Origin of the sequence: Paenibacillus sp. YAF4_2, from assembly GCF_052113225.1 — a bacterium.
Lineage (GTDB): Bacteria > Bacillota > Bacilli > Paenibacillales > Paenibacillaceae > Pristimantibacillus.
The window spans coordinates 229711-319181 of sequence record NZ_JBFRCT010000009.1; the positions used below are offsets into that span (position 1 = coordinate 229711).

82 protein-coding genes, 1 pseudogene and 1 other annotated feature (1 of these 84 running past the window's edge) are annotated in these 89471 nt (G+C 47.9%); of the genes and pseudogenes, 65 read left to right on the plus strand and 18 right to left on the minus strand.

Features of this window, described 5'->3' with window-relative positions; genetic code table 11:
* Both ccpA and AB4Y93_RS21315 read left to right on the plus strand, forming a co-directional pair.
* Positions 1 to 106: the final stretch of a catabolite control protein A gene (gene ccpA / locus AB4Y93_RS21310; RefSeq protein ID WP_441894867.1), read on the plus strand. The gene continues 905 nt to the left of window position 1, outside the view; the window shows 106 of its 1011 coding nt (coding positions 906–1011); its start codon lies beyond the left edge, outside the window; its stop codon occupies positions 104 to 106.
* Positions 106 to 804 (plus strand): 5'-methylthioadenosine/adenosylhomocysteine nucleosidase, encoded by a 699-nt coding sequence (locus AB4Y93_RS21315; RefSeq protein WP_441894869.1) that lies wholly within the window; start codon positions 106 to 108, stop codon positions 802 to 804. Before ccpA ends, AB4Y93_RS21315 begins: the two co-directional genes overlap by 1 nt.
* Before the next feature lie 47 nt (positions 805 to 851).
* Here the strand turns inward: AB4Y93_RS21315 and AB4Y93_RS21320 are convergent, their stop codons facing one another.
* Positions 852 to 2027 (minus strand): acetoin utilization protein AcuC, encoded by a 1176-nt coding sequence (locus AB4Y93_RS21320; protein WP_441894871.1) that lies wholly within the window; start codon positions 2025 to 2027, stop codon positions 852 to 854.
* Between the two features lie 15 nt (positions 2028 to 2042).
* Positions 2043 to 2678 carry a GNAT family N-acetyltransferase gene (locus AB4Y93_RS21325; protein ID WP_441894873.1) on the minus strand — a complete coding sequence of 212 codons (636 nt, stop codon included), beginning with the start codon at positions 2676 to 2678 and terminating at the stop codon, positions 2043 to 2045.
* 245 nt (positions 2679 to 2923) lie between these two features.
* Between AB4Y93_RS21325 and acsA the strand changes: the two genes are divergently transcribed.
* Positions 2924 to 4648 carry an acetate--CoA ligase gene (gene acsA, locus AB4Y93_RS21330; RefSeq protein WP_441894875.1) on the plus strand — a complete coding sequence of 575 codons (1725 nt, stop codon included), beginning with the start codon at positions 2924 to 2926 and terminating at the stop codon, positions 4646 to 4648.
* A 224-nt stretch (positions 4649 to 4872) separates the two neighbouring features.
* On the opposite strand, the gene AB4Y93_RS21335 is transcribed toward acsA, so the two are convergent.
* A complete protein-coding gene (locus AB4Y93_RS21335) occupies positions 4873 to 7974 on the minus strand; it encodes a transglycosylase domain-containing protein (protein WP_441894876.1) in 3102 nt (1033 codons plus the stop codon).
* Positions 7975 to 8078: 104 nt separating this feature from the next.
* Positions 8079 to 8351: a binding site (T-box leader), on the plus strand.
* A gap of 65 nt (positions 8352 to 8416) precedes the next feature.
* Here AB4Y93_RS21335 and tyrS point away from each other — a divergent pair.
* From tyrS to AB4Y93_RS21350, 3 genes are all read left to right on the plus strand, one after another.
* A complete protein-coding gene (gene tyrS / locus AB4Y93_RS21340) occupies positions 8417 to 9670 on the plus strand; it encodes a tyrosine--tRNA ligase (protein WP_441895008.1) in 1254 nt (417 codons plus the stop codon).
* 113 nt (positions 9671 to 9783) lie between these two features.
* Entirely contained in the window at positions 9784 to 10320 is a 537-nt protein-coding gene (locus tag AB4Y93_RS21345; protein ID WP_441894877.1) for an NfeD family protein, read from the plus strand.
* A gap of 30 nt (positions 10321 to 10350) precedes the next feature.
* On the plus strand, positions 10351 to 11886 hold the full coding sequence (locus tag AB4Y93_RS21350; RefSeq protein WP_441894878.1) for a flotillin family protein: 1536 nt from the start codon (positions 10351 to 10353) through the stop codon (positions 11884 to 11886).
* Positions 11887 to 11940: 54 nt separating this feature from the next.
* On the opposite strand, the gene AB4Y93_RS21355 is transcribed toward AB4Y93_RS21350, so the two are convergent.
* Entirely contained in the window at positions 11941 to 12714 is a 774-nt protein-coding gene (locus tag AB4Y93_RS21355; protein ID WP_441894880.1) for a class I SAM-dependent methyltransferase, read from the minus strand.
* Positions 12715 to 12867: 153 nt separating this feature from the next.
* Positions 12868 to 13467, minus strand: coding sequence for a 30S ribosomal protein S4 (gene rpsD, locus AB4Y93_RS21360; protein ID WP_167277936.1), 600 nt, complete (start codon positions 13465 to 13467; stop codon positions 12868 to 12870).
* 360 nt (positions 13468 to 13827) lie between these two features.
* Between rpsD and AB4Y93_RS21365 the strand changes: the two genes are divergently transcribed.
* The 5 genes from AB4Y93_RS21365 (at position 13828) to AB4Y93_RS21385 (ending at position 18548) form a co-directional block, all read left to right on the plus strand.
* Entirely contained in the window at positions 13828 to 15762 is a 1935-nt protein-coding gene (locus AB4Y93_RS21365; RefSeq protein WP_441894882.1) for a diguanylate cyclase, read from the plus strand.
* A gap of 123 nt (positions 15763 to 15885) precedes the next feature.
* Positions 15886 to 16584 (plus strand): hypothetical protein, encoded by a 699-nt coding sequence (locus AB4Y93_RS21370; protein WP_441894884.1) that lies wholly within the window; start codon positions 15886 to 15888, stop codon positions 16582 to 16584.
* A gap of 73 nt (positions 16585 to 16657) precedes the next feature.
* A complete protein-coding gene (locus AB4Y93_RS21375) occupies positions 16658 to 17773 on the plus strand; it encodes an aminopeptidase (RefSeq protein ID WP_441894885.1) in 1116 nt (371 codons plus the stop codon).
* A 101-nt stretch (positions 17774 to 17874) separates the two neighbouring features.
* Positions 17875 to 18117, plus strand: coding sequence for an HPr family phosphocarrier protein (locus AB4Y93_RS21380; RefSeq protein ID WP_015845356.1), 243 nt, complete (start codon positions 17875 to 17877; stop codon positions 18115 to 18117).
* A 143-nt stretch (positions 18118 to 18260) separates the two neighbouring features.
* Positions 18261 to 18548, plus strand: coding sequence for a YlaN family protein (locus tag AB4Y93_RS21385; protein ID WP_127493480.1), 288 nt, complete (start codon positions 18261 to 18263; stop codon positions 18546 to 18548).
* Positions 18549 to 18587: 39 nt separating this feature from the next.
* Here AB4Y93_RS21385 and cax read toward each other — a convergent pair whose 3' ends face one another.
* Complete coding sequence (gene cax / locus AB4Y93_RS21390) at positions 18588 to 19649, minus strand: calcium/proton exchanger (protein WP_441894887.1); 1062 nt, start codon at positions 19647 to 19649, stop codon at positions 18588 to 18590.
* Positions 19650 to 19827: 178 nt separating this feature from the next.
* On the opposite strand from cax, the gene AB4Y93_RS21395 reads away from it, so the two are divergent.
* Entirely contained in the window at positions 19828 to 20211 is a 384-nt protein-coding gene (locus tag AB4Y93_RS21395) for an Asp23/Gls24 family envelope stress response protein (protein WP_441894889.1), read from the plus strand.
* A 61-nt stretch (positions 20212 to 20272) separates the two neighbouring features.
* On the opposite strand, the gene ftsW is transcribed toward AB4Y93_RS21395, so the two are convergent.
* Together ftsW and AB4Y93_RS21405 are read right to left on the minus strand one after the other, a co-directional pair.
* A complete protein-coding gene (gene ftsW, locus AB4Y93_RS21400) occupies positions 20273 to 21445 on the minus strand; it encodes a putative lipid II flippase FtsW (RefSeq protein ID WP_441894891.1) in 1173 nt (390 codons plus the stop codon).
* A 1-nt stretch (position 21446) separates the two neighbouring features.
* Positions 21447 to 21791 (minus strand): YugN family protein, encoded by a 345-nt coding sequence (locus AB4Y93_RS21405; RefSeq protein ID WP_441894892.1) that lies wholly within the window; start codon positions 21789 to 21791, stop codon positions 21447 to 21449.
* Between the two features lie 592 nt (positions 21792 to 22383).
* Between AB4Y93_RS21405 and AB4Y93_RS21410 the strand changes: the two genes are divergently transcribed.
* The 9 genes from AB4Y93_RS21410 (at position 22384) to AB4Y93_RS21450 (ending at position 30994) form a co-directional block, all read left to right on the plus strand.
* Positions 22384 to 23565: a M20 metallopeptidase family protein gene (locus AB4Y93_RS21410; protein WP_441894894.1), complete on the plus strand. Its 1182-nt coding sequence runs from the start codon at positions 22384 to 22386 to the stop codon at positions 23563 to 23565.
* 55 nt (positions 23566 to 23620) lie between these two features.
* Positions 23621 to 24043: a CBS domain-containing protein gene (locus tag AB4Y93_RS21415; protein WP_441894896.1), complete on the plus strand. Its 423-nt coding sequence runs from the start codon at positions 23621 to 23623 to the stop codon at positions 24041 to 24043.
* Positions 24044 to 24167: 124 nt separating this feature from the next.
* Positions 24168 to 25838 carry a DNA repair helicase XPB gene (locus tag AB4Y93_RS21420; protein ID WP_441894898.1) on the plus strand — a complete coding sequence of 557 codons (1671 nt, stop codon included), beginning with the start codon at positions 24168 to 24170 and terminating at the stop codon, positions 25836 to 25838.
* A gap of 15 nt (positions 25839 to 25853) precedes the next feature.
* The gene (locus AB4Y93_RS21425; protein ID WP_441894900.1) at positions 25854 to 27635 is read left to right on the plus strand and encodes a helicase-associated domain-containing protein; all 1782 of its coding nucleotides are present in this window, start codon (positions 25854 to 25856) and stop codon (positions 27633 to 27635) included.
* 73 nt (positions 27636 to 27708) lie between these two features.
* Positions 27709 to 28185, plus strand: coding sequence for a YlbF family regulator (locus tag AB4Y93_RS21430; RefSeq protein ID WP_441894902.1), 477 nt, complete (start codon positions 27709 to 27711; stop codon positions 28183 to 28185).
* A 37-nt stretch (positions 28186 to 28222) separates the two neighbouring features.
* A complete protein-coding gene (locus AB4Y93_RS21435) occupies positions 28223 to 28486 on the plus strand; it encodes a YlbG family protein (protein ID WP_167278205.1) in 264 nt (87 codons plus the stop codon).
* A 206-nt stretch (positions 28487 to 28692) separates the two neighbouring features.
* Positions 28693 to 29130, plus strand: coding sequence for a hypothetical protein (locus AB4Y93_RS21440; RefSeq protein WP_441894904.1), 438 nt, complete (start codon positions 28693 to 28695; stop codon positions 29128 to 29130).
* A 104-nt stretch (positions 29131 to 29234) separates the two neighbouring features.
* Positions 29235 to 30146, plus strand: coding sequence for a selenium metabolism-associated LysR family transcriptional regulator (locus AB4Y93_RS21445; protein WP_441894905.1), 912 nt, complete (start codon positions 29235 to 29237; stop codon positions 30144 to 30146).
* Positions 30137 to 30994, plus strand: coding sequence for a PHP domain-containing protein (locus AB4Y93_RS21450; RefSeq protein WP_441894906.1), 858 nt, complete (start codon positions 30137 to 30139; stop codon positions 30992 to 30994). The genes AB4Y93_RS21445 and AB4Y93_RS21450 overlap by 10 nt, the downstream gene beginning before the upstream one ends.
* 180 nt (positions 30995 to 31174) lie before the next feature.
* Here the strand turns inward: AB4Y93_RS21450 and AB4Y93_RS21455 are convergent.
* Both AB4Y93_RS21455 and AB4Y93_RS21460 read right to left on the minus strand, forming a co-directional pair.
* A pseudogene (locus AB4Y93_RS21455) lies at positions 31175 to 32592 on the minus strand (IS1182 family transposase).
* A gap of 366 nt (positions 32593 to 32958) precedes the next feature.
* Positions 32959 to 34701, minus strand: a complete 1743-nt coding sequence (locus tag AB4Y93_RS21460) for an Rqc2 family fibronectin-binding protein (RefSeq protein WP_441894908.1) — start codon at positions 34699 to 34701, stop codon at positions 32959 to 32961.
* A gap of 157 nt (positions 34702 to 34858) precedes the next feature.
* On the opposite strand from AB4Y93_RS21460, the gene AB4Y93_RS21465 reads away from it, so the two are divergent.
* The 11 genes from AB4Y93_RS21465 to AB4Y93_RS21515 all read left to right on the plus strand — a co-directional run bounded on the left by AB4Y93_RS21465 (position 34859) and on the right by AB4Y93_RS21515 (position 46759).
* The gene (locus AB4Y93_RS21465; RefSeq protein WP_441894910.1) at positions 34859 to 37639 is read left to right on the plus strand and encodes a calcium-translocating P-type ATPase, SERCA-type; all 2781 of its coding nucleotides are present in this window, start codon (positions 34859 to 34861) and stop codon (positions 37637 to 37639) included.
* Between the two features lie 132 nt (positions 37640 to 37771).
* Positions 37772 to 38602 carry a diaminopimelate epimerase gene (gene dapF / locus AB4Y93_RS21470; RefSeq protein ID WP_441894912.1) on the plus strand — a complete coding sequence of 277 codons (831 nt, stop codon included), beginning with the start codon at positions 37772 to 37774 and terminating at the stop codon, positions 38600 to 38602.
* 15 nt (positions 38603 to 38617) lie between these two features.
* Positions 38618 to 40507 carry a bifunctional homocysteine S-methyltransferase/methylenetetrahydrofolate reductase gene (locus AB4Y93_RS21475; RefSeq protein ID WP_441894914.1) on the plus strand — a complete coding sequence of 630 codons (1890 nt, stop codon included), beginning with the start codon at positions 38618 to 38620 and terminating at the stop codon, positions 40505 to 40507.
* A 300-nt stretch (positions 40508 to 40807) separates the two neighbouring features.
* Positions 40808 to 41068 carry an extracellular matrix/biofilm regulator RemA gene (remA, locus tag AB4Y93_RS21480; protein ID WP_005548256.1) on the plus strand — a complete coding sequence of 87 codons (261 nt, stop codon included), beginning with the start codon at positions 40808 to 40810 and terminating at the stop codon, positions 41066 to 41068.
* A 13-nt stretch (positions 41069 to 41081) separates the two neighbouring features.
* Positions 41082 to 41702, plus strand: a complete 621-nt coding sequence (gene gmk / locus AB4Y93_RS21485) for a guanylate kinase (RefSeq protein ID WP_167277985.1) — start codon at positions 41082 to 41084, stop codon at positions 41700 to 41702.
* A gap of 15 nt (positions 41703 to 41717) precedes the next feature.
* The gene (gene rpoZ, locus AB4Y93_RS21490) at positions 41718 to 41927 is read left to right on the plus strand and encodes a DNA-directed RNA polymerase subunit omega (protein WP_441894916.1); all 210 of its coding nucleotides are present in this window, start codon (positions 41718 to 41720) and stop codon (positions 41925 to 41927) included.
* Between the two features lie 315 nt (positions 41928 to 42242).
* Positions 42243 to 43001 (plus strand): DeoR/GlpR family DNA-binding transcription regulator, encoded by a 759-nt coding sequence (locus tag AB4Y93_RS21495; protein WP_441894918.1) that lies wholly within the window; start codon positions 42243 to 42245, stop codon positions 42999 to 43001.
* Between the two features lie 28 nt (positions 43002 to 43029).
* A complete protein-coding gene (locus AB4Y93_RS21500; protein ID WP_441894920.1) occupies positions 43030 to 43758 on the plus strand; it encodes a (Fe-S)-binding protein in 729 nt (242 codons plus the stop codon).
* Positions 43755 to 45269 (plus strand): LutB/LldF family L-lactate oxidation iron-sulfur protein, encoded by a 1515-nt coding sequence (locus AB4Y93_RS21505; RefSeq protein WP_441894922.1) that lies wholly within the window; start codon positions 43755 to 43757, stop codon positions 45267 to 45269. Before AB4Y93_RS21500 ends, AB4Y93_RS21505 begins: the two co-directional genes overlap by 4 nt.
* The gene (locus AB4Y93_RS21510; RefSeq protein WP_441894924.1) at positions 45262 to 46002 is read left to right on the plus strand and encodes a LutC/YkgG family protein; all 741 of its coding nucleotides are present in this window, start codon (positions 45262 to 45264) and stop codon (positions 46000 to 46002) included. Before AB4Y93_RS21505 ends, AB4Y93_RS21510 begins: the two co-directional genes overlap by 8 nt.
* Before the next feature lie 172 nt (positions 46003 to 46174).
* On the plus strand, positions 46175 to 46759 hold the full coding sequence (locus AB4Y93_RS21515) for a hypothetical protein (RefSeq protein ID WP_441894925.1): 585 nt from the start codon (positions 46175 to 46177) through the stop codon (positions 46757 to 46759).
* 68 nt (positions 46760 to 46827) lie between these two features.
* Here AB4Y93_RS21515 and AB4Y93_RS21520 read toward each other — a convergent pair whose 3' ends face one another.
* Positions 46828 to 47733, minus strand: a complete 906-nt coding sequence (locus tag AB4Y93_RS21520; RefSeq protein ID WP_441894926.1) for a J domain-containing protein — start codon at positions 47731 to 47733, stop codon at positions 46828 to 46830.
* Between the two features lie 216 nt (positions 47734 to 47949).
* On the opposite strand from AB4Y93_RS21520, the gene coaBC reads away from it, so the two are divergent.
* The 12 genes from coaBC to spoVM all read left to right on the plus strand — a co-directional run bounded on the left by coaBC (position 47950) and on the right by spoVM (position 60815).
* Entirely contained in the window at positions 47950 to 49182 is a 1233-nt protein-coding gene (gene coaBC, locus AB4Y93_RS21525) for a bifunctional phosphopantothenoylcysteine decarboxylase/phosphopantothenate--cysteine ligase CoaBC (protein ID WP_441894928.1), read from the plus strand.
* A complete protein-coding gene (priA, locus tag AB4Y93_RS21530; protein ID WP_441894930.1) occupies positions 49179 to 51680 on the plus strand; it encodes a primosomal protein N' in 2502 nt (833 codons plus the stop codon). The genes coaBC and priA overlap by 4 nt, the downstream gene beginning before the upstream one ends.
* Positions 51681 to 51714: 34 nt before the next feature.
* Positions 51715 to 52203, plus strand: coding sequence for a peptide deformylase (gene def / locus AB4Y93_RS21535; protein ID WP_167278003.1), 489 nt, complete (start codon positions 51715 to 51717; stop codon positions 52201 to 52203).
* Positions 52204 to 52207: 4 nt separating this feature from the next.
* Positions 52208 to 53158, plus strand: a complete 951-nt coding sequence (fmt, locus tag AB4Y93_RS21540; RefSeq protein WP_441894932.1) for a methionyl-tRNA formyltransferase — start codon at positions 52208 to 52210, stop codon at positions 53156 to 53158.
* On the plus strand, positions 53155 to 54639 hold the full coding sequence (gene rsmB / locus AB4Y93_RS21545; protein ID WP_441894933.1) for a 16S rRNA (cytosine(967)-C(5))-methyltransferase RsmB: 1485 nt from the start codon (positions 53155 to 53157) through the stop codon (positions 54637 to 54639). Before fmt ends, rsmB begins: the two co-directional genes overlap by 4 nt.
* Positions 54640 to 54736: 97 nt before the next feature.
* On the plus strand, positions 54737 to 55783 hold the full coding sequence (gene rlmN, locus AB4Y93_RS21550; RefSeq protein WP_167278010.1) for a 23S rRNA (adenine(2503)-C(2))-methyltransferase RlmN: 1047 nt from the start codon (positions 54737 to 54739) through the stop codon (positions 55781 to 55783).
* 6 nt (positions 55784 to 55789) lie between these two features.
* Positions 55790 to 56560: a Stp1/IreP family PP2C-type Ser/Thr phosphatase gene (locus AB4Y93_RS21555; protein WP_167278012.1), complete on the plus strand. Its 771-nt coding sequence runs from the start codon at positions 55790 to 55792 to the stop codon at positions 56558 to 56560.
* On the plus strand, positions 56557 to 58728 hold the full coding sequence (gene pknB / locus AB4Y93_RS21560; protein ID WP_441894936.1) for a Stk1 family PASTA domain-containing Ser/Thr kinase: 2172 nt from the start codon (positions 56557 to 56559) through the stop codon (positions 58726 to 58728). Before AB4Y93_RS21555 ends, pknB begins: the two co-directional genes overlap by 4 nt.
* Positions 58715 to 59641 carry a ribosome small subunit-dependent GTPase A gene (gene rsgA / locus AB4Y93_RS21565; RefSeq protein ID WP_441894938.1) on the plus strand — a complete coding sequence of 309 codons (927 nt, stop codon included), beginning with the start codon at positions 58715 to 58717 and terminating at the stop codon, positions 59639 to 59641. The genes pknB and rsgA overlap by 14 nt, the downstream gene beginning before the upstream one ends.
* 5 nt (positions 59642 to 59646) lie before the next feature.
* A complete protein-coding gene (gene rpe, locus AB4Y93_RS21570; protein WP_441894941.1) occupies positions 59647 to 60291 on the plus strand; it encodes a ribulose-phosphate 3-epimerase in 645 nt (214 codons plus the stop codon).
* A 51-nt stretch (positions 60292 to 60342) separates the two neighbouring features.
* On the plus strand, positions 60343 to 60588 hold the full coding sequence (locus AB4Y93_RS21575) for a hypothetical protein (protein WP_441894943.1): 246 nt from the start codon (positions 60343 to 60345) through the stop codon (positions 60586 to 60588).
* A gap of 146 nt (positions 60589 to 60734) precedes the next feature.
* Positions 60735 to 60815 carry a stage V sporulation protein SpoVM gene (gene spoVM, locus AB4Y93_RS21580; protein WP_010345573.1) on the plus strand — a complete coding sequence of 27 codons (81 nt, stop codon included), beginning with the start codon at positions 60735 to 60737 and terminating at the stop codon, positions 60813 to 60815.
* A 532-nt stretch (positions 60816 to 61347) separates the two neighbouring features.
* Here the strand turns inward: spoVM and rpmB are convergent.
* On the minus strand, positions 61348 to 61536 hold the full coding sequence (rpmB, locus tag AB4Y93_RS21585; RefSeq protein WP_042160148.1) for a 50S ribosomal protein L28: 189 nt from the start codon (positions 61534 to 61536) through the stop codon (positions 61348 to 61350).
* A gap of 298 nt (positions 61537 to 61834) precedes the next feature.
* Between rpmB and AB4Y93_RS21590 the strand changes: the two genes are divergently transcribed.
* The 5 genes from AB4Y93_RS21590 (at position 61835) to AB4Y93_RS21610 (ending at position 67308) form a co-directional block, all read left to right on the plus strand.
* Entirely contained in the window at positions 61835 to 62194 is a 360-nt protein-coding gene (locus AB4Y93_RS21590) for an Asp23/Gls24 family envelope stress response protein (RefSeq protein ID WP_441895010.1), read from the plus strand.
* Between the two features lie 18 nt (positions 62195 to 62212).
* Complete coding sequence (locus AB4Y93_RS21595) at positions 62213 to 63988, plus strand: DAK2 domain-containing protein (RefSeq protein ID WP_441894945.1); 1776 nt, start codon at positions 62213 to 62215, stop codon at positions 63986 to 63988.
* 37 nt (positions 63989 to 64025) lie between these two features.
* Positions 64026 to 64880, plus strand: a complete 855-nt coding sequence (locus tag AB4Y93_RS21600; RefSeq protein WP_441894947.1) for a DegV family protein — start codon at positions 64026 to 64028, stop codon at positions 64878 to 64880.
* An 11-nt stretch (positions 64881 to 64891) separates the two neighbouring features.
* Positions 64892 to 66946 carry an ATP-dependent DNA helicase RecG gene (gene recG / locus AB4Y93_RS21605; protein ID WP_441894949.1) on the plus strand — a complete coding sequence of 685 codons (2055 nt, stop codon included), beginning with the start codon at positions 64892 to 64894 and terminating at the stop codon, positions 66944 to 66946.
* 74 nt (positions 66947 to 67020) lie between these two features.
* The gene (locus AB4Y93_RS21610) at positions 67021 to 67308 is read left to right on the plus strand and encodes a stage VI sporulation protein F (RefSeq protein WP_441894951.1); all 288 of its coding nucleotides are present in this window, start codon (positions 67021 to 67023) and stop codon (positions 67306 to 67308) included.
* 128 nt (positions 67309 to 67436) lie between these two features.
* Here the strand turns inward: AB4Y93_RS21610 and AB4Y93_RS21615 are convergent, their stop codons facing one another.
* Positions 67437 to 68135 (minus strand): SOS response-associated peptidase, encoded by a 699-nt coding sequence (locus AB4Y93_RS21615; RefSeq protein WP_441894953.1) that lies wholly within the window; start codon positions 68133 to 68135, stop codon positions 67437 to 67439.
* 166 nt (positions 68136 to 68301) lie between these two features.
* Here AB4Y93_RS21615 and AB4Y93_RS21620 point away from each other — a divergent pair, with 166 nt between their 5' ends.
* The 5 genes from AB4Y93_RS21620 (at position 68302) to AB4Y93_RS21640 (ending at position 75055) form a co-directional block, all read left to right on the plus strand.
* Complete coding sequence (locus AB4Y93_RS21620) at positions 68302 to 69723, plus strand: DUF2515 domain-containing protein (RefSeq protein ID WP_441894955.1); 1422 nt, start codon at positions 68302 to 68304, stop codon at positions 69721 to 69723.
* Positions 69724 to 69878: 155 nt separating this feature from the next.
* Entirely contained in the window at positions 69879 to 71081 is a 1203-nt protein-coding gene (locus AB4Y93_RS21625; protein ID WP_441894956.1) for a COG4705 family protein, read from the plus strand.
* Positions 71082 to 71239: 158 nt separating this feature from the next.
* The gene (locus AB4Y93_RS21630) at positions 71240 to 72412 is read left to right on the plus strand and encodes an MGDG synthase family glycosyltransferase (protein ID WP_441894958.1); all 1173 of its coding nucleotides are present in this window, start codon (positions 71240 to 71242) and stop codon (positions 72410 to 72412) included.
* On the plus strand, positions 72405 to 73619 hold the full coding sequence (locus tag AB4Y93_RS21635; RefSeq protein WP_441894960.1) for an MFS transporter: 1215 nt from the start codon (positions 72405 to 72407) through the stop codon (positions 73617 to 73619). Before AB4Y93_RS21630 ends, AB4Y93_RS21635 begins: the two co-directional genes overlap by 8 nt.
* Positions 73604 to 75055: a sensor histidine kinase gene (locus tag AB4Y93_RS21640; RefSeq protein WP_441894962.1), complete on the plus strand. Its 1452-nt coding sequence runs from the start codon at positions 73604 to 73606 to the stop codon at positions 75053 to 75055. The genes AB4Y93_RS21635 and AB4Y93_RS21640 overlap by 16 nt, the downstream gene beginning before the upstream one ends.
* 55 nt (positions 75056 to 75110) lie before the next feature.
* Here the strand turns inward: AB4Y93_RS21640 and AB4Y93_RS21645 are convergent, their stop codons facing one another.
* Complete coding sequence (locus AB4Y93_RS21645) at positions 75111 to 76568, minus strand: hypothetical protein (protein WP_441894964.1); 1458 nt, start codon at positions 76566 to 76568, stop codon at positions 75111 to 75113.
* Between the two features lie 138 nt (positions 76569 to 76706).
* Between AB4Y93_RS21645 and AB4Y93_RS21650 the strand changes: the two genes are divergently transcribed.
* Positions 76707 to 77180, plus strand: a complete 474-nt coding sequence (locus AB4Y93_RS21650) for a divergent PAP2 family protein (RefSeq protein WP_441894966.1) — start codon at positions 76707 to 76709, stop codon at positions 77178 to 77180.
* A 47-nt stretch (positions 77181 to 77227) separates the two neighbouring features.
* On the opposite strand, the gene AB4Y93_RS21655 is transcribed toward AB4Y93_RS21650, so the two are convergent.
* Positions 77228 to 77704: a hypothetical protein gene (locus tag AB4Y93_RS21655; protein ID WP_441894968.1), complete on the minus strand. Its 477-nt coding sequence runs from the start codon at positions 77702 to 77704 to the stop codon at positions 77228 to 77230.
* A complete protein-coding gene (locus tag AB4Y93_RS21660; protein ID WP_441895012.1) occupies positions 77701 to 78954 on the minus strand; it encodes a DNA polymerase IV in 1254 nt (417 codons plus the stop codon). The genes AB4Y93_RS21655 and AB4Y93_RS21660 overlap by 4 nt, the downstream gene beginning before the upstream one ends.
* Positions 78955 to 79209: 255 nt before the next feature.
* Here AB4Y93_RS21660 and AB4Y93_RS21665 point away from each other — a divergent pair, with 255 nt between their 5' ends.
* Entirely contained in the window at positions 79210 to 79380 is a 171-nt protein-coding gene (locus AB4Y93_RS21665) for a cation transporter dimerization domain-containing protein (RefSeq protein WP_441894970.1), read from the plus strand.
* A gap of 292 nt (positions 79381 to 79672) precedes the next feature.
* Complete coding sequence (locus tag AB4Y93_RS21670; protein ID WP_441894972.1) at positions 79673 to 79858, plus strand: hypothetical protein; 186 nt, start codon at positions 79673 to 79675, stop codon at positions 79856 to 79858.
* 304 nt (positions 79859 to 80162) lie between these two features.
* On the opposite strand, the gene AB4Y93_RS21675 is transcribed toward AB4Y93_RS21670, so the two are convergent.
* Positions 80163 to 80540 (minus strand): MerR family transcriptional regulator, encoded by a 378-nt coding sequence (locus tag AB4Y93_RS21675; protein WP_441894974.1) that lies wholly within the window; start codon positions 80538 to 80540, stop codon positions 80163 to 80165.
* 125 nt (positions 80541 to 80665) lie between these two features.
* Between AB4Y93_RS21675 and AB4Y93_RS21680 the strand changes: the two genes are divergently transcribed.
* The 5 genes from AB4Y93_RS21680 (at position 80666) to AB4Y93_RS21700 (ending at position 84138) form a co-directional block, all read left to right on the plus strand.
* Positions 80666 to 81598 (plus strand): zinc-binding dehydrogenase, encoded by a 933-nt coding sequence (locus AB4Y93_RS21680; RefSeq protein ID WP_441894975.1) that lies wholly within the window; start codon positions 80666 to 80668, stop codon positions 81596 to 81598.
* A gap of 300 nt (positions 81599 to 81898) precedes the next feature.
* On the plus strand, positions 81899 to 82186 hold the full coding sequence (locus tag AB4Y93_RS21685) for a hypothetical protein (RefSeq protein WP_441894976.1): 288 nt from the start codon (positions 81899 to 81901) through the stop codon (positions 82184 to 82186).
* Between the two features lie 199 nt (positions 82187 to 82385).
* Positions 82386 to 82757, plus strand: coding sequence for a CPBP family intramembrane glutamic endopeptidase (locus tag AB4Y93_RS21690; RefSeq protein WP_441894978.1), 372 nt, complete (start codon positions 82386 to 82388; stop codon positions 82755 to 82757).
* A complete protein-coding gene (locus AB4Y93_RS21695) occupies positions 82700 to 83014 on the plus strand; it encodes a hypothetical protein (protein ID WP_441895013.1) in 315 nt (104 codons plus the stop codon). Before AB4Y93_RS21690 ends, AB4Y93_RS21695 begins: the two co-directional genes overlap by 58 nt.
* A gap of 494 nt (positions 83015 to 83508) precedes the next feature.
* Entirely contained in the window at positions 83509 to 84138 is a 630-nt protein-coding gene (locus AB4Y93_RS21700) for a LysE family translocator (protein WP_441894979.1), read from the plus strand.
* Between the two features lie 645 nt (positions 84139 to 84783).
* On the opposite strand, the gene AB4Y93_RS21705 is transcribed toward AB4Y93_RS21700, so the two are convergent.
* Complete coding sequence (locus tag AB4Y93_RS21705) at positions 84784 to 85383, minus strand: TetR/AcrR family transcriptional regulator (protein WP_441894981.1); 600 nt, start codon at positions 85381 to 85383, stop codon at positions 84784 to 84786.
* Positions 85384 to 85630: 247 nt separating this feature from the next.
* Here AB4Y93_RS21705 and AB4Y93_RS21710 point away from each other — a divergent pair, with 247 nt between their 5' ends.
* The 3 genes from AB4Y93_RS21710 to AB4Y93_RS21720 all read left to right on the plus strand — a co-directional run bounded on the left by AB4Y93_RS21710 (position 85631) and on the right by AB4Y93_RS21720 (position 88808).
* On the plus strand, positions 85631 to 86515 hold the full coding sequence (locus AB4Y93_RS21710; RefSeq protein ID WP_441894983.1) for an NADP-dependent oxidoreductase: 885 nt from the start codon (positions 85631 to 85633) through the stop codon (positions 86513 to 86515).
* A gap of 536 nt (positions 86516 to 87051) precedes the next feature.
* Entirely contained in the window at positions 87052 to 88038 is a 987-nt protein-coding gene (locus AB4Y93_RS21715; RefSeq protein WP_441894985.1) for an aldo/keto reductase, read from the plus strand.
* A 383-nt stretch (positions 88039 to 88421) separates the two neighbouring features.
* Complete coding sequence (locus AB4Y93_RS21720) at positions 88422 to 88808, plus strand: hypothetical protein (RefSeq protein ID WP_441894986.1); 387 nt, start codon at positions 88422 to 88424, stop codon at positions 88806 to 88808.
* The last annotated feature ends 663 nt before the right edge of the window (positions 88809 to 89471 follow it).

The following is an 89471-nucleotide window of genomic DNA, read 5'->3' on the forward strand; positions in this document are numbered from 1 at the left end:
GCGTCTGCTCACGAAGCTGATGAAGAAAGAAGTAGTAGAAAACGCAAAAGTCATTTTGCCGCATGAAATTGTCATTCGACAATCTGTTGGAGGTTTGCAAGGATAATGGGTTTTAACAAGATTGGCATTATCGGAGCAATGGTTGAAGAGATTGAACTGTTGCATCAGAACGTAAACGTAACAAACAGTGTTACGAAAGCCGGCATCACCTATAATGAAGGGCAGCTGCATGGCAAAACGGTTGTATTTTGCAAGTCTGGAGTAGGGAAGGTCAATGCTGCCGTATGCACGCAGATTCTGATTGATATGGGCGTAGATTCCGTATTGTTCACTGGTGTTGCAGGTGCGCTTGACCCGCGTCTTAATATAGGTGATATCGTTGTATCATCCAGCTGCGTGCAGCATGACATGGATGTTACTCCGCTTGGGTTTGCCAAAGGCGTAATTCCGTTCCAGGAGCGTTCGGAGTTTGTGGCGGATGAGAAGCTTATCTCGCTTGCATCGGAAGCAAGTGAGCGTTTGTTCGAAGGTCGCAGTCTGATTGGCAAAGTATTGTCCGGCGATCAATTTATTGCTAGCCGTGATACGGTTCGTGAGCTGTATGAAACGATGCAAGGCGCATGTGCGGAGATGGAAGGGGCATCGGTCGCTCATGTGTGTGATATGAATGAGGTTCCATTTGTTGTTATCCGTTCGATGTCGGATAAAGCGGATGGTTCGGCGCATGTCAACTATGCAGAGTTTACGGTAACTGCAGCGAACAATTCGTACGCGATTATCGATGATATGATCCAGCATATATAGAGAAAAGGAAACGTCCGTACCTTATGGTACGGACGTTTTTGTTATACTTATAAATCCTGCACGGCAATAGCTGTTGTTAGGCGATTTTTCACCTCGATCTCCGCTCTGCGTGGAATGGGCAAGACTTGACTCCTATCGTCCAGCCAGCAGTCTGGCAGCGGAGTAGGACTTGCTCCCGACCATTTGTCGAGCCAGGTCTCAGGTAAAGGCACGTCTTCGCCATTATTCAACTTCTGAACGATAGGGTGCTCGGACATAGTAAGCCAGACGAGCGACCAAGCACGAGGGACAACACGCCACCAATCGTATCCACCGCCTCCGAGAGCCACCCAGCGGCCTTCAGAATGCTTATGGGCAAGCTCATGGATAATAACAGGCATTTCTTGATAGATGCGCATGCTGCAGTGTATATGCGACAAGGGATCATAGGCATGCGCATCGCAGCCATGCTGGCTGACTATGATATCAGGTTTGAACACCTCTGCAATCTTGGTAATAGAGCTTCGGAAAGATTCCAGCCATGAATCATCTTCCGTATAGGGCTCCATTGGTACATTAAAACATGCTCCGAAGCCAGCATCCGCGCCTCGCTCGTGTACAAAGCCGGTTCCAGGAAACAAAAATTTGCCGGTTTCATGAATGGAGTAGGTACATACTTCAGGCTCATTATAGAAGCTCCACTGTACGCCGTCTCCATGATGAACATCGGTATCAATATAAAGGACTCGTGCTCCGTAATGCTGACGAATATATTGTATGGCAACGGCTGCGTCGTTATAGACACAGAACCCTGATCCCCGGTCTGGGAAAGCGTGATGAAGCCCGCCAGCCATATGATAGGCATGGGTTGCCGCGCCACTCATGACGAGCTCTGCAGCATGTACGGAGCCGGCTGCGATAGCTGCTGCAGCATCGTGCATCCCCGGGAAGAAAGGAGTATCCTCCGTGTCGAGCCCGTATCGTCCTGCTGCTGCAGTATCTTCTACAGTGGGCTTGTCCAAACTTAGCCGCTCTACAGCGCTTATGTAATCTTCCCGATGGACGAGAGAGAGCAGCGCTTGATCAGCGGTGGTTGACGGGGATGCGATTTGGTCATCACGCAGTGCTCCTGCAGCCTTCAGTAAATCGATGGTTAAGGTCATCCGAATCGGACTAAAAGGATGCTGCTCTCCGAATTGATAACGGGTACTGTCAGAATGATGAACGAATATAGCGTTAGTCACTTCTTAACCTCCCAATTAATACATGAACCGCTGACGGAATCGGATACGGTCGAATTGCTCCTCGGACTCTTGAGGGACTTCTTTGCCGATGCGTACCATCAGGCAATTGGCAGGATGTGAGCAGATCTCCGGATCATCGGTTGCATACCAGACCATGCCAACGGATTTCATCAATTTTTCCATAATGCCTCGATATTCCCATACGCTTAGCTTGGTTCCTTCCAGGTCCCAGTGCCAATAATATTCGGTTGTGAAAACAATCATGTTCTCGAGCTGTTCATCTGCGAAGGCGAGTTGAATCATTCTCTTGCCAAGTCCGTAAGACCGATATTGATCGGCCACTTCAATCGCACCAAGTTCAATCAGATCAGCCATCCCGGCTTCATACCAGCGTTCCAATTCATCAGGATAATGGAAGGTGACATAACCAACGATCAGTTCATCAACTCTAGCAATAACTATACGTCCTTCTTCCAGACCGGCAATTTCAACTAGAGCTTCATGCTGGTCTTTGGGCCTTCGAAAAGCGTCAAGATCAGCATGCATCGTTAATAATTGCAAGGAATCTGGAGTAACAGGGCCTTCAATGAGACAAATCTGACCGTCTTGCAATTCTATTTGCTGCTCATGATATATTCTGCGATGCTCCAATTACGGGTTCTCCTTTCCGAGGCCGTGAGCTCCCAAACCTTTTATAATTATGGTTATAGCAGACATCAAGGGAAATGAAAAGCGTAGTCGAACGGAAAGTCAATATGTTATAATTGTTGTGGCGGTTGAGTAATCGAAAGAATCGGTATAATAGGTCCGGCTTGTTTGCCTGCAAGATCCGGCTAGCGATTGTAAGCGTATTCTTTGCGGTTAATGTTTAACAGATTTGATGGGAGAGTGATAGAATGATCAACTTGCATCAAGAACGAATTCCAGCGGTGGCACTAAATCCTAACCTTGCAAATTATGAACAAGCAACAGTTGATTTTGATTGGGAAGAGATTGAACGCCATTTCAGCTGGCATGAGACAGGAAAAGTAAACATGGCGTATGAGGCCATTGACCGTCATGTGGAGTCCGGTAAAGGTGCTAATATTGCCCTTTATTATAGCGACAACGCACGTGATGAATCTTACACGTTTGAGCAAATGAGCAAGCAGTCGAATCGTTTTGCGAATGTATTACGGAAATTTGGCATTGGCAAGGGCGAGCGGGTATTTATCTTCATGCCTCGTACGCCTGAATTATATTTCAGTGTACTTGGTGCGTTAAAGGTTGGCGCTGTAGTTGGCCCGTTGTTTGAGGCATTCATGGAGACGGCTGTGAAAGACCGTCTGCAGGATAGTGAAGCGACAGCCATTATTACAACACCGGCACTGCTCGGACGTATTAAACGCGATGAGCTGCCTAATTTGAAGCATATTATTGTTTTTGGCGACAATGTGGCTGCTGATGACACGGTTGTAGATTTTAGTGCAGAGTTGGCACAAGCGTCTGATGAGGCGGAGATTGAATGGCTCGGACGTGAGGATGGACTAATCTTGCATTATACATCTGGTTCGACTGGCAAACCGAAGGGCGTCTTCCATGTCCAAAACGCGATGGTTCAGCATTATTACACAGGGAAAATCGTTCTGGATTTGAAAGAAGGCGATATCTACTGGTGTACAGCTGATCCAGGCTGGGTGACCGGCACTTCTTATGGCGTATTCGCGCCTTGGCTGAATGGAGCAACCAACGTTATCCGGGGCGGACGCTTCAGCCCAAGCGATTGGTATGGCACGATCCAGAAATACGGCGTTACCGTCTGGTACAGCGCACCTACTGCATTCCGCATGTTGATGGGCGCAGGAGATGAGCTGGTGAACAGCTTTGATCTGTCCAGCCTGCGACATGTGCTAAGCGTAGGTGAGCCGCTTAATCCAGAAGTTGTACGTTGGGGAATGAAGGTATACAACCAGCGTATCCATGATACATGGTGGATGACAGAGACAGGCGGGCAGTTGATCTGCAACTATCCATCAATGGATATTAAGCCTGGATCGATGGGCAAACCGCTTCCAGGTGTTAAAGCGGCTATTATTGATGATCAAGGCAATGAGCTGCCGCCGTATCGGATGGGTAATCTGGCGATTCAAACGCCTTGGCCAGCGATGATGCGGAAGATCTGGAACAATCCATCGAAATATGAAGAGTATTTCCGTATTCAGGGCTGGTACATCTCCGGTGACTCTGCTTATATGGATGAAGACGGCTATTTCTGGTTCCAAGGCCGTATTGATGATGTTATCAATACTGCTGGGGAGCGGGTAGGTCCGTTTGAGGTTGAGAGTAAGCTTGTGGAGCATCCAGCTGTTGCTGAAGCAGGTGTAATTGGCAAGCCGGATCCAATGCGCGGTGAGATTATTAAAGCGTTTATCGCGCTTCGTGAGGGCTACACAGCGTCGGATGAACTGAAAGCGGAGATTGCACAGTTTGTGAAGATTGGACTGTCTGCCCACGCTGCACCACGTGAGATCGAGTTCAAAGATAAACTTCCGAAGACACGCAGCGGCAAAATCATGCGCCGCGTCCTGAAAGCTTGGGAACTAAACCTCCCAACAGGCGATTTATCTACAATCGAGGACTAATCTTTTTTCTATAAAAAAAGAAAGGCGCCACCGGGAAAACCCAGTGGCGCCTTTCTTCTGTTTTACTACTCCAAACGAAGTAGTTTGAATGATTCTGGAGACTCGCCTTTGTACCCGGATTCCCCCAGGAATAACTTGTTCAAGGAATTCGGGTACAACAGCGATCGGAAGAACATTCAAATGCGTAGTAGCTTTTCGAATGTTTTATTCAATCTACTCCGTTACTATTTCCCCACCTTCACATGCTTAGAAGGTGGAGACTTACCGGTGTCATTTTCCGAGATGACATAAAATGATCCGGTTGTAAGCGGTGATGCATATTCGAAGCTTGGCTTTTGTGTTGCTCCAACCTCGACGTATTTACCATCGTTATTTGCACTGTAGAACACATGATACGCGGTAACGTACTCTGCATCCGAGTTAGAGTTCCAGGTTAACAGAACACTTAAATCGGTTGGTGTCGCGACTAAGCCGCTTGGAGCGGAAGGAGGGGCTAGATCAGGATGCTCTGTTCCACCTTGGCTTACATCCGTACCACCTGATCCATCACCAGGCATACCTGGAATACCAGGAGTAGGTGTGGATTGACCATTACCGAACTGTACCACCTGACTTGCTGCGGATTCCTTGCCAGCAACGTCTACTGCAGTAACATAGAAGCCGTAGCCTTGGTTGCCAGATACATTAATTTTCACTTTCAGCTCATCGCCAACGAGGATGGAATTCCCAAGTTTCTGAGCAGGTGCTTGATTAATGGATTGGTAGATCCTGTAGCCCACAATATCCTTTTCCGTTCCTCCAGTAAAGGTCAGCATGACAACGCCGGAGCCAATGGACTGAAGCTTCACATTGCTTGGCGCATTTGGCGCATTGCCATCATCTACACGTGGGTCCTTTTTGGATGGCGCATTCGTATCGGCATCAGCAGGTAAATAGGATTCAATCGGCTTTCTGCTGCTAGCCGGAAGCTTCTCTTGTGCAGCTCTGATCTCATCCATTAATTCATCAATCGGTTTCTTGCGCTTAATAACAATTTGCTCTCTAACCATATCCGCCGGTGTTGCCGGATTTGGAACATAATTGACGCCGTTGAACGGAATGTACGCCATCTTTACTAAGGCATCATCTGTTTCCTTCGGCAAATATTTTTTGTTGAACCAGTCTGTTACAAGCTTGCCTGATTCCTTAGTCAACTGGCTAGGAAGTTTGCCGCTTGCACTCGAGACGGTTGCTTTTACGAGACCGGAAGGTTTTTCGAATTCTTTTGAAGGGAACAGCTCCGGTTTTGCTTTCGTAATTTCATTCATCATAAGGGCCCAAATCGAACGTGCACGTTTCTTACCATCGGTAGACAAGGAGTGAATTTGTTCCTCATAACCTGCCCACACGCCAAGCGTAATGTCAGGTGTGAAGCCCATAAACCATACATCGCCATAGCTTTGAGTCGAACCGGTTTTACCTGCTACCGGAATTTTACCGTATTGCTTGAAGTCAGATGTCAGAGAATGCGCTGTACCTTGACCACTCGAGATAACCGTCTTCAGCATATCCGTCACGAGGAACGCCGTTTGAGGCGAGAATACCTGTTTTGGTGTTTCTTTATGCTCAAAGACAGGTTTGCCGTTCGCATCAGTAATACGCTGAATCATATAAGCATCGTTGAAGACACCTTTGTTTGGAATAGCGCCATATGCATTGGTCAGTTCTTCAACGGATACGCCGATGCTGAGGCCACCGATTACACCGGTTTGTGCATTATCGTCCTGTGGTTGAAGCGTCGTAATGCCAAGCTCGCGGGCAAACCTCCATGCGCCTTTGATCGTGACATCATCAAGGAAGATTTTGATTGCCGGCAAGTTAAGCGAGCGATTAAGTGCTTCGCGTGCCGTTACAAGACCCAAATATCGATTAGTCGAGTTTTTCGGAATATGGAAGCCTTTTTGACCATCCTTCAAGACAACCGGGGCATCATCCACGATACTTGCAGGCTGGATCAGGCCTTTATCAATTGCAGGTAAATAAGCAGCGATGGTCTTCATCGTTGAACCAGGCTGACGTGTCATCTGGGTAGCAAAGTTCATTTGCTCCTCGTAGAAGTCACGGCCCTCCAGCATACTGAGGATCGCACCGGTCTTATGGTCGATCATGACAGCTGCTGTCTGTTCAAGACCCTTCTCCTTACTGAATGGTGAGAAGTTTTTATCGTCTGCAGCGATGGTATGCATGATTTTATAAATATCTTTGTCGATCGTCGTATAGATATGATAACCGCCGCGGAGCAGACGCTCGCGGGCTTCCTCAATCAGAGGAGCATTTTCTTTCTTCTTCAGATCCTCAGGTGTTAACTTTGGATTATCTTGAAGAAGCAAAATTTCAGCAGCTTGGCGCTCTGCCTCAAGCATCAGATAAGGATAGGTCGTATAAGCCTTCTCTGACGGTGGTGCAAGTGAAGAACGAATATCGAAAGCTTTTGCCTCATCATACTGTTCTTTCGTAATACGGCCGAACTTTAACATTTGCGATAACACCGTGCCCTGGCGTTCGATGGCAAGCTGGAAGCCTTCTTCATCAAATTGGCCTTTGCTTGTAAAAGCGGTATACGCGGAAGGCCGCTGCGGCAGACCGGCAAGGTAAGCGGACTGTGCAATGTTTAATTGGTTAAGGTCAGAGATATTGAACAAACCTCTGGCTGCTGACTTAATGCCGTATAGATTATAGCCGCTGGAGCCATTGCCAAATGGTACTTTATTCAAGTAAGCGGCGAGTATTTCACCTTTGGTCAAATATCTTTCCATCCGCAGTGCCAGGAACATTTCCTTCACTTTACGGCTGTCTGTTTTGTCTAAGCTGAGGAATACTCGGCGAGCGAGCTGCTGGGTCAGTGTACTGCCGCCGGTCTGCGTATCTTCATTCAATAGCTTCTGCTTAACAGCTCGTCCCAAGCCATTAATATCAACGCCATGGTGATTCATGAAGTTGTTATCCTCAATGGCGAGAACGGCATCAATGACCTGTTGTGGCAAGTCGTCGTATTCGATCGGGGTACGGTCTTCTTCCGTCCGAAGTTGTCCGACCAGCGTCTCATCGTTGAAATAGACATATCCTGTAATGGAGTTCTCGTTCACTTTTTCTTCAATTAAAGTTCGCGGTCGAACTTCCTCGCCCTTCACAAGCGAAGCGACATAACCGGTTAAGGCTCCGCCAGCCAATAACCCAATAAATATACCGAAATAAATGAGCCATTTGACAGTCATCAATGTTACGATTCCGAATGTACGCCATCCGCTCCCGCGGGGCGGCGGTGATTTGCGATCTTCTTCTTGCATATGTATGAACTCCCCCTCTAAATGACCAAAACCTATTATAACACAAATAAATAATTTGAAGCACTAGCATGATTGACTTAGCATTACCCCTGTGGTATAAAAACTATAATGCGTTGATGGGTTTTTAGTAAACTGCGAATTGTGTCGATCAGAGAGCCGGTGGATGGTGCGAACCGGTGCACGCCGCATGTTGAATTACCGCCCGGAGTAAGTGGAGGAACGGCCGATTTGAATCGGAAGCCAGTAGTCTGCTTCGGAGTTGCAACTCCGTTATCAAGCAATGAAGTGAGAGCCCGTGTAATGATTGCCATGTGGAACATAATGGCGGCGAGCTCTAACGAGGGTGGTACCGCGAGCTAATCCTTCTCGTCCCTTGGGGCTGGAAGGATTTTTTGTGTTCATTTTTTACTATAGACGCTTAGAGAGTGAGGAAAGTTGTATGGTGAAATGGGATCAGTTATCGGAAAATCAAAAAGCAGAAGTGGAACGCCAGCTTGGTGTTATCCGTCGTGGAGTTGTGGAGATCGTACCTGAGGGAGAGCTAGTTGAAAAGCTTTCGAATTCCGTAGCAACGGGCACACCGCTCAAAATTAAGCTTGGTCTTGACCCGTCTGCACCGGATATCCATGTTGGGCATACAGTAGTGCTTCATAAACTTCGTCAGTTCCAATCGCTTGGTCATCAAGTGCAGTTGATTATCGGTGATTTCACGGGCAGAATCGGTGATCCAACAGGTAAATCCGAGACACGCAAGCAGCTTACGGAAGAAGATGTGAAGCGTAATGCGGAAACGTATCAGAAGCAAATTTACAAAATTCTAGATCCGGAGAAAACAAAGCTGTACTACAACTCCGAATGGCTTGCTCCAATGACCTTCGCAGATGTTGTAACTTTGTCGGCAAAACTGACAGTTGCCCGTATGCTTGAGCGTGATGATTTCACGAAGCGTTATTCGTCGGGTCAACCGATCAGCATTCATGAGTTCTTCTACCCGCTGATGCAAGGTTATGATTCTGTTGCTTTGGAGACAGATGTAGAGCTGGGCGGAACGGATCAAAAGTTCAATCTGCTCATGGGACGTACGCTGCAGAAGGAATACGGCAAATCGCAGCAAGTTGCGATTATGACTCCAATCATCGAAGGTCTTGATGGTGTTAACAAAATGAGTAAGAGCCTTGGCAATTACATCGGTATTGATGAAGAGCCAGGTGAGATTTACGGCAAATCGATGTCGATCCCGGACGAGCTGATGGCGAAATACTACGAGCTGGCGACAGATATGAGCAACGAAGATTTGGCTGACCTTAAGGCTGGCCTTGCTGACGGAACGGTTCATCCGCGTGATGCGAAGATGCGCCTCGCAGCAACCTTTGTCCGTATGTACCATGGCGAAGAAGCGGCTGAAGCTGCGCAGCAAAACTTCATTACTGTATTCCAGCAGCGTGCTCTGCCTACCGACATTGAAGAAGCAGTTATTCCTGCAACCGAGCTGGATAACGGCCAAATCAAGCTAGTGAAGCTGCTTACGTTTACCGGATTGCAAACGTCCGTAAGCGAAGCAAAGCGTAGCGTTCAGCAAGGTGCTGTACGAATTAATGAAGAAAAGCTGTCCGACGTTGACGCCGTGATTACGCTTAAAGACGGAGACGTTGTACAAGTTGGCAAACGGAAATTTATTAAAGTGAAGCTGGGATAATTAGCAGAAATAGTGCTTAAAAGAAGCTTGCGAATGCAAGCTTCTATTTTTTCGCAACAAAAGGGGCGGTATATGCGTATGAATTAACAGCATATGGATGCTGTGAGAGGGGGATGGAATTGGAGGCGATATTCTGGGGATGTTTCGTCGGTGGAGCGTTATATGCCATTATTAGCGCCCTGCTGGGAGATTTGATTGGTCATGCGCTTGGCGGCATCCTTGATTTTTTATCGCTGGATGGACATCCGTGGATGAATCCAACAACACTTGTTGGTGGGATTACAGCATTTGGAGGCGCGGGACTGCTGCTTATGCATTACACGGCCATAGGGATGATTATTGTCCTGCTTCTTGCCATAATCAGTGGCGTGTTGATTGGCAGCGGTGGTTATTTCCTGTACGTGAAGCCAATGAGCGAAAGCGAGAATTCCATTGCGCTGTCTGAGAAAGATTTGATTGGCAAGATCGCAGAAGTACTTACGGCCATTCCTGCAACAGGCTATGGAGAAGTACTAGTCAAGGTGGGAGCGGGCAATACAAACCAAATTGCTGCGAGCTTCGACAAAATGGCGATTCCAGGTGGAACAAGGGTCGTTATTGTGGAAGTGAAGGACAGTACGCTGTACGTATCAAAGTTAGATCCATACTAAGAAGCTTCATAAGCTGAGAGGGGTTTGTTCATGCCAGAATATTTAATTATTCCTGTTATTGTTGTCGCTGTATTAGTCATACTCGGTATTGCCTTTTGGGCGCGTTATCGGACGGTTAGTCCAGATGAAGCTATGATTGTGACCGGTTCTTTTCTAGGAAGCCGTAATGTAAGCTCAGATGAAACGGGACGAAAAATCAAAATTGTACGCGGCGGTGGTGCTTTTATCTTGCCGATCTTCCAGAAAGCTGAGTTTTTATCCCTGCTTTCTCATAAGCTCGATGTCTCTACTCCCGAGGTCTATACGGAGCAAGGTGTACCCGTAATGGCGGATGGCGTTGCAATTATAAAAATCGGCGGGATCGTTGAGGATGTAGCGACGGCAGCTGAGCAATTTATGGGTAAACCAACAGAAGCGCTGAAGAGTGAAGCGCAAGAAGTGCTTGAAGGCCACCTGCGTGCCATTCTTGGCTCGATGACCGTTGAAGAAGTATACCGAAATCGCGATAAATTCGCGCAAGAGGTACAGGGAGTAGCCGCTAAGGATTTGAAGAAAATGGGGCTGCAAATTGTCTCCTTCACAATAAAAGATTTGCGTGATAAACACGGATATCTGGATGCCCTTGGTAAACCTCGGATCGCCGCTGTTAAGCGTGATGCGGATATTGCTGAAGCGGAAGCCGTAAGAGACTCCAGAATTAAGAAGGCACTTGCCGAAGAGGAAGGCCAGAAGGCGGAGCTGCTCCGTGATACGAATATCGCTGAGGCAGGGAAAGAGAAAGAGCTGAAGATTGCATCCTTCAAGCGCGATCAGGATATGGCTAAGGCAGAGGCGGATCAGGCGTATTTCATTCAGGAAGCGCGTGCGAAGCAAAGCGTAGTTGAAGAGCAAATGAAGGTTGAGCTTGTTCGGAAAGAACGCGAGATCGACCTGGAAGCGAAGGAGATCTTGCGCCGTGAGAAGCAGTATGATGCAGAAGTGAAGAAAAAGGCAGAAGCTGACCGTTATGCAGTAGAGCAGGCGGCCGAAGCGGATAAAACGAAACGTCTGCGCGAAGCGGATGCACTGCAGTATAGCATTGAAGCGGAAGCGAAGGCGAATGCCGAGCAGAAGCGTCTCGACGGTATGGCCGTGGCTGATGCTGAGCGTGCAAAAGGTACGGCGGAAGCCGAGGTTATCCGCCTGCGTGGTCTTGCTGAAGCGGAAGCGAAAGAGAAGCTTGCTCAAGCGTTCGAAAGCTTTGGCGAAGCAGCGATCCTCGATATTATTGTGAAAATGCTGCCTGAGCTCGCAGGCAAAGTCGCTGAGCCAATTAAAGGTATTGATAAGCTGACAGTTGTAGATACCGGCCATGGTGAAGGGGCAGCTCGTTTAAGCAATTATGTTACCAGCTTAATGGCGACAGCTCCGGAGATGCTTAAGAATGTATCGGGCATTGATGTGAATGCTTTGATGAAAGGCTTAACTTCGCGGGTGTCCGGTGCACTAACCATACCGGCTGCCGCTGCTTCTGAGACACCTGTACAGATCCCACAGCCGGCTGAGCCTACCGAGAAGAAGGAATAACCAAACACAAACAATCCCGAGGCGGACATAAGATCCGCTTCGGGATTTTTTATTTCAATACTTAACAGCGACAATTCGTATCCGTCTGTAATCAGCTTGATATACACCGTTTACAACCTGCAGATTATGTTTCGCAGTTTCGTATACCTCTTGCTTAGCAGCCTGTCGGTCTGCATCATTCAAGCCTTTGAAGAATGCATCCCCAAACCCTTCGAGCCAATGCATCACACCTTTATCGCCTTCGGGCAGTGGAGTCGGCCTGTCGAAATGCTCGGCGATCCGAACTTGGAAGCCGTGCTGCTCGAGCAGGCTCGTATATTCCCCTATAGAAGGGAAGAACCAGGGGTTTCGCTCAGCAGGATTGATGCCGTAGCGAGGCATTACTTCATAGAAAGCTTGGACGAAAGTATCAACATTGCCTTTGCCGCCAAACTCAGCGACAAATCGTCCACCACTTTTTAAAGCATGATGGACCGACTCAATAACACCTGATGCATTCTTCATCCAATGAAGGGCAGCATTTGAGAAAACAGCATCAAAACGAGCGTCCAGGGTAAACTGCTCGCCATCACCAACGAGAAAATGAATTTCCGGATATTTAGTTCTTGCGGAAGAGATCATGGTATCCGACTGATCCATCCCAGTTACCTGTGCACCAACTTTCGCAATTTCAACAGCCAGATCTCCAGTGCCACAGCCCAAGTCAAGAATATGCTCATCTTGCTTAGGATCCAGCCATTCCATAATTCCTTTCCCAAGCCGGGATACGAATCCAAGCTGCGAATCATAAGTTCCGGGGTTCCATTCCTGTGTGCCTTGAGTGTTCATGCAACTTCGCCTCCAATTGGTTATATCTATAGTTTTACCTCCAACATCCATATAAGTAAAATATATAATAACTATTCTCTTTATAGTTTCAGCCTATAATGTGAGCAAGTAAAAACCCGAGGGCATAAGCTCTCGGGTTTTTGAGTCAAGCGATTAACGGCTGTAGAACTCGACGATTTGTTTCTCGTCGATATCTTGGGACAGCTCAGCGCGTTCTGGCAGGCGAACGAATTTGCCTTCCATAGCTTGATCGTTGAATTCCAGGTAGTTCGGCAAGTGATGACGGCCTTCCATAGCTTCTTTGATCGATTTTTGACCACGGCTGCGTTCACGCAGACCGATAACGTCACCAGTCGATACAGTGTAAGAAGCGATGTCAACTTTTTTGCCGTTAACTGTTACATGACCATGCGATACCAACTGACGCGAACCTGCACGGGAGTTAGCAAAGCCAAGACGGTAAACAAGGTTGTCCAGACGGCTTTCAAGAAGGATCATGAAGTTTTCGCCGGAAATACCTTTGATTTTAGCCGCTTTGTCGAACAAGTTGCGGAATTGCTTCTCGTTCAAACCGTACATGTGACGAAGTTTTTGTTTTTCTTGCAATTGAACGCCATAACCACTCAGCTTTTTGCGTTGGTTAGGACCGTGTTGGCCTGGAGGGAATGGACGTTTCAATTCTTTGCCAGTACCGCTCAGGGAAATACCAAGACGGCGGCTGAGTTTAAATTTAGGACCTGTATAACGTGACATGAGTTGTGTAACTCCTTCAAAATTGGATTTTTGAGGATGGGGTTGTGTTTCGCCGAATACGCTCTATGCTTGAATTCTCGAAGCCTGATATACAGTTCAGCCGCTGGTCTATCAGCGAACGTACTCTCGAGGGTGACACAAAACCGTAAGCCCATGCATTCATTAATTGATAATATATGAAAATGAGGTCCTTTGTCAAGGCGCCAGCAACTGCCATAGATGGCTTCAATAACGGTTCAAAAGACCTAAATGTTGGAATTTTGAGTAGTGCAAAATTCTCAAAAATAAAGTATGATTATATTCATTATAATAGTTTGCTAGACTCGCTCCTTTAATGCACGGAAGGGCTGGGTGTTGCCGATGGCGGATCGATATAATTATCGTCAGGCTAATGATGTAGCTGCCGCGGCAGCTCATCGGATGGAAGAAGATACGCAAATAATATGGTTTGAGAACGAAGATATTCAAGCTGCTGATGGTCCGTACTTGCTGCCTCTGCTTCAAGACAGCTTCACAAGCTGGCGCAAGGATACGGAAGAGCAGGTTATGTTTGAGGATGGACAATTCGCATTGTTTGATTGGGAAATGAATTTGATCAGTTCAACTGTGAAATTAGACTCGCAAGCCGATGTGATCTCCACTGCGCGGCAGGCAGCCTCTATTATAACATCAGGAACGACAGAAGAGGAGCATACACTGGGGGCTGTGGCCGTTCCAGTATTCACTCGTTCAGATCATCGTCCTTTTTGTGTACTTGTTTATGTAACAGAAACAAAACACAGCAGCGATAAACACGTTGCCCAGCTTAGTGCTATGCATTTTCGAACATGCTTTTACCGACGATTTGAGCAGCTATATATCAAGGATCTGATCATGCATCAGCAACGTACTGATAAAGAGGCAAGCAGGCGTGATGCGTTATTTCTGGCAGCCAAGCGGCTCTATGATCAGTTTGACGTCACATCAGTATTATCTGAGATGTTAAGCAGCCTTGAGCAGCTTTATCCGAGCTCGGCAGCACATTTATTCCTGTCACAGGATCATGTGAATGGTGATCCCCGTGTTAGGCCGCTTGTATTTAAGAATGCAGCGCATGACCTGGTAGCCAAATCTTTTCTTGAAGGCAAGCTGGTGACGGAACAAGACCGTGATGGGACGAAGAGACTCGCCGTGCCGATGACAGGCAAACAAGCAGCCTATGGTGTATTATGTTTGACCGTCAATGCGGAAGGTTGGGATGATGCGGATTTACCAGCGTTCCTGCTTCTTGCTGATACGGCAGGGTCAGCTTTTGAGAATGCAAAGCTGTATGAGCAGTCGAATTTGCTTATTAATGAACTAAGGCTGATTAACGAGCTGACGAAGCGGCTGAATCAGTCGCTCAAGCTGAAAGAAATTTTCAAGTTCGCGACCACGGAACTTCTTGGAGTATTTGATGCGGATTATTGCTGTATTCTGCAGCTTAATAAAGAAAAGAATCAATTTGTTGTCGTGTCCAGTAACATTCCAGCCATGTCCAGCGAGCATTTCTCACCGGATTACGGCTTTAGTGGTATCGTACATCGTACGAGAGAGCCGCTTATTATTTCGGATTATTGGCATACGAGGGTTGTAAATTCGAAGTTGATGGATAATACAGGGGCACGCTCACTGATCGCTACGCCGATTCTGGTGGAATCTGAAGTAGAAGGCGTTATAATGGTTGCTCATAAGAGTGCGAACTTTTTTTCCTATGACAATTATAAACTGCTTCAAGTGATGTCTACTCATATCAGCCTTGCGATTACGAATGCATCACTACATGCTGAGGTACGAAGAATGGTCATTACCGATAATCTGACTGGGCTGCATGCCCGCCATTATCTGAATGAGCAAATTCAGAGCCGCCAGAGAAAAGATCCGCTTGGAGCGCTTATTCTTGTGGATATTGATCACTTTAAGCAAATCAATGATACATTTGGCCATCAAGTAGGTGATCAAATCTTGGTGCAGGTCAGCAATATTATACGCGGCTCTATTCGTCAGGGTGATATTGCGGCAAGATGGGGCGGAGAGGAACTCGCGGTTTATTTGCCGGGTATTCGTTCCGACCAAGCCTACCGAATTGCAGAGCGAATTAGGACACATGTTGAAGCGGAGACCAAGCCGGTCGTAACGGTATCCTGCGGCGTGTCGGAATGGACATTCGAGAATGAGAAGATAAGTGTAGAATCGTTGTTCTACAGGGCTGACATGGCGCTGTATGAGGCGAAAAATAACGGAAGAAATCGGATTTACGTTGGACAAGCCAACTAAATTCTGACCCCGTATTTGCAAGGACACCCTTTGAGGTGTCCTTTTCTTTTATGAGCTCGAATAAGGCGCAGACTATTCAGGGGACGATAAGAATATATGGAGGCATTTACGGAGGTGTAGTAGATGACAATAATCAAACATACCTTGACTGGATTGACCCTTGCAGCGTTGCTGCTTGCTCTGGCGGGGTGCTCGAATGCTAGCCGTCCTCCTGAGGAATGGCTGAACTTATCGATTGCCGGTCTTGCGGGAACGGATCAATATGCTTTCTCTGGGCAAACGACGGTTTCCACAGCCGAAGGATGGTCTTATGCTCCACTTACTTTTAAAGGTCATATTGAAGAGCATACGAAGCTGCATGCCAAGAATGAAGATGGTGAAGAGCTTCAGTGGAGTCCAATCGAGCTGCTGGAAAAAGTGAAAAATGCGGATAAACAAGTTAGCATTGATAATGCGGTATCGACTGCGGATACAGTAGCGCTTCATATTCAGTTGAATGACGAGGAGGCAAACAAGCTGTGGAAGGAACAGCTTCAAGAGGAGATGAACAAACTTGCATCTAATGCCCCATTAGAGGATGGAGCTTATAAGAATGCTTGGATGAAGGAACTTAATGAATCACGCAAAAAAATGGACAATATGCTTAAGTCCTTGCAAGTAAAATCACAGTATGATGTTCTTATCGACCGGAATAGCCTAATTCCACTCAAGCTGACTGAGCACTCGACCTTTCAATATTCCTTATCAGGGAAAGATAAACAAGAGAAGCGGGATACAAGTGTGACATTCGACTCCTTTGACGGGACAGGAACTGTTCAATAGGCGGTCAACGTGCTAATATGTTCGAAGGCTGTTTTTTCATAACAGTGCTTGAAAAGATGGAGGTTTGAGAAATATGCGTGATGCAAGATTACAGAAGCTGGCAGCTAACCTTGTCGGCTACTCAATTGATGTACAGCCAGGCGATAACGTACTGATCGATTTGATCGGTTTGGAGCTGGAGCTTGGGAAGTGTCTAATTGAAGAAGTGACCCAACGTGGTGGCAGACCGTTTGTAGAGCTGAGCGACCGCTCGGTTCTGCGTACGATGCTGACCCATGCAACCAAAGAGCAAATTGAGCTTTGGTCTAAGCTGGACTTGGAACGTATGGAGCAAATGCAGGGCTATATCGGTGTGCGTTCGGGTTCGAATGTGAATGAGCTGTCCGATGTTCCGAAAGAAAAAATGCGCTTATACGAGCAATTATACACACATCCCGTACATATGGAGGAGAGAGTGAAACGGACGAAGTGGGTTGTCCTTCGTTATCCGACTCCTTCGATGGCGCAGCTGGCTAATATGAGCACAGAAGCATTTGAGGATTTCTACTTTAACGTTTGTAATTTGGATTATGCGAAAATGGACCGTGCACAAGATCCTCTGCAGACGCTAATGTCCAGAACTGACCGTGTACGGATCGTATCGCCTGGTACTGACCTTACATTCTCTATTAACGGAATTGGTGCGAAAAAATGTTCCGGTCAACGTAATATTCCAGATGGTGAAGTATTCTCTGCGCCTGTACGTGACTCCGTAAACGGTGTAATCACGTATAATGCACCAAGCGTATACTCGGGAACAACGTTCCAGAACATTTCGTTTACCTTCGAGAACGGTAAAATTGTCAAAGCGACAAGTAATGATACCGAAAAGCTGAATGAGATATTGGACAGCGATGAAGGCGCACGTTATATCGGCGAGTTTGCCATTGGTTTTAACCCATACATTCTGCATCCAATGAACGATATTTTGTTTGATGAGAAAATTGCAGGCAGTTTGCACTTCACGCCAGGTCAGGCCTATGAAGAGACGGATAATGGCAATCGATCTTCCATTCATTGGGATTTAGTATTGATTCAACGTCCGGAGTACGGCGGCGGAGAAATTTATTTCGATGATGTTTTGATTCGAAAAGACGGCGTTTTTGTACTGCCAGAGCTGGAAGCACTAAATTCCGAAAATTTGAAATAAATGAAAATGAAGCGTTTTTAAACTTTTCTCTTGATGGATGACATATTTCGGGTTATCATGAGGTCAAGGAAAGCTTTACTAATTAACTGGAGGGATTCCCCATGTCCAACAATGCAGCTATCGTAGAAATTTCCCAAGCGGCTAGCCAATTCCGCTCCTCAATCGTTCTGCAAGCCGATAACAAATATATCGACGTGAAGAGCATTCTTGGACTGTTTACGACGCTGGTAGGCGGTCACGCTTATGAGCTTCATGTTCATGGTCCGGACGCGGAAGAAGCAAAAGCAAAAATGGCTGAGATTTTCGCAAAACATAACTTGAACGTATCTGTAATTAGCGAATAGGACCGTTTAGGTCAACCACAAAAAAGTGTTTCTTCTTTTAATTAAGAAGAGACGCTTTTTTGTTTTGTCCTTGTGTATTAGCTCTTTTTCGTCTAATATAAAAGATATAGACGACGGCGGGTACACGCACAGGGGGGAAAACGATGTCTTCACCGGAAGTCACGGTTCAATTGCATGAGAAAGCGCTTCGTCTCCTAACGGAAGATGCGAGTAAAATAGAAAAACTTATCGAAGTTCAGATGGAGAACTTGACGACCCGTCAATGTCCGCTGTACGAAGAGGTTTTGGACACGCAAATGTATGGATTCTCGCGGGAGATTGACTTTGCTGTGCGCGCGGGGTTGATTGCCGAGCAAAGCGGGAAAGAGATGTTAAGCCGATTGGAGCGTAACCTCGCTCAATTGTATGAAGCATTAAATAATAAAGAGTAGACTCCGTAAGGAGCCTACTCTTTTTCTTTACAGCATTTCTTATACGAGATAGAAGGCAACACCTAGAATGACATACACCATAAGTAAGAGGAAACCCTCGTACCAGTTCGTCGTACCATCCCTCGATACCGACTTCGCAATAAATACCGATACCCCAATGGCGGTTAATTCAATAGGGGAGAAGATGATGTCCATCGTCTGGCCGCCCATTACTGTGCTAAGCAAGATTAACACTGGAGCAACAAATAGGGCTATCTGCAAGCTGCTGCCGATCGCGATCTCAACTGCTGCACCGATTTTATTCTTCATCGCCAGCATAACCGCTGCACTATGTTCAGCTGCATTACCGATAATCGCGATCACGAATGCCCCAACGAACAGCTCGGATAAGCCGAATTTGTCCGAGAAGCTGTCAAGCGTATGGACAAGCCATTCGCTGACGAATGCAACCATAACGGTTGCGACAAGCAGCAATATAATGGATAAACCTTTCGACCAGGCTGGTTCCTCGCCATGATCGGCATTCATTTCTTTGTCCGCAAGTACATCCTTATGCGTAATCATAGAGAATACAAGCCACAGGATATAAGATACGATCAGGATACAGGCAACGGTAATACTTAGAAAGTGATCCTTGTTCAAGGTGAAGTGTTCGGCCCCAACAAAGACAGCTGGTACAAACAACCCAATTACAGCCATAATCATAAGTGTTGCGTTATGCTCGGCCAGTTGATTATTGAAGAACTGCTGTTTGAACTTGATGCCGCCTGCTAGAAGGCTAAGCCCGAGAACGAGAAGCAGGTTACCAATAATCGAGCCGGTAATACTTGCTTTTACCGTATCGAACAAGCCCTCTTTAACGAGGAAAATCGCGATAATCAGTTCCGCCGCGTTACCAAATGTGGCGTTAAGGAACCCGCCAAGCCGTTGTCCCGCGTAGTGGGCAACACTCTCGGTTGCCTTGCCAAGAAAGCCAGCCACGAATACAACAGCGATGGCAGAAATGATAAATTGAACCGTCATGTCCCAGTGGGCGAAATGCCCGATAGCACTTAAGGCGAACATAACGATTAATCCGCCGTAAAACAAATTCTGTCTCACCAATTCCACCTCTTCAACTATGTCTAAAAATCATTATTATCATAACGAAAAAAGACAACCATGTAAACTTTTCCATAAATAATGTACACTTGTCTATCGAAGATGAACTTCCTTTCTTGCTTCACGCTGAGCCATCCATTACAATAATGATATATGGCAAATTGAGGAGTGGAATGAAATGAACGAGGACCTTCAAACAGGCATTATCCGTATTTCAGACGATGTAGTGGCAACGATTGCGGGACTCGCAGCGCTTGAGACTCCAGGCATTGCCGGAATGTCAGGCGGGATCTCCGAAGGGCTCGCGAAGCGGCTTAGCGGTAAAAACGTTCAAAAAGGTGTATCGGTAGAAGTAGGTCAGCTTGAGGCGGCGATCGATCTTCGCATCATCATTCATTATGGCATTCCGATTCAAGAGGTGTGCAGACAGCTGCAGCTGAATGTACGTGAGTCCGTTGAGAATATGACTGGTCTTAACGTCGTAGAAGTTAATGTAAAGGTGGAAGGCGTTGCTTTCAAAGAAGAAGAAACGTCGGAAGAGCCGCAACATCGGTTGAAATAGTCTTAAAGACCAACATACATAAAAAAGGCTGAATTCGTTCATTTGAACGGTTCAGCCTTTTTTATGTATGAGTGCGTTTGGAGCGTACTGGCTTGTCCTGCTTGTTCGCTTCTCTGGAAATGCTGAGAAGCACCCCCATGCACATAAGACAGACTAAGAGGGAAGAGCCTCCATAGCTGACAAATGGCAGCGTTACACCCGTAAGTGGAATAGCGCCTGTTACCCCGCCGACATTAATGAAGGCTTGCATGCCGAACAATCCGACAATACCTACTCCAACAATGGTCCCATATTGATCCGGACAGCGAAGAGCAACAATGAGTGCCCGCCAGAGGAAAATCAGGAAGAACAAGAGAAACAAGCTTGCACCGATAAATCCAAGTTCCTCAGCTATGACGGAAAAGATAAAGTCATTATAAGGGTAATCCAAGTAGTGCAACTTTTGAACGCTCTCTCCGAAGCCCGCCCCCATAAACCCACCATGTCCAAGCGCCTGCAGGGAGGATACCAGCTGGAAGCTGGTATTTTGTTGATCTGCAAGCGGATCGAGGAAGGCTGTAAATCGGGCAATTCGGTAGCTATTAGGATTAGTTGCCATACTAATGCTGACCAAGATAAGTAGAATAATCCCGAGTATACTGCCAACAAGGCCTACTTGCTTCAGATTAGCCCCACCTGCAATGATCATAATTGCAGCACATGAGGCTAGTACCAGACAAGAGCCTAGATCCGGTTGTAACATAATAAGACCACAGATCAATCCCACTATGAGAAGAACCGGCAGCAGCCCTTTCTTGAAGTCCCGAAACTTCTCGCTTTTCTTGGAGATGAGTGCTCCTAAGTAAAGGATTATTGCGAGCTTGGCCGGTTCCGTAGGTTGGAAGCTAAAAGGGCCAAGATTAAACCAGCTATGTGCGCCATTAATGTTCGAAGAGGTGAATGGTACGATCATCAACATAAATAGAACGGGGATAAATAAGATTAGAAATCCCCGCTTGAAGACGGTATAGGGCAGATTCATGAGGAAAAGCATCGAGAAGATCCCGAGAACCGCCCACATTAGCTGTCGCTTCGTAAAATATAAAGCGTCATTATTGAATTCTGATGATACAAGTGCAATGTTCGAGCTTGCGCTGAACACCATAACAAGTCCAAAGCCTACGAGCAGAAGCGTTAAAATAAGAAGCAGAAAGTCCGGTCTTCCACGACTGCCATTCTGCGGAGTCTTCTTCATACTAGGCAAGAAGCTGTTTCAGTTGATTAAGGCGTTGATTTGCAATCGCCATCAATGGCTGTGGAACTGGCGATTCATATTCAAGGCCATGAGGGAAAGTTGCTTTACCAATGTATACGTGTTCAATAGCAAGTACAGCATTAGGATTCTCGAGCTTGCCTTCAACCGCACGAGTGTTGATACGAAGGAAGTACTCAGATTGCGTTGCTGGATCCTCTAATTTGAGATCGTATGTAGCGCGATAGTACTCCCACTGCCAACGGACAAAGCCAAGCTGCTCGGCAGAATCGTCCAGATGAGCCAAATCGCTTTGAAGGCCGTCAAGGCCCGAGTTTTCAATAATCATCGTTATTTCCTCCTATAAGTTGCTTCTAATATTTGCTTGTTTACTTGTACATTCTTTTCCCATGATAGTATGTTTCCCCAGTCAGCGCAAGCCTTACTCTCGATGAGCAACCGCTATGCCTATGCCGCATCGCTTCGTTCTGTTAGAATAGATTGAAAAGGATGCTCCGGTTGTTTCGGTCGAGTCTTCCTTGCGGTTTGTTTCTTTATTAGATAAATGAATATCTGTGGAAACAAACGCGCAAAAGTCAGACTCGACTCGAAACAACCTTCGCTAACATTCTGTTCCACAAAACTTAGGCTAATGCTTACGAAGTAGTTTTGTTCCACAAAACTTTAGATTAATGCTTACGAAGTAGTTTTGTTCCACAAAACTTTAGATTAATGCTTACGAAGTAGTTTTGTTCCACAAAACTTTAGGCTAATGCTTACGAAGTGAGTTTGTTTCACAAAACTTTAGGTTAATGCTTACGAAGTGAGTTTGTTCTACAAAACTTTAGGTTAATGCTTACGAAGTGAGTTTGTTTCACAAACTCTAAGCTTAAGCTTACGAAGTGAGTTTGTTTCACAAACTCTTAAGGAGGTATGCTTACATGAAGACAAGCGGCTATATAAAGGAGCAGCTGCAGCGTCTTTATCCGGATATGGTCCGGTGGCGCAGACATCTCCATCAAAATCCGGAGCTGTCTTTCCAAGAGGTACATACTTCTCGTTGGATTGCAGAACAATTGAAAGCATTTGGCTGTGAGGTTCTTGAAGGTGTAGGCGGACATGGTCTGCTTGTGACAATTAAAGGAGATTTGCCGGGTCCAGTTGTGGCACTGCGTGCTGACATCGACGCACTTCCCATTCAAGATGAGAAAGACTGCGAATATCGCTCGAAGGTACCGGGTGTTATGCACGCATGCGGGCATGATGGGCATACAGCGGCTTTGCTTGCTGTCGCTTGTTATTATCAGCAGCATAAAGCAGAGCTCGCCGGCGAACGCCGTTTATTATTCCAGCCAGCTGAAGAACAAACACCTGGCGGTGCTGTCAGGATGATTGAAGATGGTGTACTTGAGGGTGTAGACGCGATCTATGGTGTACATTTGTGGGCACCAATTCCATTTGGAGCTACCTCGACAAAGCCAGGACCATTCATGGCGGCAGCTGATGAATTTACATTAGAGATAATTGGCCTTGGCGGACATGGCGGCATGCCGCATAAGACAGTGGATACGATTGTTATTGGGTCTTCCTTGGTGCAAGCTGTTCAATCTATTGTAGGACGTAATGTCGATCCGCTCAAACCAGCAGTAATAACTATCGGTTCATTCCAAGCAGGGACGACGAATAATGTTATTGCTGAACGCTGTGTGATGAAAGGTACTGTGCGCACATTTGATGAAGAAACCCGCCAACTCACACATGCGAGGCTCGAACAAATTATTAATCATACATGCAGTATGCATGGGGCGAAATTTGATTATCACATGCGAATCGGCTATCCGCCGGTTGTTAATGATGAGAAGGAAGCGAGCCGGTTCTTCCGTGTTTCGGGAGAATTATTCGGAGAAGCGAATACCATTCAATCGGAAGCGATGATGGTCGCTGAAGACTTTTCGTATTATCTGGAGCAGGTACCGGGATGCTTTATGTTCGTAGGTGCAGGCAATGAAGAGGTTGGAGCGACGTTTGCCCATCATCATCCGCGTTTTGATATCGATGAACGTGGGATGGTCCATTCTGCTCAATTGCTTATTCAGATGGCGGAAGATTTTGTCGCAGGATGATGTCCCTATAGGATGGTTATCCTAATCGAAGATTCGATTGGGGAGGCTTACAGTCATGCGCAATATGATCAAAGATGTTATGTCCTCGCCGTGTATAACGGCAACCTTACTGGACAATGTTTATGAACTAGCCGTATTAATGAAGCAAAATGATATTGGATTTATTCCTATTGTAGATGGTACAAAGCTGATCGGTGCTGTAACCGACCGGGATTTAGTGGTACGGGGATACGCGGAGAAGCATTCCGGTTCAACGGATGTCGAGACTGTAATGACAACGGAGCTTCTCACGGTCACTCCAGACACTTCTATAGAAGAAGCGGTGGACCTGATGGCTGAGCACCAAATACGCCGTCTCCCTGTGATTGATAACGGTCATTTGGTTGGTGTTGTAGCTATTGGAGATTTGGCGGTCCGGGATTCCTTTATTCAGGAGGCCGGCACAGCACTTAATAAGATATCAGAGCATGTGCATTAAATGAATGAACGGGATTCTTCCGGGAGCAGCAGCCACGGGAGAGTCCCGTTTTCCGTATAAAATGATGGATAATTTTGCATACTGTGAGGGAAGTGGTTACTGCTTTTATCATGGGGGGATCGTAATGTTGGAAAAGCAAGATCTACCGTTAATCGTTCAGTCCGATATGACGGTGCTGCTTGATTACGAGCATCCGCGATCGGAGGAAGCACGTAAGAAGCTATGCTTGTTCGCCGAGCTGATCAAGCGGCCGGGAAATTGGCATACGTATAAAATTTCTTCTTTATCCTTATGGAATGCTGCTTCATCAGGCATGGATGCACAGGTAATTATTGAATCACTAAGAAGCTATGCGAGATACGGTATTCCTGGTGTTATGGAGTCTAATATACGTAAGCTTATGGATCGGTACGGCAAGCTGCGGCTCGAGATATACGAAGACAAGCTTTTGCTTGCTGGTGAGGAAGTCCTTCTGAATGAGCTTGCTGCTCATAAGGCGATATTTGAATGTTTAGGGGAACGATCTAGCGGAGGGGCTTGGGCAGTTAATCCCGAATATCGAGGCCAGCTTAAACAAGAGCTTATCCGTCTAGGTTACCCGGTTCTTGATCTTGCAGGCTACCACACAGGGGAGGCTTTGTCAGTTGCATTGCGGCCAGCCACCTTGCAAGGGAAGCCTTTCTTCTTACGGGATTATCAGCGGCAGGCGGTTGAGCTCTTTTATAAAGAAGGTACGATCCAGGGCGGCAGCGGTGTTATCGTACTTCCATGCGGAGCAGGCAAAACGATTGTTGGCATCGCTGCACTCGCGAGGCTGAACAGCGCAACGCTGATCTTAACATCCAACGCAACCAGCGTGCAGCAGTGGAAAGAAGAATTGCTTGATAAAACAACGCTCCAGCCATCGGAAGTAGGCGAATATACAGGAGCTTCGAAGCAGGTTCGACCGGTTACCATTGCAACCTATCAGATTCTGACCCACCGTAAATCAAAGAAGGATTCCTTTAGTCATATGAAGTTATTCTCGGAGCGGGATTGGGGTCTCATTATATACGACGAAGTACATCTTTTGCCTGCCCCTGTGTTCCGTATGACAGCTGAAATCCAAGCAACTAGAAGACTGGGTCTGACAGCTACTTTGGTTCGCGAGGACGGCTGTGAAGAGGATGTATTCTCATTAATTGGACCTAAGCAATTTGAACTGCAATGGAAAACAGTCGAAGCGGAGGGTCATATTGCTGCCGTCAAATGCACAGAAATTCGTGTGCCGCTGGATCAAGGGATGTCTGAGCTTTATCATTCCGCAGAGAAACGTTCTAGACTTCGGCTTGCAGCAGAGAATCCCGGTAAGGTCGCCGTTGTGAGGCAGCTTCTGGAACGGCATAATGGCACACCAACACTCATAATTGGACAATATTTGAACCAGCTGCATGCCATTGCGGACACCCTGAAGGTGCCGGTCATTACAGGTGAGCTGCCTCAGGAGGAACGTCAAACCTTGTATGAGCAATTTAAGTCTGGAGAGGTTCCGGTCCTTGCTGTTTCGAAGGTGGCGAATTTTGCAGTAGACCTGCCAGATGCAGCTGTTGCCATTCAAATCTCAGGAAGCTATGGCTCAAGACAGGAAGAGGCACAGCGTATTGGAAGGATATTACGTCCGAAAGATGGACTAAATGAGGCTTGGTTTTATACCGTTGTGTCTGACGACACGAGTGAAACCGATTATGCCGCGAGACGACAGCTCTTTCTGCTGGAGCAAGGCTATCAATACGAGCTCGAGAAATCACCTTATTAAGGGAGGAATCACTTCGTGTTTGTGAAAGACTGGTCGGAAAAGCTGACAAACCATGCAAAGCAGCAATTCATGCATTCTCCCTTTTGGATAGACGCTGCTTCGCACAAGCTTAGCTGGGAAGAGGCTGTTATGGATAAGCCGTCTGTAAAGGCGGCAGTTGACCGGATGGATAAAGCAAGTGTCGCTGTCTTGCGTGTATTCTATAGTTGCTTTGGAGCCGGTCCTGTTCACGAGGAACGGCTTTTTTCATCAGGAGCACTCCGAACGGATTTGTCAGGCGCGGAATTTCGTTATGGGCTTATCCAATTACAAAATGCCGGGATACTCTTTGCACTTCGCAAAGGTTGGGGGGAACGTTTATATGCATTGCCAAGCGATTGCTTTATTATATGGCATCAGGTATTGTTCCCGATTAATGTAGAGCCCTCAGCTATTAATAGCGGCTATGGGCACTGGGAACAGAAGCAGGAGGAGTCGCCTAATATGCTGCTTGGCAGACAGCTGCTTGCTGCCTGGGCGGAGTTGGCACGATCTGGACTCGGGCTAACGACAAAGGGTACCCTCCCCAAAAAAACAGTTGCTAAAATAGCGCAGGCAATCTGTTTGACCGACTCGGACCTAATGCAAGCCGGCTGGCAGGCTGAGTTTGAGGACCCATACTCGCTGGTAGTCTCTTTTGTGCTGAAGCTTAGCTTCCAACTAGGCGTACTGACTCGTGCTGACGGCAGGCTGAAATGGGAGGAGGACACCCTTACTGCTTGGATGAATCAATCCGAAGCATTACGCGAGGCTCATCTGCTCCGGTGGTGTTTGGATGAACTGCTGGCGAATGCCCGTAATCCGGCTGCTCTCCTTGTTCGTCTAGCTCCTGGAGTATGGTATTCCGAGCTGGAATTAGAAAGGCAGCTTAATCGTTTAGGATTGGAAGCAAGTGAATGGGGAGCTCAATCGAACTGGGTAGGCTGGCTGAACCTTCTCCGCACATTAGGCTGGATAGAGCTGGCGCATACGGAAAGTGAGAAGTTGCTGCGCTGGACGATCCGACCTCAGGATTTGCTCGAAAAACAGCGAGGAGAAAATTCATTTGAACCCATTCTACTGGAGCCAAATGGCGATATCATTGTGCTTCCAGGCTGTCACTACAGCATTCGCTGGGAGCTGGAGCTCATTGCTGAGCGGAAAAGCGATGATCATATCTCGATCTGGCAGCTGACTCGCCAATCGATAGGAAGGGCATTGGAATACGGTCGGACGATTTCGTCAATTATGACCTTTTTACATATGGCATCTGCGCATGCTCCATTATCCCCCTTGTTAGAATCTAGTCTTGCTGACTGGGGAAAGCAGGGGGCAGGCCAGGAGACGCTGAAAGTGGAGCGCTTTCGTTCGTATCCGCAAATGCCGCTTACTGCTCAATCAGCGAGAGAGATCGTCCTAAAGTCTCCTCTCCAAACGCTGGAGAACTATGAGCTTATGAACCACGAGGATTTTACCATCGAGAGATTCCTACCCGAACTGGATCGAGTGCCATTAAGCTGGATTCAGCAGTTAAGGTCTTACCATCATTCGACTCGTCTTGAAATATTGGAGAAAGCTTTGAGCTGGCAGACACCGGTTCAACTAAGCTTTGATGAGTCTGTTGTGGCCTTTGTTCCTGCCAAGCTGGAAAGGCTGGATGGGAGCTGGACTGTCACCGGCATTTTGAGGGAGGATCATACGCATCGGGAAGTTTGCTTAACCCCGGAAATGTGGCAGGGGATGAAGTTGGTTGTTCCGGGAGCGAGTGGATTTGTGTAAAATTGTATCTATTCGTTGAATGATTATGATATGATAGAATGGAAGTAAGCGTTTAAGAAAAAGAGGTGAACAAATGCCAACGACCACGGTTCTGTCTGAAAATGGTGCAAGCGGTGTTTCTTCGCTGGACATGGCGTCGCTGCTGCTGTGTGCGTACGAGCTAGGTGATCAGATTATTCAATCAGCGGAAGTTGCTGATTATCTATATTGGAAAGAAGCTGTACACCAGGACGATCAGGTGAAGCAATTGTCCAAACAATTCGAGAAAGCGAAGGAGCTGTTCTCGGAATGCGAGCGATTCGGCAGATTTCATCCGGATTACCATTCAGCTAAGGACAAAGTAAAGCAAATCGAGCGGGAGCTGGACCAGATCGAAGCGGTTAAACGTTTCAAGCTGGCCGAGCAAATGGTAGATACAATGCTGTATGATGTATCACGCACGATTGCGGAATCGGTATCTGATACGATCAAGGTACCGGGCAATGAAGGGAAAACGGGCGGCTGCGGAAGCGGCGGATCATGTAGCTGTGGAAGCGGCGGCTGCGGCTAGCCCTTTGCTTGACTTGACTCGACGGAGGGAATAGATGTTGTTACCGGAACGTACAGGTTATATTATTTGGGTCAGTGATCTGAAAGCGGCAAGGACGCTGGAAAAGTACGGAACCGTTCATTATATGTCACGAAAGATGCATTATGTAGTCATATACATGAACGCTGAGCGTGCGGAGGAAGCAGTGAAGAGCATTAGCCGTCTTCCATTCGTCCGTAAGGTAGAGCGGTCCTACCGAAATGAACTGAAAACCGAGTACACGAAAGATAATGAAGATAAAACAAGATTTTATAGCATGTAATAAAAATATTATTACTCGGAAGATCGCTGGTACACGATGTGACCATGTACGGCGATCTTCTTTCTTTTATTAGGTTTTACAAATAATTACATTTTTGGTCTTAGTTTATTTTTTTGTTGATATCTCGGACGAACATGGTAAAATACTGATATACATAATAAATTGGTAAAAAAGTCCTGGTTCCTAAGACGGGGGTGTGATGGGCGATGAAGGACAAAATGACTAGAAGATGGAGCACTTATGAAACTTTTTATGTCGAATTGGGCGATAAGAAAGTAGCAGACATCGTCATTACAAACCATGCCAGGAGCCGGTGGGTAGATCGGGTTGAGAGCGAGAAGACGGGATATGAGGATATCGCGGAGTTTTTATGGGAATGCCTGAAACAAGATCGAATTGAGCCCTATTATCGTAATGAAGAGGATGTTTATCTGATAGATGATGATCTGGTATTTGTAGCGGAGTTTGCAACATCTGAGACCGATCTTGATCTGCTAGGCAATCCACTTCACAAGATGATCATCGTTACCTTCCTAGGGCGTATGTCTGAGACGATAGAATTGCGTGACTTGAAGTCGTATTATTCCTGGCTCCGTCATTCGAGACGTATGACCTTGGTGAAAAACAGTCGTAAGAGAAAATAATCAAAGCATTGCGGTTGGCGCAGCATTCTGAACTTAAGGATGCTGCGCTTTTTTGCTTTCGATTGTAGTATAATAACCGCTAAGAAGAGAGGAAGGTCGGACAGATGGCGCTTAATTTTCATCAACTTCATATTTTTTATACGGTAGCTGAACGGGGGAGCTTCTCTGCGGCCGCCCAATCGCTGCATATGACACAACCAGCAGTTACGATGCAAGTTCAGTCTCTTGAGGATTATTTTGGAACCAAGCTGCTGCAGCGATCGACCAAACGAATTGACTTGACAGAAGCAGGTCGGGCGTTAATGCCTTATGCGAGAAGAAGCATTGAGCTGATTCGTGACACGGATCAAGCGATGTCTACCTTTACTGCACAGTTAAAGGGAAGGCTGCTGCTTGGAGCCAGTCTGACCATTGGAGAGTACATATTGCCGCGCCTGCTTGGACCTTTTGGGCAGACGTTTCCAGATATAGCGATCAGCATGAAGGTTATGAATACAGCACAGATTATGGAAGAGATTATGAATCATCAGCTTACATTTGGCTTGATAGAAGCACCTGTGAACCATCCTGATATGCAGATGGAAGCGGTCATGAGCGATGAATTGAAGCTGATTGTTCCTAAAGACCATCCACTTTCTAAACGTTCTACGGTTCTGCTGGATGAAGTAGCGGAATATCCGTTTGTACTGCGGGAGCAAGGCTCCGGCACGCGTCTTGTTATGGAGGAGCAGCTGAAGCGTAAAAATATCGATCCAGCTGATTTGAAAATCGTTATGGAGCTTGGCAGTACAGGGGCGGTTAAGTCGGCTGTAGAAGCAGGTCTTGGCGTGTCCTTCGTCTCTGAATCATCGATCAAACATGAGGTAGCATTAGGTCTCCTGCATGTAGTGCCGATCGCAGACACCAGATTTAAACGACAGTTCTATTCGATTTATCAGAAATCAACTCTGCTGCCGATCTCGGCAGTGACGTTCCTAACTTTCTTAAGAGAGAAGGATTTGCAGCAATGGTTGTAGGAAGAGCAGATTTACACGCCCACACAACGGCTTCCGATGGAACGATGTCTCCTTCAGCCGTTGTTGCCCGCGCAAAGGCGACAGGCCTTGCTGCAGTAGCCATTACAGATCATGACACGATGGCAGGAGTCGAGGAAGCGATTGCCGAAGGGCAGAAGCTAGGGATTATCGTTGTGCCTGGTATTGAGCTGAGCACGGTTGCCGATGGCCGTGATATTCATATTCTTGCTTATTATGCGAATGGGCAGGATGAAGTGTGGCAGGAGCGTTTGGCAGGACTTCGGAAGACACGCGGCAGACGTAATGAGATGATCGTCGATCGGCTTGTGGAGCTTGGCGTAGCGATCTCCATGCAGGAAGTAGAACAGATTGCTGCAGAACAAGCAGGAGCTGGCAGCGGCAAAGGAAAAACAATTGGAAGGCCGCATATTGCCGAGCAGCTCATTCGGAAAGGTGTCGTGGCCACCATGACAGAAGCTTTTGACCGTTATTTGGCCGAAGGCGGCGCTGCATATGTGAATCCTCCACGACTACATCCCTTTGAAGCGATAGAATGGATCCGTGAAGCGGGAGGCACAAGTAGTATCGCTCATCCCGGCTTATACGGCCGTGATGATCTTGTCGAGCAGTTAATAAGCAAAGGGATTCAAGGCATAGAGGTCTATCACTCCGATCATGGTCCCGAAGAGGAAGAGCGGTACCGACAGATTGCCGAGCGGCATGGACTGATCATGACAGGCGGCTCCGATTTTCACGGTGAACGTCAAGGGAAAGTATTCCATGGTGAACTCGGCAGCAGGACAGTAGACGCTGCTGTGCTTGAACAGTTAAAACCAGATTCCAAATAGAAATAGGTTATAAAGTAAGGATAAACTCTGCTTCTCCAGAATCATTCGAATTGCTCCGTCTTGCGTTAACCTACTATTTAGAATCTTAAAGCCAAAAAAAGGGGCCGTCTCAAAAGGGGTTCGCTCGCTGGAGAAACGGCTCGCATCAGTGTAATTTCTATAAAAATAGCAGTGCAAGGGCTATCCCTGCACTGCTATTTTTGTTTTTAGATCTCTTGCTGCTTTCTTCAGCAAATTGTGGGCAAGTGAAAGCCACCCGACCTCCAGGCTGACAGGCGAAAATATTTCATGCTGACCTTTATTTCACGGTCGCCTTGTGCCTTCGTGCATCGTTCTTTTAATGGGTAGCCTTCACATGAAAAGCTACGATAATGGCGAGTTGTGATTTCATATCCGCTTTCCGTGGTACTTCTGCTTTCATAACGGAATAGGAGTTTCTGTCCTGCTGCACATGTCCACATGTCTTCCCGCTCGTCGTACGACCAATTCTCGAATTTGCTAATGTCTTGTTGCCATGCTTTGGTGTTTTCTTTGTGGTAGGTATTATATTTTACTAGTGCCCGTTGTTCCTCAGATTCTAAATATGCATAGTTTTCTTCGCTCCCATAACCAGCATCTGCGATGATAGTTCCCGGCAATTGACCAAGCGAAGCCTTCACTTGATCTAGGTGCGGCTTGAGGCAGCGCGTATCTGTTGGGCGTTGGTGAAGGCTGTAGCTGAGGATGAACTGATCCTCTGTTCCGATCTGCACGTTATAGCCTGGTTTCAACTGGCCATTACGCATGTGGTCTTCTTTCATGCGCATGAACGTGGCATCGGGGTCGGTTTTACTGAAACTGTTACAGCTTCCGAGTGCTTCCTGCTGATTTTCATATCTCTGCAGGCGTGGCAGAAGGTCATTCCGTACAAGGCGAACGGCTTTCTTTAGCGGTTTGTTCTTTGGCTTTTCTTGAAGCTTATTTTCAAGTTGCTGAACAGCCTGCTCCAGCTTCTCACTCGTGATGGAGGAAGCCTCTCCGAGTTCAGGGAGGTCCGCGTTTTTCAGTGCTTGGTCTTCCTGCTTTTCTGCCTCATCAATGGCAGCGAACAAGGTCTGCACCTTTTCTTGCAGCTTCTGTTTCTGTTTGACGACCGCTTTGCCCCAAACAAAGGTGTAGCGATTTGCATTCGCTTCGATCTTCGTTCCATCTACGAAGTAATGGTCGAGCTTGACGTAGTTTTCTTCAATGAGAAACTGAAGAACAGCTGTAAAGATAGTCTTCAGCACATCTTTCATGCGTTCAGAACGGAAACGGTTGATGGTGCGGAAATCTGGGTGTTGCCTAGCAGCCAGCCACATAAACATGATGTTCTCGCGTACTGCTTTCGCGATTTGGCGAGAGGAATAAATGCGCTGCGTATAGGCATAAATGATAACCTTCAGGAGCATTTTGGGGTGGTAGCTGTCCCGGCCACCTCCGGGATAAGCTTTGGTGAAGAGACTCATATCTAAACGGTTGACTGCGTCGTTGATGACGCGAACGAGATGATTTTCGGGGATATCTTCTTGCAAGTCCATTGGCAAGGACAGCTGATCCATGGTATATTCTTTGTACATAAAGAAGCCTCTCTTTACTTAGAATGGTTGGGTGGTACCTCCATTTTAACAAGGATTGGCTTCTTTTTGTTTCAGCATTTCATGAACAGGTTAAAGGCAAACGGAGCATTTAAATGATTCTGGAGAAGCGTCAGCGTTCGCTTTTGTGAGGGGATTCCAACCTTACCTTGTTGATTCAAGGAATCCCCGAACAATGGCGATTGGAAGAACATTTAAATGCGTAGTTTGTTGTTTAACTCAAATAAAAGGGGGTGCCCATCGTCATATTAATGACTTATGGGACACCCCCTTTTGGTTTGAGTTTCAATACTAGTGTAAGCTGTCTCGGCGATTGAATATTTTTGAGATAGCTCCGACGTTTGCTGTTTAGTTCACACTGCGTGATGGCAATGCTTTAATCCTCTGCTCGTCGGGGGTGATGAACAAGGTCTTCTGATGATCATAGATGACGAAACCGGGCTTTGCGCCGCTTGGCTTACGGACATGGCGGATAAAGGTGTAATCGACCGGGATCATGCTGGATTCCCGAGCCTGGCTGTAATAGCCCGATAACATAGCAGCTTCCTCGAGGGTTACATCACCGAAATCACCGCCGCGGATAACCACGTGGGAACCCGGTATATCTTTGGTATGCAGCCATACATCAGAAGGGGAAGCGAGCCGGTTTGTTAAGTATTCGTTTTGCGTATTGTTCTTGCCTACATAGATGCTGACACCTTCTGACGAGGTGTAGCAGAGCAGGGTCGGCTTTGCCGCTTTTTTGCGCTTCGGGCCACGTTTGACCTTATTTCGAAGATACCCTTGCTCTACAAGCTCTTCTCTAATTTCCTCGATATCAGCAAGAGACGCATTGTCGAGCTGCTGCAGCAGTGTCTCCATGTAAGTGATCTCGTCTTGAGCGATGGCCATTTGTTCCTCAACGACTGCTATACTGTTCTTTTGCTTTGTATACTTGCGGAAATAACGCTGGGCATTGTCGGATGGCGTAAGCTGCACATCAAGATCAATCTTGACGATAGCCTGCTCCTCATCGTAGAAGTTGATCAGTTCGACCGAATTATCTCCGCGGTTAATCTGGTGCATATAAGCTGTTAACAGTTCACCGAGCACACGGTATTTATCCGCATCTTGAGCTTCATCAATCGTTTCCTGGAGCTTTTCTATTTTCTTCTCGTTCTTCGCCTTTTCATTCTGAACGAAACGAATCAGATCAAGCGCACGCTGCTTTACAGTGTCACGCTCTGCTTTATCCCCATAGAAGGCTTCCAGGCATTCGCTTATTGTTGCGTATGACTCAGACGAGCCCTGGATATGAGTAAGCGGCGTAATAGAGAAGAAGGCTTTGCCATTGGCATCAATGGCAATTGTTGGATTATAGACATGGTCCCGTACTTCGTTCATGAGAGTCTGGAAGCTGCTCCAGAGCGAACCGCTCCCGGTTTCTGCACGATATACGATTTCTTTTGCTAACAGGGGGCTAAGCCCGCTGAACGATTGTACAAGCTGCCGCTGAGGAGGTAATACCTCGGCTCCTTCAGGAGCATCTTTCTGTGCTATTGCGGCTTGAAACTGGTCCTCATTCATCATTTCGAGCGGATCAGCTTTTCCTTGGTCAGGAGGGGCGGTATAGCGGCTGCCTGGCATAACAATCCGGAACGAACTGATGGCAGGCGTCACATGATGAATGCCGTCGTGTATCGTACCTGTTGACGGATCCAGCAGAATGATATTACTGTGGCGTCCCATAATTTCGATAACAATTGTTCTAAATGAAATATCGCCCAGCTCATCCCGATGCCTTACATCCATATGAACGATTCTCTCGCGTCCAACCTGACGAACCGCTTCGATCGTAGCTCCTTCGCAATATTTGCGCATAAGCATGCAGAACATTGGCGCTTCCATGGGATTGACGTGGGTTGCGCTTGTCCAGTGTATACGGGGATAAGTCGGATTAGCGGATATGAGCAGCTTGCCTTGAGCGCCTGCACCACGAATGCTGAATACGAGCTCATTGTTCGTTGGCTGGTGGATCTTATGAATGCGAGCGCCAATGCAGCGCTGTAACTCTTCTACTAGTGCGTGTATAACAATGCCGTCTAAGGCCATGAGGTTGTATCTCCTTTAATATATGTCTTTCTCTATCATGCCATAGTTAAAGCAAAAACTTAAGTCCTTAAGTGGGATATTTTGCAGTTTGTCCGAATACATTTAGGCTTGAGAGGCTGTCCGAGAGCGCTCGGCATATACGGGAGGGAGTCGTACAATGGAACAAATGAAATGGCACCAAATGGAGGCGGGCGATCTGGCGAACACGCTGGGCAGCTCACTTGCGCAAGGGCTGAATGCATCGGAAGCGGCGGAAAGACTGTCGAATAACGGCCGGAATGAGCTGGCGGAGGGCGAACGGATTTCGCCGGTTATGCTTTTTCTGAATCAATTTAAAGATTTCATGGTGCTTGTGCTAATGGGCGCTACTCTAATATCGGGCCTCCTCGGAGAATACCTGGATGCTGTCACGATCGTGGCGATCATTGCACTAAATGCGGTTCTCGGATTCATTCAGGAATTCCGTGCAGAGAAATCCCTAAGTGCCCTCAAGGAACTGTCTGCACCAACGGCAAAGGTGCTCCGCGCGGGAGAACAGCTTGTTATTCCAGCCAAAGATCTTGTGAAGGGGGATATTGTCCTGCTTGAGAGCGGAGACCGTATTCCGGCCGATATCCGGCTTCTCGAGGCAAACAGCTGTTATGCGGAGGAATCCGCGCTGACAGGGGAATCTGTACCGGTAGGTAAACATGCAGCTGCTATCCATGAGGCTGAGCTGCCGCTAGGTGATCAGCGTAACTTGGGCTTTATGGGTACGATGCTTACCCGCGGTACAGCTAAAGGTGTTGTTGTTCGGACAGGCATGGACACGGAAATGGGTAAAATTGCAGGACTCATCCAGCAGACGGAATCAATGGAAACGCCGCTTCAGCACAGACTGGAGCAGCTTGGTAAAATACTAATCGCCGTGGCGATTGGACTTACTATCATGGTCGTTATAGCCGGTATCTTGCATGGACAGCCTGCCTACGGCATGTTCCTTGCAGGGGTCAGCCTTGCTGTTGCAGCCATACCAGAAGGTCTTCCAGCTATTGTTACCATTGCACTCGCGCTTGGTGTACAACGTATGATCAAACGGAAAGCAATCGTTCGAAAGCTGCCTTCTGTGGAAACGTTAGGCTGCGCATCTGTCATTTGCTCGGACAAAACAGGAACGCTGACGCAAAATAAAATGACCGTAACCAATTTATGGCTTGGTGGCCGTCATCTTAAGGTAACTGGTGAGGGCTATGATCCATCAGGGGCGGTGTTCGAAGAAGGCGCAGCGGTTGATGTGAAGCATGATATTTCGCTTAAGCGGCTTCTGCAGATCTCGGCTCTTTGCAACAATGCTACGGTTACACAAGTCGAGCAGCAGGATTCGAAGAAACGGAAGAGCAAGGAAATACAAGAGGAATGGGTGCTCAAAGGCGATCCAACAGAAGGTGCGCTTACTGTACTTTCGGCCAAGCTGGGAATGTCGGCTAAATCGCTGGAAGGCTTATATAAGAGGGAAAAAGAGTTTCCTTTCGATTCGGAACGGAAACGGATGAGCGTTGTCGTATCGCATCAAGGCGGCCGCGTCATCTATACGAAGGGCGCATCGGATGTTCTAATGGATCACTGCAGCTATGTACTGTGGGATGGCAAAGTCGTACCTTTCACCGCAACCTTGAAGAAGAAATGTGCTGAAGCTGCTGAAGAAATGGCACAGTCTGCTTTGCGGGTGCTTGGCCTCGCTTACCGTGATCTTCGCAGCGGCGAAGCAATGGAGACAGAAGCCGATGTGGAGTGCCAGCTTGTATTTGTTGGCCTGACCGGTATGATCGACCCTCCGCGCCGCGAAGTACGTGAAGCGATTGCTACTTGCCGCCGTGCCGGCATCAAAACGGTTATGATTACGGGCGACCACCAGCTTACTGCCGAAGCGATTGCGAACCAGCTTGGCATTATGCCTCGCGGCGGTGTCGCAATGAGTGGAAGACAGCTTGAGAATATGACAGACGAGCAGCTAGACCGTCACGTTGATAATATTTATGTGTATGCCCGCGTATCCCCGGAACATAAGCTGCGGATTGTCAAATCACTGCAGCGAAAAGGACATGTCGTTGCGATGACAGGGGATGGCGTTAATGATGCACCTGCTATCAAAGCAGCCGATATCGGGATTGCGATGGGGATAACGGGGACGGATGTATCGAAGGAAGCTTCTGCACTTATCCTTAGCGATGACAATTTTGCAACGATTGTGTCTGCGATTGAGGAAGGCCGGAGCATTTATGAGAATATCCGCAAGTTCATTCGTTACCTGCTAGCTTCTAACGTTGGCGAAATATTGACGATGTTCCTGGCTATGATGGCCGGACTGCCGCTGCCGCTGGTGCCGATCCAGATCCTGTGGGTCAACCTTGTAACAGACGGATTGCCTGCTATGGCTCTAGGTGTTGACCAGGCTGAAAAGGATCTTATGCAGCAGAAGCCGCGTTCAGCCAAAGAGAGTGTCTTTGCAAGAAGGCTTGGCTGGAAAATCATCAGCCGTGGTGTATTAATAGGCGTTTGTACACTTGGTGCGTTCTGGATCACCCTGAAGATGGCTCCAGGTACAGCCGCAGAGCAGCTCACCAAAGCGCAGACTGTCGCTTTTGCCACATTGGTTCTTGCCCAGCTTATTCACGTCTTTGACTGCCGCAGCTCGCGTTCGATTTTCCATCGTAATATGTTTCAGAATCGTTATTTGGTGCTCGCCGTCCTGTCGTCTTTAATCCTTATGATCGGCGTCCTGTACATTCCAATGCTTCAGCCAATCTTCAAGACTGTACCGCTTTACTTCCGTGACTGGTGCCTTGTCTTTGTAGCTGCCGGCATTCCAACATTCCTAATGGGTATTGGCAGTGTTCTTGGCACAAGCAAGCCAAAAAGCAAGCAAGCCAAAATGTCGTTCAAATATAAAAATGTATAAATATTACTGACGGGAAAAAGTGCAAATCATGATCGGAATTATGAATAGCGTTTCGTCAGGCTTTGCTGTATGCTAAGAAAAAAATGATAGCTTGATTCTTACTAATTAGCTGCAGTAAAGGGGAACCTTATAATGAAATTTACAAAAATGAATGGTTTAGGAAATGATTTTATCGTAGTAGCAGGCGAGCAACAGCTGCCTGGTAATGTAGCAGAGCTGGCAGTCAATTTGTGCAACCGTTTCTTCGGAATCGGAGCAGATGGACTTGTCTATATCCTGCCATCGGAGATTGCGGATTTCCGCATGCGTATTATCAACTCCGACGGTTCGGAAGCTGAGCAATGTGGCAATGCCATTCGCTGTGTAGCGAAATATGTATTCGATAATGGCCTGACGAATAAAGAAGAGATCAAGATCGAAACACTTGGTGCTGGTGCACAAACCGTTCAACTGTCGATATCGGACGGTAAAGTCCAATCCGTACGTGTTGATATGGGTGAACCGATTCTGAATGGTCTGCAAGTGCCAACAACCGTTGATGCAGAGCGTGTGATTGAGCATCCAATCGAGGTTGACGGACGTGAATTCCGTTTCACAGCCGTATCGATGGGTAACCCGCATTGCGTGATCTATGTGGATGATGCTGCAAACTTTGATCTTGCAACTTGGGGACCGAAGCTGGAGACACATCCTATGTTCCCACGTAAAATCAATGTCGAGTTCGTGACCGTGACATCGCGTGAGCACACGGAAATGCGAGTATGGGAACGCGGCGCAGGCCCAACACTTGCTTGTGGTACTGGCGCATGTGCAACGGTTGTTTCATCCGTATTGAACGGATTCACGGAGCGTACAGCTATTGTATCGCTTAAAGGCGGCGACCTGACGATTGAATGGAACGAAGCAGATAATCATGTTTATATGACAGGACCTGCAGCCGAAGTGTTCCGCGGTGAATGGTAATAGGGAGAAATGAATATGAAGCCCGATTTGAGAACGAAGCTTAAGCAGCGTATCTTAACCGGGGACGGCGCGATGGGAACCTATCTGTATCAGATGGGGTTCCCTGTCGGCGTTTCTTATGAAGAATTGAATATGACCCGTCCGGATGTTATTGAGAGCATCCATCGCCGGTATTATGAAGCAGGAGCTCGCGTCATTGAGACTAATACGTTCTCTGCCAATTTGGTCAAGCTGTCCAAATACGGCTTGGAGTCCGAAATGGAAGCGATTAACCGGGCAGGAGCTCGCATCGCCAAAGCGGCCGCGGGTTCTGATGCTTATGTGGTAGGTGCCGTAGGCTCAATCCGGACAGGGAAGCTGAAGGACCTTAATGATTCTGAAGTAAGTGATGCATTTGAGCGTCAGCTTGATGCATTGCTTTTGGAGGGTGTGGACGGCATCTTATTCGAAACGTTCTACGAATTGGATGAGATGCGCCTTGCACTTGGACTAGTCCGCAAAGTTTCTCAAGTGCCTATAATCTGTCAATTCGCGGTCGAAGACGTTGGCCGTACACAGGACGGTACGGGGCTTATGGATGCTTTCACACTGCTGAAGAATGAAGGGGCAGATGTGGTTGGCTTCAACTGCCGCAGCGGCCCTAACGGTATTATGCGGGCGGTTGATGCGATTGGTGGTCCGGTAGACCTGCCCCTGTCTATCTTCCCGAATGCAGGTATTCCGGATTATGTAGACGGGAAATATACCTATTCGGCTGGACCGGATTATTTTGCCGAAATGGCATTACGTTTTGCAGACCGCGGAGCACGGATTATTGGCGGATGCTGCGGAACGACGCCAGAACACATTGCTGCCATGGCGAAGGCGCTCAAAGACTATACACCTCAAGGCGATGCGACTGCTGTTGCAGTTGTTCCTGAACCGGAGGTTATTGAACTATCGGAGCAGACAGAGGTTGTGAAAGACGCTTCGGAGGAACGTCCGGAGGCTCCAATTTTGTTGGAACCTAATCTTGTCGATATCGTAAAGGTAAGACATACGGTCATCGTAGAGCTGGATCCTCCGCGGGATCTGGATATTACAAAGTTTATGGTTGGAGCGGCTGCGCTGAAAGCTTGTGGAGCGGATGCCATCACGATGGCAGACAACTCGCTTGCAGTCACACGCATGAGTAACTTGGCGCTGGCAGCACTTGTGAAGGAAAAAGTCGGACTGCGGCCGCTTGTTCATATTGCCTGCCGCGACCGGAACCTGATCGGCACACAGTCACATATGATGGGCCTTGATGCGCTTGGCATCGACCATGTGCTTGCTGTCACAGGCGACCCGGCAAGATTTGGCGATCTGCCCGATTCAAGTTCGGTGTACGATCTGACCTCGTTCGAGATGATTAAGATGATCAAACAATTGAATGAGGGGATCGCATTCTCGGGCAAGCCGCTGAAGCAAAAAGCAAAATTCATTGTAGGTGCAGCTTTTAATCMCAATGTGAAGCATTTGGACAAAGCCGTACAGCGGCTCGAGCGTAAAATCGCTTCCGGAGCGGACTACATTATGACGCAGCCGGTTTACGATTCGGTGTTAATTGAAAAGATGGCAGAAGCGACCAAGCATCTGTCTGTACCGGTATTCATCGGCATTATGCCGCTTGCAAGCGGGCGTAATGCGGAATACTTGCATAACGAGGTTCCGGGGATCCAATTGTCTGACGAGGTTCGGAAGCGGATGGCAGGTCTGGAAGGCGCTGCGGGAAGAGCGGAAGGCGTACAGATCTCGCAGGAGCTGCTTGATACAGCACTTCAGCATTTCAACGGGATATACTTCATGACACCGTTTATGTTCTACGATATGGCTGTTCAATTGACGGACTATGTATGGGTGAAAACAGGGGTAAAAAGACACTAAATCGTCTGATTTCTCTTTTTCTCTTGTTCGTTTCTATAAAATCCTTTAAAATATATAACAACGGATCGAGCATAACCTGTTTGGTCTGCTATATGATGCTCTGGACAGGCAGTGCAGCGTATAGCAGCAGCGGGTGAAGGCGCGGCGCGGAACGTATGCTCCGGACTTTTTTCGTCAACAATAGTGCAATGGTTCTGTCGTTATTTGGTAGATGAAGTAATTCGTCGGCCATTTACATTTATACAAATAGATTTGATTCATATGGGAGTTGCACGAGGAAGACCGGAGGGGGAACCTGACTTGGCTATTAAACTTATTAATATTGGCTTCGGCAATATCGTTTCGGCCAATCGCATTATTTCAATTGTTAGTCCGGAATCGGCTCCGATTAAACGGATTATTCAAGAAGCACGTGACAGACATATGCTGATTGACGCGACATACGGAAGACGCACGCGTGCTGTTATTATTACAGACAGCGACCACGTCATTTTATCGGCGGTGCAACCGGAGACGGTAGCACATCGTTTGTCGACTAAGGATGACGATAACGACGAATAGTACGGGGAGTATTATGGATAAGGGATTGTTAATTGTATTGTCTGGACCTTCTGGCGTAGGAAAAGGAACCGTTTGTTCCGTTTTGCGTCAAAAGGTGCCTGAGCTTGTTTATTCCGTTTCGGCAACGACACGGAAACCTAGACAAGGTGAGATCGATGGCATTAATTATTTCTTTAAGTCAAGAGAACAATTTCTGGATATGATTGCTAACGATGCCCTGCTGGAGCATGCCGAGTACGTTGGCAACTGCTATGGTACCCCGCGTGATTTTGTAGAGAGTACGCTGGCAAGCGGCAGAGACGTCATTCTGGAAATTGAGGTTCAGGGTGCTTTGAAGGTGAAAGAGAAATTCCCTGAAGGCGTGTTTGTCTTCTTGTTGCCGCCGTCACTTGACGAGCTTAAGTCGCGTATTACAGGCAGAGGAACAGAAACGCAAGACACAATTAATAACCGAATGACGGTTGCAGTTGAAGAAATGAACTTAATCCGTCATTATGATTATGCGGTAGTTAACGATGAGATTGATGCCGCATGTCATCGTATTCAAAGTATTATTGTAGCTGAGCATTGCCGCAGAGACCGGTATTATTCTCATTTGGGAGAAATGCCATCTTTGCAACCCGAGAAAGCCTGAGCGAGGTGAAGAACAATGTTGTATCCATCGATTGATGAAATGGTTAAAAAGGTAGACAGCAAGTATTCGCTCGTTGTGGCGGCTTCGAGACGTGCACGTATGCTGCGTAATGGTGAGAAATCCGAACTACGCAACCCGAAATCCCGTAAGTTTGTTGGCGTTGCCCTGGAAGAGATCTATCACGACATCGTGATTGTTGAACAAACAGAAGGCAAAGAAGACTAATAAGAGGTATTGAAGGATAGGATGGGGCCAATGGCTCCATCCTATTTTTTTTGATCTTTCTCCAAGCATATCTGGTTATGTCCGTTTTTGTTTGAAATAATTGTTTTCAAAAACAAACAAACATGTTAACATATAAACAAACAAAAACAAATCTTAAACGGGGGAAAACAAAATGAAGCAGTTGTTATGGGATACTTGTTAATTCGGCCTAACTTATTCTCGTAATAGACTTATATTCCTTCGTTGTATAATAAATAATATTTTAAAATATCGGTAGGTAATGGAAAAATGAGATGAAAGAGAAAGAGGTAGGCTATGCTGGTTGCGGAACGGTATGAAGCGATAGTTCGATTGGTTAATGAGCGGGGCAGTATTCGGGTATCGGAGCTGAGCGAGCTCTGTCAGGTGACGGAGGAGACCATCCGCCGGGATCTTGACCGTTTAGAGCAAGCTGGACGTCTGCGCCGTTCTCATGGCGGAGCAGTAAGCGTAAAAGATACTCAACCGGAGACTCCGGTTGCAGAACGGGAAATTATGCATGCGGATGAGAAAAGACGTATTGCTGAGGAAGCGGTCAAGCTGATTAAGCCTAATGACCGGATTTTGCTGGATGCCAGCTCAACAGCTTGGTATATGGCATCGATTCTGCCAGATATTCCGCTCACCGTATTGACCAATTCGATAAAAGTTGCCATTGCGCTGAGCAGTAAAGAGAAGATCGAAGTGATCTCGACCGGCGGCATTCTTGCTTCGCGATCTTTATCTTATGTTGGACCGCTTGCTGAACGGTCACTTGAATCCTATCATGTGAACAAGCTGTTTTTATCCTGCAAGGGTGTGCATTTGGAGCGCGGCATTAGTGAATCTAATGAGCTTCAGGCACGCATTAAACACAAAATGCTCGGCATTGCGGAACAAGTTATTCTGCTGGCGGATTCCAGCAAGTTTGGCGTTCAAGCTTTTACACATGTAGGTGACTTGGCAGAGGTTAATGCCATCATCACAGATCGCCGTCTTCCACAGGATGCGATTTCTCAATTATCTGAGCGTTCCATAACGGTTACGTTAGTTTAACGAATTGATACGTTTGTGAGGTGGCGAGGTGAAGGTTTCATTATTTATCACCTGTCTTAGCGATACATTATATCCCCGCGTAGGGGAAGCCATGGTTAAATTGCTGGCTCGGTACGGAATACAGCTGCATTTTCCAACTGTTCAAACTTGCTGCGGTCAGCCGGCCTTCAATAGCGGCTATTGGAAGGAAGCACGGGAGACCGCCAAGACGATTCTTGACGCTTTCGAAGATAGTGATTTTGTTATTTCCCCTTCGGGCTCTTGTACAGGCATGATTCATCATTATCCGAAGCTGTTCGAAGCGGACTCGCATATGCATGCACGAGCTGTTAAGCTGCAGAGCAAATCATACGAATTTACACAGTTTCTCGTTCAGGTGCTTGGTGTTAAAGATCTAGGCGCCGTTTTTCCACATAAAGTCACCTATCATCCTTCCTGCCACGGCAGCAGGCTGCTTGGTGTGAAAGAAGAGCCTTTGGAGCTTATGCGTAATGTTGTGGGGCTTGAACTCGTTCCACTCCCATTCGCGGAGGATTGCTGCGGCTTTGGTGGGACCTTTGCTGTTAAGATGGCGGATATTTCAGGTGCGATGGTAACGGAGAAGGTTGATCATGTACTGGAGACGGAAGCCGAAGTGTTAGTTGGGCTCGATCTGGCCTGTCTGATGAACATTGCAGGTAACCTCAGGTACCGTAATCAGCCTGTGAAGGTGATGCATTTGGCGGAGCTGTTGTATGAAGGGGTGAAGCAGGCATGAGTACGGCTGGAGCAGCATCCACAGTGAAAGAACGCGCCGATCTGGCGCTGAACGATGAGTTCTTACGCAAAGCCGTTAAGTTTACAACGGAGCGGCTTCGTAATGGTAAGAAGCAAGCATCTGATGAACATGGCAATTGGGATGACTGGCGGGAGCGCGGCCGGCAAATCCGGCTGCACACGATTGCGCATCTCGATTATTATTTGAATCTATTTGCGGATCAGGCACGGGCAAATGGCGTGCATGTACATTTTGCCGAGACATCGGCAGAAGCAGTGAAGCTGTCGCTTGAGATTGCGCAGCGTAAGCAAGCGAAGTCGGTTGTAAAGTCGAAATCAATGGTAACCGAAGAGCTGCATCTCAATCATGAGCTTGAGTCCATTGGTGTTGAGGCAATTGAGACTGATCTTGGTGAATATATTATCCAGCTTGCCGGGGAGACGCCGTCTCATATTATTATTCCTGCGATTCATAAGAATCGGTACCAGGTAGCTGATCTGTTGTCTAAAGAGGCGGGCGAGACACTCGCACCGGACACATCCATTCTAGCTGGCTTTGTTCGGAAGAAGCTTCGCGAGAAGTTTCTTGAAGCTGATATCGGCATGACGGGCTGTAATTTCGCCATTGCCGAGACGGGCTCTATGGTTCTGTTCGAGAACGAAGGCAACGCACGAATGGTGACGACGGTTCCGAAGACGCAAATTACGTTGATGGGGATGGAGCGGATTATTCCGTCCTGGTCTGATCTGGAAGTGATGGCTACGCTGCTGCCACGTTCTGCGACAGGGCAAAAGCTAACAGTCTATATGTCTGGTATTACCGGGCCGCGGCGTGACGTTGATGCGGACGGTCCTGATGAGATGCATATCATTATTGTTGATAATGGACGTTCTTTGCAGCTTGGGGACCCTGAATTCCAGGAATTATTGAATTGTATTCGATGCGGTGCTTGTCTGAATGCATGTCCGGTTTATCGTCATATTGGCGGGCATGCTTATGGTGGTACTTATAGTGGTCCGATTGGTGCGGTGCTGACACCTGCGCTTAACAAAAATGTGGGCGAATGGGATGATATTGCGAATGCATCCAGTCTATGTGGAGCTTGTTACGAGGCCTGTCCGGTCAAAATACCTCTGCATGAAATGCTCATCTATTTGCGCCGGAGAAAACTGGAGCAAGGCCATGGCAATGCGGCGGAGTCGCTTGGCATGAAAGGCTTTGCTGCCGTCATGGGCAGTGCAAAGCGTTATTCAACCATTGTGAAGCTTGGAAAGCTGGGTCAAAAGCTTGTCGTCAGGGACGGTGGGATCCGCCTCAAGATTGGGCCGCTAAAAGGCTGGAATACGTACCGTGTTACACCAAGCCTGCCTAAGAAGTCATTCCGCGACCAATGGGGAACGCTGGAGCAGGAGCTGCGCCATGGGCTGCAGGAGTTAGATCCTGCTGTAAAAAGCCGGATGGAAGCGATTATGCGGGATAGAGACAGCGGGGGAGGCAACGGACATGGCTAATCAGGCAGAATCACATGATGAGTGGCTGAAGCAGCTGGCGGAGGATTCCAAGCGAAAGCAGGAATCGTTCATGAACGGGATCGCTCAGAAGCTGAGACGTCCGCGAGTAATGGAAGCGCCGAAGCATCCATTCCGGGGGGCGCCTGATTTCTGGCAAAGCTTCGAGTGGCCGCTTGAAGAACGAATGGATCGGTTCGAGGAGAACTTTAAGAGCGCTGGCGGACATGTGGCTAGACTGGCGGATATGGATGCTGCAAAGCAGTTTATTGCGGAGAAAGCTGCAGCCTTAAGCGCACGGTATGTCATTCGGCAAAATCAGCCGGAGCTTAATGAATTGGGGCTAGAGGAAGCACTTCAAGGCGCAGGAGCTTCGGTTCGGGTATGGAACAGTGACGCAGATGAGAACTGGAAAGCGCGTGCAGCGGAAGCCGATTTCGGGGTTGTGGTGGCAGATTATGCGGCAGCCTATACAGGTTCTGTGACGGTATTGTCCTCGAAGGATAAAGGCCGTTCAGTCAGTCTTTTGCCAACCGTTATGTTTGTGCTTATTCCGCTGGAGCGGCTGAAGACAAGGCTTGGCGAGATTTTGATTCATTTTGATGAAGCGGGCCGCGAGCAGCTGCCAGCGGGTATCCACTTTATTTCCGGCCCAAGCCGCTCAGCTGATATCGAGAATGATCTTACGATTGGCGTTCATGGTCCCGGTGTGGTTTATGCTTTGCTGATTGGATAGTTGGATAGTTACGCGAGTGAAGCTCGCATGTTTGGATTGGCGTTTGCAACGCCGGACTGAGCATGCGAGCTTTTTTATTTGCAGTTGGGTGTAAGGAGAAGAATTAGCAGGAGTATGACAGGAAGCCTCGAATTCTTTTAGAAAATAATTCCTTCTATAAGGAGAGCTGCATGTGTCCAAAAAGCCAGATTTAGTGCTTGATGTGGCAGGAGTTATCGCTGCTAATTTTTCTCCGCAGTTTTGGCAGGAGCTTACGTCACGATATGAAATTCCATACGAGAAGCTTGTTCATTTTAAACAGCAAATTCGTGTGAAATTATGGATGGGCACTATTTCGGAAGATGAGTTTTGGAATGAGCTTACTTCAAACTTCCCTACAATCGACAAAGTTGATGCACGGCAGTCACTGCTATCACAAATTACTCCCTTGCCAGCAGCTAATGAGATCCCGCGCTGGAGCAAGTATGCGAACATTCATCTGCTCAGCAATCATAGAGTGGAGTGGATAGAGCATATTGTAACGCCTCTAAAGCCTTATCTGCGAAGTGTAACGATTTCCAGTGCTGCCGGCTGCTGCAAGCCGGACGCTGCGATCTATACCCTGGTGGAACAGCATTGTGAGCAACAAGGATTCATTCTGTTTGTGGATGATCAGACCAAAAACTTCTATGATCCTGTCTTGCGCGGGTGGACAACTCTGCTTGCGGATGAACAAGGCGACTGGGTCAAGCAGGTTAATAGGTATCTTAGGGCATAACTAAAGCGAAGAAAAGCAGCAGGCTCAAGTGGAGCCTGCTGCTTTCTATTTGTATTATTTTATTTGCATTATTTTGTTTGAAGGAATTTTTCGATAAACTGAACAGCTTTATCCGTGTTCTTCGAACCTTCACGAACACTTGCAATAAAGTTATCCTTGCCTTGAATCGGAATGTTTCCGAGGAGCGAGCTGCCGGAAATTTTAACGCCGTAAGTGTGTTCATCAGGAACATCTTCGGTCTTCTGTTTGTAGCTGTCTTCTGGCTTAAGCAGATCAGAGATGCCTGCTATGGAGTCCAGATTCATAAAGGCACCTTGCGGTCCAACCCAGTTAAAGGCAGCGGTATCTGTAATATAGATGTCAGGGCGCTCCGTAGCTAGAACAACCATCGCTTTTTGCTGAGAGGCAATGTCCATTTGATCCTTGGCATCAAGCGGAACATACGTAAAGTTAACTTTAAAGCGCTTAAATTCCGGGAATTGCTCAAGAAGTGCAGCTTCGATATCTTTCTCGGTCGTTTGTTTGCCGCTTGCGTCGCTCATATAGTACTCGCCCAAATACATAATGGACAGGTCTACCGGAGGAAGCTTGGCCAGACGCTCTTGCTCAGCCCGATGGTCTATAAAGCTGTTAATGCCTACAATAACAAGAATAAGAGCGATGATGCCGCCAAGAACGTGAAACTTGTAATAGCGCCAGAAGTGATCTACTTTTTCCGCAGAGCCGGCCATTTTTTTGTACTTTCCATATTCCTGCTGGTTGAAATCTTCGCTTGCTTTACGGTTCTCCTCATTCAAGATATACCGGTAAGCACGTGTTACTTCCTCGAAATCAGCTTGGTCTGTACCGCTCGGATTTTCTCTTTGTCTAGAGCGAGATTGACGCATTAAGGTGGTGTACCTCTTATCGACCTCTTCTTTCGAAGCATTGTCCGGGAGACCCATCTTTTCGTAGGCTCGTTTCAGTTCGTCCATGGAGTTACTCTCACCTCAGTTAGTAGTAGAAAAACTCAAAAAAAGAATAGCTACTCTCTAGTATACGGATTTGTTTAGAAGATTTCCATTCCTCCATCTGGGAGTCAATCGGGCTACAAATTATGACGACCTATGGTATGATAGGAAAAAGTGCGAATGGGCTTGGACTAAACCGTCAATACATAGATTAAGAGCAATGTTATCGGGGGAAATTTTATGTTGAGAGGCAAAACAATTTTACTAGGTATTACCGGCGGAATCGCGGCCTATAAAGGAGCGGCGCTCTGCAGCAAGCTTGTGCAGGCAGGGGCTGAGGTCCACGTCATCATGACGGAATCGGCAACTAAATTTATCACACCGCTGACGCTGCAGACGTTATCCCGTCATCCGGTGCATATCGATACGTTTGATGAGAATGACCCTTCAGTTGTTTCTCACATTGATCTAGCGGATCGTGCCGACCTGATCGTTGTTGCACCTGCTACGGCTAATATGATTGGGAAAATGGCTAACGGACTAGCGGATGATATGCTCAGCACAACGCTTCTTGCTGCAACCAGCCCGATTTTAGTTGCACCTGCGATGAATGTGCATATGTACGAGCATCCTGCGGTTGTTCGTAATTTGGAGCTGCTCGCTTCACGCGGTGTGATGTTTGTGGAGCCGGGTACTGGTCAGCTTGCATGCGGCTATGTGGCGAAAGGACGTCTCGCGGAGCCGGAGGATATTGTGATCGCGGTTCATTCCTTGCTGAGGGCGAAGGAGAACGGTCAGCTTGCCGGCAAGCGTGTGCTTGTGACGGCGGGGGGTACGGTGGAGCGGCTTGACCCGGTCCGGTATTTAACGAATGATTCTTCTGGGAAAATGGGCTTTGCCATTGCAGAAGCGGCCAAAGTCATGGGAGCAGAGGTTACGGTTATTGCGGGAAGAACGTCCGTAGATGCTCCTGCAGGCGTTACGGTTGTCCGAGTGGAATCGGCACAGCAGATGCTTGATGCCGTGCTTGAACGCTTCGATCAATCTGACATTGTCGTCAAATCGGCAGCGGTTGCGGATTATCGGCCAGTGACAACACACGGCCAGAAAATCAAGAAATCTGGCGAAACACTAACCCTAGAGCTGGAGAAAACAACAGATATCCTGCAAACCTTAGGCGGGCGGAAGAAGCATCAGTTTCTGATCGGATTTGCTGCTGAAACCGAGCAGTTGGAGAAATATGCGATGGATAAGCTGACTCGCAAAAATTGCGATCTGATTGTAGGTAATGATGTCAGTCAGGACGGAGCAGGCTTTAACGGCGACACGAATATCGTGCAGCTGTTCGGTCCAAGCGGCTTGATCGAAGCAATGCCGATGTTATCCAAGCGTGAGACGGCGCAGCGGATTCTGGCGATTGCAGCGCAGCGGATAGCGGAGGGAACGGCCAATAACGGAGGTCGGGGCGAATGATTGCCAAAGTCATTGTCGACGTGCCGAGCCGCCAGACGGATCGGCCGTTTGATTATGAAGTACCCAAAGACTTGGAGAGCTGGGTTGAGGTTGGCAGCCGGGTAGGCGTGCCGTTCGGTGGAAGAGTGCTGCAGGGGTTTGTCATTGAGCTCGCGGAAACAGCGGATATCGACCCGAAACGGCTGAAGCCGATATCAGAGCTGCTTGATCCTATGCCTCCTTTACTGCCTGATCTAATTGAGCTTGCCAAATGGATGAGTGATAAATATTGCTGCTCCTGGACGACTGCACTTCAGGCAATGATACCAGCGGCGCTGAAGGGGAAAGCTGAACGCTACATCAGCTTGAACGATGATCCTGAATTCTCGGCAGAGGAGTATGGCCTCACGGCACTGCTGCCGGAGGATATGATGGATTGGATCGCAAAGCAGAAGCAGGTGAAGCTCGAGACATTGCAGCAGCGTTTTCCGGATTATGCATCAGCCATCAAGGAAGCACTCCGTGAAGGTCTGCTCTTAGAGCAGACTTCTATAAGAGATAGACTTGCCATTCGCAAGGTGCTGACGGTGTTCCCGCCAGAAGACGAAGCTGCGGCACGTGAAGCCCTGCAGTCTTTCCCGGCACGGGCAGGCAAACAGCGTGAGCTGCTTTCCTTCATGCTGGAGCGGGGCGAGGCCATGCCGCTGCAGGCCATGCTCGCTGAAGCCGGCGGATCGCCTGCTAGTGTCCGTGCGCTCGTCGACAAAGGACTGCTCGGAATGCATGAAGTCGAGCAGGAGCGCGATCCTTACGCAGGACGAAACTTCCAGCGGACTGAACCGCTGCCGCTGATGCCAGGTCAGCAGACCGTGTATGAACGGATAGCTGCCACGGTGAGCCGCGGCGAATCGCAGGCTTTGCTCCTGCACGGGGTTACGGGCAGCGGCAAAACTGAGGTCTATATGCAGTCGATTCAGCATTGCTTAGAATTAGGCAAGCAAGCGATCGTGCTTGTCCCGGAAATTTCGCTGACGCCGCAGATGGTCGAACGCTTCAAAGGCCGCTTCGGCGATGCTGTAGCCGTGCTGCACAGCCGGCTGTCAAACGGCGAGCGTTATGATGAATGGCGCAAGATCCGCAGCCGGCGCGTGGAGGTTGCGATTGGCGCACGCTCAGCGATATTCGCACCGTTCGAGCGAATCGGGCTCATCATTATCGATGAGGAGCATGAATCCTCGTATAAGCAGGAAGAGAGCCCGAAATACCATGCACGTGATGTGGCTGTACGTCGCGCTAGGCAGCATGGCGCAGCCGTAGTGCTAGGTTCAGCGACTCCGTCACTGGAGTCGTTCGCAGCTGCCAGCCGTCAGCCGGCGCCAGGTAAGGAATCGGCTCTTCTGCCGATGCCCGAACGGGTTGGCAGCCGTCCGATGCCGCCCGTTCAAGTGATCGACATGCGCTCCGAGCTGCAAGACGGCAACCGCTCGATGTTCAGCAGACGGCTTCATGCCGCACTCATTGAGCGGCTGGAGCGCGGAGAACAGTCGGTGCTGCTCCTCAATCGGCGCGGCTACTCGACGTTTGTAATGTGTCGTTCCTGCGGGTATACGGCAGCTTGTCCACATTGTGATATTTCGCTGACGTATCATCAGAAATCGCGGGCGCTTCGCTGCCATTATTGCGGTCATGCAGAGCTTGCACCAAAGGAATGTCCTTCCTGCAGCAGCGAGCATATCCGTTATTTCGGTACAGGCACACAGCGGGTAGAGGAGGAGCTGGCAAAGCTGTTCCCCGGGATCCGCGTCATACGGATGGATGTGGATACGACAACCGAGAAGCATTCCCATGAGAAGCTGCTTAAGCAATTTGGTGAGCGGAAAGCGGATGTGCTGCTAGGGACGCAAATGGTTGCCAAAGGTCTGGATTTCCCGTTTGTCACGCTTGTAGGCGTCATTGCTGCGGATACGTCACTTAATTTGCCGGATTTCCGTTCGGCGGAGCGGACATTCCAGCTGCTCACACAAGTAGCAGGGCGAGCAGGGCGTCATCATTTGCCGGGAGAGGTTGTCATCCAGACTTACTCCCCTGAGCATTATGCGATCGTAACCGCTCAGCAGCATGACTATGCTGCATTCGTGCGGGAGGAGCTGAAACATCGCGGAGTTATGGGCTATCCGCCGTTTTGCAGGCTGGTTCTTGTGACGATGTCGCATGAGCAGCTGCCACTTCTGTCATCGGTCAGTGAGCAGTTTGCCGAGCGTCTCCGCGGGCTGGCTGCTGATGAGGGAGTTCTTGGTCCGCTTGAAGGCGGTTTGCCGAGGGCTATGGATATTCTTGGTCCTGTCGCTTCACCAATTTCTAGAATGAAAGATCGCTACCGTTTTCAATGTGTGATAAAATATCGTGGAAACATCGACGTACCGGCGCTGCTTAGGCAAGCGATGGCCCCTTTTATAGAGGGCTCACCGCTCAAGCTGGTGCAGTTTAGTATCGACGTCGATCCGCAAGTCATTTTATAAAATAGATAACGATCGTAAAGGAAGGTATTAGGCGATGGCCATTCGTATTATTGTGAAAGAACCAGATCCGGTGCTCCGGGAAGTTGCTAAGGAAGTAACGAAATTTAACTCCAATCTGCAGAAATTGCTGAAAGATATGGCGGAAACGATGTATGACGCAGACGGTGTAGGACTTGCGGCGCCGCAGATCGGCATCTCCAAGCGTGTAATCGTAGTTGATATTGGCGATGAAGAAACAGGTCTAATCTCTATGGTTAACCCTGTCATTGTAGAAAAAGAAGGCGAGCAGGTTGGTCCGGAAGGCTGCCTGAGCATACCGAACCTGAATGGCGATGTGAATCGTTTTGAGCGGATCGTTGTGAATGGTCAGGACGCAGAGGGCAATCCGTTTACAGTTGAAGCAAGCGGCTTCCTTGCGGTTGCTTTCCAGCATGAGATTGATCACCTGAACGGCATTCTCTTCACCGATATTGCTCAAAATGTATATGACATCTCGGCAAGACAAAGAAAAGGCGGCGAGTAAAGGAATGCGTATTGTATTTATGGGAACGCCGGAATTCGCCGTTCCTTCCCTGCGTCTCCTTATCGAGCAGGGCTACAACGTAGTCGCTGCTGTGTCGCAGCCAGACCGCCCGAAAGGCCGTAAACGCATGCTGACGCCGCCTCCTCTGAAGGAAGCGGCTATTGCGTTTGGTCTGCCTGTGCTGCAGCCTGAACGGATGCGCAGCCCGGAAGCTGTTGCTGCCATTGCTGAGCTTCAGCCGGATTTGATTGTGACAGCAGCTTACGGTCAAATTTTGCCAAAAGCCTTGCTTGAGATTCCGCGTCTCGGCTGCATTAACGTGCATGGCTCGCTGCTTCCATGTTACAGAGGTGGAGCGCCGATTCAGCGTTCGATTATTAATGGAGAGTCTATGACTGGCGTTACGATCATGTACATGGCAGAAGGTTTGGACACTGGAGACATGATCAGCAGGGTAGAAGTGCCAATAACCGATGAGGATACTTCGGGTACCTTGTTTGAGAAGCTGAGTGCAGCTGGTGCTGAATTGCTTGGCCGTACGATGCCTGCTATTATCGCGGGTGAAGTACAAGCTGAGCCGCAGCGTGATGAGCTGGCGACCTATGCACCAAATTTGACTCGTGAAGATGAGCGGATCGATTGGAGCAAATCGGCGATCAGCATCTATAATCAGATTCGCGGCTTGTCACCGATGGCAGGTGCCTTTACGTACCTGAACGGTGAAGTGTTTAAGGTATGGGTATCAGCGAAGCCTAGCGGTTCGAAGGGCTCTGGATCCACTGCTCCGGGTACGGTAGTTGCCGTAAGCGCTTCGGGCATTGAGGTACAGACCGGTGACGGGATTTTGACGCTGCTTGAAATACAGCCTTCGGGCAAACGAGTAATGACGGTAGCAGACTGGCTTCCAGGTGCCCGCCTATCAGCCGGTGCTGTATTTGGCGGAGGCGAAGCATGAGCGAGAGAGATACGATGAAGCAGAAGCAGAACAATACCTCAGGAAAACCAAAACAGAAGCCGGGCGGACATGGAAAAGGTCAGTCGGGTCCGAAGGAACAGCGCACTGTCCGCGTCCGTACGCCGCGCGAGCTTGCTCTTGATACACTGGTGAAGGTTGCGGAGACTGGAGCTTACAGTAATCTGCAGCTTAACCGTGCTTTGCAGGATGCTCAGCTCCAGCGCGCTGACGCTGGACTTGTGACGGAGCTTGTCTACGGCACGATTCAGCGCCAACTGACGTTAGATCATTGGCTAAGTAAGTTTGCGGCTAAGGGACTGCGTAAGCTGGAGCCTTGGGTGCATCAGCTTTTGCGCATGAGCGCCTATCAATTGCTGTACCTCGACCGAATTCCGGCCCATGCTGCGGTGAACGAGGCGGTAACCATTGCAAAGCGTAGAGGACATCAGGGAATATCAGGAATGGTGAACGGCATTCTTCGCAGCATTGACCGGAACCGTGCGGAGCTCACGATCGACACAATCTCCGATAAGAATCCGGCCGTGCAAATCTCGGTAAGACATTCTTACCCGGAATGGCTGGTTGCACGCTGGATCAAAGCATACGGCGTGGAAACAACCGAAGCGATCTGTGCTTCAGGCAATGAAGCTCCACATGCCAGTGTGAGAATCAATCCTCTTCGTGAAACGAGAGAAGAAGCCTTGCAGCTATTGACTGAACAAGGCAGTGACGCGGAAGTATCGAAGCTTGCTCCTTCAGGTATTGTGGTGCGCCGCGGCGGTAATCTGGCTGATACGGAAGGATTCCGCAAAGGTCTATGGACGATGCAGGATGAAAGCTCGATGCTCGTTGCCGAAGTGGTAGCTCCTAAAGCAGGCATGCAGGTGCTTGATTGCTGCGCAGCTCCGGGCGGCAAAACAACACATATGGCAGAGCTGATGGGCGGCAAAGGCAAAGTGTATGCCAATGACCTCCATCCGCATAAGCGTCAGCTTATCGTAGACCAAGCCATACGGCTTGGCCTTCAGAATATTGAAGCGATTACGGAAGATGCCGGCAATCTTGGAGTACGGTTCGCTCCGGCTTCATTGGATGCCGTGCTGCTGGATGCCCCTTGCTCGGGCTTTGGCGTTATCCGCCGCAAACCGGAAATCAAATGGACGAAGACGGCTGGCGATGTTGCTGAGATCGCTGGAATTCAGCGTAAGCTGCTCAAAGCGGCTGCAGAGCTTGTTAAGCCGGGCGGCACACTTGTGTACAGCACATGTACGATTGAAAGCACAGAGAATGAAGACCAGATAGCTGCCTTTTTGCAGGAGCATCCCGAGTTTCAGCTAGACGCCGAGTGGCCAGAGGAAGTACTTCAGCCGCTTCGCGAGAAAGGCATCATTGACAGCTCGTTTAAGGGACAAGCACAGCTTTTGCCGCATCATTTTGGCAGTGATGGGTTCTTCATTGCACGTCTTCGCAGACGTCAGTAGTCCATTTGTGGCTCGACATGGGCGTTTGTGGTAAAATAAATCATCAGCGCCGGCTAAGCCGACGCGCTAGTTCAGAGTCAGGTGTGATAATAAGAAGATGAAACCAATAATTTATGACTATAACCTCGATCAGCTTCAAGAGTGGATGCAAGAGAATGGTGAGCCGGCGTTCCGCGGCGGCCAGCTGTTTGATTGGCTCTATGTGAAGCGTGTGAAGAGCTTTGAAGACATGTCCAACTTGCCGAAGTCACTCCGCGATAAGCTGGAGGAGAACTTCCAGTTCGTGACGCTTACAGAAATTACGAAGTTTGAATCGAAAGATGGAACAGTTAAGTTCCTGTTTGGCCTGCATGACAATCATGCGATTGAAACAGTTATTATGCGTCACGAATACGGTAATAGCATTTGTGTAACGACACAGGTAGGCTGCCGGATCGGCTGTACGTTCTGCGCTTCGACGCTGGGCGGTTTGAAACGGAACCTGACAGCGGGTGAGATTGTTGCGCAGGTCGTTACTGCTCAACAAATGCTTGATGCAACGAATGAGCGTGTATCGAGTATTGTTATCATGGGCTCCGGTGAACCATTTGAGAATTATGATGCAACAATGACATTCCTGCGTATTATGATTCATGAGAAGGGGCTTAATATCGGCCAGCGCCATATTACGGTCTCGACAAGTGGTATTGTACCAAGCATGTATAAATTTACAGAAGAGAACACGCAGATCAACCTTGCGATCTCGATCCATGCACCAAACGACAAGCTTCGTTCGAAGCTGATGCCGGTTAACCGTCGCTTCCCGTTTGAGGATGTTATGGCAGCATGCCGTAATCATATTGCGAAGACTGGCCGCCGTATTACGTTTGAATATGCCTTAATTGGCGGTGTCAATGACCAAGCTGAACATGCGCAAGAGCTGGCTGATGTGCTTCAAGGCATGTTGTGCCATGTCAACTTGATTCCAGTTAACCATGTGCCTGAGCGGAATTATGTTCGTACGCCGCGTAACGACATTTTCGAATTCCAGCGCATTTTGGAGAAAAACAAAGTCAATTGCACGATTCGCAGGGAGCAAGGTCATGATATTGCAGCCGCATGCGGTCAATTAAGGGCGAAACATATGGAGTCCACGACGAGGTGATCACGGTTGATTACGGCAAACCGAAGCGATGTTGGACGAATTCGTCAAATTAACGAAGATCGTTCGTGGGTAGGACAGCTGGATAACGGCATAACGCTTGCCATTGTGGCCGACGGAATGGGCGGTCATCAAGCAGGCGATGTAGCGAGCCAGCTGGCGGTTAATACGTTCAGAGACATGCTTGAGAAGAGCGCGTCGAAGGCGGATTTGTCGATGCAAGAGGGGAAAATGCTAATTCGTCAGGCACTCGTCATGGCTAATGACGTCGTGTACGATATGGCATCACGCAACGAGCAGTACTACAATATGGGAACGACAATCGTCGCCGCTTTGTACAAAGAGCGGCAGCTGATTATTGGTCATATCGGAGACAGCCGCGCCTATCTCATTACCGCAGATGGAATTGCGCAACTGACAGAGGATCATACTCTTGTGAATGAGCTGGTGAAGTCTGGCCAGATCAGCTCCGAGGAGGCGGCGCATCACCCGCGCCGCAATGTAATTACACGCGCGGTTGGAACGGACGCGCATGTTGAGGTAGATATCTATACCGCAGCCTTGACGGATAACGATATACTGCTGCTTTGCAGCGATGGACTGACGAACATGGTCAGTGACGAGCTGATGCTGCAGACGGTTTGCGAGGATGGACTGGAATTGGATGGTAAAGCGGATCGCCTCATTCAATTAGCGCTGCAAGCAGGAGGAGACGACAACATCACTGTCGTGCTTCTTCAGGAAGCAGACGCTGCTTATCGAGGAGGTGACAACGGATGATTGGACATCAACTAGGTGGACGTTATGAGATTATAACGAGAATTGGCGGAGGCGGAATGGCGCTTGTCTATAAGGCGCATGATATTTTGCTGAACCGTAATGTCGCAGTGAAGGTGCTGAGGCAGCAATTCGTCCATGACGAAGAATTTATTCGGAGATTCCGCAGGGAAGCGCAGTCGGCGGCTTCGCTGTCTCATCCGAATGTCGTCAGTATTTATGATGTAGGACAGGAAGAAGATACGCATTACATCGTTATGGAATATATCGAAGGTCATAATCTTAATGAAATTATAATTGAGCGTGCGCCGTTGCAGGCAGATGAAGCGGTGCGTATTGCTATGCAGATTTGTGATGCACTAGAGCATGCACATCAGAATCATATTATTCATCGCGATATTAAGCCACATAACATCTTAATTGGCAAGAACGGCAGAGTGAAGGTGACGGACTTCGGGATCGCCCGTGCTGTCACTTCCTCTACTATTACACAGACGGGCTCGGTAGTCGGGTCGGTCCATTATTTCTCGCCGGAGCATGCCAAGGGAGTTAGTACAGGGGAGAAATCCGACTTGTACTCCCTTGGGATCGTATTATACCAAATGTTAACCAGCAAGCTTCCCTTTTTCGGCGAAAGTCCGATCAGCGTCGCTCTGAAGCATTTGCAGGAGGAGTTTGAGGAGCCTAGAAAGGTGAATCCACATATCCCGCAAAGTGTGGAAAATGTTATTTTGCGTGCTATGCGAAAAAATCCGAGCGAACGTTACCAATCGGCTCGTGAAATGCTCACGGATTTGGACACTTGTCTGAAGCCAAATCGGATTAATGAGCCCAAAGTAATCTTTGGCAGCGGCAGCGACCTTGACGAGACTCGGGTTATGCCAGCTATTCGGGGAGAATTGCTGCCATCGGAGCCGCAGCAATCGGCACAGTCGTATATATCGCCTGTTTCAGCGGCAGCGCCGCTGGAGCGCAGGGCGGCGGCCGCGTCGAGTGAACCGGAAGTCGAATGGAAAGATGAGAAGCCGAATGGAAAGCCTAAAGGCTGGAAGCGCCCTACAACCATTGTAGGGGTCACGCTGGTGGCGTTAGCTTTGATTATATGGGGATTCTTTGCTCTGCTGGACAAACTTGATGTGCCGGATGTGGACGTGCCTTATGTGGTTGGCAAGTCAGAAGATGAGGCCCGTGCAATGCTTGAGGCCAAAGGGCTGAGGGTGAAGGAGCCAATCATCCATGAGTTTATGGGCGATGTACCGCAAGGTGTAGTATTCGATCAGGACAAGCAAAACATGCAAGTGAAGGAAGGCTCTTGGATTCAATTATCGGTCAGCGACGGCGCTGTGCTGGAGAAGATGACGGATTACAAGGGCAAGCAGATTCAAGAAGCCAAGGATGATTTGATTGCACTTGGCGTGACAGAAGAGCAGATTGCAGTTGAACAGGTATTTAGTGACGAGGATTCAGGTGTGGTCATTAACCAGACACCGGAGTTTGGTTCGGAATTTGATCCTAAGACAGCAACGTTTACGTTCATGGTAAGCAAAGGACGTGAAACAATTCCGATGCCGAATCTAATCGGCCACACCGTTGCAGAAGCGAAGGACATGGTTAAAGCGAATGGACTGACGCTTGAAGATGACGATATTTTAGAAGAACCAAGCTATTCAATAAGCAAAGGACTTGTTATTGATCAAGACCAGTTCAAACCTAATGATCCTGTGCCAAAAGGTTCGAAGATCTCGATTCGCGTAAGCTCAGGACCTCCTAAGGATGCCAAAAGCCATACGTTTAATGTAACGATATCACCTGCTGAAGCGGGCAAGACAAGCGAGATCCGGATTGTATATACGGATGCGCGTGGTAAGGATATTGAGTGGGGCAAACGCCAAATTCAAGATACACAGTCTTTCCCTATTGAAGTGATGCTGGCACCTAATACAGAAGCGAGTGTAACGGTTTACCGGGACGGTCAATTTGTAGATAATCGTACCATCACTTATGAGGATCTGGTACAAGGGTCGGATTCCTCTTCGCTTACTATTCCTGGAACCGGCAGTACGGATACGGGTACAGGTACAACGGAAGAAACAGATAACCCGGACCAGCCTGTAGATGCTGATCCGGTAGAAAGCAATGACAACGGAGGCGCCCAAGATGAGCAGCAATAGTGAAGCCAAGGGGAGAATCGTCAAGGCACTCAGCGGCTATTATTATGTATTGCCGAATGAGTCAGAGTCATCGGGGCAAACGGTGCAATGCCGTGCCCGCGGTGTATTTAAGAAGAGGGGTTTGACGCCGCTTGTTGGCGACGATGTGGTGTACAGCTTAACGGAGAATGGCGAGGGCACGGTGGAGGAACTGCTGCCCCGCTCTTCCGAGTTAATAAGGCCGCCGGTCGCTAACGTTGATCTGGCTATTCTCGTCTTCTCCGTGACGGAGCCCTCCTTGAATTTACAGCTGCTGGACAAATTCCTTGTTCATATCGAGCATGCTGGTATTGAGCCAGTGTTATGCTTAAGTAAGCAGGACTTGGAACAAGATGGCGAGGAAATGGAGGAAGCAGCTGTTGCTATTGAAGCTGTTAACCGTATCTACACCGCTATTGGCTATGAAGTATTCGGCACTAGCTCACGCCAAGGTGTTGGCGTAGAAGAGCTGCATAGCCGTCTGAAAGGACATGTAGCGGTATTCGCTGGCCAATCGGGCGTAGGTAAATCATCGTTGCTGAATGCACTCGTTCCGGGCCTTGAGCTCGAGACGAATGCCATCAGCAACAGGCTTGGCCGTGGTAAGCATACGACCCGTCATGTGGAGCTGGTGGAGATCGGCGGAGGTTATGTGGCGGATACTCCTGGTTTCAGCCAGTTGGATTTCACAGAGCTTGGTATTGAGGATCTTGGTTACTGCTTCCGTGAAATGCGGGAGCTTGCACCGGATTGCAAATTCCGTGAATGCTCGCATGTGCATGAGCCGGGATGCGCAGTGCTGAAGGCCGTAGCGGATGGCACAATCGCTAAAAGCCGCCATCAGAACTACTTGACGTTTATGACCGAAATGAAAGAGAGAAAGCGGAGGTACTAGTACTTATGGCAATTATCGCACCATCGATCCTGTCGGCAGATTTCGCGCGGCTTGGAGACGAGATTAAAGCAGCAGAGCAAGCGGGAGCGGATTGGATTCATGTTGACGTTATGGACGGTCATTTTGTACCGAACTTGACCTTTGGACCTCCGGTTATCGCAGCAGTACGTTCGGCGACGAAGCTTCCATTTGATGTACATTTGATGATTGAGCATCCGGAGTTGTCGATCCCAAGTTATGCGGCTGCCGGAGCGGACCGTATTACGGTTCATGCAGAAGCAACCGTGCATCTGCACCGCACGATTCAGCAGATTAAAGACCTTGGCTTGCCAGCTGGTGTTGCGCTTAATCCGGGCACGCCTCTGTCTGTGCTGGAGCATATTCTTGGTGATGTTGACCTGGTTCTGATTATGACCGTTAACCCTGGATTTGGCGGGCAAGCATTCATTGAAGAATCGCTTAATAAACTGCGTCAGCTGCGCAAGATGCTGAGCGACCGTGGCCTCGACCATGTTCATGTGCAAGTAGACGGGGGCATTAACAGCACAACAGCGAAGCAGGTTGTAGAAGCTGGTGCGAATGTGCTCGTAGCGGGTAATGCAGTATTCGGGGAAAGGGATCGCGCGGCTGCGATTGCTGCGCTTCGGTAATTGATAATGGAGGAAGATTACGAGTTAGAGCAGAGCGTCTGGAAAAAAATAATGTGGATCGCTTTCTACGCGATTACAGCAGGCCTTTTGCTCGGTCTTTTTACGGCGATCTCCTCGCCTATCAAGTACGTTTGCTCGCTGGTGGCCTTGTATGTCGCCATAAAATGCTTCAAGCGTTTCTTAACCTGGGGGCCGCGTATATCCTTTATCGTATCTGCAATAATCGTTTATTTCGCTACGGCTCTCGTAATCGCAATCGTTATTTACTTGCGTGATAACCCGATGCCTGCGGGCTAATAGAATACGAGCTGGCGCTTTGGAATAGGACAGCTTTAGAACGCATAGGATGGTTACATGAACGAAGGTTCGTGTAGCCATTTTTTTGTGTGTATGAATTGGTTCACACTTCCAATTTCGATGAGCGTGTCTGAGGAGGGATGGGCATGAAGTTTTACACGATCAAACTGCCGAAATTTCTGGGCGGATTCGTAAAAGCAATATTGAATACCTTCCAAAAAAACTAAGCCGATGCACGTCTTAACGAATGATCGTGGGCAAGGCGGAACGGTTATGCCAGTCTCAAAGTGGCAAAACGCGTTCCGATCCGAAGCATTCTAGGCCATACTATAAGAAAACTCTTATAGAGTTCTAGAATTCAAGGCGGAACGGTCTCGCCATACAATGGCGGCGGGAGATGTTCCGATCCGAAGAATTCTAGGCCTATTTTAAGTGAACTCTTATAAAGCCCTAGAATTTTAGGTGAAGCGGTTTTGTCGTACTGGGCGAGGTTCATTCAAGGTGAGGCGACATTGCCGTCCGTTGGCAGGGCGAGGTGCGTTTCATTCTGGCGAATTCTAAGCCATTTTATGAGATAAAACTTATAGAAAATCTTAGAATTCAAGAAAAAAAAGCACCTGAGCTCAGGTGCTTTTTGTCTAAATATAAGAAAGTATAATCAATTATACGACGCTTATATTCTCATAGCGAAACGTTCGCTGCGCCGCCAAGGTGACGGCGTCAGCTGTTTGCGCTCTACCGCCTGGTTGGAATCCGGAATTAAACGCGAGTTATTTTGCCGGATTTCAGTGCACGTGTGCTGACATAAACGCGTTTCGGTTTGCCGTCTACCAAGATGCGAACCTTTTGCACGTTTACACCCCAAGAACGACGGTTTTTGTTGTTTGCGTGGGATACATGGTTGCCTGTACCAGGCGATTTACCAGTAATAAAACATTTGCGGGACATGAGTACACCTCCTTAAGGTTGTGCGTTGCGAAGAGCCAAGCTACCTCGCAAGCCTGCGCTTAGAGTTTGCTTTGAACTATTAGCTGCATTGTTAGCACAAGCTGTAATTAATTACATGGTCAAGCCTGCACAAAAACATACTTGATTATCGTATCACAATTGTTCTGTATCAGCAACTTAAAAGTATGAGAAATGACCGATTTTGTCATCCTTTTTACCTTTCACCCTTCTATAATGAAGCTATTTATAGTACAATAATCCTTAGTCCATATTATTTACGGTAAAGGAGTGTATTCCCATACCACTGCAGATTAAGAACGAGCTTGGACAGATAATTGTGAATGATGACTGTATTGCAGTGATTGCAGGCTCTGCAGCCATGGATTGTTATGGGCTGGTCGGAATGGCTTCCCGTAAACAGTTGAAGGATGGCATCGCCGAGCTGCTCGGCAGAGAAAACATGTCGAAGGGCGTCGAGGTACGCCGGGAGAATGAAGAGCTTCATATTGAACTGCATATTATCGTAAGCTACGGCACGAAAATATCCGAAGTAGCGCATAATATTCAGAACAAGGTTAAATATGTCCTTAATGATGTAATCGGTCTTCAAGTGGACCAAGTCCATATATACGTTCAAGACGTTAGGGTATCTACGTAGCAGGAAGGGGAATTGTCGTTGAGTAAGCGCTCCATTAACGGATCTGATTTTACCGCCATGGCACTGCTCGGTGCGGAATATTTAGAAAGAAATGTAGACCGGGTTAATTCACTGAATGTGTTTCCGGTGCCAGACGGAGATACGGGTACTAACATGAATCTAACGATTGTCTCGGGGGTTCGTGAATTGCGGAACAAGCCGTCTGCCCATCTGGGTAAGGCTGCCGAAGCATTGTCCAAAGGGCTTCTTATGGGAGCAAGGGGCAATTCGGGCGTTATCTTGTCCCAATTATTCCGGGGCTTCGCCAAATCACTTGGCAGCTTGGAAGAGGCTGGTACGCAGCAGATTGCTGCCGCATTCCAGAACGGCGTTGACATGGCTTATAAAGCAGTCGTAAAGCCGGTAGAGGGAACCATCCTTACAGTGGCAAAAGAAGCAGCCAAGCATGCGGTTCAGTATGCCCGTAGGACGAGTGACGTTGTCGAGCTCATGACAGAGATTCATGCCAAGGCAAATGAAGCGCTGCAGCGCACACCGGATCTGTTGCCGGTACTGAAACAAGTCGGCGTCGTTGACTCCGGCGGACAAGGTCTCGTGTTTATCTACGAGGGCTTTGTTCATCATTTGACTCACAGCGGTACGATTCAAGAGAAGGTATTTGCATTCCCGTCTGAGGCAGCAGCACGGCCGGCTTCCGTGCCACGTCCAGCGGCTCCGGTGTCCGCACAATCAAGATTAGCAACCGAAGATATCGAGTTCCTTTACGATATGGAATTCTTTATTAATCGCAAAATTAGCGGAAAAGCTGTGCCGTTTTTCAATGAATACGCTTTCAAGAAAGCTTTGGAAAAAGACGGTGACTCAATCCTCGTCATTGCAGATGATGACATCATTAAGGTGCATGTCCACTCGCGCAAGCCTGGCGATGTATTGAATCTGGCCATTGCCTATGGCGAATTGACAGATTTCCACATTCTGAATATGAGGGAGCAGCATCGCGATTTGCTGGAACAGGAAGCAGCGGCTGTGCCTTTTGCACCAGTTGCCGAGTACGCGCTTGCGGGTGAGATTTCGTCGACGGAACTGCTTGCAGGTCCTTCAGCTCAAGTCGTAGCACCAGAGAAGCTGCATGAGCTTGCGCCATTTGGTATTGTAGCGGTCGCATTGGGAGAAGGTATTGCGAATATTTTCCTCAGCAATGAGGTGGATATCGTCTTGTCCGGCGGGCAGACGATGAATCCTAGTACGGAAGATTTCGTTAACGCAATTGAGTCACTGCCAGCGGAGCATATTTACTTGTTACCTAATAACAGCAATATTATTCTTGCGGCTGAACAAGCAGCAGAACTGAGTGGACGTCAGGTAACGGTTATTCCGACGAAGACGATCCCTCAAGGGCTTGCGGCGATTCTTTCCTTCAAGGAAGAGGAATCCGCAGAGCGTAACGCGGCTTGGATGAAGAGTGCAGCGGAGCAGGTAGTATCGGGTCAAGTTACTCAAGCCGTGCGGAATACATCCATTGATGGTGTTGATATCCAAGAAGGCGACTACATGGGGATTAAAGAGAAGACGATTGTCTCCTCGAAGCCAAGTCTGCTTGAGGCTTGTCAGTTATTGATGGCAGCTATGGTGGAGGATGGCGGTGAACTGCTTACGGTATTGACCGGTGAAGATGCGAAGGAAGCCGACACCAAAATGTTGTGTGAATGGATCGAGGAGGCTTATCCGGATGTTGAACTGGAGGTTCATGTCGGCGGCCAGCCATTATATCCTTATTTGTTTGCTTTAGAATAGTTGTAATAAGTTATACAATTTGGGAGGGGACGTACGTATGGGGAGCATACGCATCGTGACCGACAGTGCATCAGATATTCCATTGCAGCTGAGAGAAGAGCTCGGTATTGAAATGGTTCCGCTGAAGATTCTGTTTGGAGAAGAAACTTACTATGATGCTGTTACGATGAATACGGAGCAATTTTTCGACAAAGTAGCGGCATCGTCTCAGCTGCCTACCTCATCCCAGCCATCACCGATGGAGTTTCAAGAGGCGTACGAGCGCATTTTGCAAGAGGATCCGAACGCATCGATTATTTCGATTCAATTATCAAGTGCAGTCAGCGGGACCTATCAATCGGCTGTAATTGGAAGCTCGATGGTTGAAGGGGAGCCGGATATTACCGTTCTTGATTCCAAGACGGCTTCATACGCATACGGCATGCGCGTTGTTGCGGCAGCCAGAATGGCTAGGGAAGGCGCTTCGAAAGAAGCGATTCTGGCTGAGATTGATCGGATGCAGCGGTCAACGGAGCTTTATTTTCTTGTAGATACGTTAGAATATTTGCAAAGAGGAGGACGAATCGGCAGAGCCTCCGCCTTAATTGGATCTATTCTTAATATTAAGCCGATTTTGTCACTCGACAAAGACGGCATGGTGTATGCCGTAGATAAAGTGCGCGGTTCGAAAAAAGCGATGCTGCGTATTATTGATATGCTGGAGCAGGCTTGTGGCAGTGAACCTGTTATTCTGACGATCGCATGTACGACAGGTAAGGAAGCTGCCATGGAGTTCGGCGAGATGATTAAAAGCCGTTTCAACGTGCAAGAGGTTGAATATACAACAGTTGGTGCAGTAATCGGGACCCATGTTGGTCCTGGTACGCTAGCTGTGTTTATGCGCAGAGTGTGAGGTAGAGAACAATGACGCTGGAACAGTATTCTGTCCGGCAAATTAAAGGCGTGAGCGCTCCTAAGGAAGAAGAGCTTCACGCCTTTGGCGTACAGACAGTCGCCGATTTGCTGGATTATTTTCCATTTCGATATGAGGATTATCGTATACGTGAGATTGCTGAAATTAAGGATGGCGAGAAGGTCACGGTGCAGGGTGTGATTCGCGGTAACCCGGTGCTGCAGCGCTATGGGAAAAGTAAATCCCGCCTGACCTGTAAGGTTGAGGTTGAGCATATGCTCGTGACGGCGGTGTGGTTCAATCGTCATTTTCTGCAAAATCAGCTGACGCCTGGCCGGGAGATCGTCTTAACGGGCAAATGGGAGCAGCAACGTCTGCAGATGACGGTGTCGGAATCCGAATTTGCGGACAAGTCGACCGGGATGGTAAAGTCGGGAACCTTGCAGCCGGTCTATTCGGTAGGCGGAGCTATTACGCAAGCTTGGATGCGCAAGACGATTAAGCAGGCTCTTATGCAGTTTGGCACGATGATTGAAGAAGTTCTGCCGCATGAGTTAGTGGAGCGCCACAGGCTTATGCCTAGGCGTGATGCCGTGCAGCGTATTCATGATCCTGGAGAGGTAAAGGAAGGGCTGGAGGCGCGCCGGCGCATGGTATACGAGGAACTATTCCTGTTCCAGCTGAAGCTGCAGGCTTACCGTGCCTTGACCCGTAATCGTGGTGACGGTATCGTTCATCAGGTGAATGGGGAGACCATTCGGAACTTTGCGGCTACGCTGCCTTTTGAGCTGACAGACGGCCAGAAGAAGGTTGTTAATGAGATTATGTCCGATATGAGGCAGCCAGCCGCAATGAATCGGCTTCTTCAAGGTGACGTAGGATCGGGCAAAACGGTTGTCGCGGCTATCGCATTGTATTGCACGATTAAAGCTGGTCACCAAGGGGCGCTTATGGTGCCTACTGAGATATTGGCTGATCAGCATCTGCGTTCGCTGCAGAAGTTATTCGCGGGCACGGGTATTGAAGTTGGACTGCTGACAGGCAGCTTGACGGAGAGGAAGCGCCGTGATGTCCTTGCAGGGCTGCAGATGGGCCTGATTGATATTATTGTTGGAACCCATGCGCTTATTCAGGACGATGTTTTTTTCCGCAGCTTAGGATTAGTCGTTACGGATGAGCAGCATCGATTCGGGGTTAATCAGCGGAGCGTATTACGCCGCAAAGGGATGAATCCGGATGTATTGACGATGACAGCGACTCCCATACCGAGAACGCTCGCCATTACCGCTTTCGGGGATATGGATGTGTCAACTATACGTGAGCGACCGCATGGACGGAAGCCGATCAAGACATATTGGGTGAAGCATAGTATGATGGACCGTGTCCTTGGGTTCATCCGGCGTGAAGTCAACCAGGGGCGTCAGGCTTATGTCATTTGCCCGCTGATCGAGGAATCGGACAAGCTGGATGTACAGAATGTCATTGATCTGTATGTGCAGATGCAGCAGGCTTTTCCTGATTTGAAAGTTGGTCTCCTGCACGGCAGACTGTCGGCTTCGGAAAAGGATCAGGTCATGGGCGCGTTTGGTGCTAACGAGACGCATCTGCTGGTGGCAACGACGGTTGTCGAGGTTGGGGTTGACGTTCCGAATGCGACACTGATGATTATTATGGATGCTGAACGGTTCGGGCTGTCGCAGCTTCATCAGCTTCGTGGTCGTGTTGGACGTGGGGCACATCAATCATTCTGTGTTCTCGTTGCGGATCCGAAGTCGGAGAACGGCCGTGAACGGATGAAGGTCATGACGGAGACCGATGACGGCTTCGAGGTGTCGAGGCGGGATCTCGAGCTGCGTGGACCGGGGGACTTCTTCGGGACGAAGCAAAGCGGCCTTCCGGAGTTCAAGATCGCCGATATGGCGGCCGATTTTGAAATGCTGGAGCTGGCTCGCGATGATGCAGCAGAACTAGCAGGGCGTGATGATTTCTGGACGAATCCGTCGTATGAACGAGCACGTGTCCTGCTGCTGAAGGATCAAATTTTTCAAGGGGAACAGCTCGACTAAGCAACATCTTACTTCCAACGGCATATAGTTAAACGATCGAATCATCGGAATGCCGGATGGAGGTGTCGAGGCCAGTGAGTTACCAAAAGTACGGCATTCGACCGCAACTGGTCGAACGCGTCAAAATCAAATTAAAAAATCCGGTCGTAAAGGACCGGATACGGCTGCTGCTGGGCAACGTGACAAAGTATGATCTGCAGGACCGGGTAAAGGTAAGGAAGCTCGTAAAAAATGCGACTGCTATTTTACAGGAACCTCTAACGGATATCCAGGAAGAACAGATTATTGATTTTGTGCTTGGGCAGAAAATAGACCCAAACAATACCTTCCATTTGCTGAAGCTTTGGGGGATGTTTCGCTGACCGCTCGCGGTCAGCTTTTTTTTATTTATTCAGAGTAAAGATTTAAAAGGGTTATGCTGTATGAATTCCAACGTGCTGAAATGGAGGGGCTTCGTGATGACGCATTGGAAACAATCTATTTAGAGTTCTCACCACAGATGAAGCTGGCCTCCGGGAGTTATGGGTTCAATACAGTCGGCTGTGTCATTCTTTACGCTTCCGACCGCCGAAGATACGGGATAAGCGTCGAGTTCTGCTGCTGCGTATGGCACGAAGAGATGGCTTAGCGCCTGTGGGTCCTGTACCGAACGGTCGAGCCAGAGCGGCTCGTCCTCTTGGCGTAAGATTACAGGCATCCGGTCGTGGATCGGGGCCATCAGCTCATTAGGCGAAGTCGTCATTATGGTGCAGCTGCTAATCGTCGTTGTGCGGTCCGGCGCAAGCCAGGTCTCGTAAAGTCCGGCCATGCTGAACAAGGAGCGGTCATTGCGGACAATACGCATTGGCTGCTTGCCGCCGTCGGTCTTATTCCATTCATAAAACCCGTCGGCTGGAATGAGGCAGCGCTTGCGTTGAAGCGGCGTTTTGAAAGCTGGCTTCTCTGCAGCCGTCTCGGACCGGGCGTTCAGCATTTTGTTGCCGATTTTCGGGTCTTCCGCCCAAGGCGGAATAAGTCCCCATTGCAGCTCTCCAAGCCGGTTCCGCTGGCCGTCGTTAATAATGGCAAGCACCTGCTGGCCGGGTGCTACGTTATATTTGGGCCGATGATAAGGTACCTTCGTATCGCCAATCATATAACGAATCATCAGCTCCTCGAGCGATACCGTGATCGTATATCTTCCGCACATGGCAAGTCCTCCTAAAATGAATTGCCTCACAGATGGCTGTTTAATAGCCAATTTGTGGTGATTCATACTTCGTAAGCATAAGATGTTCTTTGTCCTTTTATTATGCATGAATAGACTGTCTATCGGCAAATACTTGTGTTACCAAGACACTGAAGGAGGGCGGTCGATGTTAAACAGGAAGAGGAGGCACGGCCGCCGAGACTCTGGCCAAAGCAGAGGGAAAAGGAGCAGTCTCAGTAAAATCAAACAGCTCTTCTCGCTGCCTGTCGCGGCATGGGACTATGCAGTCGGCAAGTGGCATGGCATGGAGACTTCGCAGGAGATGCTCGGCGAAGCTGAGCCGCTGCAGATAGCGGAGGATACTGTTTCGGAGCTGATGGTGACCTGGCTGAAGCTGGAGAGGCAGCCTGCAGATGTGGATGCGGTGATGACTGACGGAAACGGCGGAGCAAGCGAGAATAGTGAGGAGGCTCCGGCGAAAGCTGCGGCGTCCACTTTTACGCAGGGGTGGAGTGGGGAGGAGAGTCTGCTGATCGAGCGGATTCTGGCAGAGACAGCTCGTCTTAACCGTAATAATGTGACGCGCACGGAAGCCTACCGCCTGATATATAAACGCCGTCCTGAGCTTCATTGGGCGATGCTGGCCCATCTTGTCTCCCGTAACGGCGGCTGGAACATGACCGATCTGGAGGGGGAGTGGCTGCCGCATCTGCTGCCTGGCGGTAAACGCAAAGACGTATTTTTACTGCTTGAGCATGCGAACGCGTTTATTTTCGGTGATGCTTATCCACAGTTATTGCTATATGAAGAAAGCATTCATGCAGACCGGCCGCTCTTTCATCTGCTCACGGCCTTTGGGGTAACACGGTTCATGCGACCTGTGTGGGAGCAGTTCTGGCGGCGGCGTGATCCTGTGCCGCTTACAGTTGCGCTTATTGTGAATGAGCAGCATTTTATCGAGGAGCGGGTCGTGCAGGATGATTACTTCCGGAAGAATGTGATCGAAACGTTCTTCTTCGGGATGCAGTCGCTGCTGCAGCTGAATGCGGTCATGTTCCCGTACCATTCGGTTAATGAGCTGCGTTTGGTAGGACTTATTATGGAGCATTTCGACGACTTGTCCGAGCGGATTGAGTTCGGTAAAGCTTTGTACGCGATCTTGTTTGGCGTACCTCGCGTGCGCGAAGGGGCGCTGGCTTTTGTAGATAAGGGACGCCATACGGCCTCGAGAGTGGACTATGCACCGCAGATTTTTGCTCGGGTGCGCCGCGATCCACCGTCCGCCTTGTATAAGGAGCGTCTGCTTGGCGGCAAATTGCTGCCGGGAGCAGCACCTCTGTATAGCCCCGAGCTTGGGGACGCCTGGGCCAACCAGACACTGGAGGCGCCCGCACGAGGTGATTGGTTCCACTCAGCTGCAGATATTGCTCCGTACTTTCGTATGCTGAAGCTGCCCCGCAGCTTCGAACTATCGAATGAGTACGGCCTGCTGCTCAACAAGATCGAGCTTGCCGTTCTCGCTGCCCAGCAGCTCAGACTGGATGAGCAGGGAGCTGGGAGAGCAGAGCCGAAACCTCCACTAACATGAAACGGGACTGCGATGAGCGTGCCGCCTTTCTGCTTTGATACGAGGTAAATGACAAATATTCATAAGAAGATAATATGGAGTAACTAAAAATTTAAGATTTGCCCTCTATGATGGGTGCAGGTAAATATGCATGCAAATAAGAGAGGGGAAACAAGATGCCGGCCAATCAGGATAAAATGAAAATTATGCTCAGCAAAGTTCCGGAAGTGACGATCTACTTCTGGATCATTAAGGTGTTATGTACCACGGTAGGGGAAACATTCGCAGATTTCATCAATGTAAACCTGGGATTCGGATTAACGACCACGACATTGATGATGGGGGCCGCGTTTATTATCTTTCTATTTCTTCAGCTTCGGGCAACGAAATATGTCCCTGGCATTTATTGGATGACCGTTGTGTTCATAAGCGTATTTGGCACATTGGTTACCGATAATATGACCGACGGGATCGGGGTGCCGCTTGAGACCAGTACCATTGTGTTCAGCGTATTATTAGCACTAACCTTCCTGCTCTGGTATATGAGCGAAAAAACATTATCCATCCATTCCATTTTCACAAGAAAAAGAGAAGTTTACTACTGGCTTACGATTCTGTTCACCTTTGCACTTGGTACAGCCGTTGGTGATTTGTATTCCGAGCAGCTTGGTCTTGGGTACTTGAAGACAGGCATTATAGTCGCTGTTATCATCGCTTGTATGTTTGTTGCATGGAAATTAAAGCTGAATGAGATATTAGCCTTTTGGATTGCTTATATTCTCACCCGTCCGCTTGGCGCATCTCTGGGAGATTATCTGTCCCAATCGAAAGTCAATGGCGGTCTGGATCTTGGGACTACCGTTACAAGTGTTATTTTTCTAGCAGCGATTCTGGTCATTATCGTGTTCCTGGCCGTGACCAAATACGACATTATTAACAAAACAGTAGCCGCTGAGGTCATTCCATCCAAAGGGAATCCGAGGCTGGTATGGGCACAAACGGTTGCAGTATTAGCTGTTTTCTTAATCGTAGGAATTGGTGGATATGTATGGTGCAGCAATAACACTGTTCCGCAAGTTGCAGCCTCGCAAACCACGCTTAGTGGACAACTATCGGATTTCGTACAGATTGAAAGTGATATGGTGAGTGATATTGCTGCCAATGATTTCAGTAGTGCGAATTCGAAAGCGGACCAATTGGAGCATGATTGGGATAAGGCAGAACCAAAGCTCAGAAAGATCGATCGAAAAACATGGACCAAAATTGACGGGACAATTGACGATGTCTTGGCAGCGGTCCGTTCGAAGAACCCTAGCGCAAGCAAAAGCAAATCGGTGCTGGATGAGTCACTGAGCGTGATCCAATCTGCTAACCAATAATGGTTGAAAAAACGGCCGTCTATTGCAGACGGTCGTTTTTTCATGCATTTCTTAATAAAGTGGGCATTGGAATTAAGAAACTGTTAAGAACCCTTTTACTTGGAATAAAGGATTGTAGGCTAGACTGACCTCAAGATTATCGATTAGGAGCTGAGGATATGAAGTCAGATTCGAAAATTGTCATTGTTTATTCTTCATTCGGAGATGGCCACGTCAAGGCTGCCCATGCGCTTGAGCAGTCGTTAGCATGGCTTGGCTACCACAACGTAACATTAATCGACTTATTTGATGCGACGCATCCTCGATTAAACGCAGCTACGCGATTGCTGTATTTGAATAGTACGATTTATACACCTAGAGCGTATGGCCTTTTTTACGATGTGACCAACTTGAACCATTCAAGCCGAGTTCTAAGCAGGATGAATCATTTCTATGGCATGAAGAAAATGAAGGAAGAATGGGCGAACGAGCGTCCGGCATTAATTCTCCACACGTTCCCTTATCTTGCCGCAGATGAGCTGCGGTATGAGCTTGGACATGACATTCCAACCGTGACGATTATTACCGATTACGTTCTGCACAGCCGATGGATCCATGAGAATACAAGCCAATATTGCGTGGCTAGTGAATCGCTGAAGCAATCGTTGAAGAATGCCGGTGTTCCGGATCATAAGATTGCGGTTACGGGTATTCCTATTCGCTCTATGTTCAAGTCGTCTTCGAATCGCGCTTCGATTTGTGAACGGTGGGGATTGGGTGCAGATCGCTCCCGTGTGCTTGTTATGGCTGGTGCGTATGGAGTTCAGCGCTCCGTCAAGGAGATGATGGCTACCGTTCTTCATTACACCAACAGCGATATGATCGTCGTATGCGGTAAAAACAAAAGGCTGCAAAAAAAGCTCGCATCCGAATTCTCAGCTAATAAGAGAGTGTCGGTAATCGGCTATACGAATGATATTCATGAGCTTATGGCCGTGTCCGACTGCCTGCTTTCGAAAGCAGGAGGAATTACATTAACTGAGGCTTTGGCGATGACTCTTCCGACGATTGTCTACAAGCCATTGCCGGGACAAGAGCAAGGAAACGCTGAATATTTATCATCCGTTGGAGCACTTGGCATCGCCTATGAACCGGAGCATTTGGCTGAGCAATTAGGTTATGCGCTTAGTCCAGCTGGAGCACTTGAGATCAAGGAGGCGATAAAAGCAGCGTGCCACGAACAGTCAGCGCTGCGCATCGCTCACGAAGCAGTCAAATTAACCGGCTTGATGGAGCACAGAAGGCCGGAAATGATCCCGCATGAAAGAAAGGCCGTGCACGTCCATGTTTAGCTTGAAGATCGGGCAGTCCCGTTCATCATTCCGGTTCTCGCTAGCCTTCTTATTACTATTTGTCGAATGGGTGAGAGGGGCTTACCTCATTGCCTTTTTACCGAACCTGGTAGATGAAAAGCTTCAGCTGTCTGTCTCCATCGTTGGGCTGGCGGTCTCGGTCCATTATTTAACGGACAGTCTCAGCAAAACGTTTATCGGTTATTTAATGGATCGCTATGGAACACGGATGATCTTGCATGGCGGATTTATTCTTGCTGGCTGCGGGCTCGCTTTAGCTTTAATGACAAGAACATCAGAAGGGCTGATCCTTCTATCGTCATCCTTGATGGGGTTAGGGTTATCCCCGGTGTGGCTTGTATGTATGAAGCAGGTGAGCGGACCCAACAGGGCGGAACAAGTAGGGAAGCTTTATGCCTATTGGATGGCCGGTCTTGGTCTCGGGCCCGTCCTGTTCAATTTCCTGATCGATGGGGGAAAAGGATGGTGCAATATAGTGCTGGTTCTTGCCTTAGCACTGGGCTGGACGGTCGGTGCATTTGGCTGCAGAACTATGGATGCAGGCGAGAGGACAATGGTTCCGCAATCGGTTATCTCGCAATTGAGATATGTCGCATCCTACATGAAGAACAATCCTTACTTGCTGCCCGCAATTGTATTGCAGACTACAGGTGCCGGCATCGTCGTCCCTTTTTTGAGTTTATTTGCCTTAGAGCGACTCGCTTTAACCCACTCGCAGCTGTCACTCGTTATGATTTTGGGAGGTGCTTGTGTCGTGCTGCTGCTTGTTCCAATGGGCAAATGGTATGATTCCTCCGGCAGCCGATGGTTCCTTATCGGAGGGTTTGGCTTATTCGCAATAACACTTGTTGCCCTCACCGGTGCTGATTCCCTGTCCCTGACCGTTATTCTCGTTGCTGTCATGGGTTTATCCTATGCGATGCTGCTGCCTGCTTGGAATGCGTTAATGTCCAGACATGTCCCGGATGATGCTTCGGGCACGGGCTGGGGAGTGCTGTCCACTATTGAAGGTTTAGGCGTCGTCGTTGGTCCATTGATCGGCAGCTTTGTCTATGCGAATGGCAATTTAGCTTCACCGTTTCACGTTAGCGCAGTATTGTTCGGGATAATCGGGCTTTCGTATTTGCTAATGCCGGCTAGGCTGTTCATGCCATCTAAGGAGCGTTCCTCATGTCCATCCGATTGAAGCTGATATTGTCGTATCTGGTGATGCTGGTGGTACCCTTAATAACAATCCTGCTGACGTCCGGGCTATTAGTCGTTATCTTTCAAGGGGATCTTCACAATCTTAAAGTGGTTTATGAGACAAAAATCGATGGCTTCGAAGAAGAGGATTATCATCGTCTGATTAAGCATTCCATTGAACAGAATCCCGAATTGCTATCCAATTCGAACTACCTGCATGACTTATCGGAGCAGCTGTCTTTAAAAGATACGTATCTTTATATTTCAGAGGGCGGCCGTACGATTTTCGTGTCAGATGGGATCCGTTCGAAAACAAGTCTGTTATCGGCTTTGCCGACATCTGCTCATACAGAAGCTCGAATCATATCGCCGGCCAAACCTTACGGCAACAATGAATTTTATCACTATGTGCGCTATGATCTTCAAAGCAACGGGGGCCACGTCCTCTTATATTTAGTTTCGAAGGTGGATCCGATTGTTTATTTCTCCAAAAAATATGCGCCATACCTGCTGGTCTCAGCGCTGTTTGTTCTTATTGTGACCAATGTACTCTTAACGTTGTATATGTCCAGACATATTATTAAGCCGATTATGGCATTACGCCGATCTGCTGTGTTATTTACCGAAGGGCAGCTTAATCATCCGGTGAATGTGAAGGGCAGGGACGAGATCGGCCAGCTCGGGAAGGCCTTCGAGGATTTGCGGACGAGGCTGATTCATTCGATTGAGGTGCAGGAACAATATGAGATCAATCGCAAAGAACTGATTGCGAATATTTCACATGATCTGAAGACGCCAATCACTTCTATTCGCGGATATGTGGATGGGTTATTGGAAGGGGTAGCCATCTCCCTGGAGAAGACGGACAAATATTTGCGGACGATTTCGGTCAAGGCAGCAGAGATGGATCGGCTGATTGATGAATTATTTTTATATTCCAAGCTGGATATGGATAGACTGGCTTTTACATTTGAAACGGTCAACATTTCAGCTTTTTTGAATGATTGGGCAGAAGATTTGGGGTTCGAGTTGGACAAAGAAGGGGTTATGCTTCAAACGGATTTTCAGATTGCTGGTTCGGCTATGATGAGCGTGGATCGAGATTCGTTCCGGCGCGTCCTGGCCAACATTATTCAGAACAGCCTGAAGTTCATGAACAAAACGAATAAAGAGATTCGTCTCATTGCTAATACCGGGAATGACTGCCTGCACCTGATCGTCGAGGATAACGGTGCAGGTATTCCGAAAGAGGCGCTTCCTTTTGTATTCGAACGGTTTTACCGGGCGGATCTTTCGCGGAACACCGCGATTAAGGGGAGTGGACTAGGCCTTGCAATCGCAGAGCGAATCGTACAGGAGCACGATGGAACGATTCGGGTTGAAAGCATGGAAGACGTCTGGACACGAATTATTATTACGATACCGATTCTAAAGTAAAAGATTCCCCAGAATCCCGTGTTTCGCGAGATGATCTGGGGAGCTGGGGTTTGAACTAAAGGCTGGAGCGGGTATCAAATACTTTGCCATATCTGCCGGAATAGACGGGCTTGCCAAAGGCTGTTTCCCATCGCTGCTGAAGCTGGGAGGATGAGGTATTTGGGGTAATGAGATAATCCGGCCGGTCAGCCTTCACGATCTGAGGAAGCTTGTCCGAGAATCCGTACATGGAACGCTCGAACGCATTCCAGCCGAAGATGCCTTTGGAAGCTTCCGTAATAAAAGGATCCTGCCGGCCATCACATAATACGTCAGCGCCGCGGTACATGGCATAGCCGGACGTTCCGTATGTCGAGATGACTCTTGGACGCGCCCCTTGATCGGTATGGGCAAGAATATAAGTCATCTCATCCACCGGATATTTCTCCCCGTTAACCTGAGGTGGATTAGCGAATACAAACACCGCATTAATGGCAAGACCGGCAACGAGTCCCAAAGCGGCAGTTTTGGGCTTGAACGGAAGGCGCAGCTTGGCAAGCGATCGAATTCCATATGTATAGGGGATCATCGTTGCGGCAAAATAGGGAACAAACAGCCATAAAAATAAATTTTGCTTGATATTGGTTATGCCGAGGTAAGCGATGCCCAGCATTAATAGGATCCGGAACACTTTTTTGTGCAGGGTGAAGGGGATAATATAGGCAAAAAAGATCAGCATGAGCACAATCGGAATGTTCTCCCAATTCATGAAGTCAATTGGCTTCCATTCATTGATCAGACGGTTGTAATGATGCTGTGTCACAACGAGCACGTAGGTTATGCTTCGGTAGCCGCCCGGATTCAACATACCGGCTAAGGCAATCGCTCCGTACATCATCACGTGACGCCAGCGCATAGACCTTTCCCATAATGTCTCTATGATCTGCATGCCGGAAAATACCGCAATCACCGGCCATACGCCTGCGTGGATATTGGCAATCGCACAGGAGCCGAACATCATCGCAATGCCGTAACGGTAATGATCCGTCAGCTTGAATTTTCTCATCCACACGAAATACCAGACGATTAAGAAGGCGGAAATAATCTGAGGCCGGCTTGTAAAATAGCAATAGTAGATCCATAAGCCGACGGGTACTAATAAAAAAGTACAAACAAACGGCAGATCTCCTAAGCCTAACTCCTGTCTGGAAACCTTCATTAACCGGAAGAGGCCAGTCATTAGGAGCGCGAAACTGACTGCCGTAAGCAGGTATGTACCCGGCCAGCCAAATGCCTGATAAAGAGCCCCTTCAATGAACTCAAAGCCGTATTCATGAGGGATATAAGGCAGGTTGTTCCCGTAAAACGTATGGATGGCGTGATGGAGCACAGTCATGTGGTCGATCATATACCGGCCGTTCTCGATATGCCAGAATGTATCTGGATCATTATAGGAATTAGCCGGAAACAGGAACAATACAATCAGTGCGATCGCAGCGGGGACAGCCCACCCAGCTATTCGTATTTGGCTCATCTCGCATTCACAGATGCGATGGGAAAGTGGAATAAGATGGACATCGGATCATATCTCCTTTGTGTAATTTTTTATCCCACTGTACCAACATTTTCTTAAAATTTTATTAACTCTTCAACATGAGGGAGCTAGAAGCTATTGAACATTTTTCATAACATTCCGCTAATTGCTTCACTTGCAGCTATTATTACCGCTCAAGGCTTGAAGATTCCCCTTGGATTTATTTCAGACGGTACATGGAATCTATCGCGGGCGATTGGGACGGGAGGAATGCCGAGCTCACATTCTGCAGCCGTGGTATCACTGGCAACGGTTATCGGAATGAACGATGGTTGGTCCTCCTCAATGTTTGCCATCGCAGCCGTCGTCAGCGCGATCACGATGTATGATGCTGCAGGCGTTCGCCGTCATGCGGGCATGCATGCTTCATCTATTAACAGGATTGCCAAGTCAATCAAATTTTTGCATCCTCATTCATCCACGGAAATAAAGCAGGATGATGAGTTGAAGGAGCTGCTCGGCCACCGTCCAATCGAAGTGTTCGGAGGCGCTGTATGGGGCGTAGTGGTAGGTCTTGTTATGTATTATTTAAGTACCATATCCCATTTCTGAACAAAAAACACCGCGCTGAACGGTCAGCTGGCGGTGTTCGTGAAAGGTTACCTAAACATGAGTGAGATATAGTTGGCGATGCGGACGCTGATCTCGGCACGGGCGGCATCACGGATCATGGAGAAGCGGTCCTCGTAGCCGCGGCAGACGAACTTATAATGGATCGCTCCATGCTCGCTGTCGCTTTCTTCGAGAAATACGCGGATATTTCGCTCTTTAAGCGCCTTGCGGACGGTGTTTAAGTCATTGTGAATATGGCCCATTAAGACGCGGGAGGCTTTCATATACAGCTGCTTCATGGAGTAGGGAGACAATTCAATGTCCTTGCAGTTCTTATCCACGATGGTCAGCATCATGGGGAGCAGCACATAGTCACGAATAAGCTCAAGCTCCTCTTTGCTCGGAACGGGGACAGGTCCGGCAGCTTTCGGCGTCTCGCGACGCTGCAGATATTGCTCTCGATGTTCAGGCAGCATCATACGGCTGGATTCCCAGCGGCCATTGCCTTCCAGTTTCTTGCTCATTTGTAGTGTCCTCCAATTTTGACGCTGCGCTCACGGGCCTGGGCTGCCTCAAGCAGCGAGGAAGCCCGCAGAATCGAGGTCGTTCCGAATTTATGACGGATCGCATCCGTGACGCGATCCAGCTTTCTTTCCTTTTCCCTGTTGCCGAACAGGGAAAGCTGGTATTGATCGTCAGGTACCAGCTTAGATAACGTAACGCCCAGCTTGCGGACGGGGAGACGATCCCAATGCGCGTAAAATAACGTCCGGGCCGCAGCGAATACTTCCTTCGTAATATTAGTCGGATCAGGCACCGTCATTTGACGGAAAAAGCCGGTCGGCCGATCGAAATCCGCCCCTTGCGCACCTGCTGCAACAACGCAGCCCATATAACCCTTCGCGCGGCTGCGGCGGCATACTTCCTCGCTTAATTCCAGCAGGATGATGTCGATTTCCTGCGGCTTACTGTAATCACGGGGCAGGGTCATCTGATGACCAACAGCTTGCTGCGCGTCGTGCGTGCTGGGTTTTACCGGACTTGGGTCAATGCCATTGGCCGTCTGCCAAAACAACTCCGCTTGAATATCGCTGTTGCGGCCCATCCGCGCCCGCAGCTTGCGCTTGAAATCCGGAAGCGGGAGGCTGCCGAGATCTCCAATTGTGGAAATCCCCATCCGCTGAAAATGTGCGGTCATCCGCGAGCCAACGCCAAACATTTTGTTCACAGGAAGCGGCCACAAAAGTGATTCAACATCTGTTTTCGGGAGCGTGAATACGCCGGCTTCGTTCTTTTTCGCCCAAATGTCAGTGGCCATCTTGGCCAGAATCTTGTTGGAGCTGATGCCGACCCGCGCCCAAACGCCAGTGTAGAGCATGATTTTTGTCTGGATCTGCGTTGCAATCTCATCGGGCGTGCCGAAGTAAGATAAAGAACCGGTGACGTCCAGGAACTGCTCGTCGATGGAGAAGGGCTCCACCAAATCGGTAAACGAGCGGAAGATGTCGGTAATCATAAGCGAGACTTCGATGTAAGCCTGCATGCGTGGTCTAATAATGACAAGATGCGGACACTTGCCAAGCGCCTCGCCAAGGGTCTCGGCAGTCGTGACGCCGTACTGCTTCGCAAGCGGACAAGCAGCCAAAATAATGCCCGAACGCCGCGAAGGATCGCCGGCCACAACGACCGGATCGTTCTTATATTCGGGATGAGCGGCCTTCTCGACGGACGCGTAGAACGACTGGCAGTCAATCAGCATAATGACACGTTCCATAATCCCCACTCCAATACAAATACGAAAGTATGTTCGTATCTTATTATATACCGAATGTATGTTCGCTATGCAAGGGATATTTGGAGGTAATTTCAAACAGTTGGGTGTGTGGGTGGTGTTGTGGTGGTGGTTGTGTTGTGTGTAGTACGTACAACAAACAAACAAGAAGAGTAATCGGCGCTGCAGCATGCATGTAGTGTTAGTGTAGTAAACAACAACACAACGACGAATATCGATTCTAGTCTGAATTCTTGTTTGTGCGCTAATTTCAAGAAGGAAATCCCAGAGGTAAAAGATCTGAAAGCTAGAAATTATGGCAGTAATGCGGTTGTTGATGTGGTCCTGTCAATCGATAAAACCCTTGATTTTTATGAAGCACATGAAGTAGCTACAGAGGTGGAATTGAAAAAACTTCAGAAGTATTAGAAGTACATGTGCATTATGAGCCAGCGAAATAATTGTGGCGTTGCACCTCAAATTGAGGTGGTAATGCAAAGAGAAGATTTCTACTTGTGGCATTAGTAAAAGCATTAGAGGTATAAAGCTAAAGGGAGAGGATAGTTGAATAAAGATTATTACAGCTGGTCATCCGATCGGCTGCTTTTTTCATTAGCGCAAGGCGTCAATAACTGCCTGTTTTATTTATTTCCCAGTCCAAATTCAATCTTATGCATAGTTTATTCTAATGCATTGAGTGACGTGGAAGGATGAGGGAAACGTGAAACAAAAGCACAAATGGAAGAATAATGCACATATGAAGAAAAAAACGAAACAAGAGGAGCTGCAACCCACAGGACAAAAGCTTGATTCAAATATAAATGAGCTAGAATGGTTGGACGGGAAGGATGAATACAAAGTTAAGGAAACCCCTTCAAGAGGCTTTTTAAACGCCAGTTTGAAGTAATTACGGAGAATTGAGAGATCAATAAACAACATGAGAAGACTGTCGATAACAATGTATAATTAACCTTTCAAGATGGAGATAATATAGAAGTCAATTGTTCTGCCGAAGAACGTTGACGTGAAGATATGGACGGTAGACATATGTCTACCGTTTTTTCTTTGATGTTGGGTGCCAAGATGTTACCTTTGTCTTGTCTCAGCTAACGGGAGGTTAGTGAGATCAATTTATCAGGAGCAGGCGCCGCGGCGACCTGCTCCTGTTCGCTAAACTATTCTTACGAATAGCTTTTCAATAGTAATTCTTGTTAACTCTCTTTTTCCGCAGAATCCAACAATGCCATCTTGTTTGCCAGCATCCGTGCCAGATGTGTTTGAACTTGCTCCAATTCATCTTTTTTTCTTTCGATCTCCTGCATCTTTTGACTAAGAAGCTCAATTTTCTTTGAAAGGGGAAGATCATTTACCTCATAAGCTTGGATCACTTCTTTGAGTTCCGCTAACGTAAATCCTACGGCTTGAACCTTTTTCATCATCAGAAGATGATCGACTGCCACTTCGTAATAGTCGCGATAATTGTTTTCTTCCCGTCGAACATGGCGGGCATCCAGAAGTCCTTCTTTTTCATAAAAGCGAATGGCAGGCGGCGTTAAACCGGTCCTTTGTGCCAATACTTGGATTTTCATAAAAATCTCCTCAAAATGGTCTTGACCTTCAAGTAAACTTTATAGTTTATACTCTAAACGTCGAGCGACACTATGTCAAAGCATAATAAAAGATTTAGACGAAAAACTCGGAAAGAAGGAGACACATGATGAGTACGATTCGCGCAATTGTTGTTGATCCCGCTGTACAAGGACGTCTAAAAGTCGACGAAGTAGAGGCCCCCCATCCAGCCTCGTCGGAAGCATTGGTTCGCGTTTATGCGATCTCGCTCAATCTTGGCGAGGTGCGCACTACAATAAGAGCAAATGCAGGGTGGCGCCCGGGGTGGGACCTATCCGGTGTAGTAGAACAGTCGGCTGCCGATGGATCGGGGCCTCCAGTCGGGGCCAGAGTCTTCGGAATGGTTCATTCAGGTTCATGGGCGGAACTTGTCGTCGTTCCAACGAATTTCTTATTAGAAATTCCCGAAAATGTTACTTTTGCTCAGGCTGCAACTTTGCCCGTGGCTGGACTCACTGCTTTATTTGCATTGGAGAGAGGCGGCGTTCTTCTTCATCGAAAGGTGTTAGTTACTGGGGCATCCGGCGGTGTGGGCCATTTTGCTTGCCAGCTGGCAAAGGAAGCAGGCGCTATAGTTACCGCACTTGTGCGACGCGAAGAGCGTGTGGCTTGTCTTCAAGAGATAGGGGTACACAAGGTAGTTGTTGGAGAAGACGTTGTTGCAGCTCAATCGTTCGGTCCTTATGACGTTATCATCGATACGTTGGGTGGCAAATCGTTAAACATCGTTTCGACATTTCTTGTAAAAGGTGGCAGCTGTATTAACGTTGGAGCTGCAACAGAACCGGAAATGACGCTCCAGGCTAGACTTGACTCGGTTCCGGACGGAGTGCTCGTTCTTGATGGAATGCCATCAGAAGGTGTGTCAAAAGATCTTGGACGATTAGCTCAAATGGTTGCCGAGGGATTATTGCATCCGCAAATCGGTCTGGAGGCACCATGGACCGAAATTGCTGAGGTTACCAAGAGCCTTTTGAACCGACGAGTTGTTGGTAAAGCGGTGCTATCTGTCTTTTGATGATACGTCTCAAAGTTCGTTTATAAGATAGGTGGATGTATGGCTTGGACCGCTTCCGTTCAATCGGTTGCTCATTTTTGGTATAACGATTAGAGCTTGATGCTCAAAAAGCATGATGCTCAAAAAGAATACAGGACTACGCAAAGGCTGTCTTAGAAATAATCAAATCAATTTACCCAACTTCTCTTGAACAGATTTGCGATATTAAATGTAATATGGCATGCGGTTGAAGATGGAATCATTCGAGACTATACGGGGTTTTTCGACATACTAGAGGTGTTTCATTGGGATCAGTTCGGCATGGTTGGCATGTTCGTTTACCAGTTCGGAGCTTATATGATGCTCATGTCGTTGCTAACCCTGCTGTTCTCGGGCTTGCGGCATGTTATGGGATGGATCATTTGGTGCGTGCTGATTGCCGCCATTTCGATTGGTACCGCGCTGCCTGCTTTCCGCCCAGAGGTAGTAGACGGATTTAAGGTGCTGCTGTATAACGATTCACTGCTGAAGGGATTCCTACTCACAATCTCTTTTGCCCTCGTATTCTCGATCGGTGGCTGGTTGTTTACACGTAGGCGGTTCATTTGATTTTTATAAAAGTAGAAGGTGAAGAACGAATGAAAGAAAAAGATAAAAAAAATCAAACTTGGTTCTTATTGTATTCGTCTACTATGTAATCACTTCAATTGCATCACTGGCGTTAGGACTCATACAAACTAATACGAGTATTCCCGAGGTAGTCATCCAGTTGACACAGTTTGGACCGACAATAGGTGTTGTAGTTGTTATGCTGTTATTTAACGGCAAGAAACGTATTCCTATTTCACTCGGACTTAGCTTCCGATCTTTGGTCCTGCGTCGATTACTGGCAGTATGCGTATTGGTAATTGCTATATTCTCCGTATCAATTGTTGCTTATAAAATATTTGGACATCAAGTAGACTACACTCCTCCCTCTACTCTATCGCATCCGTTCTGGCTAATTATCATCGCGCAATTTATTGGTGCTGCTGGAGAAGAGTTTGGGTGGCGGTGTTTTCTACAGCCCTTATTCCAGACGAAGCTAGGCGTACTTCCTAGTTCCATACTGGTGGGTCTATTATGGGGGGCTGGCATAATGTTTACTCTGAGGGATTGTTGTTTGCCGTCTCATTTATAATGATGGCTGTCTCTCTCTCTGTTATTGTTGGGGAACTACTACGAGACTCAGGGGGTAACAACCTCGTAATAGCATCAGTATTTCATGCTCTGATTAATTTGGGACTACTCTTATTGTTTAATGAAGAAAGCGGCAATTCTTCTGCTATGGCAATCATAAGCATTGCTAGTCTGGCAGCTGCATTGGCCGTAATTGCGATTTCTATGAAGCAAAGAAGAGAAATTCTGAAATTATCAAAAAATTTACTACAATTGTGAATGCTGAAAAATGCCAATATAAGCATCAAACATGTGGAGAAGATCTCGAGGCCACGTATCCCGTTACTAGTTCCACGTTACCGTTTCCTCTGTTGATTACGTTGATATCCAATGTATATTCGCTAAAGAAAAGCACCTGTAGAAGGTGCTTTTAATTTCGCCTTTAAAGTGTTACGGAGAACCGTATCACAAATAGGGTGAATCTCTATGTTGAAATTACGATTCGAATTTAACCCCAGTCACATAAGCGCTTAGGCCACCGATAGGAATCGGTGACCTCATAATACGAACAGGCAGGATAGTGTAATCCCTCCTTATAGACAATCACCTATTCTACATAGCTTCCGATGAACTTCTTGATTTCTGGGATGTTTCGGTCCATCGCATGATCTTTAATAGCAACTAGCAGTTGCTTCAGGGCATCCTCAGTGATGGATGATTTTTTGTGCTTATGATAAAATAAATAGATTTAATTTCTATTAGGGGGGACGAATTTGATTAGTTTAGGAACATTAATTGCTTTTGGAATTGTATCACTTGGAATGGTTTGTTCTCCCGGACCCAATATGATCTACCTTATCTCGCGTTCGATTTCACAAGGGCGAAAGGCGGGTATTATATCTTTAATGGGGGTTGTGCTCGGCTTTGTTGTTTATCTTATTGCCTCTATGCTTGGTCTGATAGCGATATTTAATACCGTACCGGTAATTTATACGGCAATGAAGTGGGCGGGAGCTGCATATTTACTTTGGCTCGCATGGAAGTCGAATAAGTCTGGTTCCGCTTCAATACTGGCACCAGTCGCTCTCACGATTGAAAAGCCACATAAATTGTTTCTGATGGGTTTTATAACTAATTTGCTTAATCCAAAGATCGCCGTATTGTATATTTCACTTTTGCCACAATTTGAGAATCCTAAAAGAGGCTCTTTGCTGTCACAAAGCGCGATTTTGGGCTTGACGCAAATCTTAATCAGCTTTGCGGTGAATCTCCTTATTGTTCTTACGGCAAGCAGGATTGCTAGTTGGTTAGGTAAACGCCCGACATGGCTTAAGGCACAGCGGTGGATCATGTCCGGCGTATTGACAGGACTTGCTGTTAAGCTGGCTGTCCAGCGTCGGTAAATACCATGATATTATTACGCTAACTGGGAACTATAGTTCAATCAATAAGGCTGTAGCAGATCAGAGGATCTGCTGCAGCCTTTGTTGAAGTAAAGGGCAGTAGAGTTTAATTAGTGACCAGTGCAAGTAAGAACGGCAGTTCTATTAAATCTCGCACAACTAAGAAACCTGTAAAAACCCGTATTAGCACTTCCGTTAAACCGGTTAAACGTAATAAATAATTTCCAGTGATGCACATCCTATGCTTGTCCTATAAAAATCAAAGTGGCCGGTAGAACATCCTGCCGGCCTTTCAAGTTTTTCTCACGTTACATATTCAAGTTTGATCAACATGTGTATTTACTTTGAGGCATTGTCGTCGTCCTCAATTTTGTCCAAGTACATCTATACAATCGCAAGAACTGCGGTTTTTAATTAATATATAGAATTTCTTGTTCAATGCAAAGAATTATAATCAAAATCTGGTGGCCTATTCCCGTTCAAATGTTTCTCAAACATATCGATGAAGTAGATAATTGACAACTCCGCAGCCGGCTAACTGATCGGCTACTGCTATTCATTGAGAGGGTAGTATAGTTCAAAACGCTGCCGATTACAATCTTGCAGTTTTTGAAGTATGTGCGATCAATACTTATCTTTTAGCAATTACATTTTTTTATCGATAAACGCAAATCTGCCTGCGCCTTCTGCTAGTACGGCTACGATGCGGTGGGTCATTTCGTCCACACTTATATCCTCATAAGCTTTGCTCCATTGTACCGCGGCGCCGAATATCGACCAGCTTGTCATGAGAGCCATCGTATCGACGCGGATGGTCCACTCAGCCTGGTCCGCCCGAAGCACTTGCAACCAGCGTTGCAGCAATTCGGCGAGCTCGTCTCGGACCGACCTCTCAAATAGCGGATTGACCGTATCGATCGGGCTGCACCGACCGTATAGCGAGCGAACGTGCTCCAGCACTACTCGGACCAGCACGCGCAAATGCTCTGGATTCCAACCTGCATCCGGTGGAAGTTCACGCCCTAGCATATGGCGAAATTTATCACGGATGGACTGCTCCAGCAACGCGAATTTGTCCGGAAAATGAGCGTAGAACGTCCCCCGGTGTACATCTGCTCGGTCGGTGATATCCTGGATTGTCATCGCGGTAAATCCCTTTTCCCGCATCAGTTCCGCGAACGATTGCTTCAGCAGTAACTGCGACCGCCTCCGCCGTCTATCGGCTTCATTCCTCTCAGTTCCCATCGCTTGTAACGCTCCTCGCTTGACCTCAACGGAGCTCAAGAGCAAACAGCCCCGACAAAATCGTCAATTTGTCAGGTAAACGACTTGCGGGCTGCATTGTCCGTTGTTACCAGTTTCCAATTTTATTACTATTGTAATGAAAGTGGCCCGTTAATTCAATGAAGCGAAAGAGGGATAAATGATCATGGCGATGGAATTACCCCAGAAAATCAAAGCGATCCGATATTTTACTTACGGAGGACCGGGCGTGTTGCGTTACGAAGAAGTACCCATTCCGGCGGCAGGTAAAGACGAGGTTCTCGTCCGCGTTCATGCAGTCGGCGTCAATCCAGGCGATTGGCAGATCCGTTCGGGCTTGGCAGGTGATCGGTTCAGACTTCCTTATATTCCTGGCTGGGATGTATCGGGAGTCGTTGCCAGTGTGGGTGCTGGAGTAACGAGTTTTCATCCGGGCGATGCCGTTTACGGGATGACCGTCAACAGTGGGGGTTGCGCGGAATATGTCGTTGTACCGGCGGGGAATTTGGCACTCAAACCTCAATCGGTTGATTTCGTTGAGGCGGCAGCTCTGCCTCAGTCGGGCTTTACTGCTTGGCATGCGCTGTTCGTACAAGGGAAACTAGAGAAGGGACAAACGGTGCTGATCAACGGTGCCGCCGGGGGAGTCGGCCACCTAGCGGTCCAACTCGCCCGATGGAAGGGGGCGCGCGTCATCGGAGCCGCTTCTGCCCGTAACGAGCCATACTTGTTTGATCTAGGCATCAATGCGTTTGTCGACTATACATCCATTCTGCCGGCAGAGATCGAACAAAGCGTGGACATTGTCCTCGATACAGCGGGAGGAGAAAAGGTAGAATGGCTACTGAATACCCTAAAGCCGGGAGGTCGTCTCGTACCGATTACGTGGGGGCGCTATTCGTCCGATAACGCGGCAAAGGCTTCTGTAACAGTCCAGGAGATACAGTACCCGCAGATCACTACTGCTTATCTAGACGAATTGACCCGCCTAGTTAACGGCGGACAATTGAACATAACGATCGACTCTGTTTTCCCTTTAGAGGAAACTGCCAAGGCACATGAAAAAAGTGAGAGCCGCCGAGCGCGCGGTAAAATCGTCATCCGCGTACTGTAGTGTTTGAAGCTAAGGGTTTCAGCATTTCAAAAGGGTCAATCTAGCCGACCAGCTTTACTCTATATTTTTTAACCGGGTGGTTGATTTCCTCACATATGAGCAGGATGCAAAGCCCTTTTTAGATGAAACCGATTATGATGGGTCCATCATGTGGGCCAACAAAGGGCCTGGTTATGGCGTCTCTGTACGAAGCAGGTAAACCGATATCGGACCTAGTGTTGGCTTCTTTTTCTGGCCGGGATCTTTGGGCTCAACTTGGATTGCAGATCTAAAAGAAAGTCTGATGGCAACGCTCATGATTCAGCTCAGAGGTGCGCAAGATGCCACAGAACAGCAAAATCGCTTTTGATTTTTGGACGTCGATCTACCAGGCAATTATTGATTAAAAACAGGTGAGATGTCGATCTATATACATGGCTTTCGAAAAAGGTTCTAATTATTTAACAAATGCTTACCATAAACTATTGCAAAGTTTTCTCAACTGTCAAGAAAGAGTATATTTAATCTATGGCACTCTTAGGAAAGAGGTTATTTAAATGAAAAAAAGAGCACTAGGAAAAACAGGTCTTGAGGTATCTGCGCTGGGGTTAGGTTGTATGGGCATGTCCGATTTCTATAGCGGGCAAAATGATGAGGAATCGGTCCAAACCATTCTACGCGCGTTGGAATTAGGTGTTAGCTTTTTGGATACGGCAGATATGTATGGTGTAGGCAGAAATGAGGAGTTGATTGGGAAAGCCATAAGAGGAAAGCGCGATGAAGTGGTGCTCGCTACTAAATTTGGCAATGTCCGCGGAGCGGATGGGAGCTTTCTTGGAGTAAACGGAAGTGTAGCGTATGTGAGGGAAGCATGTGAAGCAAGCTTACGCCGTTTAAACGTAGATCATATTGATCTTTATTACCAGCATCGCGTAGATCCCAAAACACCGATTGAAGAAACGATTGGCGCTATGGCTGAATTGGTCAAGGAAGGCAAAGTTCGTTATCTGGGGATGTCAGAAGCTTCACCTCGGACAATTATACGCGCTCACGCTGTACATCCTATTACGGCTTTGCAGACAGAGTATTCACTTTGGAGTCGTGAAGTGGAAGATGAGATTTTACCGGTCTGTCGTGAGCTAGGCATAGGTTTTGTTCCATATAGCCCATTAGGGAGAGGATTTCTCACAGGGCAAATTAAGCGATATGAAGATTTAGCCGATGATGATTTCCGACGTCAATCCCCAAGATTCCAAGGGGATAATTTTCAGAAGAACATCGAAATGGTTCAACGCATTCAAGAGATTGCTCAGGAAAAGGGCTGCCAGCCATCCCAGCTAGCCTTAGCGTGGTTGCTCAACCAAGGGGATGATATCGTTCCGATACCTGGAACCAAGAAAAGAATGTACCTCGAGGAGAATGTTGGGTCTTTGCAGGTGCAGCTGACTAGTCGTGATCTAGAAAGAATTAATGAAGTCGCTCCAGTAGGAATTGCATCAGGTGATCGTTATGCAGCAGCCTCGATGAAAAGCTTGAATTTATAAGATACTAGACTGTTGCAAAATGACTCTGAGAGTATCCTAAAGACAGACTTGTGGTTTGAATGGTAAATGGGCGGGAAATTAGGCGATTTACTCATTAACAAGGTTAAGATCATCGTAGTTGGAAGGAAGTTATTAATGTCGGACGACAAGAATTTCTACACAAACGAAGTCGCGTAAACTGCGGCTTTTTTATTTTGTATAGAAGTTCTTGTCATGAGCTCAAGACAAGAACTTCTATACATAACCATATTAGGACAAGTACTTCTATAGAAAGCCGGCGGTCTAAAAATATCCGAGTTATTAAGCTAAAGGGCAGATTACTTTAATGCAACTTTGTTCTAAATGATGCGTCCTAAATTATAACAAGTGAGGGGGGATTATCGATGTTAGGAGCTTTGAAAAAGAATCCCGTATGGGTTACATTGCTTTTATTAATTATTGTAGCTGCTTACACCGTAATATCCACGACATCCATTAGTGAGAAAGGATATGTGAACCGGGCGTTAAATGAAGTGGACTATAATAAGCATATCTTGAATTCGCAGAATGGTGAGGTATCCGTTACTTCTCTAGACGGAAAACGAATCAAGGAGTTATTTGTTCCTAAACCAACAACATTTGCTAAAATTAATCGCATCGCTCTATGGATTAACGGTAATAAAGCCGTTCGAGTGCTTTTGCATACCGATAACGAAGGATTACAAGGGCCCATTACAGTCTATTTTAACCCAATGACCAAGCAAGTTATTGGTTATGATGTACTTGAATAGTGAGACCATTAATAATGGTCCTTATGTTGAGCTAACGGGAGACTATAGTTCAAATAACGAGAGAAATATAGGAGTTATTGAAAATGTTCAATCAACCGAAAAAGTCTTCTGCAATATACGCAGTAATAGTAGTTCTTTGTGTCATTACTTCTATACTGAGCATCTTGTATGGATTATTGGTATATGGCTTTGAGGGGCCTACTAAAGAATTTTTCGTAACAGCATTAATAGCAGTAGTTGCTTGTTTGTTAGCGATAATTTTAACAGTGTTACTGTACAAAGAGGATGTCAGATCAAAATCTAGGTTAAAGAAGTAAGGGGCCAATGGCGGAGATATTCTAAAATGCCGGACGACAAGAATCCTCTTAATATGAGGCTTTATTGAATAAACAAGAACTTCTATACAAACGATAGTAGTAGATATAAGTGGTTAACTAACATCAAGTGATAGAATGATCGGACAGATTTTTGATCTTATAAGAAGCCTGGTTCCTTAGTGGAACCGGGCTTCCGTTTTTTTTGCGCTGTATTTACTCAAATTTCTTTACGTTACGGGCTGAGTGCTCTACAGATTGATTTTGCTCGAATACCTCTGCAACTTCCTCGGCGGAAAATTCCGTGTCGTTTGAACCTGGCACCGGCATTTTGTTCATCTTCGTACTC

Coding starts and splice junctions, on each gene's coding strand:
- dapF (WP_441894912.1), top strand. CDS start 37,772: ATGAAATTTACAAAAATGAATGGTTTAGGAAATGATTTTATCGTAGTA.
- AB4Y93_RS21415 (WP_441894896.1), top strand. CDS start 23,621: ATGCGCAATATGATCAAAGATGTTATGTCCTCGCCGTGTATAACGGCA.
- ftsW (WP_441894891.1), bottom strand. CDS start 21,445: ATGAAGAAGACTCCGCAGAATGGCAGTCGTGGAAGACCGGACTTTCTG.
- AB4Y93_RS21635 (WP_441894960.1), top strand. CDS start 72,405: ATGTTTAGCTTGAAGATCGGGCAGTCCCGTTCATCATTCCGGTTCTCG.
- AB4Y93_RS21520 (WP_441894926.1), bottom strand. CDS start 47,733: ATGGACGAACTGAAACGAGCCTACGAAAAGATGGGTCTCCCGGACAAT.
- AB4Y93_RS21685 (WP_441894976.1), top strand. CDS start 81,899: ATGGTTGGCATGTTCGTTTACCAGTTCGGAGCTTATATGATGCTCATG.
- AB4Y93_RS21370 (WP_441894884.1), top strand. CDS start 15,886: ATGACAATAATCAAACATACCTTGACTGGATTGACCCTTGCAGCGTTG.
- AB4Y93_RS21375 (WP_441894885.1), top strand. CDS start 16,658: ATGCGTGATGCAAGATTACAGAAGCTGGCAGCTAACCTTGTCGGCTAC.
- rsmB (WP_441894933.1), top strand. CDS start 53,155: ATGAGCGAGAGAGATACGATGAAGCAGAAGCAGAACAATACCTCAGGA.
- AB4Y93_RS21345 (WP_441894877.1), top strand. CDS start 9,784: ATGGAATTGGAGGCGATATTCTGGGGATGTTTCGTCGGTGGAGCGTTA.
- pknB (WP_441894936.1), top strand. CDS start 56,557: ATGATTGGACATCAACTAGGTGGACGTTATGAGATTATAACGAGAATT.
- rpe (WP_441894941.1), top strand. CDS start 59,647: ATGGCAATTATCGCACCATCGATCCTGTCGGCAGATTTCGCGCGGCTT.
- priA (WP_441894930.1), top strand. CDS start 49,179: ATGATTGCCAAAGTCATTGTCGACGTGCCGAGCCGCCAGACGGATCGG.
- AB4Y93_RS21510 (WP_441894924.1), top strand. CDS start 45,262: ATGGCTAATCAGGCAGAATCACATGATGAGTGGCTGAAGCAGCTGGCG.
- rpsD (WP_167277936.1), bottom strand. CDS start 13,467: ATGTCACGTTATACAGGTCCTAAATTTAAACTCAGCCGCCGTCTTGGT.
- rlmN (WP_167278010.1), top strand. CDS start 54,737: ATGAAACCAATAATTTATGACTATAACCTCGATCAGCTTCAAGAGTGG.
- AB4Y93_RS21720 (WP_441894986.1), top strand. CDS start 88,422: ATGTTAGGAGCTTTGAAAAAGAATCCCGTATGGGTTACATTGCTTTTA.
- AB4Y93_RS21495 (WP_441894918.1), top strand. CDS start 42,243: ATGCTGGTTGCGGAACGGTATGAAGCGATAGTTCGATTGGTTAATGAG.
- AB4Y93_RS21440 (WP_441894904.1), top strand. CDS start 28,693: ATGAAGGACAAAATGACTAGAAGATGGAGCACTTATGAAACTTTTTAT.
- AB4Y93_RS21660 (WP_441895012.1), bottom strand. CDS start 78,954: ATGGAACGTGTCATTATGCTGATTGACTGCCAGTCGTTCTACGCGTCC.
- AB4Y93_RS21630 (WP_441894958.1), top strand. CDS start 71,240: ATGAAGTCAGATTCGAAAATTGTCATTGTTTATTCTTCATTCGGAGAT.
- AB4Y93_RS21465 (WP_441894910.1), top strand. CDS start 34,859: ATGGAACAAATGAAATGGCACCAAATGGAGGCGGGCGATCTGGCGAAC.
- AB4Y93_RS21405 (WP_441894892.1), bottom strand. CDS start 21,791: ATGATTATTGAAAACTCGGGCCTTGACGGCCTTCAAAGCGATTTGGCT.
- AB4Y93_RS21705 (WP_441894981.1), bottom strand. CDS start 85,383: ATGGGAACTGAGAGGAATGAAGCCGATAGACGGCGGAGGCGGTCGCAG.
- AB4Y93_RS21715 (WP_441894985.1), top strand. CDS start 87,052: ATGAAAAAAAGAGCACTAGGAAAAACAGGTCTTGAGGTATCTGCGCTG.
- AB4Y93_RS21420 (WP_441894898.1), top strand. CDS start 24,168: ATGTTGGAAAAGCAAGATCTACCGTTAATCGTTCAGTCCGATATGACG.
- recG (WP_441894949.1), top strand. CDS start 64,892: ATGACGCTGGAACAGTATTCTGTCCGGCAAATTAAAGGCGTGAGCGCT.
- AB4Y93_RS21600 (WP_441894947.1), top strand. CDS start 64,026: ATGGGGAGCATACGCATCGTGACCGACAGTGCATCAGATATTCCATTG.
- AB4Y93_RS21315 (WP_441894869.1), top strand. CDS start 106: ATGGGTTTTAACAAGATTGGCATTATCGGAGCAATGGTTGAAGAGATT.
- AB4Y93_RS21385 (WP_127493480.1), top strand. CDS start 18,261: ATGTCTTCACCGGAAGTCACGGTTCAATTGCATGAGAAAGCGCTTCGT.
- AB4Y93_RS21645 (WP_441894964.1), bottom strand. CDS start 76,568: ATGAGCCAAATACGAATAGCTGGGTGGGCTGTCCCCGCTGCGATCGCA.
- AB4Y93_RS21615 (WP_441894953.1), bottom strand. CDS start 68,135: ATGTGCGGAAGATATACGATCACGGTATCGCTCGAGGAGCTGATGATT.
- AB4Y93_RS21640 (WP_441894962.1), top strand. CDS start 73,604: ATGTCCATCCGATTGAAGCTGATATTGTCGTATCTGGTGATGCTGGTG.
- AB4Y93_RS21350 (WP_441894878.1), top strand. CDS start 10,351: ATGCCAGAATATTTAATTATTCCTGTTATTGTTGTCGCTGTATTAGTC.
- AB4Y93_RS21430 (WP_441894902.1), top strand. CDS start 27,709: ATGCCAACGACCACGGTTCTGTCTGAAAATGGTGCAAGCGGTGTTTCT.
- AB4Y93_RS21445 (WP_441894905.1), top strand. CDS start 29,235: ATGGCGCTTAATTTTCATCAACTTCATATTTTTTATACGGTAGCTGAA.
- spoVM (WP_010345573.1), top strand. CDS start 60,735: ATGAAGTTTTACACGATCAAACTGCCGAAATTTCTGGGCGGATTCGTA.
- AB4Y93_RS21335 (WP_441894876.1), bottom strand. CDS start 7,974: ATGCAAGAAGAAGATCGCAAATCACCGCCGCCCCGCGGGAGCGGATGG.
- AB4Y93_RS21395 (WP_441894889.1), top strand. CDS start 19,828: ATGAACGAGGACCTTCAAACAGGCATTATCCGTATTTCAGACGATGTA.
- rpoZ (WP_441894916.1), top strand. CDS start 41,718: ATGTTGTATCCATCGATTGATGAAATGGTTAAAAAGGTAGACAGCAAG.
- AB4Y93_RS21355 (WP_441894880.1), bottom strand. CDS start 12,714: ATGAACACTCAAGGCACACAGGAATGGAACCCCGGAACTTATGATTCG.
- AB4Y93_RS21620 (WP_441894955.1), top strand. CDS start 68,302: ATGTTAAACAGGAAGAGGAGGCACGGCCGCCGAGACTCTGGCCAAAGC.
- AB4Y93_RS21365 (WP_441894882.1), top strand. CDS start 13,828: ATGGCGGATCGATATAATTATCGTCAGGCTAATGATGTAGCTGCCGCG.
- gmk (WP_167277985.1), top strand. CDS start 41,082: ATGGATAAGGGATTGTTAATTGTATTGTCTGGACCTTCTGGCGTAGGA.
- AB4Y93_RS21695 (WP_441895013.1), top strand. CDS start 82,700: ATGGGGGGCTGGCATAATGTTTACTCTGAGGGATTGTTGTTTGCCGTC.
- AB4Y93_RS21690 (WP_441894978.1), top strand. CDS start 82,386: ATGCTGTTATTTAACGGCAAGAAACGTATTCCTATTTCACTCGGACTT.
- AB4Y93_RS21675 (WP_441894974.1), bottom strand. CDS start 80,540: ATGAAAATCCAAGTATTGGCACAAAGGACCGGTTTAACGCCGCCTGCC.
- rsgA (WP_441894938.1), top strand. CDS start 58,715: ATGAGCAGCAATAGTGAAGCCAAGGGGAGAATCGTCAAGGCACTCAGC.
- AB4Y93_RS21460 (WP_441894908.1), bottom strand. CDS start 34,701: ATGGCCTTAGACGGCATTGTTATACACGCACTAGTAGAAGAGTTACAG.
- AB4Y93_RS21625 (WP_441894956.1), top strand. CDS start 69,879: ATGCCGGCCAATCAGGATAAAATGAAAATTATGCTCAGCAAAGTTCCG.
- AB4Y93_RS21380 (WP_015845356.1), top strand. CDS start 17,875: ATGTCCAACAATGCAGCTATCGTAGAAATTTCCCAAGCGGCTAGCCAA.
- AB4Y93_RS21450 (WP_441894906.1), top strand. CDS start 30,137: ATGGTTGTAGGAAGAGCAGATTTACACGCCCACACAACGGCTTCCGAT.
- def (WP_167278003.1), top strand. CDS start 51,715: ATGGCCATTCGTATTATTGTGAAAGAACCAGATCCGGTGCTCCGGGAA.
- rpmB (WP_042160148.1), bottom strand. CDS start 61,536: ATGTCCCGCAAATGTTTTATTACTGGTAAATCGCCTGGTACAGGCAAC.
- fmt (WP_441894932.1), top strand. CDS start 52,208: ATGCGTATTGTATTTATGGGAACGCCGGAATTCGCCGTTCCTTCCCTG.
- AB4Y93_RS21680 (WP_441894975.1), top strand. CDS start 80,666: ATGATGAGTACGATTCGCGCAATTGTTGTTGATCCCGCTGTACAAGGA.
- AB4Y93_RS21575 (WP_441894943.1), top strand. CDS start 60,343: ATGTGGATCGCTTTCTACGCGATTACAGCAGGCCTTTTGCTCGGTCTT.
- AB4Y93_RS21410 (WP_441894894.1), top strand. CDS start 22,384: ATGAAGACAAGCGGCTATATAAAGGAGCAGCTGCAGCGTCTTTATCCG.
- AB4Y93_RS21505 (WP_441894922.1), top strand. CDS start 43,755: ATGAGTACGGCTGGAGCAGCATCCACAGTGAAAGAACGCGCCGATCTG.
- coaBC (WP_441894928.1), top strand. CDS start 47,950: ATGTTGAGAGGCAAAACAATTTTACTAGGTATTACCGGCGGAATCGCG.
- acsA (WP_441894875.1), top strand. CDS start 2,924: ATGATCAACTTGCATCAAGAACGAATTCCAGCGGTGGCACTAAATCCT.
- AB4Y93_RS21655 (WP_441894968.1), bottom strand. CDS start 77,704: ATGAGCAAGAAACTGGAAGGCAATGGCCGCTGGGAATCCAGCCGTATG.